Genomic DNA, 112171 nt, shown 5'->3' with positions numbered 1-112171 from the left:
CAGGGACATTGCCCGCGAAGAGGACTACGCCAGCGCAGGCTGGTTCCTGGTCAGGCTCTCGAAGCGCCATATGACGCATGGCGCGCATTCGGCGGTGGCCAAAGTGAGCAGGGCGCTGCTGAGCCAGGGCTGGTCACCCAAGTAGCTCGCATTAGATGCCGTCATGGGCGCCCATAACGGCATCTAATGCGAGCTAGTTGGGCAAAGGAGGCGCGGCGGGGCGCTGGCGGTGCGTGCGGGTTAACCACAAAGGGTGCAGCCCCGGTTGGAGCTGCACCCTCGTTGTGTTCGCGGTCAGTCTTTCTTGAACGCGTCCTTGACCTTCTCGCCGGCCTGCTTCAGGTCGGCCTTGGACTGGTCGCCCTGGCCCTCGGCCTTCAGACCCGGGTCGTTGGTTGCTTCGCCAGCGGCTTCTTTGCCCTTGCCGCCGAGCTTCTCGGCAGTGTTGCCAATCTTGTCATCCAAACCCATGGTGCATCTCCCTACAGTTGGTTCCCGCCGGCGTACGTCGGCGGCTCACGGGGGCTGACCCTCAGTGATGTGAGGGCCTGCCTTCGTTCGCGGGGCCTAACCGCTGCCACCGCACATTCATCATTGTAAGTATGCTTAGCACTTCGAGTAAAGCCCTCCCCGGGTTTAAACCTCGGAAAGCGTGTCACGGCGCGGGTTTCGGCACGGCTTTGAGTTCAGCGCGAAGGGCGGCGAACGATGCCACGCATGCATAGGATGAAAGCGATGACCTCCGCCCAAACCACCACGCCTTTCAGCCTCCGCAGCATCGCCGTCCCCGCGTTCGGACCGGCGCTGCTCTTCTCCGTGGGCGAGGGCGCCATCCTTCCGGTGGTGGCACTCTCCGCCCGGGACCTCGGCGCCTCCGTGGCCCTGGCCGCGCTGATCGTCACGCTGATCGGGCTGGGCTCCTGGTTTTTCAACCTCCCGGCCTCCCTGATCACCCTGAAGTTCGGTGAACGCTGGTCCATCGTGGGGGCCGCCGCCGCCTCGGCCCTTGCATTGACGGCCGCCGGACTCTCCTCCGTGATTCCGAACGGCCTCTGGCTCCTGGCCGTGGCCATGGTGATCGTGGGCATGGCAGCCAGCGTCTTCAGCCTGGCACGGCAGAAGTACCTCACCGAGGCCGTCCCGGTGGAATTCCGGGCCCGCGCCCTGTCCACGCTGGGCGGCGTGAGCAGGATCGGCATTTTCATCGGCCCCTTTGCCGGTGCCGCCGTGATGCAGTTCGCGGGCATCAACGGCGCCTACTGGGTGGGCGTGGTGGCCATGGCGGCCGCCGCCATCCTCTCAGTCACCATCCCTGACCTGGTGGCAGGTCCGGGACGCGCGGCTCAAGCCCACGGCCCCGAACCCACCCTGCGCGGCGTTGCCGTGTCCCATGCCGGGGTGTTCCTGACCGTGGGGGCCGGCATCCTCCTGCTCAGTGCACTGCGCGCCTCCCGCCAGGTGGTCATCCCGCTGTGGGCCGACAACCTGGGCATGGACGCCACCCACGCCTCACTGATCTACGGACTCTCCGGCGCGATCGACATGCTGGTGTTCTACCCGGCCGGCAAGCTCATGGACCGCAAGGGCCGGCAATGGGTGGCCGTTCCGTCCACCGTGATCATGGGAGCGGCCCTGATGCTGATCCCGTTGACGGCTAACTTTGTGGGCCTGCTGCTCGCGGCCCTGCTGATCGGGTTCGGCAACGGCATCAGCTCGGGCCTGATCATGACCCTCGGCGCAGACTTCTCCCCGGACCGCGGACGCGGCCAGTTTCTGGGGCTGTGGCGCTTTATTGCCGACGCCGGCAGCACCGGCGGACCTGTGCTGCTCTCCGCAGTCACCGCCGCGGCCTCCCTCGGGGCCGGCGTCTGGGCCACCGGGGTGCTGGGGTTCGCGGCGGCGGCGGTGTTCGCCATCACCATCCCCCGGCTCAAGCACCGGCGGAACTACTAGAGGGAATTACGACGGCGGAGCTGCCGCGGAGTTGCCCGACGACGAAGGCCGCATCCCGGCCCACCCCGCCGATCAGCCCCGAAGTCAGTGCGTACTGGAACGGCATGCCCACAAAGTACAGTCCGGGCAGTTCCGGCACGACGCCGCGGCGGCTAACCGGCCAGCCCCACTCCGTCACCGGCAGGCCCTCGATCCAATTCAGCGACGGCGTGTAACCAGTGGCCCAGATGACCGTGCGCACACCCGGCGTTTGCGCGTCGGCCGCGGGGCCGACGTCGAACGCGGGACGCCCGTCCCTGGTGCCGGTCAAGCGCGGCAGCCGCACCACGCCGGCGCGGTCCAGGTCCTTAACGGAGATCCGGATCAGGGGTGCCCCGCGCTTGTGGAAGTTGGCGGCCACCTTCCGGCCCGGCGGCGTATCGGTGGTGAGCACCGAGTCGATGAGCCGCCAATATGCCCCTCCGGCATAACGCAATAGGGGATCGGGAATGTGCGGTGTGGGACGGCCGGCGATGAATGTCCGATGGGTGGCGGCCAACTCCAGCGCAATTTGGACCCCGGACGTTCCAGCGCCCACCACCAGCACGTCGCCCTCAGGAATATCGGCCGGGCGGCGGTACTGGGAACTGTGCAACTGGTGGATCCCGGGCTCGAGCTCGTGCGCCGCGGCCGGGATCCGGGGCAGCGCGTTGGCGCCGGCAGCCACAACGACGTTCCGTGCCCGGAGCGCGCCCGAGCCGGTGGCAACCTCGAAGCCGTCCGCCATCCGGCGCACGCTGGTGACGTGTACGCCTGTGCGCAGGGGCAGGTTGAAGTGCTCGGCGTAGCCTTCCAAATAGGCGGCCATCTCCTCCTTGGCGGGATAGGTGTCCTTGGGCGCGGGGAAGGGAAGCCCCGGCAGGCCGTCATGCTGCGCGGGCGTGAACAGCCGCAGCGAGTCCCACCGGCTCCGCCACTGGTCCCCGACACGGCCCGCGCCTTCGAGAATGGCGAAGCGGAGTCCCGTGGCGGCCAGGTGGTAGCCGGCGGCGAGTCCGGCCTGCCCGGCTCCGATCACCAGTGCATCGAACTGCTCAGCGTCCTCGAACTGCACTGCATCGAACTGCCCTGCATCGAACTGCTCTGCATCCTCGCTCATGATGACTCCCTTGACTCAGGTGCTGGGATGTTTCTCTATTTCACTAGAATAGCGTTCTAGTGAGTGGAGCGATAGTCTATTTTGATGCCGGCAACATCAAAATCCACAGCCCCCCAGGCATCCGGCCCCGGCGCCGCTGCAGCGGACCCGGCGCTTCCCAAGGCCAACCGCCGGGTGGCCCAGGCGGCCGACACCCGGGCCCATATCGTGGCCACCGCCGGGCGTCTCTTCGACGCGAACGGCTATGTCCGCACCACCATCGAGTCGGTTGCCGCCGAGGCCGGCGTTGCCCTGCAGACCGTCTACAACTCGGTGGGCAACAAGGCGGCGCTCCTCTCGGCCGTGTTGGATGCCGCTGCCTCCGGGCCCGGCGCCCGGCAAGTGCTGGAGCTGATGCAGGAACGCACCCGGAACGCCCCGGACCGCGGGGCCTTGATGGTGGTGCTCGCGGACTGGTTCGTCGAGGTGCATCAGCGCACCGGCCGGATCATGACTGTGATTTCACAGGCGGCCGCGGTGGACCCGGACGTTGCCGCGCTGGAGCAGCACCGGGCGCTTCAGCGGCTGGAGCGCTACCACGAGGCGGCCGCTGCTGTACGGGAGCGGGGCGGCCTCACCTCGGGCATGACCGACGGCGAGGCGGCAGCAGCCATCTGGTCATTGGGGCATCCGCAGACATTCCGGGCACTGGTGGGGTCCGCGGGCTGGACCGTTGAGGCGTACCGCGACTGGATCCTGCGGGCGCTGACGGCGGCGCTCGCCTAGCTGCTGCCTGGCTGCTCGCCCGGCTGCCGCCCCCGCTGCCCGCCCGCCATTGTTCCGGGCATTGTTCGGGGCTTCCGCCGCGCGTAGACTCGCGACCATCCGCTTGTGGAGGCCGCCATGAAGAAGCTCCCGGACCTGATCGCCGACGTCGAGCGGAACCCCCGGCTCCCGCCGGGACCCGAGGAACGGTTCGCCGGCTACGGCATCATGGGCGTGCCGTTCAGCTCCGGCCACGTCCTGGGGCTGCGGCGGTTCACCGCGTCCTCGGTGGGCCCCGGCTACACCTCCGTGTGGCTGCGCCGCCCCTCCGGCGCCTGGACCATGTACACCGACGCGGCGGCCGGCGTCGCATGCCCCCGCTACTTCGGGAGTGTCCTGGAGTCGGCGCCGGTCCGCAGCATCGCGGTCGACTGGCTTGATGACCACCGCTTCACCGTGACCATAGGAGAGGACGTCGGCCTCCGCTGGGAGGTGGTCCTGACGGCCAGCCCCATCACCCGGGTGATGTCCGCGGTTGCCAGCGCGGTGCCGGAGAAGCTGTGGCGCAGCCGCCCGTTCCTCAAAGCGATGGGGGCGGTGGCGGGACCTGTTCTGGGGGCCGGCCGGATCGGCCTCACCGGTCATGTGCCCAACCATCAGGGCTTCAGGGCCAACCCGAAGCGGATGTGGTTCATCAGCGAAAGCACGGCGAGCCTGAACGGCAAGGACCTTGGGCGCCTCCAGGCCCTGCCCGTCCAGACCCGCCTGGGCGACTTCTGGATTCCCCAGCGCGGGATCTTTATGATCGGGCAGACCGCCTTCGACACCTTCGACCCCGCGGTGCACCTGGCTGTGCTCGAGGGCGGCGCGCGCCCCGGGAGCGGGGACGGCGGCGGGGACGGCGCGTAAGCGCCATAGGGAACGCCCCGGCACCCCCGGCAAGCCCCAAATACTCAGCCCCAGATACTCAGCCCCAAATACTCAGAGGTTCGGCGGGAACGCGTAGGACGACGGGAGTGGCGATGGTGTGTCGCCGTGTGTCAAGGCGATCTCGTCCCAGCCGCGGAGGACCACTTGACCCACCGGAGCTGCCTGCTGGACACCGTTGACGTACACCGTCCATTCCCCGGCGGGGTGGCCGCCGATGCTCCCGGCGCCGGCCAGGACGCCCCACTCCTGCAGGACCTGGGTCAAGAGGTAGCGCTGCCCTGGCTTCTCGGATTCGATGTGGATGATCCCCGTGGCGTCGTGCGTGTGGGCGGGCGAGACGCCGGCGAGCTGTCCCGGCGCCCCGTCGGTGAAACCGATCCATGCCGGAACGGTAATAGCTTTCCCGTCGAGGTATACGTCCAGATGGGCGTGGTAATGCTCGCCTGTGCCTTCGTCCGTCAGGATAGGCATTCCCGCAGCGAGTATCCGTTCCGTGGCGCCGGGTTGCAGCGCCCAGGGATCCGAAGTGCGCTGGACTGGCTGTGCGCCGCCGGGGCTGGGACCTGCGGCGGCCGGCTTCGCTCCGCCGGGACTCGGGCTTGCGGCGGGTGGGTCAGCAGCCCCGTGACTGTGATCCGCCGTCGCTGTTGTGGTTTCCTGTTCCGCGGAGGGCCCGGGCGCGGCAGCCCCAAAAAGCCCGCTCCATGCCACGGCGGCAATGCCGAGCAGCGCTGCGGCGGTCACAGCCAGGCGCTGAAGCGTGCGGGCTCGGGTCAAACGGTGCGTGCCCATGGTTCCCCTTTCTTCCGCTGATCGCAGGAGTTGGAGGGGTCCTGTTTGGGTCTCCATCCTGTGGTTCGCATTTGTGTTCGCAGTGCTTCGGACTAGCCTGGCGCGTGCGCCGCGATGGGGCGCGGTTCAGCGCGGCTGCAGGATGCGAGTATTTGGGCCGCGGCCCTGCCGGTGTGGAACAACAGGTCCGCGGCGGCAAGGTTTGGCAGGAACGGAAGTTTTCCCTGGGGGTAGACGGGGTGCTCGAAGTCCTGGACGAGGACGGGTATGCCGGCCTGGTCGAAGCCGGTCCAGTCGATGAAATGGGTTTCCGTTGTGCTGGTCAGGTGGGTGTCGCCGCCGGCGCTGCGGACGAGGTCAAGCAGCCGCTGCTCCCGTGTTCCCGAGTGGGGGAGGTCTGTGGCGCGGATGATTTTGACGTCCGAGCGCAGGTACCGGCACAGCTGTTCGAGCAGGTCCAGGTTGTGGTCCACCAGCAGAGCATGGCGGCGGTCATACACGGCCTCGATCAGGGGAAAGATGTCTCGGAAATAGGGCGCCGCGGCGTAGTGGGTGGCGAGGAAGCGCAGGTGGGCCTCGCGCCAGCGTTGCTCCGGGACCAGCCGCACCTGGTTCAGGATCTGCCGGCTGCCGGTGCTGAGCACGGGGACCGACAACCACTGGGTTTTTCCCGCGCTGGTGCGGAAAAGCTGGCGGCTGTGGAATTCCTGGCGGGTGAACTGGACGCTGTCGTAGGCCACGTACACGTCGCTGTCCAGGATCTTGGCCATCAGCTTGAGCCAGGGCATGAAGTTTGGCTGATGGACTGAGACCGTAACCATTAGAACGCCGCCCTGTGCGTAACGAAGCCTTCGGCGGCCTCGGCTGAAATTTCCCGTCCCCGGAGCCGGCACTGGAGTTCCAGGCCCTCCGGGCTTCCATGGAAGAGGTGGCCCCTGACCTGGGAGGCGTGGATGCGCAGGGCATCGAGTTTGATGTCAAGGAAGTCGCTGACATCGATGAAGAGGTTCGGGTGAAATTGTTCGTGGCCTGGTGTCCAGAACAGGCTGGTGTTGTCATAGCTGAGAACGAGTGGAACGAAATGGCGTTCACCGCGGAGCCCGGGCCGGGTGGCAGTCATGCACGCCCGGAACAATGCCTCGTGATCCTGGTTATAGCTCATCGCGGGAATCAGCAGCATGGTGGGCTGGATGTTCTCCACTGACAGGCGCGACTCACGTTCGATTATTGCCACAAGGTCCTTGCGGGGCACCGTGTCCAGTGCCAGATGCATTTCCTCCTGCGGGAACATGACCTCCCAGTCATCGACCTTCAGCAGTTCCATCACGGCCGCAAATTCCCGCAGCCGTGTCTGTGCGCTGACCGGGCGCATCTTCTCCCCATGGCCGGCCGGGCCGTAATGATCCACGCCGCCCAATGAACCCAGCAGCACGAACACTTCACCGCCCAGGGCTTTTATCCTCGCGATCGTTCCAGCACAGCCATAGGTCTCGTCGTCGGAGTGCGGAGCAATGACCAGGGCCCGCTGCCCCGAAAGGAACCCATCCCCCCATGAATGCGGCATCACCAACTCCTCGGAAGTGTCCCGGCTTTTAGCAGTCCGGTGTCGATGCCCCAGCATAAAATCCGAAGGGCCACTTCCGCACGAGTGTGCACTACTCGACTTTTGACACTCTTTTATCACCCGGCACTTGCGTGGCCGGGGGCCACCTCAGGCAGGGTGGTGGTACCGGTTCAGGCGCCGCGGTGGCGGGCCCTGGCCGCGGCGCTGAACTGCGGCAGGGGCTCCAGCAGCGCAGCGCGAAGCTGGGGGCTGAGCCTCGGCGGGACATCGACGTCGGACGCCAGGGCCTGCAGCGTCCGGCACATGAGGTTCCGGGCCGCGGCGGCCAGGGTGATGTCCAGGATCTCCCGGTCGGTAAAGCCGTGGTTCCGCAGTTCAAGGGTGTCCGCTTCGGTCATGGCCACGGCATCGGTGCTCAGTTGCTCCGCGTACTCCATCATGGCCACCTCCGCAGGTGACAGGCCGGCGGTGCGGTAGTCCCGGGCGATCCCGATCAATTCCTCCTCATCGAAGGCCCGCAGCGCCTTGAGCCCGTGGGCAATCCTGCAATGCGGAGAGCCGAGGGCCTTGGCCGCGGCCAGGCTGATCAGCTCGTACCGCCGCACGTCCATCTCCTGGGTGATGGCGCTGATCAGGGATTCGAAGGCAAGGTACGCCTCGGGGTTTACGGCCAAGTCCTTGGTGTGGCTGGCCACGTACCCCAGGGCGCGGACGTCGTCGTTGTATATTTTGGCCTTCAGGCCGGAGGCCCGGCTTTCCGGCGTGGTGGCGAGTATGGACATGGGTTCCTAACCTCCTCGTGATTCGGTGATTGCCGCGGCGAAACCGGACAGGCTGCGCTCCACCATCTGGTCGTTGGCGGTCAGCGAGATCCGGAAAAATCCCGGTGTTTCGAACAATGCGCCCGGGAGCACAAACACGTCGCGGGACGCGAGCATCTCGGTGAACGCCACATCGTCCGGGATGGGGGAGTTCACGAACAGGTAGAAGGAGCCTTCCGGCCGGTGCAGCAGGTAGCCCATGGCCGTGAGCTCCTCGATCAGCCGGTCGCGCCTGCGCTGCAGCTGAGCCACATCAATGGAGAACCGTTCGAGCTCCGGCAGCGCGTACTGGAGCAGGGCATTCGGGTAGATCCACCCCAGCGAGATCTGCAGGGCCTCGAGCACTTCCCGCATTTCCGCGCGGTCCGGCATGGTGGGCGGAAGGGCCAGATAGCCCACGCGCTGTCCCGGAGCGAGATGGGTTTTCCCGAACGAATACGCCAGCAGCGTGTAGGGGTAGTACTCGGCCGGACTGTGGAACCGGGTGCCGTCAAAGACGATCCGGTTGTATGCCTCGTCCGACACCAGGTAGATCCGGTGCCCGTTGCCTGCCGAGGCCACCTCCAGCAGGGCGGCAAGCTTCACCAGCAGGGTGGGCGGGTAGATCCGGCCCGTGGGGTTGTTGGGGGAATTGACGATCACCACCCGGGTGCGCGGAGTGATGGCCGCGGTGATTGCGGTGAGGTCCAGGTCGAACGTCTCCGGGTTGATCCGGACCTTGACCGGAACCAGGCCCGCCTCGGTGATGATGGGCTCGTACAGGAACCACGGCGGGAGGCTGTAAATCACCTCGTCCCCAGGATCGGCCACCGCCTTCAGCGCCATGGCGATCGCTGTGAAGCCGCCCGTGGTGAGGTAGATGTCCTCCGGCTCGAACGGCACCTCAAGCAGCCGTTCGAGGGAGGCGGCCGCAGCCGCACGGGCCTCGGCGCCGTTGGTCTTGTACGCAAACCACTGGTCGTTTTGGGGCGTGAGGTTCCGCCGCAGCGTATCCACGTAGGCTTCGGGCGGCATCTGATGCGGGTTGCCGAGGGTGAAATCGCAGATGCCGGGGTCGTTGCGGCGCAGGCCGTAGGTGGAGGTGCTCAGGTAGGAGTTGAGCATCCGGAGCGAGGGAATGGCGGCCACCGCCGCGGCCCGGGCCGAGAACTTCGCGCGTGTGACCACACGGGGGTGGTTGTTGTCAGCCATGTAGCATCCCCTGTTTCCGGCACCGATAGGGCAGCTCGCTGCTGAGCCAGTGGAGGCTGTGGTCCGACTCATTCTGGCCTTCCGCACAGGTGATGTAAATAGAACCTTGAGAATGCGGCGATGCCCACAACGCGGACCTTGCCGGACCGTCAGCTGATTCTGATCGCCGCTACCTAGGCAGCACTCAGGAACACCACCCTGAACCCGGGGAGATTTTCGAGTATCGATTACTCGTGTTGTTGGACCACACGGTAAATAGCCTGAGCTTTCGACACCCACACCCGAATGCGATGGTCTCCATGATGCCGATCCCCGTTACTGTGCCATGTTCCATTGCCGCCAGTCGTCCACGGCAATGTCACCGGCACCTGCACAGTTCAGAGTGCCGTGTGGCTGAGTGCCGGTTGCGCCGTTGCGGCGTGAGAGGCGGGCATGGTGGCGACTAGATATCGTTGGGCATTCCGTCCTGGTGCTGCTTTCCCGCCGAGCAGGAATAGGATCCGGCCCGTTCTCCAACGCATGGCGCGGGGCCGAATGCTGGTGGTCATAGTGGTGAGTTGCCTCGCCGCCGGGTTCATCACCACCACTGGCGCCGAGGTGATCGCGGCAACGAGTGTTGGTTCGAACCTGGTTGTCAATCCGTCGCTGGAGGACGGAACCTCTTTCCCCACTTGCTATTCCGCGAACGGGTGGGGCACCGCTGGGGTATGGTCCCTCACCGCCGGGCACACTGGGCAGCGCGCCGTCACCGTCCAGATTTCAAACTACTCAAGCGGTGACCAGAAACTTCTGCAGTCTGAGACCACTTCCTGCGCGCCCCCAGTCTCCGCGGGGGCGGTATACAACCTGGGGGTCTGGTACAAGTCGACAGTTCCTGTCTCGCTGACAATGTTCCGACACACCTCCAGCGGTTGGGCGTACTGGGGCGACATCGGGACAGTCCCGTCGTCCGGCACTTGGGCGCAGGCGGTCGGCACTACTCCCGCGATCCCGGCCGGTACCGATCAAATCGCCTTCGGCTTGTCCATCAATGCGAACGGGACGCTCACCACCGACGACTACTCGTTATTCGCCACGGCGCTACCAACAGCGCCTCCGCCGGGACAACTTGTTTCCAACGGGAATCTGTCCCAGGGGACGCCCATGCCGGACTGCTTCATAAGCGCTGGCTGGGGTAACCGGAGCGTGACCGAAGGCCTGTCGACGGACGTGCCAACGAATTCGGCGGCCGGCACCCGGTCCTACACCTATACGGTCAGCTCATATGTCTCAGGGGACGTCAAGCTCCTTGAATCACAGACACCGGGTTGCGCTCCGTCCGTGGCTGCGGGCTCCCAGTACAACGTCTCGATCGACTACAAATCGACGTCGGCAAACAACTCGCTCACGGTCTTCAAACACGACTCGACCGGCTGGTCCTATTGGACAGACATGAAAACCCTGCCCGCGGCGAGTTCATGGACAACGGCCACGGCGTTGAGCGCGCCTATCCCGAGCGGGGTGGACAGTATCTCCTTTGGAATCTCGCTCTCCGGCAACGGCACTCTCTTCACGACGAACTATTCGTTGCAACTGCCGGCGCCTCCGCCGACGTCGGGGACGCCTTCCCAAGTTGGTTCCTGGCAGGTGCTCAACACCACGCTGCCGCTAAGGAATATCCACTCCACCCTGCTCAGCGACGGGCGGCTGCTGATGATCGCTGGTTCCGGTAATGACGGTAATGCGTTTGCCGCCGGAACATTCAAAGCGACGGTGTGGAACCCGAACGCAAACACATTCACGGATGTGCCTGTCCCGTATGACATGTTCTGCGTTGGGCACGCGACATTGCCGGACGGCAAGGTTCTGGTTGCGGGGGGCACCGCCGCCTACCCGACCGCCTCCCAGGGTCCGACAACATTCACCGGATCGGCCCACAGTTACTACTTCGACCCGAAAGACAACCAGTTCCATCCCCTTCTCGACATGCAGGGGGCGCACTGGTACCCCACGTTGACCAAGCTGGGGAACGGCGATATCTGGGCCGCTGGCGGCCTGAACGAGAATGCCTCCGGGTCAGTGCTCACTGAGATGTTCAGCTCGTCCGCCATGGGGTGGTTGAACAAGAACAACGTTCCGCAGACCTGGAGCTTCTGGGGCCTGTACCCTCACATGTACCTGCTCAACGACGGTCGGTTGTTCTACTCCGGCGGCCACACCTTCGGCAATGGTCTTCCAGGATCGGGGGCCTCCCTCTACAAGTGGCAAACCGCCCAGATGTGGGACGTTGCAGGACTCAGGAACAAGGACCTCCGCGACCAGGCCGGGTCGGTGCTCCTGCCACCGGCCCAGGACCAGCGGGTGATGATTGTCGGCGGCGGCAACACCCAGACAAACACTCCGGCCATCAACCAAACGGACATCATCGACCTGAGCCAGGCAAACCCGGCCTATGTCCCGGGTCCGGATCTGCCCGGTCCAGGAAAGCTGTACCTCAACCTGCTCAACCTGCCCGACCGCACAGTCTTTTCCGCAAACGGCGCCCAGTACAACCGTTCCGGCAATGTGGACACGGCGGCCATTTACCGGCCCAGCAGCAACGACTGGCTGTCGATCGACCCGGACCCCGTGAGCCGCAACTACCACTCCTCGGCGATCCTGCTGCCGGACGGCCGCGTGGCCGTTTTCGGATCCAACCCGCTGGATAACACCTTCGAACTCCGGATCTCCGTCTACAGCCCGCCCTATCTATTCCAAAATGGGCGTCCGGGAATTACCCAGGCACCGGCCTCCGCCACCTACGGGCAGTCTTTTGGACTCCAGGTATCCGGAACCGTCAAGTCCGCCTCGCTGATGTCCCCGATGTCCGCGACGCATCAGACGGACACCAATGCCAGGCTTGTCGACCTGCCCCTCAGTGGCAGTGGGACATCGCTTACTGCCACGGTTCCTGCCAATTCGAACCTCCTACCACCGGGCCCTTACATGCTCACCGTGCTCGACACCAATAATGTCCCGAGTGTTGCCAAATGGGTGTGGATCTCATGAGGAGAACAGCACTAATTGTCCCGGCACCCCAGCACATTCGCGAGGAAACCCGATGAAAAAAAGCCCACCCAAAGTATCCTTCTGGCTATTCATGCGGCTCGCATTCACAGGCGTGTGCCTCGTCGCCCTGGCGGCGTTGCTGCTCCATCGGCAGGGCGTCTCGGCAGCAGCCCCGGGAGCACATATCCACCCTTCAACAGCATCGGGCCTGGTCCTCGCCGAGGCGGCCGCAGGCCGTGCCGATCCACCTCCAAGCGGAACCGCGCCGGGCCCGACACCGGACAACAGCGCCGCCACCGTCAATACGCCGTCGGGCCAGCGCCCGAGCGGACAGCAGGTCAACCCGCCGGCCGACGGCGACAGCCAGTCGGCCAACCGCACACAGCGATCATTAAGCGACGCCGCCGCCACGCCGGACGGCCTCGGCTCTCACCCGAACGCGGCGAACCCGGCACCCACCCTCCGCGGAACCGTCGATCCCTCGCAGGTCCTGGACACAGCTTCACAATCACTGGGCGGATGTCTCAAGGAATACGGCGATGCCGGGCAGTGCCTGCCGGTGGTGCCGCCGAGTCTGGCCGAACATATACAACAGATGAAAAACGCCGGCCTGGACCCGGCCAGCATGCCGCACAACTGGACCTGCTCGGAGGTCCGGGTGTACTTCGCTAACGGCATCGCCGTGCGGCAGCACGGCGTAGACCCGCAGCATCTGGACTCCAACGGGGACGGCACTGCCTGCGGCGCCGCCGATTAGACCGGGAACATGAAGCGGCGCCAGCTTCCTGTATATCGCCAGCTTCCCGTAAATGGAGTCTCCGGCGTACCCTAATGGCTATGACCCAGGGGCTTCGCACGATCCCCAAGACCATCGCCGCAGCCTTGGCCACGGTGCTGGGCTTTGGACTGGTGCTGGCCGCGGTGCTTGGAACAAGCCTCGCGGCGGCGCCGGCCGCGAACGCCGCGGACCCGTCCGTCAAGGTACTGGACACCACAGCCACCATCACCGACCCGAACTGGTTCCATCAGGCTTACGCCGCCGGGTTCCGCCTCTACGTGATGCACTCCGCCGTCTGGGGCGCCTGCGTTCCGTGGGAGCGCACCCAGCCGCAACTCAAGATGGCCCTCGACGCCGGCCTGAAGATCGCCGTCTACACCCGCGATCCGGCCTGCTGGCAGGCGGGCATCAGCGCGGCGGGGCCGTACATTCCGCAGTTGCAGTTCTTCGCCCTGGACGTCGAAACAGGCGGCAGGGCGGTGACCCGCGCCATGGTGGACGGCGTGAAGGGCATGGGAGTGCGGCCCGTGATCTATACCGGCCACGGGATGTGGCCCATGATCACCGGCGGCAGCACGGCGTTCGCCGACGTCCCGCTCTGGGATGCGGACCCGCGCCTCATCGACTTTGCAAGCTGGACCCCCAACCACCTCGCAGGTGCCCCGGTGCAATACGGGGGTTGGAACACCGCCACCACCATGCGGATCGGCGTGCAGCAGACGTTCGAGCACTATTTCAACGGCGTCTATGTGGACTTGAACTCCTTCAACGCCGCCTTCCTCAAGTAGACAAATGCGCGTGCCGGGACGCGCCGTCGAGCTCCAATTCCGGACCCGTTGACGGTGCCCATGGCCGCGAGGAAACTCGTATTTGGGGGGATGCCACTTCGAAAGGAGCCCCAAATTGGCGTGGCACGTAGAGGGTACCTACTTTGAAAACTGCAACTGCAACATGGTGTGCCCGTGCACAACCTCGGGCCTGACGGCCCCGGCGGACAATGAGCGGTGCAACGTTGCCCTGGCGTTCCATGTGGACACCGGCGAGGTCAACGGGGTCGACGTCGCCGGCCTGACCGTCTGCGTGGTGGCGGATGCGCCCCCGGTCATGAGCGACGGCGGCTGGAAGGTGGGCGTACTGATGGACGCGGCCGCCACCCCTGAACAGGCCGAGGCCCTCGGCGGGGTGTTCGGCGGCCAGCTTGGCGGACCGATGGAGGGCTTGGTCCCGCTGATCGGCGACATGGTGGGTATGGAGTCCCAGGAGATCACCTACAGCAATGACGGCCGCCGGCACCAGGTCAAGGTGGGCAGCGCCGTGGACATGGCGGTGGAGGATTTCGTCTCGCCGCTGGACCGCGCCGAAGCGGGCGTGAAGGTCAGCGGAGTGGGCTTCCCGTCCGATACCCTGGCAGCCGGAACGTCCAGCACCGCCGTCGTTAACGTCTTCGGCATGACCTGGGACAACGCCGGAAAGAACTCCTTCTCGGCTCCCTTCGCCTGGTCGGCCTAGGGTGACCGGGCGCAGCCACCAGGCGGTCAGTCAACAGACAGCCTGGGTGGCGCTGATCCTGTGCGCGGCCCTCGCCTGGTACCTCACCTTCTATGGCCTGCAGGGAATGCCTGCAGGCCCCGGGACCATGGGGATGGGGTTGCCGGGCTTCCTCGGCGCATGGGCGCTGATGATGGCTGCCATGATGCTGCCCGCGCTGGCGCCGCTCACCGCCATGTATCTGAGGTCCATCCGCGCCGTGCGCGACCGGCGGGTGAGGACGGCGCGGACGGCCGCCCTGATCGGCGGCTACCTGCTGACCTGGACAGGCTTTGGCCTGGTGGCCTACGCCGCGGCTGAACTGGGCGCGTGGCTGGCTTCGGCCGCTCCCGCCGCGGCCCCCTGGGTGGGCGCCGGGCTGCTCGTGGCCGCCGGGGCCTACCAGTTCACCCCGCTCAAGGACTTCTGCCTGCGGCACTGCCGCTCCCCGGTGGCGTTCCTGCTGCACGTCTCCGGATTCAAGGGCGCCCTCCGGGATGTCCGGGTTGGCCTGTACCACGGGGTGTACTGCGTGGGCTGCTGCTGGGGCCTGATGGTGGTGCTGGTGACGGTGGGGGTGATGAACCTTGCCTGGATGGCCGCGATCGCCGCCGCCATCTTCCTGGAGAAAACGTGGAAGTACGGGCTGGTGTTCAGCCGGATCACAGGAGCGGCATTGATCGGCTTCGCGATGTTCGTTCCCTCGCACCCTGAGTGGCTGCCCGGCCTCTACCTGAGCACGGCCATGTGAGCCGTCAGCGGCCGGCGGGGACCCGCCGTCGTGCCCCGAATGCGAACAGCGATGTGGCCGCAACGGTGGCCAGGTAACCTGCGATGACAATCAGGGAGATGCCCGCCCAGAAGTAGTTGGTGGTGCTGCCTTCCTGCCCGGGGCCCGGGGCGATCTTGGCCAGCGAATACACTGCCACCGCGGCGGACGCCAGGCCGATCAGCACCGGCAGCCCCAGCCACCAGCGCGACGACGCCCAGTGGCTGCCAAATCCGTCCCACACATTCCAGGCGCTGCCCTTGCGGATAATCAGCCAGCCGGCCGGAATCACGAAGGCGCCCACCAGCAGGAATGCGGCCACCACGTCGGAGGGCCGGTGCCACTGGTTCACCAGCGTGGAAACCCCGGACACGATCGCGAAGCTGCCACCCACAAAACCCGCGAACGGACGCCAGCGCGGCGAGGCCATCAGGAACACGGCGGCAGCGGCCGAGGCGGCCAGCGTGGTGTGCCCGGAGGGAAGTGAGTTCAGCTCCAGGGTTTCCACGCCGCGGAACGGCCGCGCGGGCAGCAGCTCCTTGAGGACCTGGGTGGCCACGTTGGCACCCACACACGCCGCCAGCGCTATTCCCGCGGAGGCCCAGCGGCGGCGGATCACCGTGACAAAAAGAACCACGACGGCGGCCACCACCAGGGAGATGGTGGGCAGCCAGTCCAGGAACTCGGTGGCGGCCTTGCCCGCGGGCCCGTGAATGGCCACGGCTTCCACGAGGGCGGACTCGTCAATGAACTGGCCGGTGGTGGTCCGGACGAAGAAGAAGTAGGTGGCCGCCAGCCCGGACAGGCAGGCCAGCGTGGCAAGGATGCACAGGGCGCCGAGGCCCCTGGTGCCGCGCGCCTGGGCGGAGGCCGCCTTGGGGGAGTGCCGCCGTCGTCCGGAATCTTTCAGCTGAAAAGTCATCCACTTTAGGGTGTCACAGAATGCTGTGAGCTGGCTGCGGTGGCTGCGGTGGCGCGGGACCAGCGCGGGACCAGCGCGGTCCCAGGGGGAGGCCCAGGGGACGCCCAAGTGGGCCCGGTGCGGGACCGGTGCGCGCCCGGTGCGGGCCCGTAGTGCCGGTCACCGCTGGCCGAAGTGCGCGGCAAAAACAGGTAGCGGACACTCGTGCCCGCGGCTTGCTGTTCTTCCTAGGCTTGCAGTGTCGGCAGCAAGCCCATCAGCACTGCGCCCGCTGCCGTGGCGGATGCCAATGCCCAAACCGACGGTGACACGCGGGGCGTTGGCATCCGCCGATTAAGGTCCGGACTTAGGGCCGTGCAGGGGCCGTTTCCCGGGCGTCTTCCGGCGCCCGCGGGTGGCTGTCCTCAACGTTGACACCCCTGCACCCCCGGCGCAAGCTTGAACCAACTGCGGCCCTGAAGGGGCAGGGCGCAACCTCACCAGGCGCGGGGAAGGGTCATGAGCGAACAGCCGGACAAGCGTCAGAAGCTGACGGAGAATATTGAGCAACGGCAACTGGCACTCCAGGCCTTCCTGCGCAAGGCGCGGCCCCGCCGGAACAGGCTGGCCAGCACTAGCGTTGTGGGCAGCGCCCTGTCCGCGGCGCTCACGGCGGGCCCGGCCTTCGGCGGCACCAAGTTCACCACGGCCGCGCAGGGCGCCCTGTCCCTGGAACAGAGCTCCACCGTCTGGCAGGTGCTCTGCCTCGGCGCGGTGCTGGCATCTCTCGCGGCTGCCATGGCCACGAATCTGGCTAACTCGCACTCGGTGGCCGAGCGGGTCAGCGCCGCCGAAACCTGCAACGCGCAGCTTGAGGCGCTGCAGACGGCACTGACGTTTGGAAACCTCTCGGTCGAGGACGCGCTCCAGCTCTACCAGCAGTACACGGCGCCTGTCGCCTTCGTGGACGGCCTCGCTAAACCGGTGCCGTGACATTGACCGGACCCCCTGCGTATACTCCTGCCGGCCTCCCTGGAACCCCGACATCGCGGGTGCGTGATATCCGCAATTGTGAGTACACGCCGGCCCGAAAAACGAGTAGCGGGCACTCACGCCAGCGGCCTTGACCGTTCATAGAATTTTCTCATCGGCATGGTTCTTGACCAGCCGCCCGCGGCGAATCCGGCGGACCTCCGCTGGATTCGCGCCAGGGCTCCTTGAGCTGGGCCGGCGGCGACGAGTTTCTTAATCCTAGAGCTCGCCCCCAGTCGTCGTCGGCCCTACCAAGGCCCATTTCCAAGGCCCGCTCCGCAGTCCATTCCGAGGTTCAGCGGCGAGGTTCAGCTGCCGTCCATTCCGAGGTTCAGCTGCGAAGCCGGCTGCGCCGTTCCACCCGCGTTCTGAGGCCATGTGCGCTCCACCTGGTGCACATACCCGGACGACCCTACGAGTCAGAAGGTGGGACCAATGCAGCTTGACGAGGTCATCGAGCAGTTTCATCAAGCGGCCACCCGGTTTGCCCAAGGCGACCCGGAGCCCGCCAAGGTGATCTTCTCCCACAGCGCGGATGTGTCCCTGGCCAACCCCTGGGGTCCTCCGGCGGTGGGCTGGGAGCGGGTGTCAGAGGCCCTCGATTCAGCCGCTGCACGGTTCAAAGACGGGCGCGTCACCGCTTTTGATACCCTCACCAGCTTCGTCACTGCCGATCTCGCCTGCCTCCTGGACATAGAACACTGGCAAGCCAAGGTCGGAGGAGGCGCCGAAATATCGCCGTTCGACCTGCGGGTCACCAGCATCTATCGCCGCGAAGGTGACACCTGGGCGCTCGTGCACCGGCACGCGGACCCGATCACCACACCCCAGCCGCCGGACGCCGTCATCCGAAAATGACGCCCGGGAAGCATGCCCCGGTTTGACTGTCGGGGGTGGCCGGTAGAGTGAAATCATGCCCGCCGACGCACTCCAGCAACCGCCCGTTCTTCCCTCCCTGGACGAACTCCTGGCATCCGCGCATGTGGTGAGCCTGCCCATGCGGGTGAAATTCCGCGGCATCCTCACCCGGGAGGCGCTGCTCCTTGATGGCCCCCTGGGGTGGGGCGAATTCTGCCCGTTCCCCGAATACGGCGACGCCGAAGCCTCCCGGTGGCTTGCCTCTGCGGTCGAGGCCGGCTGGCAGGGCTTCCCGCCGCCGCTCAGGGACAGCATTCCGGTTAATGCCACGGTGCCGGCGGTTGAGGCGGCCAGGGTTCCGGAGATTCTTGCCCGCTTTGGCCGGGTGGACGCGGTCAAGGTCAAGGTGGCCGAACGCGGCCAGACTCTCGACGACGACGCCGCCCGGGTGGACGCCGTCCGCGCAGCCCTGCCGGACGCCGCCATCCGGGTGGATGCGAACGGCGGCTGGAACGTCCCGGTGGCGGTGGAGGCACTCAGGCGGCTGTCCGCCGTCGGGCTTGAATACGCCGAGCAGCCGGTCCCTGACATCGCCGGCCTGGCCGAGGTGCGGCGGCAGCTGCGGCAGGCGCGTGTTCCGGTGCTGATCGCGGCCGATGAAAGTGTCCGCAAGGAAGAGGACCCCTTGAAGGTGGCCCGCGCGGGCGCGGCTGACCTGATCGTGGTGAAGGTGGCTCCGCTCGGCGGCGTACGGCGGGCCTTGGAGATCGTGGCGCACGCAGGGCTGCCGGCGGTGGTCAGCTCAGCGCTGGACACCTCCGTGGGAATCCGCGCCGGGCTGGCGCTCGCCGCAGCCCTCCCGGAGCTGCCCTACGCGTGCGGGCTGGGAACGGTGTCCCTGCTCGCGGCGGATGTCACCAGGGATTCGCTGGTGGCCGACGACGGCGCCATCCGGGTCCGCGACGTTGCCGCCGACGCCGGGCTGCTGGCCGAACACGCCGCCGCTCCTGAGCGCCGGGACTGGTGGCTGGAACGGCTCCGAAGGGTGCACGCCGAGCTCGCGGGCGCTTATCCATCAAGTCGCCGGAGTTAATCTGATCTTTACCTGAGAGTTGGCTGTGAGTCGAAAATGACTGACAGGGTGGGCGGACCGCACCGAACACCCTGGAAGGTCTCCAATGCCTGAAACCACCGGACGCAAGTTTGCCTTGCTCCCCATGCTCGGCCATACCAAGGGCAAGCGCAGCCCCGTCACGTGTGCCCTGAAGTGCGACAACGCCTGCTCCGGCGAGGTCTGCAACACCAGCACGAACAGCTACTTCCGCGACATCGCGTCCGCCACACTGTCCCGCCGCGCCGCCCTTGGGTTCGGCGCCGCCGGTGCGCTCGCCGTCGTCCTCGGTTCCCTGACCTCCCCGGAAGGGGCAGTGGCCGACGGCGGCCCTGGCCTCGCGGCGGCCGCCAAGGACGGCTTCGGCAAGTCCAGGCTCCAGTTCAACGCCATCGCACCGGTGGACTCCGCCGTCGACGCCCTCACGGTTCCCGAAGGATTCACCTGGCAGCCCGTCATCCGCTGGGGAGACCCGCTGTTCGATGACGCGCCGGACTTCGACCTGGACAAGCAGACGGCCGCGGCCCAGTCCCGGCAGTTCGGTTACAACAACGACTACACGGACATCCTGCCCATCGAGGGGTCCAAGGACCGCCGCGCCGTGCTCTTCACCAACCACGAGTACACCAACGAGAACATCATGCTCCCTGCCACGTTCGACGCCGCGGAGACCCGCGCGATCGGCCGCGCGGCCCACGGCCTCACCGTGGTGGAGCTGGAGCGCAAGAACAAGAACAAGCCGTGGAACTACGTCAAGGGCGCGCCGCTGAACCGCCGCTACCTCAGCGACACCACATATGAGCTCACCGGCCCGGCAGCCGGCTCCGCGCTGGTCACCACCGTTGCCGATCCCTCCGGACGCGCCATCAAGGGCACACTGGGCAACTGCTCCGGCGGCACCACCCCCTGGGGCACCATCCTCTCCGGCGAAGAGAACTTCAACGGCTATTTCGTCTCCGCCGGCACCTCCGCCGCCGACAAGCGCTACGGACTGACCAGCAAGCCGACGGCGCGCCAGTGGGAACTGGACGACCCCCGGTTCGACACCCGCAACGCCGGGTACGCCAACGAGACCAACCGGTTCGGCTGGGTGGTGGAAGTGGACCCCTTCGATCCCATGTCCACCCCGAAGAAGCACTCGGCGATGGGCCGGTTCAAGCACGAGGGCGCCAACGTGATCGTGGCAGAATCCGGCCACGTGGTGGCCTATATGGGCGACGACGAGCGCTTCGACTACCTCTACAAGTTCGTGTCGGCGGCGAAATACCGTCCGGGCACAACAGCGGCTGACCGCAAGCACAATATGACGCTGCTTTCAGAAGGCGACCTGTTCGTGGCCAAGTTCACCGGTGACTCCCCGGCGGCTGAAATCGACGGTTCGGGCAAGCTTCCCGCCGACGGCGCCTTCGACGGCTCGGGCGAATGGCTGCCCCTCGTGGTGGGTGGCAAGTCGGCCGTGGCCGGCATGTCCGTCGGGGAGGTCCTGGTGTACACGCGCCTGGCGGCCGACAAGGTGGGCCCCACCAAGATGGACCGCTGCGAGGACGTCCAGCCGAGCCTGCACACCGGCAAGGTCTACGTGGTCTGCACCAACAACTCGGACCGCGGCAAGGTGGGCAAGGAAAGCGCCACCGAGGTCAACCCCCGCAACCTCAATCGGGACGGCCACATCGTGGAGATCACCGAAACCGGGGACCAGACCTCCACCGCGTTCGGCTGGAACCTGCTGATGGTCTGCGGCGATCCGGCCAGGAACAGCTCCACGTACTTCGCCGGATTCCCGGCCGACAAGGTCTCGCCGATCTCCTGCCCGGACAACGTGGCCTTCGACTCCGTGGGCGATCTGTGGATCTCCACCGACGGCGCCCCCTCCAGCATCGGCTACGCGGACGGGCTCTTCAAGGTCACCCTCACCGGAGCCGAGCGCGGCAAGGTGGAGCAGTTCCTGGCGGTGCCCCGGGACGCCGAAACCTGCGGCCCCGTGATCCACGACGAGGAACGGACCGTGTTCGTGGCAGTCCAGCACCCGGGCGAGGAGGGCACGTTCGCCGACCAGCACTCGTACTTCCCGGACTATGTGGCCGCGGGTTCCGCCCCGAAGCCGGGCCAGGCCCGCGCTCCTCGCCCGTCCGTGGTGCAGGTTTTCCGCGCAGACGCCTGACGCCTCCTCCGCCCGTCCGTTGCGCTATCACTTGTGGTCCTTTGGAGTCGTTTTTGGGGACCGTAAGTGATAGCGCAACGCAGGAGGTGGGGTCGGAAGGGGCGTGGCTGATAATTTGGAGAATGTGAATAATCCGGCCGAGATGGTTGTCCCCATAGTCCAGGCAGCGATTGCCCAAGCGTTCGGCGAGGAGTTCCGCCAGACCGATCCCGTCATCCGGCCATCGCAGTTCGCGGACATCCAGATCAACGCCGCCATGGCCCTGGCCCGGAAGGTCGGCCTGCCGCCCCGGGACGCGGCCGCGCGCATCGTGGATGCGCTGGAACTCGACGGCATCTGCACCAAAGTGGAGCTGTCCGGGCCGGGCTTCATCAACCTCACGTTCGACGGTACCTGGATCGAGGAGTTGCTGAACGCCCATGCGTCCGGCGCCCCGGCGGCGGGTGCGCCTGAGACGCCGGCCCAGCGCGTCGTCGTCGACTATTCCTCCCCGAACGTTGCGAAGGAAATGCACGTGGGCCACCTCCGCACCACGGTGGTGGGGGACAGCCTGGTCCGCGTCCTCGAGGCGCTGGGCCACACGGTGATCCGGCAGAACCACATCGGCGACTGGGGCACGCCATTTGGGATGCTGATTGAGCACTGGCTGGAGATCGGCGAGGACTCGCCCGAGGCCGCCTTGCTGGAGAGGGACCCCAGCGCGTTCTACCAGGCGGCGCGGGCAAAGTTCGATGCCTCTGATTCGGGCCCGGACAGTTTCGCCACGCGGGCGCGACTTCGCGTGGTGTCCCTGCAGTCGGCCCACGAGGAAACCCTGGAGGTGTGGCAGCGGCTGGTGGACCACTCGAAGGTCTACTTCAATGCCATCTACGCCACGCTGGGCGTCAGCCTCGAGGACGACCACATTGCCGGCGAAAGCTCCTACGATCCCCATCTAGCACAACTGTGCCAGGAGCTGGAGGAGCGCGGACTGGCCCGTGTGAGCGAAGGGGCGCTGTGCACGTTCCCCGCAGGCTTCACCGGCCGCGACGGCGAGCCGCTGCCGCTGATCATCCGGAAGTCCGACGGCGGCTACGGCTACGCCACCACGGACCTTGCGACCATCCGGTACCGGGTCCAGGAACTGCACGCGGACCGCATCCTCTACGTGGTGGGCGCGCCACAGAACGTGCACCTGCGCATGGTTTTCGAAACGGCCCGCGAGGCCGGGTGGCTGCCGGATTCGGTGGAGGCCACCCATGTGCAGATCGGCAACGTGCTGGGCGAGGACGGCAAGATCCTCAAGTCCCGGTCCGGCACGCCCGTGAAACTCATGGCCCTGCTGGAGGAGGCTGTGGACCGTGCCCGGGCGGTGGTGGACGCGAGCCGCCCGGATCTCTCCGAGGAGGACCGCGCCATCACCGCACGCCAGGTGGGCATTGGCGCCGTTAAATACGCAGACCTTGCCGTGGGCCACGATACCGAGTATGTATTCGATTTCGACCGCATGCTGGCTCTCACCGGAAACACCGGCCCCTACGTGCAGTACGCCGCGGCGCGGATCCGTTCCATCCTGCGGAAGGCCGGCGACTTGGGCGGCGCTGGGGCTGGGGCCGGCGGTCCGGGCGGTGCGGCGGGCGGGTTGACCCCAGCCGTGGCGATCGCCGTCGTCGAACCGGCCGAACGTGCCCTGGCCCTCCACCTGCTGGAGTACGGCGCGACCCTGCAAAAGGTGGGGGAACTGCTGGAGCCGCACCGGCTGTGCACCTACCTCTTCGAACTGGCGCAACTGTTCACGGCCTTCTATGATCAGTGCCCGGTGCTGAAGGCGGAGGAATCCGTGCGGCAGTCCCGGCTCGCCCTATGCACACTCGTCCTCCACAGGTTGTCCGCCGGCCTGGACCTGCTGGGCATCGAAACCCCAGAGAACATGTAGGGCCCCTGGTTGGTGGGAAACTGGTGTGGTGACTTCCGAGAACCCGCTGGACCCGCTCAATGCCCAATCAGCCGCCGAAGAGCCTGCCCCGGCCGATGAGCATGTCCCCGCCGAAGAGCCTGCCCCGGAATCCCTTAGCTCGCTCGAAGCCGCCCGCATGGCGGTGTCCGCGCTGCTCGCCGGCGGTGTGCGTTACGTGGTGGTGTCGCCGGGGTCCCGGTCGGCGCCGATGGCCTACGCCCTTGCCGAGGCCGACGCCGCCGGTCGAGTGGAACTCCTGGTCCGGATCGACGAGCGCTCGGCGGGGTTCACCGCCCTCGGCCTGGCCTTGTCCACGGGTGCGCCTGCCGCCGTCCTCACTACCTCGGGCACCGCAGTGGGGAATCTTCTGCCGGCCGTAATGGAGGCCAACCACGCCGCCGTGCCGCTCATGGTGATTTCGGCGGACCGTCCCGAGGAACTCCGGGGGACCGGGGCCAACCAGACCACCACCCAACTCGACTTGTTCGGCGACCACGTGCGGTTCGCCGTCGACGTCCCCGCCGGCCGTGACCCGCGGCGCGCCGTGGAGACCGCCCTCAGTGCGGCCACGGGCGTCTTCGACGACGTAGCGCCCGGACCTGTGCAGCTGAACCTCGCCTTCCGGGATCCGCTGGTCCCGGCCCGCGAGGACCACTTGCCCGCCGTATCCGGCCGTGGTGTTTACCGGGTTGGCCGCGGCCCCCTGGCGCTTGACTTCCCGGCCGCCCCGGCCCATCTTCGGGAGCGGCGAACGGTGGTGCTGGCGGGGCACGACGCCGGACCCGTCGCCGAAGCCTTCGCCCGGGCCCATGGACTGCCGCTGCTGGCCGAACCGTCCTCCAACGCCCGGTTCGGACCCAACGCCGTGGGCCCGTACCGGCTGCTGCTGGAACACTTCGGTGCAGGATCCGCGCTGCCGATCGAACGCGTGGTGCTGTTTGGCCGGCCTACCCTCTCCCGGCCCGTGTCGGCGCTGCTGGCCCGCGCCGACGTCCCCGCAGCCCTGTACCAACCCGTCCCCGTGGCCTGGTATGAGCCCGGCCGCCGGACCGAACTGCCGCTGGATAACCTCGCGGACCTTGCCGAATTCGCTGGGCGGGGCTCCGCCACCTGGCTGGATGCCTGGCTGCTTGCCGGTGCCGCGGCCCAACATTCCCTGGACCAGGTCCTGGCAAGTTCAGCTGCCGCCACTGGACCCGCCGTAGGCGCGCTGGTGTGGAAGCATTCCCGCGGGCAGCTAATGCTCGGGTCCTCCAACGGGATCCGCGACGTGGACCTCGCCGGGGAGCCCGCGCCGGAGCCGCACGCCACCGTGTTCGCCAACCGTGGCCTGGCCGGGATCGACGGCACCCTCTCCACGGCCACCGGAATCGCGTTGGGCGGCCGGCAGGAGACCACGCTGCTGGTGGGCGACGTGACCTTCCTGCACGACGCTGGCGGCCTCCTCCTCGGCTCCGGCGAACCAGACCCGCTGCTGCGGATCGTGGTGCTGAACGATTCCGGGGGAGCCATCTTCAACCTCCTCGAGCACGGCGCCGTGCAGGAGAGCGGGGCCTACGGCAACGCCGTCGAGCGGCTCTTCGGCACCCCCCACACCGTGGACATCTCGGCACTCGCCGCGGCCTACGGCGTCGAACACCACGCGGTCAGCACGACGGCGGAACTCGCCGCGGCGCTCACCTCACCCCGTGAGGGACGGAGCATCATCGAGGTCCGCACCGACCGGCAGGGACTCAGGGAGTTGCACGCCCGCATCCGGGCCGCGGTCGGAGCTGCGGTGGCCGGAGCGCCTGCGGCGGAGTAGCCCGGCCCGTGCCCTGGGTGGTGGCTTGGCGACGCGCACCCTGCCCTGCGACGCGCGCTGTGCTTGGCGACGCGCACCCTGCCCTGCGACGCGCAAATGCCCTGTCGCTAGGGGAATTCCAGCAGCGCCGGGTAATTTGCGCGTCGCGAGGTGATGTGGGCGTCGGGCGAATGCCGCCTCTGATTGTCCACATGGCCGCGGCGCGGCATCGCGATGCTGTCCGCGGACTGGGATCTTGGTTCCATGAAGGAGTTGCCCAGACTGATACTGGCCCGTGAGCACGTCCAGCTGGGCCTGACGCCGAAACAGCTTGCCGGCAGGTGCAACTCGGGAGCGCTGGTCCGTGTCCGGCACGGTGTGTATGTTGACGGGGCATCCTGGCAGGCGCTCGAAGAGTGGGAGCAGTACCGCGTGCGGGTCAGTGCCGCGGCCCAGGCGTTGATGGCCCCGACGGTGTTCGCCCGTCACTCCGCGGCGTCCGTCTGGAGAATTCCGACCATCGGCCGCCGCCATCCTGTCTATGCCCTGACCATGAGGAATGACGGCGGCCGCTCGCGTGCCGGGATCAAGAGGCACTACGCCTCCCCGGCCGGGTTGGAGGTTGTCCGGCGCGAAGGGCTGCTGGTTACCGGACGGGTGCGGACCGTGCTGGACCTCGCGGCGTTCACGACGTTCGCCGAGGCAGTGGTGCCGGTGGACCATGTGCTCAGGGCGGACCGGGCGCAGGGCCTGCCTGCGCTCACAAAGGAGACGCTCCTGGCGGGGATCGACGGCAACTACACCGCGGCCGCGGCACGGCGGATCCGGGTGGCCGTGGAGTTCGCCGACGCGCGTTCCGGCTCGGCGGGCGAATCGTACGGCCGGGCACTGATGTGGATAGCCGGATTCGAATCGCCGGCGCTTCAGTACGAAATGCGGGACCACTCCGGGCTCGTGGGCTACACGGACTACTACTGGGATGGTGCCCGGGTGGCGGGGGAGTTCGACGGCGTCGTGAAGTACCTGAAGCCCGAGTACCTTCGGGGCCGGACGCCCTCGCAGGCCGTCGTCGACGAAAAGCTCAGGGAAGACCGCATCAGGGCCTCCGGGATCGGAGTTGTCCGCTGGGTCTGGGACGAGCTGAGGGCCGATGGACAACTTGAGCGCAAGCTTGCCGCGGCTGGTGTGCCCCGCCGTCGTGCCCGCTCCGCGCAGTGACCAGGACGCGCAATCTGCCCTGCGACGCGCAAATGCCCCGCCGCTACCGGAATTCCAGCAGCGACGGGGCATTTGCGCGTCGACAGGCGATCTGAGCGTCGGGCTACAGCACCCGGCTCAGGAACTCCTTGGTGCGGACGTGCTGCGGGTTGCTGAGGATCTCGCGGGGGTCGCCGGACTCCACCACAACACCGCCGTCCATAAACGTCAGCCGGTCGCCCACTTCGCGGGCAAAGCCGATCTCGTGGGTCACCACAATCATGGTCATGCCGGACTTGGCGAGGTCCTTCATCACGTTCAGGACGTCGCCCACCAGCTCAGGGTCCAGCGCGGAGGTTGGCTCATCGAACAGCATGAGCTCCGGGTCCATGGCCAGGGCGCGCGCAATGGCCACACGCTGCTGCTGGCCACCGGAAAGCTGCGAGGGGTAGTGCCCGGCACGCTCCGCCAGGCCCACCCGGTCCAGCAGCTCGAGGGCCCGCTTCTTGGCAACCTCCCGCGACTGGCCCTTGACCTGCACGGGAGCTTCCATGATGTTCTGCAGGGCGGTCTTGTGCGGGAACAGGTTGAAGCGCTGGAACACCATGCCGATCTCGCGGCGCTGGGCGGCAATCTCCTTGGTCTTGAGGTCGTGGAGCCTGCCGTTGACCTCGCGGTAGCCGATCAGCTGGTCGCCCACGGAAATGCGTCCGGCGCTGATGGTTTCCAGCAGGTTCACGCAGCGCAGCATGGTGGATTTGCCCGAACCCGAGGGCCCGATCACCACGGACACCTCGCCCGGATTGACCGTCAGGTCGATGCCGCGCAGCACGTGGTGGTGGCCGTAGAACTTGTGGAGGCCTTCAATCCGCACCAGCGGTTTTACAGTGGTGATGGTCATTTTGCCTCCTCCTCGGGAAAGTCCATCTTGAGTGCCGGCTCAGCCTCGGCGCTCGGGGCGACGGCGGACGCAGCCTTGGCGGCCGCCGGGTTGACGGCGGCCGGGGCCAGGTTGTCCACGCCCTTGCCGTAGTAGGCCTCGATGAAGTGCTGGCCCACCATCAACAGGCTGGTGATGACGAGGTACCAGATGGCTGCCACGATGAGCAGCGGCACCGGAAGGTACGTCCGGTTGGCCAGCGTGTTCGTGGCGAACGTCAGGTCCAGGGTGAACGGGACGGCCAGGACCAGGGAAGTGGTCTTGAGCATGCCGATGGTCTCGTTGCCGGTAGGCGGCACGATCACCCGCATGGCCTGCGGCAAGATGATCCGCCACATGATCTTGGTTTTGCCCATGCCCAACGCCTCGGCGGCTTCCATCTGGCCGCGGTCCACGGACTTCAGGCCCGCCCGGAAAATTTCCGCCAGGTAGGCGGACTCATTCAGGCCGAGGCCCAGGATGGCCGCAGCGGTGGCGGTGATCACCGTGCTGGTGTCCACGCTTAACAACTCGGGGCCGAACGGGACGCCCGCGCTGATCTTGGGGTACAGGACCGAGATCAGGCCCCAGAAGATCAACTGCGTGTACACGGGGGTGCCGCGGAAGAACCACACCCACGCCCAGCTGGACCAGCGGAACACGGGGTTGTCCGACTGGCGCATGAACGCCAGCAGGATGGCAAGGACAATGGCCAGGGCCATCGAGGCGACGGTCAGCAGCAGCGTCCACCCCACACCCTGGACCACCTTGACGTCCATGATGTAGGTGCCGACGATGTCCCAGCGGAAGTTGGGGTTGGTGACCAGGCTCTGCAGGAAGAGCGCCAGCACGCCGAGGATCAGCAGGGCGCTGATCCACCGGCCCGGGTGGCGCACCGGCACGGCCTTGTTCAGCACCACTGCCGGCTGGTTTGTCTGATGGTCCATCTGCGTGCCTGACTTGCGGTCGGTGACGTGAAGACTCAAGATCCGGCCGCCGGGTTGATCTCGGACTTGGTGATCGCACCCTCAGCGTTGCCCCAGCCTTCGAGGATCTTCTTGTAGGAGCCGTTTTCGATCAGCTTGTTGACCGTCTTCTGGATAACGTCGGCCAGCGCGGTGTCGGACTTGGCCACGGCGATGCCCTGCGGGGCGGCGTCGTACACATCGCCGAGCTTTTCAAGCTGGCCGTTGGTCTGGGTCAGGGCGTAGCCGATGATCGGGGAGTCGGCTGCCATGGCGTCGATGCTGCCGTTGACCAGGCGCGTGGTGACGTCCGTCTGGTTCTTGAGCGTGACGATGTTGATGGGCTGCTTCCCGTCCGCGGTGCACTTCTTGTTGCGGCCGGAGAGGTCGGGGTCTTCCTGGACGGTGCCGGTCTGCACACCAATGGACTTGCCGCAGACGTCATCCAGGGAGAACTTCTTCGGGTTGCCCTTCTGGACGGCCCAGGCGGTGCCTGCGTTGAAGTAGCTCACCATGTTCACGGCGCTGAGGCGCTCCTTGTTGATGGTGAAGGAGGAGATGCCGAGGTCATACTTGGGGCCGAGCGCGGGAAGGATGCCCGTGAATTCGGCAGTCTGCACCTGGACCTTCAGGCCCAGCGTGGCACCGATCGCCTTGGCGATGTCGACGTCGTAACCCACCGGAGTCTGTCCGTCCGGGCCGAGGAATTCGGCGGGGGCGTAGGTGGTGTCCGAGCCCACGGTGAGGGTGCCTTTGGACTTGATCGCGGACGGAACCATGGCGGCCAGGGCGTCGTCCTTCTGGACGGTGGCAGGATCAAAGCTGGCCTTGGCACTACCGGACGGCGAGGCCGTCCCGCCCGAGGTGCCGGTTTGCGAGGCGTTGGTGCAGGCCGAGAGGGCCAGTGCGCCAATGGCGAGAACGGTGGCGGCCTTCAGCTTGGAGCTGCCCAGAAGAGTACGGGAAATCTGCATTTTCTTACCTTTTGTTGCAGGAGGGATGCGAAACAAGTCGGTTCATAGTGTATCGCCGAACACGAGATGTACGTCACAGAAAACTTAGTTTCACTATTGGATAACTAATTCGGGGTGGAACGCAAGACTTTTCCGGCGTGGAGTGTCTGCAATCCCGGAATCGGGGCTTCAGCTTTTGATGCCGAGGGATTCGAGCATCGGCCGGAACTTGGCCCAGGTCTCGGCCAGTTCGGCTTCCGGATGTGAACCTTCCACGATCCCGCAGCCGGCGTAAAGCCGAACGGTATCCGGGGCCTCGATCACGGCGCCCCGGAGGGCGATGCCCCATTCGCCGTTTCCTGCCGCGTCGAGCCAGCCCACGGGCCCGGCGTAGGGTCCGCGGTCCATGTGCTCGAGCTTGCGGATGAGCGCGCCTGCCACGGAGGTGGGTGTCCCGCACACCGCGGCGGTGGGGTGGAGCGCGTTGATCAGGGCCAGGCAGGTGGGCACGTGGCCCTCGACCTCGGTGAGCTCGGCCTTCACGTCGGAGGCCAGATGCCACACATTGGGCAGCTCGAGGATGAAGGGTTCGCTGTGCGCGTTCATGGCCTCGGAGAACGGGGCCAGCTGGGTGGTGAGTGACTGGATGGCGATCTCGTGTTCATGCCGCTGTTTCTCGGAGCCGGCCAGCACGCGTTCGGCGAATTCCAGCGGCGAGCCCGCCATTCCGTCGGCGTCCCGGCGGTCTAGGGTTCCGGCCAGCACGCGTGCCTGGGCGGTACGGCCCTCCACCTGGATCAGCATCTCGGGAGTGGAGCCCACCAGGCCGTCAACGCCATAGGTCCAGCATTCGCGATACCGGACAGCCAGTTGGCGGAGGATCTCGGCGGCATTCACGCCGTCCGGGAGGGTGGCCACGATGTCCCTGGCCAACACGAGTTTTTCCAGTTTCCCGGTCCGGATCTCTGCGACGCCCGCCGACACCGCGGCCATCCAGTCCTGTTCGCTGAGGGAGCCGGTTTCAAGTTTAGGTACGACGTCGGCAACCGGTTCCACGGTCATGCCGCCGCCGGGACGGTCGCCAACGGACAGCACGGCTCCGGAGGCGTCGGCAGCCAGCGCGTCGGCATCCTCGGCGCCGCTCAACCAGCGCTCCAGGGTGGCGAGGGCGCCCGCCTGGGTGAGTTCGCCGTCGTCGAACGTTAACTGGGTGAGCCAGGACCGGCCGTCCCGGACGCCCACCACTATCTCGGGGACGATCAGGCGGGACCGGTGGGTGGACACCTTCGAGAAGGCGAAGGACCCGAATGCCACCGGGCCGGTGCCCGGACATCGCACGGAGTCGGTCACGTCCGCTTCCAGGACCAGGTGCCGCCACCAGATATCGGCCTCGAGGAAACGCTCCGGGCCCGTGGCGGTGAACCGTGCCACCTCGCCGAAGCCCACCAGACCGGCCTCGCGGCGGGTCCAGCAAAGGACATCGTCCCGGACCAGAAACGACGGCAGCCCCCCGGGGAATGTTTCTGCATCCAGGGGGACTGTCAAGGTACGGAACGCGCTCGTCATGATGAGACAACAGTACTCCCGAGTACTTCGCCGCGCGGCGTGGAGGCGTGGTTCGTGGGTCCGGCCAACATTTGAGACAATGACATGGTGAACCGAGCATCCTTGGATAAGCGTCCGGACGAAGTAGCCACAATGTTTGACGACGTGGCCCCCAAATACGACGTCGTGAACGACGTCCTGTCCATGGGACAGACGCGCCGCTGGCGCCGGGTGGTCTTCGAGGCCATGGACGTGAAGCCGGGCCAGCGGGTGCTTGATCTTGCCGCGGGAACCGGCACATCCAGCGAGCCGTATGCCGATGCCGGCATAAACGTGATCGCCTGCGACTTCTCCCTCGGCATGCTCAAGGTAGGCAAGCGCCGCCGCCCGGACATTGACTTTATTGCCGGCGACGCCACCCGTCTGCCCTTCGCGGACAACTCGTTTGACGCGGTCACCATCTCCTTCGGACTGCGCAACGTCAACGAGCCGAAGAAGGCCCTGGCCGAGATGCTGCGCGTCACCAAGCCCGGCGGCAAAATCGTCATCGCCGAGTTCTCCCAGCCCGTTGTTCCCCTGTGGCGGACCATGTACACCGAATACCTCATGCGCGCCCTGCCGGCCATCGCGGTCAAGGTCTCCTCCAACCCGGACGCCTACGTCTACCTCGCCGAGTCCATCCGCGCGTGGCCGGACCAGGACCACCTCGCCGCCTGGCTGAAGGAAACCGGCTGGGAGAAGGTGACCTACCGCAACCTCAGCGGCGGAATAGTCGCCGTCCACCGCGCCCACAAGCCCGTCAACGGCAACGCAGCCGCCCTGGCCGCCCACACCGGCCCGGTAGCCAAGCTGCGCCGCAACATCACGCGGCCCGCGGGTTAGCCGAAGGCAGCCGTGAAAGTACTGATCGTAGGGGCCGGTCCCGCGGGGTCCACCGCCGCCTACTACCTCGCCAAGGCCGGCATCGAGGTCACAGTGCTCGAGAAAACCAGCTTCCCGCGCGAGAAAGTCTGCGGGGACGGCCTCACCCCGCGGGCCGTCCGCGAGATCCAAAAGCTCGGCCTGCCGCACCCGGAGGAGAGCGGCTGGCGGCGCAACAAGGGCCTACGGCTCATTGCCGGCGGCCGCACCATCGAGCTTCCCTGGCCCGAAGTGGCCGATTTTCCCACCTACGGCCTGATCCGCACCCGGCTGGGCTTCGACGAGGAACTGGCCCGGCACGCGGAATCCGCCGGCGCCGTCCTGCTGGAACGGCACAGCGTCTCCGAGGCGTCGCGCTCAGCGGACGGCCGCGTCATCGGCGCGCGCGCCGCACTGCTTGACGAGTCCGGACGCAAGACGGGCGAGACGCGCGACTTCCATGCCGACGTCGTGCTGGCCGCGGACGGAAACTCGTCCCGCGCCGCCGTGTCCACGGGCATCAACAAACGCGACGACCGCCCCTTGGGCGTGGCCGTGCGCACCTACTTCACCAGCCCCCGCCACGACGACGACTGGATGGAGGGCTGGCTGGAACTCCCCGGCCGCAACGGTGAACTGCTCCCAGGCTACGGCTGGGTGTTCGGCGTGGGCGACGGAACCTCCAATGTGGGCCTGGGCATCCTGAACTCCTCCAAGGAATTCGGCAAGCTGGACTACAAGCAGGTCCTGCGCGAATGGACCGCCGGGATGCCCGCCGAGTGGGGATTCACCCCCGAAAACCAGGTGGGCGAGATCCGCGGCGCCGCGCTGCCCATGGGATTCAACCGCACGCCGCACTACTACCCGGGCATGCTGCTGCTGGGCGACGCCGGCGGGATGGTGTCCCCGTTCAACGGCGAAGGCATCTCCTACGCCATGGAATCCGCCCGCTTTGCGGCCGAATTCATCATCGACGCCGCGACCTGGAAGAGGTCGTACGCCCGGTGGACCACGGACGACGCCGACCTCCACTTCAAGGGGTACGCGGACTACGTGCGGGGCCAGTGGGGGAGCCACTTCACCCTGGGCCGCGCCTTCGCCTCCGTGATCGGCAAGCCGTCCGTCATGAAACTCGCGCTGCGGACGGGCATGCCGCTCCCGGCCCTGATGCGCTTTGTGGTCCGCCTGATGGCAAACGTTACTGATCCGTCCGCTATGGGATTTGAGGACAGGGTGATCCGGCTCCTGGAGGCACTGGTGCCTGCAACGTCCAACACCTCCCTGTCCCCGTCCAGCTACACAACCGCGGCTTCCGCAACAAAAAGTTAGGGTTAACCCGTGACCAACTCTGCAAGACACAGCTGGACCCACGCCGGGCACGGCCTGCCGGTCTCCAACGAGCCCGACCTGAATACCACGGCCATCGCCACGGGCCTCCAGCTTCCGGCAGGTTTCGCGGCCATTGCCGAGGACCCGGAGCTGGGCCCGGCCATCACCACCAACCTGGCCCGCGTGGAAAAGAAGCTCCGCGAAGCGATCGCCAACTCCGACCCCCTGGCTGATGCAACGTCGCGTCACCTCGTGGAAGCAGGCGGCAAGCGCATCCGCCCGCTGCTGGCGCTGCTGTGCGCCCACCTCGGTGATGCCTCCCGTCCCGCCGTGGTGCAGGCCGCCGTGGTGGTTGAGCTGACCCACCTCGCCACGCTGTACCACGACGACGTGATGGACTCCGCTCCGTTCCGCCGGGGCGCCCCCACCGCGCACGAGGTCTGGGGCAACTCCGTGGCCGTCCTCACCGGCGACCTGATCTTCGCCCGTGCATCCATCCTGGTCTCCGAACTCGGGTCCCGCGCGCTGGGCATCCAGGCCCGCACCTTCGAACGGCTGTGCCTCGGCCAATTGCACGAGACCGTGGGCCCCCGCCCGGACGAGGACCCCGTGGAGCACTACCTGTCCGTCATCGCGGACAAGACCGGCTCCCTGGTGGCTGCCTCCGGCCAGCTCGGTGCGATCTTCTCGGGCGCCGACGAAGCCTACGAGTCCCTCCTGGTGGAGTACGGCGAGAAAATCGGCGTCGCGTTCCAGCTGGCGGACGACGTCATTGACGTCACCGGCATCAAGGTCAAGTCCGGCAAGTCGCCCGGCACCGACCTCCGCGAAGGCGTGCCCACCCTCCCCGTGCTGCTCCTGCGCAACGCCGCCGCCGAGGGCGACGCCTCCGCCGTCGAGCTCCTGAAACTGATCGACGGCGACCTCTCCTCGGACGAGGCCCTCGCCGCCGCCGTGGCAGGCCTGCGCGAGCACCCCGTCACCGCCGAATCCTGGGTTGTTGCCCGTGCGTGGGCCGACGAAGCCATTGCCGCGCTGGCCCCGCTGCCCGAGGGAGTGGTGAAGGCGTCCTTGACCAGCTTCGCCCGGGCCGTGGTGGACCGCGCCAGCTAGGCGTACCGCCGGAGACCGGGTGGCCGGGCTGGCACGTGCCTCCGGCGCCGCCGGGCAATCAGCGTGGCCCCTTACTCCCGCTCAAACGTAATGGCCCCGGTTCTTAGCAGCAATACGAATCAATCGCTGCAGTGAACCGGGGCCATTTCTCCCGTTCGCATCAGATCCACCGGAGGCAATTAGTGGTTCCGTGAATCACTCTATGACAAATTTGTCACTCTGGCTAACTTTCGTGTTAATCGGCGTGTCACAGCTTGCTCGCGGTCCGCTTCCCGTGGCCGGTCCACCGTGGGGCACATTGCGGTGCGGAAGGGGGATGCGGGGCTGCGGGGACGGCGTGTCCGTGTCGAAGTGCCCGGGGACGGCGGGGTTGTCCACATGACACGGCACGGATCTGCCCAAGGCTTCAGCTTCTCGGCACCTTGGGAGGATGGATATCGAGAGCTTCCTCCGTGCGAGGGCCGGCGTTGCCAGGACATCTGCCTTCCGCCGGGCCGGATGTACCCGCGCTTCCCTCGATAAAGCGCTGGCAGCAGGGCGCATTGTGCGAATCCGGCGGGGCATCTACAGCCTGCCCCGCGAGGCTGGCGCGTACGGGGTGGCGCTGGATCACAACGCGCTGCTGACATGCGTGTCGGCTGCGGCCAGTTACCGGTTGTGGACACTGCATGAGCCGGGTGCCGTGCACCTGAGCCCGGGCCACAAGGCAGCCCCGCCGGGAACGCTCACCCATGGCCGGTGCACCCATCCGCCCCATCCGTGGCTTCCGGTCGCCGGATTGGCCGACGTCCTCATCCATTCGCTGCGCTGCCTGCCCGCGGTGGAGTCCCTGGTCATGGTCCAGTGTGCAGCCCAACGCGGAGATATCACCGTGGAGTTCCTGCGCCGCAAGCTCCCGGGCAACCGCAACGCCCGCGCCCGGGCAGTCCTGGACTGCGTGATCCCTCGGGCGGACTCAGTCCTTGAGGTGCTGGCCAACTTCCATTTCCGGCGGGCGGGGCTGCATGTCCGGCGGCATGTAGAGCTCCCCGGCGTGGGGGAGGTGGACTTCCTGATTGAAGACTGCCTTGTGGTTGAGACCGACGGAAGCTCGCATCTGGAGCCCCGGCAGGTGAGGAAGGATCGGAAGCGGAACAACGCAACCGTCATCGGCGGACGTCTGTGCCTCAGATTCGGCTATGACGACGTCGTCAATCACCCTGAGCGGATGGTGGCCGACGTGATGGCGGTACTGGAGTTGTGCCGGCGCGGAGCCTTCGACTCGCGGTGAGTGTCGCGGGGCGCTGTGCGCGAGACCGGGATGACTGCCGCCGTCGTGGGGCACTTTGGGCGACACGGCCGCGGAAGTCGGCTTAGCTCTCGGCGTGTCCGTGTCGAAGTGCCCCGTTTAGGGCCGGCACCACAAAACCACACGCCCCCGAGGAAGCTAGTCCTCTTCGTCGTTGAAGGCCCACTCGAACATGTCGAACACGAATTCGGAGAACGTGCCTTCTTCGCTCTTCCACTGGCCGCGGGCGTTGTTGCGGCGCCACACGATCGGGTCCGGAACGCCGAGATCGCCCACGCGGAAGCCCCACGTGAATTGTTCCTCCTCGTCCTCGAGGAACATCAGGAAGCCTTCGTCATCGACCTCGAGCTCTTCGGGATCCCAGAAGTAGTGGTAGGCCTCCATGAGGTCCTCGCAGCCGCCCAGCGCCAGGTAGAACTCGCGCAGCACCAGCGGGACCTGGAATTGGTGCTCGGCCAGGGCCTTGTCGAGCTCCTCTTCGGGCAGCCCATCCTCTTCCTGCCATTCGTCTTCGAGATACTTCGGAACGAGCGCGCGGAACTTCTCGAGGAACATGTCAGTCATGGGTCTTATCCTAGCTAATCCCGGGCCTTGTACTCGGACATGTCCAGTCCAAGACGATGCCACCCGCGCACGGCCAGCGGAACATGCCAGGAACGGCGCCAAGCGGTGACGCGGAACGCGAAAACGACCGCCGCGACTGCACTCGCAGTGGCCGGATTAAAAACGCCGGAAACCCACAGAACAGCGGTCAGTGCCGCCCCCGTGAAAGCCGGCAGCGCGTAAAGATCCTTGGGGTCGAACAGCTGCGGCACCTCGTTGGCCGTGATGTCGCGCAGCAGGCCGCCGCCCACCGCAGTCGTGACCCCCAGCAGCACCGCCGCCACGGGATTCATCCCCGCGGAGAGCGCCTTGAGCGTTCCGCTGATGCAGAACAGTGCCAAACCGCCGGCGTCGAACAGAATCAGCAGCGACGTGTAGCGCTGGACGCTGGAAAACAAAAAATAGACCAGCACCGTGGCGAGCAGCGGGGGCGCCACGTAGGCCGGGTTGCTGAAGGCCGCGGGCGGGCCGGTGTTGAGGATGATGTCGCGGATGACGCCGCCGCCCAGGCTGACTACGGATGCGAGGAGGAGGGATCCGATGATGTCGAACTGCTTCCGCGCCGCGAGCAAGGACCCGGACACCGCGAAAAAGAAGACGCCGGCCAGATCCAGCCACACCAGAGCAGCGTCGAAGGAGAAGGTCACAGGGCGTCCCGGTCAATTTGAAGCGGCGGATAGGGCGGCTCCAACGTTACGCTAGCCCCTATGAATAGCCCCATCATGATCGCCTGTGCCCACGGAACGTCCAGTCAGTTGGGCGCCGCGGAGGTCAACGCGCTCCGCGACGGCATTGCCGCGCTGCGGCCGGGACTCGATATCCGCGAAGCCTACGTGGACGTGCAGCAGCCCGACCTCGTGGATGTGGTGGCCGCCCTTCCGTCCGGGCCCCGCGGGGAATCCGCCGTGGTGGTGCCGCTGCTGCTCAGTGTGGGATACCACGTCAAGGTGGACATCGCGCGGGCCGTCAAGAGCCGCCCGGGGTCGCTGGCCGCTGCTCCGCTGGGACCCGATCCGCGCCTGGCCGCGCTGCTTGATCAGCGACTCCGAGAAGCCGGCGTCACGGACAACGACTTCATCGTCCTCGCCGCCGCCGGTTCCTCGGACCCCCGGGCTGCCGTGAGCGTTGAGGAGCTCGTCGATCAACTCAAGGCGCTGCGGTCCAACCGGATTGTGGCCGCCTACGGCGCGTCCGCCAAGCCTTCAGTGCCCGACGCCGTCGCCATGCTCCGCGAGGAGGCCGCCGGCGGTGCCGGCGCGGGGGAGTCCGCCGGGGCAGTGGATATGGGCGGCCGGGTGGTCATTGCTTCGTATCTCCTCGCGCACGGCTTCTTCCACGACCAGCTGTCCAAGGCCGGCGCGGACCTCGTCACCGAGCCGCTGCTGCCTTCCCCGGTGCTTGCCGAGATCGCGCTGGATCGTTATGACGCCGCGCTTGCCGGAGCCAGGGTCCAAGGTGCCGGGGCCGGTGCCGGGGCCGGGGCCGGTGCCGGGGCAGAGGCCGGGGCCCGGGCCCAAGGGGCAGAGGGGGCACCGGCAACTCCGGCGGAAGCTCCGCAGGTACCCCGGCCGGGGGCACAACCGGGACGCCGGCCAGGCGCCGCGCCGGAACCCCAAACGGAACCCCAAACGGAACCCCAAACAGCCGCCCAAACCAACGCCGCGGATGCACAGCCGCGGGGCTTGTTCAAGGCTCTTCGGCGATTCATGACGAAATATTTCCCTAGGTGACCTCGCGTTTCTGACCCTTTGTGACGGCTTTCGGGTGCGCCCTACAGTCGATGCATGACTGATACAGCTCTAGCCGGAGCGTCCGCGGACTCCGCCGCCGCCAAGCGACCCGCCCGCCCCTCACGCCCGGCAGCGAAGCCGCACGGCCAGTGGAAAGTTGACGGCACCACGCCGCTGAACGCCAACGAAACCTGGAAACAGGAAGACAACGGCCTGAACGTGCGCGAGCGCATCGAGTCTGTTTACGCCAAGCACGGCTTCGACTCCATCGACGGCACAGACCTGCACGGCCGCTTCCGCTGGTGGGGCCTCTACACCCAGCGCAAGCCCGGGATCGACGGCGGCAAGACCGCCACGCTCGAGCCGCACGAGCTCGAGGACAAATACTTCATGCTCCGCGTCAGGATCGACGGCGGCGCGCTCACCACCGAACAGCTGCGCGTCATCGGCCAGATCTCCGTGGACTTTGCCCGCGACTCCGCCGACCTCACGGACCGCCAGAACATCCAGTTGCACTGGATCCGCGTGGAGGATGTGCCGGAGATCTGGCGCCGCCTCGAAAGCGTGGGCCTGTCCACCACCGAGGCCTGCGGCGACGTGCCCCGCGTGATCCTCGGCTCGCCGGTGGCCGGCATCGCCAAGGACGAGATCATCGATCCCACGCCCCTCATCAACGAGCTGGCTGAACGCTTCATTGGCGATCCCGAGCTGGCCAACCTGCCGCGCAAGTACAAGACCGCCATCACCGGCCATCCCAGCCAGGACGTGGTGCACGAGATCAACGACTTCGGACTGGTGGGCATGGTCCACCCCGAACTCGGCGCAGGCTACGACCTGTGGGTGGGCGGCGCGCTGTCCACCAACCCCATGCTGGCCAAGCGGCTCGGTGCCTTCGTCAGGCCCGAGGAAGCCGCGGAGGTGTGGCTCGGCGTCACGAGCATCTTCCGCGACTACGGCTACCGCCGCATGCGCACCAAGGCCCGCCTGAAATTCCTCCTGGCCGACTGGGGCCCGGAAAAATTCCGCCAGATCCTCGAGGACGAATACCTCGGCTTCAAGCTCGCGGACGGACCCGCCGCACCCAAGCCCACCACCCCGGGCGACCACATCGGCGTGCACGAACAGAAGGACGGCAAGTTCTTCATCGGCGCCACCCCGCTGGCCGGACGCCTCTCCGGTAGCCAGCTGGTGAAGCTTGCCGAGACCCTGGAAGCCCGCGGCTCGCAGCGGCTGCGCACCACCCCGCACCAGAAGATCGTGGTCCTGGACGTCGCCAAGGACCAGGTTGAGCCGCTCGTGGCCGAGCTCGACGCACTGGGCCTGTCCGCCCGTCCGTCCGTGTTCCGCCGCGGCACCATCGCCTGCACCGGCATCGAATACTGCAAGCTCGCCATCGTCGAAACCAAGGTCACGGCCGCCACCGCCGTCGCCGACCTGGAACGGCGCCTCGCGGACCTCGCGGACAGCGGCCAGCTGCCCCACGCTCTGTCCCTGCACATCAACGGCTGCCCCAACTCCTGCGCCCGCATCCAGACCGCGGACATCGGACTCAAGGGCATGATGCTGCCGACGCCCGACGGCGACCCCACTCCTGGTTTCCAGGTCCACCTGGGCGGCGGGCTGGCGTCCTCGGACCGCGACGAGGCAGGCCTCGGCCGTACCGTCCGCGGCCTCAAGGTCTACGTTGAGGACCTCCCCGACTATGTGGAGCGTGTGGTCCGGAAGTTCGTCGCCGACCGCGCCGAGGGCCAGACCTTCGCCGAATGGGCCCACGCCGCCGAAGAAGGAGACCTGCAATGAGTCCCCAACCGCTCCCCAACCTCGCCGGCTCGGCCGGGAACCCCGGCGGTCGTGGCCCCTCCTTTGGCATCGACCCGGTCGTTGAACCGGCAGCACCCGCCAGGCTCCGCACCCACGACGAGCTCAAGGCCCTTGCCGAAGCCGGCGCCGCCGAGCTCGGCTGGGACGCCCCGGCGCGCGAGGTGATCTCCTGGGTGGCGCGCAACTTCGAGCTGCCCGCAGTGGCGGTGGCGTGCTCCATGGCCGACGCGGTCCTCCCGGCGCTCGTCGCCGACCAGCTTCCCGGCGTCGACGTCCTCTTCCTCGAGACCGGCTACCACTTCCCGGAAACCTACGCCACGCGCGACGAGGTGGCCGCGAACCTGCGCGTCAACGTGGTGGACGTGCTGCCGGAGAACACCGTGGAGCAGCAGGACCGCCTCCTCGGCAAGGACCTCTTCGCCCGTGACGCCGCCCAGTGCTGCGCCCTCCGCAAGGTGGCCCCGCTGCGCCGCACCCTGGCCGGCTATGAGCTGTGGTTCACCGGCGTGCGCCGCGATGAAGCCCCCACCCGCACCAACACCCCGCTGATCACCTGGGACGAGGCCAATGGCCTGGTCAAGGCCAACCCGGTCGCGGCGTGGAGCTTCGACCAGCTGGTGCAGTACTCCGACGACAACCTCCTTCCCGTCAACCCGCTGCTTTCACAGGGCTACCCGTCCATTGGCTGCCAGCCCTGCACCCGCAAGGTGGCGCCCGGCGATGACCCCCGCGCCGGCCGCTGGGCAGGAACCGACAAGACAGAATGCGGACTACACGTATGAGCACTTTCCTAACTGAGGAGCCCACCCAGGTGACTGACTCCGCCGTATCCACGCGACTCTCCTCCCTGGACACCCTCGAGTCCGAAGCGATCCATATCATCCGCGAGGTCGTTGCCGAGTTCGAGAAGCCCGCGCTGCTGTTCTCCGGCGGCAAGGACTCCGTGGTGATGCTGCACCTGGCCACCAAGGCGTTCTGGCCGGGCAAGGTCCCGTTCCCGGTGCTTCATGTGGATACCGGGCACAACTTCCCCGAGGTCATCGAATTCCGTGACCGGACCGTGGAGCGCCTCGGCCTCACGCTCGTTGTCGGTTCCGTCCAGGAGTTCATCGACCGCGGCGAACTGGCCGAGCGTGCAGACGGCACCCGCAACCCGCTGCAGACCGTACCGCTGCTGGACGCGATCCAGCGCAACAAGTTCGACGCCGTCTTCGGCGGCGGCCGCCGCGACGAGGACAAGGCCCGCGCCAAGGAGCGCATCCTGAGCCTGCGCGACGAGTTCGGCCAGTGGGACCCGCGCAACCAGCGCCCCGAGCTGTGGAACCTGTACAACGGCCGCCACACCGTGGGTCAGCACGTGCGCGCGTTCCCCATCAGCAACTGGACCGAGCTGGACGTGTGGCGCTACATCGAGCGCGAAAACATCGACCTGCCCGGCCTGTACTACGCCCACGACCGCGAAGTCTTTGCCCGCGACGGCATGTGGCGCGCAGTGGGCGAGGTCTCCCAGCCCCGCGACACCGAACAGGTCATCACCAAGACCGTCCGCTACCGCACCGTGGGGGACATGTCCTGCACCGGCGCCGTGGAATCGGCCGCCGCCACGGTGCGCGACGTCGTCATCGAAGTTGCCGCCTCCACCATCACCGAACGTGGCGCCACCCGTGCGGATGACCGCATCTCCGAGGCCGCCATGGAAGACCGCAAGAAGGATGGCTATTTCTAATGAGCACCGAAATCGACACAGCCCGGGCGGCTGCCCTTCTTGACGAGGCCCCCCTGGCCCACGCTTCTCTGTTCCGCTTCGCCACCGCCGGATCGGTCGACGACGGCAAGTCCACCCTGGTGGGCCGGCTCCTGCACGACTCGAAGGCGATCCTCGCCGACCAGCTCGACGCCGTCGCCCGCACTTCCGCGGACCGCGGGTTCGGCGGCTCAGGCGCCACCGACCCCAACGGGAAACAGCGGATCGACCTCGCGCTGCTGACCGACGGCCTGCGTGCCGAGCGGGAGCAGGGCATCACCATCGACGTCGCCTACCGCTACTTCGCCACGGACCGTCGCAGCTTCATCCTGGCCGACTGCCCCGGGCACGTGCAGTACACCAAGAACACGGTGACCGGCGCGTCCACTGCGGATGCCGTCGTCGTGCTCATTGACGCCCGCAAGGGTGTCCTGGAGCAGACCCGCCGGCACCTGTCCGTGCTGCAGTTGCTGCGCGTGGCGCACGTGATTGTGGCCGTGAACAAGATCGACCTCGTGGACTTCAGCGAGGACGTGTTCCGCGAGATCGAGGCCGACGTGCAGAAAGTCGGCCGCGAGCTGGGGCTCGGTTCCGACGGCATTGCCGACCTGCTGGTGATCCCGGTGTCCGCGCTCGACGGCGACAACGTGGTGGACCGCTCGGACCGCACGCCCTGGTACAACGGCCCCGCGCTGCTGGAGGTCCTCGAGACCCTGCCGGCCGCCGACGAACTCGAAAGCCACCTGGAGAGCTTCCGCTTCCCGGTGCAGCTGGTGGTCCGGCCGCAGGGCGCCCTGGCTCCCGACGCCGTCGCCGGCGGCCTCGACGTCGAAGCGTACCGCGACTACCGCGCCTACGCCGGACAGATCACCGAAGGCTCCGTCAAGGTGGGGGACAAGGTCAGCGTCCTGACGCCCGGCCAGGCACCCCGCAGCACTACCGTGACCGGGATCGACTTCGCGGGCCGGGAGCTCAGCGAGGCCGTGGCGCCGCAGTCGGTGGCGCTGCGCCTGGCCGACGAGTTCGACGTGGCCCGTGGTGACACCCTCGCAGCCGCGGGCACCGTCCGGGAATCCTCGGCCGACCTGTACGCGGCGCTGTGCTGGCTGTCCCCGAAGCCGCTCCGCGAGGGCTCCAAGGTACTGGTCAAGCACGGCACCCGCACGGTCCAGGCCATGGTCCGGAGCGTCAGCGGCAAGCTGGACCTGGCCACCTTCAAGCTTGAGGGCGCTTCCAGCCTGGAGCTCAACGACATTGGACATGCCCAGTTGCGGCTCGCCGCTGCGCTGCCGTTGGAAAACTACCTGCACCATCGCCGCACTGGCGCGTTCCTGGTGATCGACCCGCTGGACGGCAACACACTGGCCGCCGGCCTTGTCAACGACCACCCCGGCGACCACGAGGATGAGCGCTACAGCATCTAGCGGGTTTAGTCCCGGGGCCGCCCGGCCCGCCCGAGGGGCCACCAGCGACATGACCGCAGCTTGTTTGCCAGACCCAGCCCTGACAGGCCGGTTTCGCAAACAAGCTGCGGTTTTCTTGTGACCTCCCCAAACACCCCGCGGGTCAGTAGTCTGCAGGGATCAGTGGTCTGTGAGAGTCCAGGGGCGGACCGGGACGGGGGTGCCGTGGAAGTCATCAACAGCCGGCTCATCAGCTGGGCCTCGATCCTGGATGACGCCACCCGCGAGCAGGCCGTGCTCACGGCCCAGCTGCCCATCATCTATCCCCACCTGGCACTGATGCCGGACGCCCACCTCGGCCTGGGCGCCACGGTGGGATCCGTCATCCCCACGCTCGGCGCCGTCATCCCCGCCGCCGTGGGCGTCGACATCGGCTGTGGCATGATCGCCGTCCGCACGCAGTACGCCCTCAAGGAACTGCCCAAGGACCTCAGACGGCTGCGGGAAGGCATTGAGCACGCCATTCCGCTGTCCGCAGGCCATTTCAACCACAGCATCAGCGCCACCGCCGTACCCCGCATCGCCGAACTGCGGCGCAGGGCGGCCCACGCGCACTTCGACCCCGCCCAGTACGCCGCGAACTGGACCCTCCAGCTCGGATCGCTGGGTTCGGGCAATCATTTCATCGAGGTGTGCGCGGACGAGGCGGACGCCGTCTGGCTGTTCCTGCATTCCGGCTCCCGCGGCGTGGGCAACAAGCTCGCCCAGCGGCACATCGGCGAGGCCCGGAGCCGGGTCCAAAGCGGGCAAATCGTGGTGCCCCACCCGGACCTGGCCTACCTCGGGGAAGGCACCCCCGAATTCGACCGGTACATCAGGGAGCTCGGCTGGGCCCAGCACTTCGCCCTGCTGAACCGCGAGGAGATGATGGATCGGGTGGTCCGGCAGTTTGAGTCCTGGATCGGCGGCCGTGTCCGGGAGGCGGAGCGGATCAACTGTCACCACAACTTCACTGCGAAGGAATGGCATTACGGGAAGTCCGTCTGGGTCTCGCGCAAGGGCGCGATCAGGGCCCAGGCGGGAGATCCCGGGCTGATTCCCGGCTCCATGGGCACGGCGTCGTACATTGTGGTGGGGCTGGGGAATCCCGTGTCCCTGAACTCCTCGCCGCATGGAGCGGGGCGGGAATACTCGCGCAACGCCGCGAAGAAGGCCTTTTCGCTGGCCGAGCTGAAGACCGCAATGCGGGGCATCGAATTCCGTCCCAGCGAGGCATTCATCGACGAGATCCCGGCGGCCTACAAACCCATCGACCAGGTGATGCGCGACTCGGCGGACCTCGTCAAGATACGGCACAAGCTCCGGCAGCTCGTCAACGTTAAGGGCGATTAATCCTCTGAGGAGCCGGATCGCGGGCCCGCATATGACGCTGTATGAACTCGCGTGACCCCGGGTTTCCGGACCGTTGAACCGGTTCCCGGCAGTCCCTATGGTGAACGAATGACAACTATGGATCGGCTCTCCCACGGCCCCCGCGACGAGTTCCGGGGGCGGTGTCGCCGGCGCTGACCACCCGCCCGGCCTCCCCGCACGCCCTCACGAACAGGACTTCCCGCATGTCATCCCCCTCGAATAGCACCACCCCCGGCCAAACCCCTGGAACCACCCGGATCGTGGCCGGCGAATCCCGCAAGCCCAGGCGCAAACGCACGCTGGAGATCAGCCTGGCTGTAGGCCTCGCGCTGCTCATCGGTGCCGGCGCCGCGATTGCCTCCTCGGTGTCCCGCGACAACGAAGCCGCGCCCGCCGCGGCCGGGGGCTCCCCGGCCGCCGAACTCAAGCTCGGCTACTTCGGCAACATCACCCATGCCCCGGCCCTGATCGGGGTCAGCAAGGGGTTCATCGCCAACGACCTTGGCGCCACCAAGCTGACCACGCAGGTGTTCAACGCCGGGCCCGCAGCGATCGAGGCCCTCAACGCCGGCGCCATCGATGCCACGTATATCGGTCCCAACCCGGCCATCAACTCCTATGTCAAGAGCAAGGGCGAGTCAATCAGCATCATCGCCGGGGCCGCTTCCGGCGGCGCGCAGCTGGTGGTCAAGCCGGGCATCAACTCGGCCGCGGACCTGAAGGGCAAGAAGCTCGCCACGCCGCAGCTCGGCGGCACGCAGGACGTGGCACTGCGGGCGTGGCTCGGCAAGCAGGGGTTCAAGACGTCCACGGACGGCAGCGGCGACGTCGCCATCAACCCCACCGAGAATGCCCAGACCCTGAAACTGTTCCAGGACGGCAAGCTCGACGGCGCGTGGCTGCCGGAACCCTGGGCCTCCCGCCTGGTGCTTCAGGCCGGCGCCAAGGTGCTGGTCGATGAGAAGGACCTGTGGGAGAAGGGCGAATTCGTCACCACCGTCCTGATCGTCAACAAGAAGTTCGCGGCCGAGCACCCCGCCACCGTTCAGGCACTCCTCAAGGGCCACGTTGAATCCGTGAACTGGCTCAACAAGGCACCCTCCTCCGAGAAGGCCACCGTCCTCAACGACGCGCTCAAGGCGGCCGCCGGCTCCGCGCTGCCGGCGGACGTCATCGACCGGTCCCTGAAGAACATCGTCTTCACCACCGACCCCCTCGCCGGGACGTACCGGAAACTGCTTCAGGACGGCGTCGAGGCCGGCACCACCAAACAGGCCGACATCAACGGCATCTTCGACCTCACCGCCCTCAACAGCGTCCTTGGCGAGGGCGCCACGGGCACGAAGGTTTCAGCGCAAGGCCTGGGCAAGGACTAGCCAGTCCCTGCCTCCAGCCCGCCAACAGAAGTAAGGACGTGACCATGCCAGTCGTACTGGAAAACCTGGGCAAGCGCTTTGGCGACGGCGCTCCGGTGCTGGACAACGTCAACGCCACGATCGGGCAGGGTGAGTTCGTCGCCCTGCTCGGCGCGTCCGGCTGCGGCAAGTCCACCCTGCTGAACATCATGGCGGGACTGGAGGCCCCGACGTCGGGCGCCCTCGAGGTGCCAAGCGACGGCGCCGCCTTTATGTTCCAGGACGCTGCGCTGTTCCCTTGGCTGAACGCCCGGGAGAACATCGAGCTGGCCCTGAAGCTGCGCGGCGTCGGCAAAGCCGACCGCAAAGTCAAGGCCAACGAGCTCCTGGACCTCGTGCACCTGGGCGGCGCGGGGGACAAGCGCCCGCACGAGCTCTCCGGCGGCATGCGCCAGCGCGTGGCCCTGGCCCGCTCGCTCGCCCAGGATCGGCAGCTGCTGCTGATGGACGAACCGTTCGCGGCCCTGGACGCGATCACGCGCGACCTGCTGCATGACGAGCTGGAACGGATCTGGAAGGAAACCGGGCGCACCATCGTTTTTGTCACCCACAATGTCCGCGAAGCCGTCCGGCTGGGCCAGCGCGTGCTGCTGCTCTCCTCCCGGCCCGGCCGCGTGGTGCGGGAGTGGCACGTCAGCGAAGAGCACCGCACCGACGCCGGACTGGCCGGCCAGCTCACCGGCGAAATCACCGCCCGGCTACGCGAGGAGATCCGCCGTCATGCCAAGTAACTCTGTGTCCCAGTATGCCCAGGCCGCCGAGCCGGTCGAGACGTCCCCCGTCCCGGGCCCGGCGTCGGGCGCGGCGCCCGGCGCGGGCTCCGGTGCGGTCTCCATTACCGCGGCCCTGACCCGGTCCTCGACCGGCCCGGCCGACCTGCGCGAGCTCGAGGCCGGGCTGGACTCACTCCAGTCCGACTCAGTGCGGAAGGCCCGCATCGAGTGGAGCCGGATCCTGCTCCCAGTGGCCGCGCTCGCGGTCCTGCTGATCATCTGGCAGCTTTACGTGTCCCTGGGCATCAAGCGGCGGGATCTGGTGCCCGGTCCGTTGGATGTGCTGGGTCAGATCGGAACTCTCTGGGGCGAGGGGAAGCTGCAGGAAGCGGTGTGGACCTCGCTGCAGCGCGGGCTTGTCGGCTTCCTGATCAGCGTTGCCATCGCCACCCCGGTGGGGCTTCTGCTGGCCCAGGTCGCGCCGTTGCGCCGCGCCTTCGGGCCGCTGATCTCCGGGCTGCAGGTGCTGCCGTCCGTGGCATGGGTGCCTGCGGCCATCATCTGGTTCGGGCTGACCGACGCCACCGTGTACTTCGTGGTGTTCATGGGTGCCATCCCCTCGATCATCAACGGGCTGATCTCCGGCGTGGACCAGATCCCGCCGCAGTACCGCAGGGTCGGGAAAGTCCTAGGTGCCTCCCGGCTCCAGCTCGCACTGCAGATCATCCTGCCCGCCGCACTGCCGGGCTACCTGGGCGGACTCAAGCAGGGCTGGGCCTTCTCCTGGCGCTCACTGATGGCCGCGGAAATCATTGCCGTGGGCGGAACCATCGGATTCGGCCTCGGCTCGCTGCTGGACCAGGGCCGGGTATTGTCCGACATGACCACTGTAATGGCTGCCATCCTGCTGATTCTCGCCGTCGGCATCCTGATCGAACTGCTCGTTTTCGCCCCGATCGAAAAGCGCCTGCTCCGCCGTCGCGGCCTCCTGGCCGGCAGCACCCGCTAGGACCCGTAACAGCAGAGCGGAACCACCAAAACCCAAACGCAAGGGCCCGACGGCGATTCCCGCCGTCGGGCTCTGGCGTTTCCGGCGGGAGGCCCTATGCACGTCAGCAGGGTCAGCCGCCACTAGACCCTGCACAGCTGCCTGAAGCGCGCCCGAACGCCGTCGGGATCCCCGCGCTGCGACGTCAAGCCAGTGCTGCGCCCGCATTCGGCCGCCTACGTCATGCAGGAGCGCGGGACCTTCCTGATGGCCCTTGTCCCACCGGGGGCATCGGCCTAGACTCGCGCCAAGGCCGGCCCTCGGCCCGATTCCACAACTCTTGAGGAGACAGCCGTGGCGCCAAAATACGGAGTGCTGGCACTGGTCGAAGCCAAGCCGGGGAAGGAACAGGATGTCTGGGACTTCCTCAACGGCGGCCGCGAGATCGTGCTCGATGAGCCCGGCACGCGGACCTGGTACGCCTTCCGGGTCAACGAGAACACGTTCGGCATCTTTGACACCTTTGACACCGAAGAGGACCGGCAGGCCCACCTGAACGGAGCCATCCCCGCGGCCCTCGGCGAACACGGCCCGGCGATGCTGGCCAAGGACCCCGAGATCAAACTCGTCGAACTCATTGCCGTGAAGTAGGCGCGCCGCCTGCGGAGCTGGGGAGCGGGAGCAGCTTCGGACCCGGGGGCACTGCAGAACGGGGGCACAGGAGCTGGGGAGCGGGGGCAGCTTCGGACCCGGGGGCTCTGCAGAACGGGGGCACATTGACGCGGACACGCCGTCATTTTGGGCCCGAACCGGCTGCTCACGTCTTCAAAGTGCCCCTGGACGGCGCGCCCCGGCCCCCTGGACGGCGCGCCCCGGCCCCCTGGACGGCGCGCCCCGGCCCCCCGGACGGACGGCGTTAGTCGAACGGGGGAGGACCCACGATTTCGATGCCGCCATTGACCCGCCCGGATTCCCGGATCCGGTCAAAGTCCACCACCCGCGCAGCACTGTCGTCAGCGCCAACGGGCTCGCTGGCACCAAAGTAGAAGGCCTGCGCGCCGCCGGGAGTGTGCAGGCAGAGCACGCGGGTGCCCTCCCGCAGGACCTTGAACGCGTGGGGAACGCCGCGCGGGGCGATGGTGACTCCACCCGCCGCGACCCGGTGCTCCGTGCCGTCCATGTTCATCAGGATCTCGCCAGCCAGAATGTACATCGTTTCGTCGGAGTCCGGATGGGTGTGCATCGGCGTGACCTTGTCCAGCGCCATTTCATCCTCGAAAAGAAGAAACGCCCCCGCGGTGTCCTCCTCCGTCGCCTTCCAGGTCTGCACTCCGCCGCCGAAGAACCAGCGCCTGTCCCCTTCGCCGGGCTGCCGGACTATTGCGGATGCTAAATTTTTCGTCTCCATGATGGTCGCCTCGATGCTTTACGGAGCACTTATGGGACTGTTGTCCCGTAACAAGACTGATGTACCATAAAGGACATGTCAAGACCCTACGTGGATGCCGGCCGGACGGGCCAAAAGCGCCGCACCTTCGATGCCCTGGTGGCAGCGGCCCGCCAGCTCGTGGCGTCCGGCACGTCCCCCACCGTGGACGACGCCGCGCTCGCCGCCGGCGTGTCCCGCAGCACCGCCTACCGCTACTTCCCCGGCCAGCGGGAGCTGCTGGCGGCCGCCCACCCCGAAACCGCGCGCACGTCGATGCTGCCGGAAAATCCCCCGGAAGACGTGGCCGAGCGGCTGGACGCCGTGGTGGCCGAGTTCACCCGGATGATCGTCGAAACCGAGGCGCAGCAGCGGACCATGCTGCGGCTCTCGCTGGAACCTGCCGACGGCCCGCAGCCGCCCCTTCCGCTCCGCCAGGGCCGGGCCATCGGTTGGATCGCCGAGGCGCTGGCCCCACTGCGGAAACAGCTGACCGACCAGGAGATCCACCAGCTGGTGCTGGCGATCCGCAGCGCCACCGGAATCGAATCCCTGGTGTGGCTGACGGACGTGGGCGGCCTGAGCCGGGAAGCCGCCGTCGCGTCGATGCGATGGACCGCCGGCGCCCTGCTCCACCATGCGCTGTCGGGCGGCCTGCCGATATTTGACCCGGCCCATTCCGCGGCAGGCCGCCCACAAGCAATATGACGCAGCGTTACCTTGCGTGAACTGGTGTTTCCGCGCCGTTGTTCCGTATGTGACGCCGCCCTATCGTCGATTTATGGCAATTCAGGATATTTACCCCACGGCACTGCGCCTGCTGGGCCGCCCCGTGCTGGTGGTGGGTGGCGGACCGGTGGCCACGCGCCGCGCCAAGGGGCTGCTCGACGCCGGCGCACGCGTCACCGTGGTGGCCCCCGTTGCCTCCGCGGCGCTCAACGATCTGGCCGACGCCGGCCTTCTCACCTGGGAGCAGCGAACCTACCGCACGTCCGACGTCGACGGTGTCTGGTTTGTCCAGACCGCCACGGGTGATCCGGCGGTGGACACCCGGGTGGCGTCCGACGCCGAGGCGCAGCGCGTCTGGTGCGTCAACGCCTCGGACCACGAGGCCTCAGCCGCCTGGACCCCGGCCGTGGCCGTGGTGGACGACGTGCACATCGCCGTGAATGCGGGCGGGGACCCGCGCCGCGCGATGGCCCTGCGCGATGCCGTGGCCACCGCGCTGGAAACCGGGGACCTGCCGCTGCGCCGTCGCCGCGCGTCCACCGGTTCAGTGGCCCTCGTGGGGGGCGGCCCCGGCGACACCGGGCTCATCACCGTCCGCGGCCGCAGGCTGCTGGGCCAGGCCGACGTCGTAGTGGCCGACCGTCTGGGCCCGCGCGAACTGCTGGACGAACTCGCCCCGGACGTCCGCGTCATCGAGGTGGGCAAGACCCCGGGCCACCATCCCGTGCCGCAGGCCGAAATCAACCGGATCCTCGTCGACGAAGCCCTTGCCGGCCACCGTGTGGTCCGGCTCAAGGGCGGGGACCCCTACGTCCTGGGCCGCGGCGGCGAGGAAGCCGAATACTGCCGGCAGCACAGCGTCGAGGTGGAAGTGGTCTCGGGGGTGACCTCCGCGATTTCGGTTCCCGCGGCAGCCGGCATTCCTGTGACGCACCGCGGCCTGGCCAAGGGCTTCAGCGTGGTGACCGGCCATGAGGAGCTCTCCGAGGTCCCGGCCCGCGCCGACCACACCATCGTGCTGCTTATGGGAGTCGCCCAGCTCCGCGAGTCCGCGGCCGCGCTGGCTGATGCCGGTTTGCCTCAGGACACTCCGGTTGGCATCGTGGAGAATGGCTATTTGCCGAACCAGCGCGTGACCATTGGCACCCTTGGCTCCATCGCTGACCAGGCGGAGGCCACCGGCATCGCGAATCCGGCGGTGATCGTTATCGGTGACGTGGTCCGCGTGAGCCCGTTCGCGCCGTCGCACTTCAAGACCTCCGACTACAGCACCACCTCCCCGAACACGCCCCGCACCCCTAAGACCCGAGTCCTGACCCCGTAGCCCCCTAGTCCCCGTAGCCCTACCCAACTAGCTCGCATTAGATGCCGCTATGAGCCCTCATAACGACATCAACTGCGAGTCAGTTGGGCCGTGACAGAAAAAGGAACACAGCCGTGTCAACAAACACCCCTGTAGGAACCGCCGCCCGCCCGCTGCGTGTTGCCGTCGTCGGCTCCGGCCCCGCCGGTGTTTACGCCGCGGACATCCTCACCAAGAGCGAGGCCGTCAAGAGCGGCGAGCTCACCGTGAGCATCGACCTCTTTGACCGCTACCCGGCACCCTACGGCCTCATCCGCTACGGCGTGGCCCCGGACCACCCCCGCATCAAGGGCATCGTCAATGCCCTGCACAAGGTCCTGGACCGGGGAGACATCAGGTTCTTCGGCAACGTGGACTACGGCACGGACCTCTCCATCGAGGACCTCCGCACCCACTACGACGCCGTCATCTTCGCCACCGGCGCCATCAAGGACGCGGACCTGAACATCCCCGGCATCGAACTCGAAGGCTCCTACGGCGGCGCGGACTTCGTCTCCTGGTACGACGGCCACCCGGACGTCTCCCGCGAATGGCCGCTGAACGCCAGGGAAATCGCCGTGATCGGAAACGGCAACGTGGCCCTGGATGTGGCCCGCATGCTCTCCAAGCACGCTGATGACCTTCTGGTCTCCGAAATCCCCGAGAACGTGTACGCCGGACTGAAGTCCTCCCCGGTCACCGACGTCCACGTGTTCGGCCGCCGCGGCCCGGCCCAGGTGAAGTTCACCCCGCTGGAACTGCGCGAACTGGCCCACTCCAAGGACGTTGACATCATCCTCTACCCGGAGGACTTCGAGTTCGACGAGGAATCCGACCGCCAGGTCCAGAGCAACAACCAGACCAAGACCATGGTGGGCACCCTCACCAACTGGATCGCCGAGCAGCCCGAGGACCTGTCCGAGCTGAAGGCCTCCCGCCGCCTGCACCTGCACTTCCTGCACAGCCCGGTTGAGGTGTACGACGACGCCTCCACCCCCGGCCGCGTTGCCGGCATCAAGTTTGAGCGCACCGAGCTGGACGGCACGGGCAACGCCCGCGGCACCGGCGAGTACGTGGACTACCCGGTCCAGGCCGTGTACCGCGCAATCGGCTACTTCGGCTCCGCCCTGCCCGAGGTCGAGTTCGACCACAAGAAGGGTGTTGTGCCGAACGACGGCGGCCGCGTCCTGGACGCTGCCGGCAGCCGCATCCCGGGCCTCTACGCCACCGGCTGGATCAAGCGCGGCCCGGTGGGGCTCATTGGGCACACGAAGGGCGACGCCCTTGAAACAGTGACCTACCTGCTCGAAGACCGTGGCAACCTGCCGCTGGCCGCGGCGCCTGCGCCGGAGACGATCGTCGAACTGTTGGACGCCCGGGGCGTGCAGTTCACCAGCTGGGAAGGCTGGCTCGCGCTGGACGCCCACGAGCGTTCGCTCGGCGAGAAGGCGACGGCGGAAGCAGCCGGCAACGGCGTGGCCCTCACCCGTGAACGCGTCAAGGTTGTTCCGCGCGAGAATATGGTGTCCATCTCGCGCGACGGAGTTGCCGCCAGCGTCTAACGCTCATGTGCACTGGTGCGGGGTCGCTTTGCGCCGTTCGGACGGACGGCGCAAAGCGACCCCGCGGGTCTTTAACACAGGTCCGTAACACGGTGCTTTACGAGGACGGCGGCGCCTTAAAGCCTCGCCGGAAAAGGCCCGTCAGAACTCGCCGTTGATGAAGCCGATGACGATGGCGGTCCACCAGCACGCCTGCGAGAGGCTCAGGCACGCCAGCATGTGGAACCGTTGCCCGGGGGTCAGGTCCCGGAACGTGGCTTGCGGCGGCAGCTTGACCAGCCGCCGCATCAGCGGGATGAGCATGATGCCGTTCAGGATGAGCACCAGGACGGCGGCGAGCTTGAGGTCCGTCATGGGGCTGGTCAGCTTTGGGTCCAGGAGTGATCCGCTGGCCAGCAGCACGGCCACGCCGCCCCAGATCAGGGGCGTGGCAGCGCCGTCGAGGCGGATGGTCTCGGAGAGTTCGCGGCGTCCGAGGAGCCAGAGGAGTCCGTGCCAGTCCACCAGGAGGATGGCGCCGAACGACAGGACCAGGCCCATGATGTGAATGATCACGGCAATGGAGTGCAGGGTCCCCTCCGTGTGGACGGAACCTGCGATCAGCAGGGAGACCAGCCAACCTAGGGCGGCGGCCAGACTCAGCGCCACGACGAGCCGCCGGGTGGAACGTTCGGATTCGCGCTGTTTTCTTGCCGTGCGCCTGCTGACTGCGATGTAACTCATGGCTCACCTCGGAGCGCTCGCGCCTTAGCCGGTGACTAGCTCCACGATAGTCCCGCCCGCGCAGGGCCAACAAGCGGCCTGAGCGGCGGAACGGAGCCGGCAAGCTACATCCGGCCGAACCTGGACCGCAGCAGGGCGAAGGTGCCGTAGCTGACGAACCCGGCCCCGATGGCGGCCAGCAGGTACGGCCCGAAAGGGTGGTCCCGCAGGGCCTTGAGGCTGCCGTCGAGGCCCGTGGACTGGCCGGGATCATTGGTGGCCGCGGCAACAACAAACAGCAGCCCGGCGAGGTTCAGGGCCACCCCCTTGGCCACGTGCCCGGCTACGCCCAGCGCGCTGATGATCCGGCCGCGGCGCGTTCCTTCGAAGTGGTGCAGCTCCTCTTTGAACTGCTTCCGGACCCCCTTCACGATGAAGTAGATCCCGATGCCGAAGACCGTCAGGCCAAGCCCAATCAATGCGGGAACCCCCAACGGCCCGCGGACCAGCGCCGTGCTGAGGTCTTTTGCGGAATCGCCCGAATCCCCGCCCATGCCTACGGCAAAGCCGGCAAAGCTCAGGCCCACGCTTCCGTAGGCAACAGCCAGGAACCCCGAGGAGACGAGCTTGCCGAGGCGCCGGCCTGCAGGCAGATGGCGCGCCCGGAGCGTGGCCTCGCTCAACTGCCAGAGGGCAAGGCCGGCGCAGCCCACCATTCCCGCCCACATCACCGCAGGCCCCCAGGGGTTGGCTGCGAGCTGCGCTATGGCGCCCGTCGGCTCCGCCTGGCCCTGGTGGCCGAACGCCAGCGCGATCGCGATGGCCCCGATGATCACGTGGAGGAGCGCCATCACGGCAAACCCTGCGCGCGCGACGAGGTCGAGCGCCTTGGTATTTGAGGCCGCCTCCGCGGCGTCGGCCGCTTCGTCCAGGGGTGTCATGGGGTCCATTGCCGTGTGCGGGGCCTGTGCGCCAGTGGTTCCTGACGCCTAGCCGTTCATGGGTCCCACGGCGTGAACGTTTTCCGATCCCGGGCCCGTGAGCTTCACCGTGCACCGGACAACGAGCCGGTCGGGGGCGTTTTCGACGTCGACCAGCGTTTCTCCAGGCTGCAGGACCGCGTAGCTCTCCTCGCCGGCTTCCACTTCGAATCCCCTTCTGACGGCGTCCTGGGTTGCGTTCTCCAAGGCCTCCCGGCGAAGCTCAGCCAGGTATCCGGGTTCGTCCGCCCGGGCGGCGTCACCAAAGGCCCACCCGAATAGGGTTCCAGTTTCTTCCATGAAGCCGAGTTTACGCACGAAAGGGCCTACCAACATATTCGTAAGTGTGCTTAGTATAGCGGGACGAATCGGCACAACTCTAAGGAATAACACCATGGCAGGAAATCTTGTTGCCCGCTCCATCCATGATCTGACCGCAGGCGCGTGGTTCGGCGGTTCCCTGATGGGCGCTATCGGGCTGAACGGCGCCGCGGCCGAAGCGAAGGATCCCACCGAGCGAACCCGTCTTTCCAGCCTGGGTTGGAAGAAGTGGGCCCCGTACCAGACCGGGGCGTTCACCGCGCACCTCCTGTCCGGCCTGGCGATCATGTGGGAGAACAAGGGACGCATGGCAAAGCAGGAAGGCGTCACCCGGCTGAGCATCTACAAGACCGTGGTGACCCTTGCGGGGGCGGCGGTGACGCTGTATGCAGGGCTGCTCGGCAGCAAGGTGGAAAAGCTGGCAGGCGAGGGTGCTGAGGGTGCCACCGAGCCGAAGCCCGGCGCTTCCGAGGAACTCCAGTCCGCCCAGAAGCAGCTGAAGATCCTGCAGTGGGCCATCCCCGTCTTCGCGGGCTGGGTGATCGTGCTCGGCGCGAAGCACGGCGAGATGCAGCGGCCCAAGAACGTTTTCAAGGGCCTTCGCAGCTAAACGCCGCCCTTCCAGGCTTCCGGCCCCGGCAGCGCAACTCCCGGCCCCCGGCTTAAGCCGGGGGCCGGTGGTCTGCGCCCCGCATCCGCACGGCCACGAGGATGCCGGACGCGCCGGTCAGTACGGCCACCACGATCACCGCCGTCGGGATGCCGTATGCATCCGCGATCAGACCGGAGAGAAGAGCCCCGACGGCGAATCCGCCGTCGCGCCACAGCCGGTAGATCCCCACGGACCGGGCGCGCCACTGGGGGTGCGCCACATCGCCGATCGCGGCAAGCAGGGTGGGATAGACCATCGCCGTGCCCGCTCCCAACAGGACTGCGGCGGCAAGCCAGGTTCCGAAGTCGCTGCCGAGCGCCACCATGGCCAGGGCCGCCGCCTGGATGAGCATGCCGCCAACGATCAGGGGCTTGCGGCCGATCCTGTCCGAGAGCGCGCCGGTGACAAGCTGGCCCGCACCCCAGACCGCCGGATATACCGCGGCGAGGATCCCGATCTTCTCAACGCTCAGGCCTGCCGCGGCGAACAGGACGGGGAACAGGCCCCAGGCCAGGCCGTCGTTGAGGTTATTCACCATGCCGGCCTGGCTGACCGAGGACAGGGACTTGTCGCGGAAGCTGGTCAGGGTGAAGACTTCGCGGTTGCTGAGCTCGGAGTGGGCGCCGGCGTGGACGGTAGTGTGGTCGGCGGCCTCGGCCTTGGCATGGTGGTGCGTTTCGCGGATGGTCAGGACGGAGAGCCCCAGCCCGACGGCGATGAAGGCGGCGCCGAGCAGGAACGGCCCCGGGCGAAGCCCATAGGTGGAGGCGATGTAGCCTGTGGCGACGGCGGTGCCGGCCACGCCTAGGTAGCCGGCGGCCTCGTTCAGCCCCATCGCCAGGCCGCGGCGGGACGGACCCACGAGGTCCATTTTCATCATCACGGTGGTGGACCAGGTAAGGCCCTGGCTGATGCCAAGGACCACGTTGGCCGCCACGATCCAGCCCCACGACGGTCCGAAAATCAGCAGCAGCGGAACGGGTAGCGCAATCAGCCAGCCGGCCACGAGGACCGGCTTGCGGCCATAGCGGTCCGAAAGGGTGCCCGCGAAGTAGTTGGTGCCGGCCTTCGCCAGCCCGAACGCAAGAATGTAGGTCAGGGCGCTCGTGTAGAGGTCCAGGTGAAAGACGTTCCGGGCCAGCAACGGCAGGACTGTCCGTTCCTGGCCGAGCGTGCCGCCCACCAGGGCGTTGACTGCGACGAGCAGCATAAATTGGGCCAGGTTCTGCCGCAGCCCCAGCGTGATCGCGGGCAGGGTGCCGTGCCGCTGTGGATTGTTGTTGCCGGGCGTCATCGCAGCTCTCCAGGTTCAGGGTATAGGGAACAACCGAAGGCGGCGGCCGGATGTTCCGTGCCGCCGCCAACAGTGGTGGGTTTCTACTTGCAGCAGGGCCGTCGTCCGGCCGTTTGAGTCTCTGCTAGCTGGCCGAAACGGACTCCATGGACTGCTGGCGTGCGCTCCACGCGGCCCAGCCGGCGTAGCTGCCGTCGAGTTCGACGACGTCGTAGCCCTGGTTCCGCAGGACGCTGGCGGCGACCGAGTTGCGGACCCCGCTCTGGCAGTAGCTCACGATCGGGCCGCCGGTGGGGAGCTGGTCCAGGTTCCACAGCACGCGGCCGCCGCTGAGCTGGGCCGATCCCGGGATGTTCCCTGCGGCATGCTCGGTGCGGTTGCGGACGTCCAGGAGCAGGGACCGGTCGAAGCCTTCCAGTTCTTCGGGCTGGATGACCCGCGGGGTGGCTGCAGGCAGTCCCTCGAGGCCGGTGACGTAGCCCGCCACGGCGTCCAGGCCCACGCGGACCAGATGGTCCCACATGTCCTGGGCCTGCTCCTGGTTCGCGGCCAGCAGCACCAGTGGACGGGAATCTCGCTCGGGATCCACAGCCCAGGCGCCGAAGCTGGCCGTGGACTTCCCGGCGGGGATATTCAGGGCGCCAGCCACGGTGCCTTCGTGCACGCGCTCATGGTGGCGGGTGTCCACGAACGTGACGGCGTTCCGGGCCAGGTCCTGGGCCACGGTTTCGGCGTCGAGCTCTTGCAGGGGGGCGCGTTCGCCCATGATGGCCGGGCCCTGACGGTTTTCGCGCTTCATGCGGCCGAAGTAGGCGTGGGCGTCGGGCTGGCCGTCGAGGAGCTCGTCGATGAAGCCCTGCTCGTCGTTGGCGGCGAGATAGGGGCCCCACCAGGCATAGAGGCGCTCATAGCCAACAGTCGAGGAGGGAATGGCGCCGAGGGCCTTGCCGCAGGCGCTGCCGGCTCCGTGGCCCGGGTGGACCTGGACGTAGTCGGGCAGGGTCAGGAACTTGTCCCGCAGGCTGGCGAAGAGCTGCTTGGCTCCGGCGAAGCGGGTGTTGACCCCACCGGCGGCCTCGTCGAGCAGGTCAGGGCGGCCGAGGTCGCCGGAGAACACGAAGTCGCCGGAGAGCAGGTAGCCGGGCTGGTCGCTGAAGGCGCCGTCGGTGACCAGGAAGGAGAGGTGCTCGGGGGTGTGGCCGGGGGTGTGCAGGGCCTTGATGGTGATGTTCCCGATGGTGATTGTGCCGCCGTCGTACAGCCGCCCGGCGTCGAAGCCGTACTGCCAGTCGGGGCCGCCCTCACCGGAGACGTACATGGCGGCGCCGGTCGCGGCGGCGAGTTCGCGGGTGCCGGAGAGGTAATCGGCGTGGATGTGGGTCTCGGTGACGGCCACGATTTTCATCCCGTTGGCCGCGGCGAGCTTCCGGTAGACGTCAATGTCGCGGCGGGGGTCGACCACGACGGCTTCACCCTTGCGCTGGCAGCCAATGAGGTAGCTGGCCTGGGCAAGGTCTTCGTCGTAGATGCGCTCAATGAGCATGGGGCTCTCCTTCTGAAAGTGGTGGGGGAGTGGTGCGGGATCCGGTTGCCCGGGTGGCTTGGTGCTGTGGCGGGTTGTGCGGCCGGGCAGTGCCGGTTAGGCGGTGGGCAGCCCTGCGCGTGACCAGGCGATCATGCCTCCGGCCATGGTGTCGGCGGTAAAGCCGGCGCCGTTGAGGGCGTCCGCAACGTGTGCGCTGCGGTTGCCGCTGCGGCAGATGGCAATGACGGGGACGGCGGCATCCAGCTCTGAGAGCCGGGCCTGGAGCTGCCCCATGGGGATGTGAAGGGCGCCGGGGATCATGCCCTCGGCGACCTCGAAGTCCTCGCGGACGTCCAGGAGCTGTGCCTGGCCGCGCCGCTGATCGGCTTCGGTGACGGTGATTTCTGCCATGGTGGTCTCCTTACTGGATGTGCTGGATAGGGTCCGCGGGGAGCTGGTGGCTCCCGTGCTGGGCCGGGGCTGCGCTGTACTGGCCGGGACCGGCCAGTGTGCTGATGGTGCTCGCGGTGACCCAGGCGGCGACCGCGAAGATCAGGACGGCGAACGAAATTCGGACGTGGGAGTCCTTGAGCCTGCGGGCAAAGCGGGCCGCGAACAGGGAACCGAGGACCGCCGGGACCGCGAAGGACAGGACCACCGGCCAGTTGACGGTGAAGCCCGCGGCATGGGCGGCGAAGCCGGCGGCCGAGTTGACCACAATGATGGCCAGCGAGGTCCCCACCGCCTGTTTCATCCGCAGCCCCAGGAAGAGGGTGAGTGCCGGCGTGATGAGGAACCCGCCACCGACGCCCAGGAGACCGGTGAGGAAGCCCACCAGCAGCCCCACAGCCACGGCTTTGGGAGCGCAGGAACGGAAGGCCCGGTTGGGCCCTGTGCTGCAGGAGCCCTCGGTTTCCGTGGTGCGGGTCAGCATGCGGATTCCGGCGATCACCATGATGGCGGCGAAAGCCAGCATCAGCACGTTCGGATCCAGCAACCTGCCCACGGCCGTTCCGGCCCAGGCGGCCGGGATTCCGGCGCCGCCCACCAGTAGGATCACCGGCCAGTTGAGGCCTTCGCGCAGGCGCGGCACCAGCGCCGCAAGCGAGGAGACTCCCACCACGAGCAGTGAGGTGGGGATGGCCTCTGCGGGGCTCAGGCCCACACCGTAGACCAGGGCGGGGACGGCGACGATGGACCCGCCGCCGCCGACCACGCCCAGCACTATCCCGACCACGAGCCCCAGAATCAGGGCCGGGATCATGCCGCCTGCGCCTCGTCCTGGCCGGTCCTGTCGGCCGCTACGGGCAGCTGCAGGATGGCCGATTCGCGGGTGGGCTCTTTGGCCGCTTTGTTCCACGGCATGGCTGACAACGCCTGGCCCATCGCGCAGGTATTGGTGGCGGCGGAGAAGGTCAATCCGGTGCCGATGGCGCCCGCGAGCAACCGGATCTTTGGCGAGACGAACCTGCCGCCGGCCAGGCCCAGGACCACGAGGGAACCGGCGGCCAGGCGCACCTGGCGTTCGAGGTCCCAGCGTCGCTTGCCCCGGACAACCTCGCCGCCTGCGGCTGCGAAGCCGGGAACGCCGCCGGTCAGGACATAGGCGGTGCCGATGCCCGCCCCACCAAGGCGCTGGCGGGCCTGTTCAGCACGCGCTCCGGACTGGCAGACCAGCACCACCCGGCTGCCAAGGCGGGCGGCGAACTCCTCGGTGTGCTCAGAGAGAAGGGGCAGCGGAACGTTGTAGGAGCCGCGGATGTGCATGGACTCGAACTCGGCCGCCGAACGCACATCGATCACGACGAGGTCCTGGTGTTCCTGGAGCCAGTCGCGCAGGGCTTCCGGTTCAAGTGAGGTCACAGCCGGGGCTGCCGTGGGGGCTGATGTGGTGGGAGAAACCATGGGGTCCTTTCAAGACGGGCAAATCTGTATACCCCACCGAGTATTGCAGATACCCCTGGGGGTAGTCAAAATACCCATGGGGGTATAGCGTGGAAGCCGGAGCAAACGTCCACCGGCGCCCTATACTTAGCCAAACTGATCCGAAGGAGTCTCATGAGCTACACGCACACGGTCACCGTCCCGCTGGACTGGGAGGAAGCGGTGCAGCGCACCCGGGAAGCCCTTGCCGCACAGGGGTTCGGCATCCTCTCCGAAATCGATGTGCGAGCCACCTTCGAGGCCAAGCTGGGTGCCGATGCCGCCGAGGCAGTGGGAGACTACGTCATCCTGGGCGCGTGCAACCCGAACCTTGCGAGCCGGGCACTGGCCGCTGAGCCCGACATGGGGGCCCTGCTGCCGTGCAACGTTGTGGTGCGACGCGGAAAGGACGCGGACCAGACCACCATCCAGGCCATCGACCCGCAGACGATGGTCCAGCTCAGCGGCAGCGCCGCCGTCCGCGAGGTTGCCGACGACGCCGACGCCAGGCTGCGAGCGGCGCTCGCCGCCCTTGGGGGCGCCCCGGAACAGGCCGGATAAACGCCGGGCTACTGCCCGCCTACTGCGCGATCCACTGGGCGCAGGAACTGAGGTTTCGCTGGACGCTGTCCACGGCGGCCGCTTCGTCGCGTGCCGCGATGGCATCCACGAGCTCGCCGTGACCTTCGTCCGGCAGTCCGTCGAAGCCGCCGCGGCGCTGCTGCCGCAGAAGGTCCGCATGGAAGACGCTGCCGAAGCTTACATAGAGCTCGTGCAGCAGTGGATTCCCCGAGGCCTGCGCCACGAGGACGTGGAAGTCCCAGTCCGCCCGCGCCCATGCCGGATAGTCCTCGGCAGCCCACGCCTTACGGCGCGCCTCCAGCAGGGACCGCATCGCCGTAATGTGTGCCGGCGTCGCGTTCCGCGCAGCCAGCCGCGCCGCCTGGGTGTCCAGGCCGATCCGGACTTCAAGGATGTGAAGCTGCGTGTGGTCCCTGTACATGCGCTGGGCCGCTCCGGAGATCTCGCTCGTTGCGCGCACGTAGGTGCCGTCCCCGCGGCGCACCTCCAGCATGCCGCCGTGTGCCAGCGCTTTCACGGCTTCGCGAAGGGTTCCGCGGGAGACGCCAAGGCTGGCCATAAGCTCGTGTTCGGGCGGGATCTTTTGCTGGAGCGGCCACTCGCCGGAATGAATCATCCCGCGCAGCTTGTCGGTGACCTCTTCGGTGAGCGCGGGGCGGTGGGACGGAGTGAGGCTCATGGCCGGCCCCTCTCCGCGGTCAGCAGGTGGCCCACCGCCACCTGGACGAGGGCCAGGCCCAGCAGTAGCGCCAGTGGCGCCGTCCAGTCTCCGGTGGCGCTGTGCAGCAGGCCCATCCCGAAGGGGCCCATTGTTGCCAGGAGGTAGCCGACTGACTGCGCCAGGGTGGACATTGCGGTGGTTTCCGCGGTGCTCCGCCCGCTGCGGCTGATCAGCACCATGACCAGCGGGAAGATGCCCAGGCCGAATCCGAGCAGGCAGGCCGGGACAGCGGCCCAGGATGCCGGCAGGAGCAGCAGCGAGGCAACGCCGGCGGCCATCGCCAGGCTGGCCAGGTAGATGGCCGGCCGCTGACGGCGGGGCCCGGAACCGATGGCGATGATCACCATGCCCGACGGGACGGAGACCAGCTGCATCAGGCCAAACATCATGCCGCTTTCACTGGCGCTGATCCCTCTGGTGGTGAGCAGGTACGGAAACCAGCTCAGCACGGAGTAGGCGAGCAGTGCCTGCAGCGTGAAGATGGCGGTGAGCAGCAGGCCCTTGCGGGTCCGCAGCAGCGGCCAGGGTGAGATGTGAAGCCCGCTCTCGCGCGGGGCATTCCTGTGGGCGTGCAATGCCAGCGGCAGGAACCCGAGGACGGCTACGAGGGCGAGGAGGCCAATGGAGCCCAGCCCGGCCGACGGCGAGCCAAGCAACTGGGCCAGCGGAACGAGCAGCACCGATGCGAGGGTGGCGCCGGTGGTCATGCTCACGGTGTACAGCCCGGTCATCAGTGAAGTGCGGTTGGCGAAGTGTTCGCGGATGAACGACGGCATGGCCACATTGCAGATGGCCAGTCCGGACATCCCGGCCACGGTCCCGGCCAGCAGCATTCCAGTGGAGGGAATCCCGCGCACCAGCAGGCCGGCGGCCAATAGGACCAGGGACAGGAGGATCGATTTCTCAACGCCCAGGTGCTTGGTCAGCCAGGAAGTGGCGGCCCCGGCCACCGAGAAGCAGAGGGTGGGGATGGAGGGAATGACGGCCGCAATGAAGGACCCGTAGCCAAGGACTTCCTGGAGGTCGTGGAGGAGGGCCGAGGCGCCGGTGATGCCGGCCCGCAGGTTCAATCCGATGAGGATCACGGCAAGGATGCCGAGGACCACGACGGCGCGCGGCCGCACGGCCTCCGCCACTGCGGTGGGTGCGGTGTCGCTGCCGGTACGTCTCGTCGTCGTGGATGCCATAGCTAAAGGTTAGACGTTTGATGTTTGAGACGGAACTTATGTGGCCGGCATCTCCACCGGCGCCGTAAATTCCCGCGGCTCCTGTGAAAAATAACAACTTGTGTGGCCAGTGTTCCCAGATGGGCAGTTGGGGCTTAGCATTCTCAGTGTCGGTGTACAGCTGGGGGTCCACGCCAATCGCTGGCCGTGGCTGGGGGAAGCCTTTCCGCAGTCCTGTTCGAAGTAGTCCTGTTCGAATGAACCGAGTGTCTCGCCGGAGAGTGGCCAATGACTTCAGTCACCGCATATTTCAAGCACGCTGTTGGGGTCGTGGCCGCCGCGGCGCTGCTGACCGTCTCCGGCATTTCCGGGGCCGCCGCCGCGCCGCTGCAGGTGCCCTCCGCCCCGCCCGCCCGGACAGCGCCCACGCTTGGAACCCCGCGTACTGCTCCGGAGCTCGCAGCCCCTCCCTTGGCGGCCCTCGCCGGCCGCACAGGAATCGCTCCCCAGGCCGCCGGGGTTGGCGCCACCGCGGCCACCATCAAGGTCACCCTTGTCACGGCCAAGACCTCTGACAAGACGGACGCGGATGTTGCGGCCATCGACGTCACCAAGGCGAAGGCGGCCGTCACCTCTGCCGGGGACTACTGGCGAACCATCAGCGACGGCAAACTGAGCATCGTCCTTGGCGACGTCAAACTCGGATTCGTCACCGCGGCCAGCTCCGGCGACAACTTCGATGTCATCCTGGACACCATCACCAAGGAGCTGGGCTGGAAGGCGGATCCGGGGCAGGCGCTGGTGGTGTTCATCCCGCGGTCCGACGTCGTGGTGTATTCGGTGGGCGGCAACCTGGGCGCCGGCTGGTCCTCCGGGCCCACCACAGGACGGATCGTGATGCCGCTGACAAGCAGCTTCACCTCCCCGGTGCTGGCCCACGAGTTCGGCCACGTCTTTGGCCTTGAGCATGCTAATTCGCTGGACTGCTCCAACGGCCGGGCGGACACCGCCGTCAGCGCCTGGAGCATCGGCAACACCGAATGCTACGCACGGGAGTACGGTGACGGAACCGACCTCATGGGTGTCTCGCAGTACTCTCAGCCGTACATCAACTCCGTGCTCTACGACTACGGCTCATTTGGCAGCGGGGACGAGATCCGAAACCTCGGCACCCTCCAGGGCAGCCAGACCGTCACCCTGCTGCCCTGGGCCAGCAACTCGCCGGCGCGCGCCGTGAAGTTCACCGATCCGGGCAGCGGCGAGGTCTACTACGTTCAGCTCCGGCTTCCCGTGGGTTACGACACCGCCACCGCCGTCAACGGCAACAAGGGCGTGCAGATCCTCAAGGGCGGGCCCCAGCCGGGATCCTCACTGATCCTGCCACCCAGCACGCTCACCTTCAGCGGCTGGTACGCCCCCAACCTTTCCTGGCAGGTGGGTGGCGTGTTCACCACGTACGCCGGGGCGCAGATCCGCGTCAACTCGATCACCAGCACCACGGCCTCCATAACGGTCGACGCCGTGTCCCCGGCCATCGTCAACGAACTTGACGCCGCGGCGGCGCGGAACGTCCTGGGCAGTCCGCTTCGCCCCGCAGCCCTGGGCCTGGCCAACTATGGCGCCTACCGCGACTACGAGCGCGGAACCGCCGTCTGGTCCTCCGCCAGCGGAGCGCACGAATCAACAGGGGCCATCCGCAACACCTGGCTGTGGTCCGGAATGGAGCGCGGACCGCTGGGCTACCCCACCACGGATGAGGTGGGCGGCCTGATTTCCGGAGGCGCTTACCAGCTGTACCAGGGCGGGGCCATCATCTGGTCCCCGGCCACGGGCGCCCACACCTCGCGGGGAGCCATCCGGGCTGCCTGGGGCTACACCGGCTACGAATCAGGGTCGCTGGGCTATCCGGTGGCCAGCGAGGTGGACGGCCTGCGGAACGGGGGCGCGAGCCAGGACTTCCAGCGCGGATCGATCGTCTGGTCCGGCGCCACAGGGGCGAAACTGTCCACAGGTGCGATCCGCGGCGCATGGATCTGGAGCGGACTCCAGAACGGCGCCATGGGCTACCCGGTCACCAATGAGATCGGCGGGCTGCGCGACGGCGGCGTCTACCAGATGTATGAAGGCGGCGGCATTGTCTGGTCCCCGACCACCGGCGCACACCTTTCCAAGGGGGCCATCCGGACGGCGTGGGCAGGCACCGGCTTCGAGAACGGCCCGCTGGGATACCCCACCAGCAGCGAGTACGCCGGCTCCAACGGAACCGTGGTGCAGAACTTCCAGGGCGGGCGCATCACGTGGAGCCCCACCTCGGGGATCCAGATCATCCGCTGACTAGTGCGGCTGCCTTTGGCCTGAGCAGTACACCTAGCGCGGCTGCCTGGACGTCAGCCGTTGCACCGCCAGGGCAAGCCAGAGTTGCACGCGGTCCTGCGTCTGCGAGGGGTCGTAGCCGGTGAGCTCGGTGATTTGAGCCAGCCGGTACCGGACGGTGTTGCGGTGCAGGGTCAGCGCTTCGGCGACGGCGGCCACCGAACCGTTGTTGTTCAGGTAGCTCTCCAGCGTGGTCATCAGCTCCGCGCCATGCAGGGCATCGAAGTTCCGCAGCGGATTCAGCGACTCGTTGGCCATATCCGCCAGCGGAACGTCCTCGCTGGCCAGCAGCAGGGACGTGAGGCTGAGCCGCTCGGGCTCGTTCACGGGCAGGCCGTGGCCGGCGGCGTCCCGGGCCTCGAAGTAGCTCCACCGCAGCCCGTTCGGTTTGGTGTAGGCGCCGCCGATGCCGACTGTCGCGTGGATGCCGGCCTCGGCGAGGTGATCGCTGAGGCTCTTGGCGAGCGCGCTGGCTCCGCCGCCGTCGTCCTGCACCACCACCACCAGGTCCTTGCCCACGACCGCGCTCACCCCATGCTCCAACGGCCGCGGAATGGAGGAGCTCACCAGCTGCTTCGGATGCGCCGCCGATTCCGCCAGCAGGACAACATTCTTCCGCGTGCTGTTGATGCCGATTCCTGCAAGGCGGCGGGATGCCTCGCTCATATCGAGGGTCCCGTGGATCACGTCCTCCAGGACCTGCCCGGACAACGCGCGCTGGGCCTGGCGCTGCTTGACCATGTTGTTCAATTCCACGCTGATCAGGTTCTGGGCATAGCCCACTATCCCCGAGTCCTCGAAGGGCTGGCGCACCCACAGCGTGCACGCGTCGCGGCGCCCGGTGGGAATGGGATAGGACGCCCAGGAGTCCGCCGTCGGGGCCGGATTGCCAGCTACGCTGTTGTAGAGCTGCGCCGTGAACTGGGTGAGCACAATGTCCGTGCGCAGCATGGAACCCAGGTGCTTGAGCAGTTCGGCGAGGCCGCCGCCGGTCAGGAGGGCGCGGGCCAGGATCTGGTGACCGGCGATGAGCCGCTCGAGTTTCGAATAGTGGTCCGCGGACTGGGCGTCCGCCACGAGCTTTCCGATCGCGATAAAGGGCGTCTCGTAGGGAACCTCCACCACCGGCAGGCCCCAACGGTTCGCCTCGGCGATCAGGGCCGGCGGCACGGCGTCGTGCGTGAGCCCCACGCCGAAGCCGATTCCCACCGCACCGGCCCGTTGGACCTGGCGGACGAAGCGGCGCTGTTCCGGCGCGGTCTTGAGCCGCATCCCGGTGGTGAGCACCAGTTCGCCGCCGTTCAGGAACAGCTGCGGGTCCTCCTGTTCAGTGACCGCTACCCAGTGGATGTCCTGGTGCCAGGTGGTTTCGGCAAGGCCGGCCTTGCTGAGCCTCAGCGACTGCACGCCCACCAGGGCGGCGAGGGAAATTGCCATGGATTCAGGATAGCCCGGCGCTGGTCAACCGCACTAAAGGAATCCGGGGATGGTGTGCAGGTGGCTATTCCTCAGATACGGCCCCTGGCATAGGCTCGTGAGCAGTCGCACCACCGTCATTCGTAGGAAAGAGGTTGTACACCGTGGTTCAAACCTTGCAGAACTTCATCAACGGCGAGTTTGTAACGCCCGCCGGCACTGGGATGCTGCCCATCGTGAACCCCACCAACGGTGAAGTGGTGGCCCAGTCGCCCATCTCGGTGCAGGCCGACGTCGACGCCGCCATGGCAGCCGCCAAGAACGCCTTCAAGACCTGGAAACACGTCACCCCCGGCCAGCGTCAGCTCATGCTGCTCAAGCTTGCCGACGCCGTCGAGGCCAACAGCGATGAGCTCGTCGAGGCCCAGCACCGCAACACCGGCCAGGTCCGAAGCCTCATCGCCTCGGAGGAAGTCGCCGCTGGCGCCGACCAGCTCCGCTTCTTCGCCGGCGCCGCCCGGATCCTTGAAGGCAAATCGGCCGGGGAATACTTCGAGGGCCACACCTCCTACGTCCGCCGCGAACCCATCGGCGTTGTGGCCCAGGTAGCGCCGTGGAACTACCCGTTCCTGATGGCCATCTGGAAGATCGGACCCGCGCTGGCGGCCGGCAACACCGTGGTGCTCAAGCCCTCCGACACCACCCCTGAATCAACCCTGGTCCTGGCGAAGCTTGCCAGGGACATCTTCCCGGCGGGCGTCCTGAACGTCATCCTCGGCACCGGCGAAACCGGCGCCATGATGGTGGAACACAAGGTCCCCGGCCTCGTCTCCATCACGGGCTCCGTCCGGGCCGGCATCGCGGTCGCCTCGGGCGCTGCCAAGGGCCTCAAGCGCGCGCACCTGGAGCTCGGCGGAAAGGCTCCCGCGGTGGTATTCGCGGATGCCGACATCAAGAAGAGCGCCGCCGCCATTGCCGAATTCGCCTTCTTCAACGCGGGCCAGGACTGCACCGCCATTGCCCGCGTCCTCGTGGAAGACTCCGCGTACGACGACTTGGTGGCCGCCCTGGTGGAACACACGAAGACCCTGCGCACCGGCTCGCAGAACGACGAAGAGAACTACTTCGGACCGCTGAACAACATCAATCACTTCAACACGGTCAAGTCCCTGGTGGAGTCCCTGCCGGAGAACTGCAAGATCGAAACCGGCGGCCACCGGGTGGGAGAGACGGGCTTCTTCTTCGAGCCCACCATCGTCACGGGCGCCAAGCAGAGCGATGACATCGTCCAGAAGGAAGCCTTCGGGCCGGTTATCACCGTGCAGCGGTTCAGCACCGAGGAAGAGGCCGTGGAGCTGGCCAATGACGTCGACTACGCCCTGGCGTCCAGCGTCTGGACCACGAACCACGGCACGGCCATGCGCCTGAGCCGCGACCTTGATTTCGGGGCCGTCTGGATCAACACCCACATCCTCCTCACCGCTGAAATGCCACACGGCGGATTCAAGCAGTCCGGTTATGGCAAGGACCTGTCCATGTACGGGGTCGAGGACTACACCCGCATCAAGCACGTGATGAGCGCCCTCGACGCCTGACCCGCACTCCTGACCCTGCTGCACAAGCCTGCCGAATAACCCCTGCACACGCCCCCACGCCCCACCTCTCCCTCCCGGTGGTCGAACTTGTCGAGACCCGGACCGGCATCCACCAGAAAGGCATTTCCCATGACTGCTACCGCCCATGAAATCACTTACCGTCTCGAGCAGAAGCGCCGCGTTCAGGCGGACTTCCCCGGCCCGAAGTCCCTGGCCCTGACCGAGCGCCGCAAGGCAGTGGTTGCCTCGGGGGTCGCGTCGAGTGTTCCTGTTTTTGTTGCCGACGCCGACGGCGGCATCATCCACGACGTGGACGGCAACTCCTTCATCGACCTTGGTTCAGGCATCGCCGTGACCAGCGTGGGCGCCTCCGACCCCGCCGTCGTCGGTGCAGTGAAGGAAGCCGTGGAGCACTTCACGCACACGTGCTTCATGGTCACCCCCTATGAGGGCTACGTCGCCGTCGCCGAGCAGCTGAACCGGCTCACCCCGGGCGACCACGAGAAGCGCACGGTGCTGTTCAACTCCGGCGCGGAGGCTGTGGAAAATGCCGTCAAGGTGGCCCGCCTCGCCACTGGACGTGACGCCGTCGTCGCCTTTGACCACGCCTACCACGGCCGCACCAACCTGACCATGGCGCTGACCGCCAAGGCCATGCCGTACAAGACCAATTTCGGCCCGTTCGCGCCCGAGGTCTACCGCATGCCCATGAGCTACCCCTTCCGCGAGGAAAACCCCTCGATCACCGGTGCCGAGGCCGCCAAGCGCGCCATCACCATGATCGAGAAGCAGATCGGCGGCGAGCAGGTCGCGGCGATCATCATCGAGCCGATCCAGGGGGAGGGCGGGTTCATCGTCCCGGCCGAAGGCTTCCTGCCGGCGCTGGCCGCGTGGGCCAAGGACAAGGGCATCGTCTTCATCGCCGACGAGGTCCAGTCCGGCTTCTGCCGCACCGGCGAATGGTTCGCCGTGAACCACGAAGGCGTCATCCCGGACATCATCACCATGGCCAAGGGAATCGCCGGCGGCATGCCGCTTTCGGCCATCACAGGCCGCGCGGACCTGCTCGACGCCGTCCACCCCGGTGGCCTGGGCGGCACCTACGGCGGTAACCCGGTTGCCTGCGCCGCCGCGCTGGCCGCCATCGGCTCCATGGAGGAGTACGACCTCATCGGCCGTGCCCGGCACATCGAGGAGATCGCCGTGGGCAAGCTGCGTGACCTGGCAACTGAGCTTGGGGACAGTTCCGTGATCGGTGACGTCCGCGGCCGCGGCGCCATGCTGGCGATCGAACTGGTCCAGGCCGGTTCCAAGGAGCCGAACCCGGAACTGACCAAGGCCGTGGCGGCCGCGTGCCTGCAGGAAGGCGTCATCATCCTTACCTGCGGCACCTACGGCAACGTCATCCGGCTGCTGCCGCCGCTGGTCATCGGCGACGAGCTGCTGCTGGACGGCCTCGAGGTCCTGGCCGCCGCCATCAAGGCGCACGCCTAGGAAGAACCACCGGGACGGGCAATCCCCGGTCCCCGTGAACAGGGAAGAGCCGCAGACCAATCCTCTGCGGCTCTTCTGGCGTTACCGGGCGTTACCGCCGTCGCGCTGTCCCTCAATGCCCGGAAGTCACTTCCACGGCGTCGCGTCGAGTTGGACGGCCACAACGAAGAGGTGCTGGCCCTGTTCGATCTTCTCCACCTCATACACCCTGGCCTTCGTCTGGGGAGCGGCGGCCGAGGGCCGTCCGACGCCTATCCCATAACTGACATAGCCTTCGAAGTCACCTGCCTGGACATAGCTGGAGATTGCCTTGTAGCCGACCGATTCAGGGGGCGCCGAGACAATGCTGGACTTACCGTCCTCTGAGTGGGCCTGAGCACTGTGGAAAACCACCCGGAGGATGCTGGCGGTGCCCGGCATGGGGATGGTCTTTCCGCTCCCGTCCTGGATCAGCTCTGGCACGTATTCGATCTCATAGTTGGGGAAGGCGCCTTTGAACCGGAAGCTCAGCTGGTCGTAGGGCGGGTTGTCGGCCGGATGTTCCCCGGCGCCGATGTTGTAAAGGTACGGCAGCGGCGGCTCTGGCGGGGGCGCAATGGGTGGTGTCAGCGGATGGGCCACCTTGAACGGACTGCCGGGCCCGGGCCATGCCCAATCCTGGCTGATCTTCGAGGAAATTACCTTGTCATCGGACTTCGGCGGAGTGGTTTCGTCCGAATCAGCCGGCGGCGTCGCCTGCTGGCTCGCCTGCTGGGAGGACGTCGGCGAACCCGTGGATGACGCCGTCGAGCTTGCCGTGGAGCTTGGTTGTCCGGTGGCAGTCGCGCCGGGTTGCGGCGCCGGGGGACTGCACGCCGCCAGGGCCGCCAGAAGGGGAATCAGCCCAAGCCTGCCGCAATGCTTCCAAAAGGCCGGTGTGCGTCCGTCTCTTTCACTCACGGTGGTCTCCCCTCGTTCCGGACAGTCTAGGGCCGTGAAACCGCGGCCTCGAAGGGCCGAAAGTCACCCCTGACCAGGGCTTTCTGGGCTAGAGTCATCACTACCACTGCAGGAGCGCAGACCGGCCGACGTCGCCCGGATCCGGGAGCTACGCTGGAATCTGTACCAGACCCACTAAGGGGTTTCACGTATGCGATACATAGTTGGCTACACACCCAATGACCGCGGCGCGGACGCGGTAGCGCTGGCCACCGCGATGGCGCGGGCACAGGATGCGCATCTGGACCTCGTTTACGTCCTGGACAAGGGCGCACCGCACCTCCCCGGCGGGCGGGCCAAAGCCGAGGAGCAGGCGGTTTTGACCACGCAGCGGGAAGGACTCAAGCTCGTTCCGGAAGAGCTCAGCGTGGAGTTCCATGTGCGCGAGGCCGATTCCTTCGCGGCGGGGCTCATCGACGCCGCCGTGGAGTACCAGGCCGGGCTCATTGTTGTGGGTGCGGCCAGCAGCGGGCTGTTCAAGCGGCACACCGTGGGCAGCGTGGCCAATGCCCTCCTGCACGCCTCCCCGGTGCCGGTGGCGCTGGCTCCGCGCGGATACCGCCGCACCGAGCCGATCACGCGGCTGACCCTGGCCGTGGGGATGCGGGCAGGCGCCGAGGCCGCAATCGATATTGCCATCGAATCCGCCATGCGCCGGAGCGTTCCGCTGCGCCTGGTCTCCCTCGTGGAACTGGATGCCGAGGGCGACAGTGGAGAAGTGGTCAACGCCGCCCATATCCATGCCAACACCGTCCTCACGGAAGCGGCCCACCGGCTTCCGGAAGGCCATAAAGTCAGCGTTGAGGTGGCCCATGGCCGCACCATCGAGGAATGCATTGACGATCTCGAATGGGACGACGGCGAGGTCATGATCGTGGGTTCCTCGCGCCTTGCCGAGAGGAACAAGCTCTTCATCGGCAGCACCGCCAACAAGGTCCTCCGCGCCCTCCCCGTGCCCATGCTGGTCATCCCGCGCGAATATCAGCGGGTGGATTCACACCCCGAACACGCTGCCCGGCACCAGGCCTGAGCGCGAACGGACACGTGAGCCCCGGGGAGTGAGCGCGAACGGACACGTGAGCCCCGGGGTGCTCAAGTGTCCGTTCGGGCTGGTGGGGCTTAAGTGCCCGTTCGCGCTTCCTTCCGGGCCAGCCTGCGGGCCACCGAGCTCCGACGGGCGACGGCGAGCATGTCAACGGTGAGCACCACCAGCGCCAGCCAGACCACGCCGAAGCCGATCCAACGGTCCGCGGTCATGGTTTCCTTGAACACGGTCAGGGCCACGATGAACTGCAGCACGGGAGCGAAATACTGCAGCAGGCCGATGGTGGTCATGGGCAGGCGGCGGGCCGAAGCGCCGAAGAAAAGGAGCGGCACTGCCGTGATGATGCCGGACGCCGCCAGGAGCCAGAAATGTCCGGCACCGTTGGCGCCCAGGGTGGCGGTACCGCTGACCGCCAGGAAAATCATGGTCGCCGCGGCCAGGGGGGTCAGCACCACGGTCTCCATGGTGAGGCTGGTGATGGCGTCCGCCCTGGGCCCGATGCGCTTCTTGACGAAACCGTACAGCCCGAAACTAAACGCCAGGGTCAGCGCGATCCATGGCAACTTGCCGTAGGAGAAGGTCAGGACCACCACGGCAATAAAACCAATTCCGACGGCGGCCCACTGCAGGGGACGCAGCTTCTCCTTGAGGACAAAGACCCCGATGAGCACCGAGACCAGGGGGTTGATGAAATATCCCAGCGAGGCTTCCACCGCCTGGCCGGTGGTCACGCCGTAGGTGTAGGTGAGCCAGTTAACTGCGATCAGTGCAGCGGCGATGGACAGAGTGAGCAGGACGGTGCGGTCGCGGAAGCCGGCTCCAAGGACCCGCCAGGAACGGGTGACCGTGATCAGCAGGGTGCAGAACAACAGTGACCACACCACCCGATTCGCCACAATCTCGATCGCCCCTGCTGGCTGCAACGCAAAGAAGTAGAGGGGCAGCAGACCCCAGAGTCCGTAGGCGCCGATGCCAAAGAGGACTCCCGCCGTCGTCTCCTTATCCACGGCCTTAAGCGGGGCCGGGGTCCGTGGCGGGTGGCCGCGGGGTCCGCCCGCGGGCGCCGGGGCAACGGAAGACTTCAGGACAGCTGAGGCGGGGGTTCCATCGGGTGTAGGCACACGATCCATAACACCACCTTGTGGGCACCTATTCCGTGATCGCAAGGGTGAGTCTGCGCGGAAACCGTGCCACCGCGGCGTGTTGGTCAGTATGCTTACCATTATGAACGCGCATCGCAAGCAGGAAATCGTTCTGTGAGGCTCCGGCACAGCAACGCCTCGGGCCGTGGCTACCGGCGCGTAGCTGCCGGCGCCGGCTTCAGTTACCGGGACCTGGACGGTTCCACGCTGCCTCCGGGCCCGTTGCGGGACCGGTTGGAAAGCATCGGAATACCGCCGGCCTGGACGGACGTATGGATCGCGCCCTACGAGAACGGCCACATCCAGGCCACGGGGCTCGACGCCGTTGGGCGCAGGCAGTACATCTATCACCCTGCGTGGCGTGAGAAGAAGGACCGGCTGAAGTTCGACCGCGCCCTCCAACTTGCCGAATCGTTGCCCGCGGCCCGACGGCGGGTCACCCTGGACCTGCGCGGCGACGGATTCTCACGGGAACGCGTCCTCGCGGCGGCCTTCAGGATGCTCGATACCGGATCGCTGCGGGTGGGCTCCGAGCGGTACACGAACGAGAACGGCAGCCACGGCCTTGCAACGCTCCTCTGCGCCCACGTTAAGGTCCGGCGGGACAGCCTCCTGCTCAGCTTTCCCGCCAAGAGCGGCAAGAACTGGGACTCGGAGATGACCGACGCCGATCTCGCGGCCCTGGTCCGGAGGCTGAAGCGACGCGGCGGAAACGCCCGCCTGCTCGCCTACAAGAACGGCCGCAGCTGGCACCCGGTCAGCAGTGCGGAGATCAACGGGTACGTGAAGGAGCGCACCGGTGACGACTTCACGGCCAAGGACTTCCGCACGCTGCGGGGTACCGTGGCCGCCGCCGTGAGCCTGGCGAGGACCGGCCCGCAGAAGACAGCGGCTGCGAGGAAGAAGGCCATCGGCGCTGCCATGCAGGACGCCGCCGCGGTGCTCGGGAACACGCCGTCGATCGCGCGGAAGAGCTATGTGGACCCCCGGCTGCTGGACCATTACGCGGCCGGGGAAACCATTGACCCCAAACGGGCGGACTCGGCCGAATCCGAGCTCCGGGCCCTGCTCTACCGCGAGGGTGAGGTGGTGGCGATGGGAAAGGCCGGTTGAGGTCGAAGGCGATTTGAGTCACGTCTTTCCGCTCCGGACGGCGCGGACATTTAGAATAAGGGACGGTGCGCTAAGTGACCAGGCGCAGTCTCTCAGTTTCAGAAGGGCTCCCCGTGTCCAACTCGGCCGAAACCACCTCCAAACGTCCGCTCCGCGTGGCGATCGTCGGCGCCGGGCCGGCCGGCGTCTACGCAGCGGACATCCTGACCAAGTCCAATGAGGTCAAAGACGGTGATTTCGAGGTCAGCATTGACCTCTTCGAGGCCTACCCCGCGCCGTACGGCCTCATCCGCTACGGCGTCGCCCCCGACCATCCCCGCATCAAGGGCATCGTCAACGCCCTGCACAAGGTGCTGGACCGCGGCGACATCCGCTTCCTGGGCAACGTCACCTACGGGCGCGACCTTCAGCTCCATGACATCCGCGCCCTCTACGACGCAGTGATCTTTTCCACCGGGGCCGTCAAAGACGCCGACCTCAACGTGCCCGGCGTCGAGCTTGCGGGGTCCTTCGGCGGAGCGGATTTTGTCTCCTGGTATGACGGCCACCCGGACGTGCCGCGGGAGTGGCCCCTGGAGGCCAAGGAGATCGCCGTGATCGGCAACGGCAACGTGGCCCTGGACGTGGCGCGGATGCTGGTCAAGCACGCCGACGAGCTGTTGACCACCGAAATTCCGGACAACGTCTACCAGACCTTGAAAGGTTCACCGGTCACCGACGTGCACGTGTTCGGCCGGCGCGGCCCGGCCCAGGTCAAGTTCACCCCGCTGGAACTGCGCGAGCTGAGCCATGCCAAGGACGTCGACATTGTGCTGTACCCGGAGGACTTCGAATTCGATGAAGCGTCCGAGGAAGCCATTCGCAGCAACAACCAGATCAAGACGATGGTCAACACCATGACCAACTGGCTGGTGGAGGAACACGCCGAGTCCGAGGCCCCGTCCTCCCGCCGCCTGCACCTGCACTTCCTGCACAGCCCGGTGGAAATCCACGACGCCGACGGCAACACCAGCGGCTCCGGCCACGTGGCGGGGATCAAGTTTGAGCGAATGCAACTGGACGGAACCGGCCACGTCAAGGGCACGGGGGATTTCATCGACTACCCGGTGCAGGCTGTATACCGGGCCATCGGCTACCACGGTTCCCCGCTGGACGAGCTCGAATACGATGAAGAGAACGGCGTGATCCCCAACGAGGGCGGCCGGGTCTTGGATGCCGCAGGCAAGCCCGTGCCAGGTGTCTACGCCACCGGGTGGATCAAGCGCGGACCCGTTGGCCTGATCGGGCACACCAAGGGCGATGCCCTGGAGACCATCGGCTGCCTCCTCGAGGACAGGCTCACTCTTCCGCGGGCGCCGAACCCGGATCCACAGGCCATCATCGACCTGCTCGAAGAACGCGGCGTCGAATACACCACGTGGGAGGGCTGGAACCGGCTGGATGCCCACGAGGAGGCCTTGGGTGCGGCCTGGACTGAGGAGAAGTCGGATACCGGCGTGGTGCGGCAGCGGGTCAAGGTGGTGCCCCGCGAGGACATGATCCGGATCTCCCGCGATTCGACCGGCTGAGGACGATCTCAGGCCCTTCGGACTCTGGCCCGGCTGAGGCAGCGCCGCTAGACTTGCCGGACGGAGCGCAGCCGCAGATGAGCCGCGCCCGGTAATCGGGCATGCAACAGAGCACGTACGTGGGAGTTCGATGAGGAACCTAATCCACCCAACAGCACCCGGCGGAGACGCGGCGGCGCTGGTCCAGCGGTATGCGCTCGCAGGGCACGAGTACCTCGACATACACGGGGAGGGCGACGCGCTGGCCTTGACGCCAGCCCAGGAGATCCCGGGCCTGCGCAGCCTCATCCGGGAATCGTGGCAGCGGTCCGCGCAACTGCACGCGAACCCGGATCTGCCCGAGGCGCCGCTCGCCATGGACAGCGTAGAGCTTGAGGAGTACCGGCGTCAGCATCCGCTGGCGGCCGTTATGCCCGTCATCCATAAGCTGCTGGTCCTGCCCAGCCACGAGAGCGGGCTGCTGGTGGCCGTCGGGGACGCCGTGGGCCGGCTGTTGTGGGTGGAAGGCGATCCCGTTATGCAGCGGCGGGCCGAGGGCATGATGTTCGTTCCGGGCGCCGACTGGTCCGAGGCAACCGTGGGCACCAGCGCTCCGGGCACCGCCCTGGCGCTGGGCCGCAGCATCCAGATCTCCGGTGCCGAGCACTACAAACGCTCCGTCCACCCATGGAGCTGCACCGCGGTGCCCTTCCACGATCCTGATTCAGGGGCCCTGCTGGGGGTGGTGGACATTACCGGCACGGAATCCGCGGTTGCCCCGCACACGCTGTCCCTCGTCGAGGCCACTGTTGCGGCCGCCCAGGCGCAACTCAGGGTGGAACGGCTCCAGCTGGCGGCATCCCGCTCGCAAGCGCCCGCACGACGGCGGGCCTCCGGTTCCGCAGCCTCCTCCGGCGCAGTCAGGGAAGGCAGCCTGTACCGGAACAGCCTGCAGCTCCTGGGCAGGGACCAGGCATTGCTGAGCATTGAGGGCCGGACCGTTCCGTTGTCCGCCCGGCACAGCGAGATCCTCGCCCTGCTCAGCACCCACCCTGATGGACTCAGCGCGGATGAATTGAGCATGCTCCTGTATTCGGGGGAGAGCTCCACCATGACGCTGCGGGCGGAAATGGTGCGCCTGCGCAAGATCCTACTGAACCTCAATCCGGCTGCGGTGCCGCAATCGCGGCCCTACAAACTGGGCATGGACCTGGCGCCTGACTGCGGCCAGGTGTTGAACTGCCTCAGCCGCGGCGCGCACCGCATCGCCCTGGAAATCTACCGCGGAGCGGTGCTGCCGCGTTCGGAGGCGCCGGGGATCGTTGAACTCCGGAACCGGGTCTCCTCGCTGCTCCGCGAAGCCGTGCTGACCGATGGCAGCGCCGAATCGCTGCTGAAATACGCCGAACTGCCGGAGGCGAGGGACGACGTGGACGTCCGTATCGCCGCGCTGAAGCTGCTGCCGGCGCGCTCGCCGAAGCGGGCCGCCGTCGTCGCCGACCTTGAACGGCTGGAATCCGAACTGAGCGCCTGAACCCGCCGGCCGACCGGCGCAAGTCAGGCACCGCAGGCCGGGCGTAAGCTGATCCCTCCCCACCTGCCCCTTGGCCTCGCAAGCTCGGCCGGGGAACCCCGCATGCGTGGCCCCGGGCTGCAACCTGACTGCAACCTCCCCACTCCTACGCTGAGAGCAACGGCGACCGCCAGTATCAGGCCGCCAATACTCTTGCACAGCAAAGGAGCTAGCAATGACTGTCTACGCACAGCCCGGTACCGAGGGTTCGAAGGTCACCTTCAAGGACCGCTACGAGAACTGGATCGGCGGCGAATGGGTTGCCCCGGTCAAGGGTCAGTACTTCGAGAACATCACTCCCGTCACCGGCAAGGCGTTCTGTGAAGTGGCACGCGGCACCGCGGAGGATATTGAGTTGGCGCTGGACGCCGCCCACAAGGTCGCTCCGTCCTGGGGCAAGACCTCCGTGGCCGAGCGCGCCGCGATCCTGAACAAGATCGCCGACCGCATCGACGAGAACCTCGAGATGCTCGCCGTCGCCGAGTCCTGGGACAACGGCAAGCCGATCCGCGAAACCCTGAACGCGGACATCCCGCTCGCCGCCGACCACTTCCGCTACTTCGCCTCCGCGGTCCGCGCCCAGGAGGGCCGGCTGTCCCAGCTCGACGAGGACACCACCGCGTACCACTTCCATGAGCCGCTTGGCGTCGTGGGCCAGATCATTCCCTGGAACTTCCCGATCCTGATGGCCGTCTGGAAGCTTGCCCCGGCGCTCGCCGCCGGCAACGCCGTCGTCCTCAAGCCGGCGGAGCAGACCCCGTCCTCGATCCTGGTGCTGATGGAACTCATCGGCGACCTGCTGCCGGCCGGCGTCCTCAACGTTGTCAACGGCTTCGGCGTCGAGGCCGGCAAGCCGCTGGCGTCCAGCCCCCGGATCCGCAAGATCGCCTTTACGGGTGAAACCTCCACCGGCCGCCTGATCAGCCAGTACGCCAGCCAGAACCTCATCCCGGTCACGCTTGAACTGGGCGGCAAGAGCCCGAACATCTTCTTCAACGACGTTGCCGACACCAACGACGCGTTCTACGACAAGGCGCAGGAAGGCTTTACGCTCTTCGCCTTCAACCAGGGCGAGGTCTGCACGTGCCCGTCCCGCGCCCTGGTCCAGGAAGGCATTTACGATTCCTTCATGGCCGACGCCGTGGCCCGCGTGGAAAAGATCATCCAGGGCAACCCGCTGGACACCGAAACCCAGCTCGGCGCCCAGGCCTCCAACGACCAGCTGGAAAAGATCCTCTCCTACATCGACATCGGCAAGCAGGAGGGCGCCAAGATCCTCACCGGCGGCGCCCGCGCCCAGCTGGAAGGTGACCTGGCCGGCGGCTACTACGTCCAGCCCACCATCTTCGAGGGCCACAACAAGATGCGGATCTTCCAGGAGGAAATCTTCGGCCCCGTCGTCTCCGTGACCCGCTTCAGCGACTACAACGACGCCATGGGCATCGCCAACGACACGCTCTACGGGCTCGGCGCCGGCGTCTGGTCCCGCAACGGCAACGTCGCCTACCGGGCCGGCCGCGAGATCCAGGCCGGCCGGGTGTGGGTCAACAACTACCACGCCTACCCGGCGGGCGCCGCGTTCGGCGGGTACAAGTCCTCCGGTATCGGACGTGAGAACCACGCCATGATGCTGGACCACTACCAGCAGACCAAGAACCTCCTGGTCAGCTACAACGAGAACAAGCTCGGCTTCTTCTAAGCCGCACTAAACCCGGGTGGGGACGGATGAGTACCGATCCGTCCCCACCCGCACCACGCCTGGCCACCCCTCAGGAAGGCAGTGCCACCCGTCACCCCACGGGAGCACACCAAACCATCACTACTCCACAAAACTACGCAAGGATTTCGCCAATGACGACGACAATGCAAGCAGCAGTAGTAACTGAATTCGGCAAGGACCTCCAGATCCAGACCCTCCCCGTTCCCACCCCCGGGCGCGGCGAGGCACTGGTCAAGGTCATTACCACGGGTGTCTGTCACACCGACCTCCACGCGGCGGAGGGTGACTGGCCGGTCAAGCCGTCACCGCCCTTCATTCCAGGACACGAAGGAGTGGGCGAAGTGGTTGCCCTGGGAGAAGGCGTCACGGACCTTGCGGTCGGAGACCTCGTGGGCAACGCCTGGCTTTGGTCAGCATGCGGCGACTGCCAGTACTGCAGGACAGGTTGGGAAACGCTGTGCGAGGCGCAGAAGAACGCCGGCTACAGCGTTGACGGCTCCTTCGGCGAGTACATGCTGGTGGACGCGCGCTTCGCAGCACGCATTCCAGCCGGTTCGGACCCGGTGGAGGTGGCCCCGGTGCTTTGCGCCGGCGTCACGGTCTACAAGGGCCTGAAGATGACAGAAGCGCGGCCCGGCCAGTGGGTCACCATCTCCGGCATCGGCGGACTGGGGCATATTGCGGTCCAGTACGCGGTTGCCATGGGCCTGCGCGTGGCCGCGGTGGACATCGCCGACGACAAGCTGGCCCTGGCCAAGAAGCACGGTGCGGAGCTGACAGTCAATGCCCTGCATGAGGACCCTGCCGAAGTCATCCAGCGTGAAACGGGCGGCTGCCACGGCGTGCTGGTCACGGCCGTACACCCGTCGGCGTTCGGCCAGGCGATCGGCATGGCCCGCCGCGGCGGAACCATCGTGTTCAATGGGCTTCCGCCCGGAGACTTCCCGGCGCCGATTTTTGAGATCGTGCTCAAGGGCCTGACGGTCCGCGGTTCCATCGTGGGGACGCGACAGGACCTTGAGGAGGCCCTCGAATTCTATGCAGAGGGCAAGATCCACCCCACGGTGTCCACCAGGGAACTCTCCGAGGTCAACGCGGTTCTTGACGAGATGAAGCATGCCAAGATCGACGGCCGCGTCGTCATCAAGTACTGACGGCCAAGGCGTTCCGATGACGGAGACGAGGCTTGACGCGGCGGTGACGCTACCCGGAGAGGATGTTTCCAGGGTGGCACTCACTCCCGAGGCGGTGGAGCTGCTCAGGAAATTGTGGACCCGGCACGGGCCGTTGATGTTCCATCAGTCGGGAGGCTGCTGCGACGGTTCCTCGCCCATGTGCTATCCGGCCGGGGAGTTCATCACCGCTGATGCGGATGTCCTCCTGGGGCTGTTCGACATCGCCGACGGCGTGCAGCCCCAGCCCGTCGAGTTCTGGATGTCCCGGGAGCAGTTCAGCTACTGGAGCCACACCCACCTGACAGTGGACGTGGTCCCCGGACGCGGGAGCGGGTTCTCCGTTGAAGCGCCTGAGGGCAAGCGGTTCCTGATCCGATCAACGCTGATGGACTGGCCGGCCTGAGCCGGAGCTCCCAACAGCGCGAACGAACACTTGAGGCCCCTCGTGAGAGGGGCCTCAAGTGTTCGTTCGCGCCGGGGGACTGCCGGTGCGGCCCACCTTCGCGTCTCACGATGTGGGACAAGTCGGGCCGTCCAGTGGATGGACACTACGATAGATAGGTCTGTTTCCAGCAAGCTATCGAGATTGTGGACTTTCCAATGAACCTTTTCCGGACCAAAACCATCGAGCAGTCCATGGCTGACGCCGATGAGCCCGGGCGCAAGCTGAAGCGTTCGCTGAGCTCGTGGGACCTGATGATCATGGGCGTCGCCGTTGCCGTCGGCGCCGGAATCTTCTCGGTCGGTGCCAAGGCTGCCGCGAATTTCGCCGGCCCCGCAGTGACCCTCTCCTTCGCCATCGCCGCCGTCACCTGCGCGCTGGCCATCATGTGCTACGCCGAGTTTGCCACGGCAATTCCGGTGGCCGGCTCGGCCTACGTCTTCACGTACGCCACCATGGGCGAGATCCTCGCCTGGATCATCGGCTGGAACCTGATCCTTGAACTCTTCACGGCCGGCGCCGTCATTGCGAAGTACTGGGGCATCTATCTCAGCAAGGTCTTCGCGCTGACAGGCGTGGACCTGCCGCCATCAATCTCTTTGGGCGGCGTGGACCTCTACTGGGGTGCCTTCCTGATCGTTGCCATCTTCACCGTGCTGCTCGTGCTTGGGACCAAGCTGTCCGCGCGGGTCGGCAACATCTTCACGCTGATCAAGATCGCCGTGGTCCTCTTCGTTATTGTGGTCGGCTTCAGCTACGTGAAGTTCGAGAACTACGCTCCCTTCGTGCCGGCCTCCGAGCCCACCGGCGGCACAGGAACCGCCGACGTCCTGAAGCAGTCGTTCTTCGGCTTCCTCACAGGTGCAGCGCCCGCCCAGTATGGGACACTTGGCATCTTCGCCGGCGCGGCCCTGGTGTTCTTCGCGTTCATCGGCTTCGACGTGGTGGCCACCTCCGCCGAAGAGGTCAAGAACCCGCAGAAGACTCTTCCGCGCGGCATTTTCGGCGGACTGGCGGTCGTCACCGTGCTCTACATCCTGGTGTCCCTTGCCCTGACCGGCATGGTGTCCTACACGAAGCTGGCCGAGGCCAAGAACCCGACCCTCACCACCGCCTTCGAGGCGGTGGGCAACAACGATGCCGCGAAGGTCATCGCATTCGGTTCCCTCATTGGACTCACCACCGTGATCATGGTGCTCCTGATGGGACTCTCCCGTGTGGTCCTGGCCATGAGCCGCGATGGCCTGTTGCCGCGCTCACTGTCCAAGACCAGCACCATCCGCGCCACCCCGGCGCGCCTGCAGGTCATCTGCGGTGCCGCCGTCGCCCTGGTTGCAGGCCTCACCAATGTGGACCTGCTGGAGGAAATGATCAACATTGGCACGCTTTCCGCCTTCGTCACGGTGAGCCTGGGCATTCTGGTGCTGCGGAAGAAGCGTCCGGACCTGAAGCCGGCGTTCCGTGTGCCGTTCGGGAAAGTCCTGCCGATCGTTTCCGCCGTGCTGTGCCTGTACCTGATGACCAACCTCGCGGTGGAAACGTGGATCTTCTTCGCTGGCTGGCTGGTTATCGGAGTCATCATCTACTTCTCGTACGGCCAGAGGCACTCGCGGTTGAACGAGAAGTTCGCCGAGGCGAAGGCCGCTGTCAACGGCCCCGCCGAGAAAGCCGAGAAAGCCGAGAAAGCCGAGAAAACGGACGAGTTCACCCGCGCCTGACCCCCGGGCACGGCAGTACCTGCTCCGCCCGCCGATCCTAGGATCGGCGGGCGGTCTTTTGCATCCGCGGCACAGCCATGGCTCATGCATCCGCAGTTCCCAGCGCCGGGCCGCAGCTCCTCGAGCCTTCTAGGGCGCCGCGTGTTCGCCGACCCACTCCACTAACGGGCGGAGCAGTTCCCAGCGCCGGGCTACCTCCTCCCTGGCTTCCGGGGTGGACAGCCAGGCGGGTTCCCCAAGCTGCATGGCCGCGGATAGGGACTTGTGCTTGAGGAGTTCCGCGCGGGGGTGGTCTTTGGTGAAGCCGCGGGGAACGGTCTTGAGCTTTTCCCCCTCGATGGCGAAGCCGGCCGCGGCCAGGTTCGTGACGATCTCCTCGAGGGCCTCCCCGCTGGCCGGGACTTGGACGGAACTCCGGAACCTGGCGAGCTGTGCGGGAGTGTGGGAATGGTAGCCGCCGCCGACCAGCAGGCCGTCGGCGCTGAGCTGGATATAGTAGCCCACGCCTTCCCGGGTGGAGGCGAAGGCGCCCTGGGCCGTCTTGTAGGGCGACTTGTCCTGCGAAAAGCGGACATCCCGGAACGGCCTGAAGAGCTTCGCCGGGCCGAAGTCCGGTTCCAGCTCCGCCAGCAGCGCCGACAGCGGTTCCTTGACCAAGGCGTCGTAGCCGGACTTGTGGGCCAGCCACCACTCACGGTTGTTGTTTTCTTCGAGTTCGGCGTAGAACGCGGCGGCCGCGGCGGGAATGCCTTGGAACGTGGGAGCGCCTTGGAAAGTATTCATTTACGGATCCTATGGAACCGGGTGAGCTGCAGGCCATAGCCTCTGCTGCCCATGTGGAAAACGAAAGCGCCCCGCCGAGGAAAACCTCGGCGGGGCGCTGGGCAGTCCCTGGGGGAGCTTAGACCTTGTTGGCTGCCTCGGCGTCGGACTCGACCTGGCCGGCACCGAGGTTGGCGCGCAGCTTGGCGCCGAATTCGGCGTCCACGTTGGTCCAGTACTGGATGGCGCGTTCCTTGATGTCGGCGTTCTTGACGCCGCTGACAGCGCCGGTAACGGTGTCCAGCAGGCGGGCCTTCTCGCCGTCGTTGTACACCTCGCGGTACAGCGTCCCGGCCTGGCCGAAGTCGCCGTCCTCAGCGTGCAGGGAGTGAGCGGAGAGCGTCAGCTCGCCGTCGTTCTCCCAGCCGCCGCCCGCAACAGCAGGCTCAACGGCAGCGGGGCCGCCGGCCGAATTCGGTGCGTACACCGGAACGGAGGGGGCGTTGTAGTGGAAACGTCCGGCGCCGTCCTGGCTGTAGTTGTTGACCTCGTTCTTGGGCTGGTTCACCGGGATCTGGGCGTGGTTGGTGCCCACGCGGTAGCGGTGTGCGTCCGCGTAGGAGAAGATGCGGGCCTGCAGCATCTTGTCCGGCGAGGCGGCGATGCCCGGCACGAAGTTCGACGGCGCGAACGTGGCCTGCTCGATCTGCGCGAAGTAGTTCTCCGGGTTGCGGTTCAGCTCCATGGTGCCCACCTTGATCAGCGGGTAGTCCGAGTGCGGCCACACCTTGGTGAGGTCGAACGGATTGAAGCGGTAGGTCTTGGCGTCCTCGTAAGGCATGACCTGGACGTGCAGGTCCCAGGACGGGAAGTTGCCGGCGGCGATGTTTTCCTGCAGGTCGCGGATGTAGAAATCGCCATCCGAACCTGCCAGGGCCTCGGCCTCTTCGCCGGTCATCGATTTGACGCCCTGGTTGGACTTGAAGTGGTACTTGACCCAGAAGCGCTCGCCCTCGGCGTTGATCCACTGGTAGGTGTGCGAGCCGTAGCCCTGCATTTCACGCCAGGAAGCCGGCAGCCCGCGGTCGCCCATGAGCCAGGTGACCTGGTGTGCGGATTCGGGGGAGAGGGTCCAGAAGTCCCACTGCATGTCCGCGTCGCGCAGGTGGGTGCCCGGGAGACGCTTCTGCGAGTGGATGAAGTCCGGGAACTTGATGCCGTCGCGGATGAAGAAGACCGGGGTGTTGTTGCCCACGAGGTCGTAGTTGCCCTCGGAGGTGTAGAACTTCACGGCGAAACCGCGGGGATCGCGCCAGGTGTCGGGGGAGCCGGCTTCGCCGGCGACCGAGGAGAAGCGGATGAGCATGTCGGTCTCGGTGCCCGGCTGGAAGAGCGCTGCCTTGGTGTACTTGGAGACGTCGTCCGTGGTCTTGAACGTGCCGAACGCGCCGCCGCCCTTGGCGTGCACTACGCGCTCCGGCACGCGTTCCCGGTTGAACTGTGCGAGTTTTTCGATCAGGTAGTGGTCGGTCAGGATGATGGCGCCGTCGGCGCCGGTCGCCTGGGAGTGGGCGTCGGAGGCAACAGGGGCGCCCGACTGGGTGGTCGAGACCTTCGTGGTGGACACGGCGGGCGAGATGGGCGCGGAGATATTCGCAGTCATCTTTCTCCTTCTGGTTGGGTTTCTTAGTTTCGGTCGGAGGGAAGTTGTTGGGTGCGCTGGCAGTCCTGGCAAATGCCCTGGTACAGCACGTCCGCGATCTGGATGGTCATGGGCTTCGCGTCAGGATCCCAGTGGGGCGTGAGGCAGGGGGCATGGCCCACCGCGCAATCCACGTCCTCAACACGCCCGCAGCCTATGCACACGGCGTGGTGGTGGTTGTCTCCCACCCGGGTTTCATACAGCGCGGGCGAGTGTGGGGGTTCGAACCGGCGAAGCATCCGCAGTTCGGTGAGGTCTCCGAGGACCACGTAGACGGACTGCGCCGTCAGGTCCGGGAGTTCGTCCCGCGCCGCAGCCAGGATGGCTTCGGCAGGGGAGTGTGGATGGCGCTCGACGGCGGCCAGCACGGCCAGGCGCTGTCTGGTCACCCGGCGGCCGTGGGCACGCAGGGCCGCTGCCCATGCCTCGTGGCTTACCGTGTGATCCGTCATAGCCCCATTCAAGCACTTATTATGACTCGATCACAATAAGGCTCGGCTAATTTCAGGTGAACACGGCAACATTCCTGCGCCCGGCTGCCCCGGCACCTGCGCCCGGCGCGTCCTGCATCCTACGGCTGGGGCATCGGACCCCGCCGCTAGAGTTGCCGGGTGGGAAAACTTCTGGCCGACATCACTCCGCTGCGGGAGAGCCCGGCCTTCCGGCGGCTCTGGATCGGGTCCACCGTTTCGAACCTGGGCAGCCAGCTCACTGTGGTGGCGGTCAGCCTGGAGGTTTACCGCCTGACCCAGGACAGCCTCTACGTGGGCCTCCTGAGCATATTCGCCCTCGTGCCCCTCGTGGTGGGCGGGCTTCTCGGCGGTTCGATCGCCGACGCCCACGACCGCCGCAAGGTGGCACTACTGGCCTCGTCAGTGCTGTGGCTGACCACGGCATGCCTGGCCCTGCAATCATGGCTGCACGTGGGCAATGTGTGGCTGCTCTGCGCGCTTGTGGCGGTGCAGAGCGGCGCCCAGGCCATCAACCAGCCGGCCAGGAGCGCCATTATCCCGGTGCTGGTGCGCAAGGAACTGCTGCCCGCCGCCAACGCCCTGAACATGGTCAGCTTTGGACTCGCCATGACCTCGGGCCCGCTGTTGGCCGGTGTGCTGGTGGCATGGGTGGGTTTCGGCTGGACCTACACGCTGGACTTCATCAGCTTCGCCTTCGCATTCTGGGCACTCCTGAAGCTCCCGGCCATGCCGCCCGGGCAGCACGCCCGGCCCGCCGGGCTGCGGTCCGTGCTGGAGGGCTTCCGCTTCCTCTCCACCCGGCCCAACTTGCGCATGACGTTCGTGATCGACCTCGTCGCCATGATCTTTGCCCAGCCGCGGGCGCTGATGCCGGCCATCGGCGCACTGATGATCGGCGGCGGCGAAGCCACAGTGGGCGTGCTGCTGGCCTCCGTGGCGGTGGGCGCCTTCCTGGCCGGACTGTTCTCGGGCCCGCTTGGCGCGATCCGACGGCAGGGGAAAGCAGTGGTGTGGTCGGTCATGGGCTGGGGCGCATCCATCGCCGGCTTCGGCCTGGTGGTGGTGCTGGCCGGGAGATCCGGAACCCACGGCGTGACCTGGTGGTTGCTGCCCGCCGCACTGTGCTGCATCCTTGCCGGCATCTCCGATTCCGTGAGCGCCGTCTTCAGGACCACCATCCTGCAGGCGGCAACACCGGACCACCTGCGCGGGCGGCTGCAGGGCGTCTTCATTGTGGTGGTGGCCGGCGGCCCGCGGCTCGGGGACATGCTGGCCGGAGGCGGCACTAAACTTTTGAGTGAAGGCTGGGTGCTGTTGGTGGGTGGCCTGGCATGCGTCGCAGTGGCTTGGACGCTGGCTCACTTGCAATCCGGCTTTCTGACGTACGACGCACGGAACCCGGTTCCGTAGCGGCGCTGTACACAGGCAGGAACTTCGTTTGGAGGCGCAGTGCACAAGCATCACAACGGACTGAAGACCGCGGCCCTTTTCGGGGTGCTCTGGGCGGTGCTGCTGGGACTTGGCGCGGTGATCGGAACCGGCACACGGAGCGTCGCACCCATCTGGATCATGGCGCTCGTGGGGGTCGGCACCACGGCCTACGGCTACTGGAACAGCGACAAGATTGCCATCCGCTCCATGCACGCCTATCCCGTTACCGAGGCCCAGGCCCCTCAGCTTTACCAGATTGTGCGCGAGCTATCCGTGCGGGCCAACCAGCCCATGCCGGCCATCTACGTATCGCCAACCATGGCGCCCAACGCCTTTGCCACCGGCCGCAACCCGCGGAACGCGGCGGTCTGCTGCACAGAGGGCATCCTGCAACTCCTCGATGCGCGTGAACTGCGCGGCGTCCTGGGCCATGAGCTCATGCACGTCTACAACCGGGACATCCTGACCTCCTCGGTGGCAGCCGCCGTCGCGGGCGTGATTACCTCCGTGGGGCAGATGCTGCTCTACTTCGGGGGAGGGGACCGCCGCAATGCCAACCCGCTCGCCACAATCGCCATGGCGCTGCTGGCGCCTTTCGCGGCCTCGCTGATCCAGCTGGCCATCTCACGCACCAGGGAGTACGACGCCGACGAGGACGGTTCGTCGTTGACCGGCGATCCGCTGGCACTTGCCTCTGCCCTGCGAAAGATCGAGCGGGGCGTTCAGCTGGTGCCGCTGCCCCAGGAGCAGAAGATCGTCAACACCTCGCACCTTATGATCGCCAACCCGTTCCGCGCCAGCGCCATGACCAAGCTGTTCGCCACGCACCCGCCCATGCAGGAACGCATTGAGCGGCTCGAGCGGATGGCGGGCCGCTCCTCGCTGGAGTGACGCCGGCGGCGCGCAAAAGGCCTGGCGACACGCAAAATGGCCCGCGACACAGGAAAGGGCTGGCGACACGGGAATACCGGTGTCGCCAGCCCTTTTCAGCGTCGCAGGAAAGCCTGCGCGTCCGTGGCTAGCTGCGGAAGTTCACGAACTGCAGATCTGCCTCATCGAATTTCTTGAGGATGTTCATGGTCTCCTGAAGATCGTCGCGGGACTTGGACGTCACACGCAGCTCATCTCCCTGGATCTGCGATTTGACGGACTTCGGCGCCTCGTCGCGGATCAGCTTGTTGATCTTCTTGGCGAGGTCCTGGGCGATGCCCTCCTTGATGGTGGCCTCGAGCCGGAATTCCTTGCCGGAAGCATAGGGCTCGCCGGTGTCCAAGGACTTCAGGGAGATGCCGCGGCGGATCAGTTTGGACTGCAGCACGTCCAATACGGCCAGCACGCGCTCTTCCGAGTTTGCCTTCATCAGGATTTTCTCGCCGCTGAAGTCAACCTCCGCGCCAACGCCCTTGAAGTCATAGCGTTGGGTTAGTTCCTTCTGCGCCTGGTTCAGCGCGTTGGCAACTTCCTGCTTGTCTACCTTGCTGACGACGTCGAATGTGGATTCGCCTGCCATGGCTGTCCTCCTGCTGATTGTCCGGTTACCCCTTGAAGGGCTGGGATGTCTGCGTTCCAGCCTAGTACGGATGCCGTCGAAGTGAAGGCCGCCAGTCCGGGAGAGGGAGCGGGCAACGGCGGCGTGCTTCACCGGCTCTTCCTTCACAGCCTCCTCCAAGGCGACATTGGGCGGGAACGAAGACCGGGCGGGAACAGTTGGGGACTGTTGGAAGAGTTTCCCGGAAGGAAATCACATGCGCCATCAGGCTGTCCGATACGTCACCCGCTCCACTGCCGCGGCGGCTACCACCATCGCCACCGCTGCGACGTCCGTGGCAGCCGCCGCGGTGGCAGCCTCGATCATCCTCAGCCCCGTTGCCGATGCGTCGTCGCGGCTTGACGGCGTGCACTCGGACCTCCTGCGGGCCGTTCAGCTTAACCAGATCACCGAAGAGCAGGCCCAGAAGTTTGAAGCCAAACTGGCTGGCCGCATTCTGGCCGAAGGCTGATTTTCCGCGGATTTACGGGCTTTCCGCCACCTCCCCGGGCCCGATTCGATTCTTCGGCAGAAGTTCTGTAAAGTTGTCTTGCCCGCGGTTGCTGGAAGCGGAACGGACTGGAAACAGTCGTTCTGAACAAGGAAGCCGCGAGTGATCTTCTTTTGAAGTTCGGCAGATTACCCGAGCGGCCAAAGGGGGCTGACTGTAAATCAGCTGGCAACGCCTACGGGGGTTCGAATCCCTCATCTGCCACACTCCCGGATTACAGGGAAATTTAGACCCGTTCGGATCTCTTCGGAGGTCCGGACGGGTCTTTTTTATTGCTCGATGAGCACACTTGCGGGCACAGTCCTGTGCACCGGCGCGGAACTGCTCCCCGCGCAGCTTCGTGGCACCCGGGCCCGGAAGAGAGTGCAGCGCTGTATCAGGGGCGGCTTGAACATGGTGGCTTATCGGAAGGGTTATGGGCCTACCACAACGCCTGCCAGGCTGCGGCGTTCGTCAAAGTGCGCGCTAAATGAGGATTGCTGAGCAGTCGATGCCGAGGCGCATTGGCCCGGAGCTTCTATCGGCTGGACCTGAAACGGACTACTCCGGCAGCGAGCCCGAGGGCGGCTGCCAGTGACCCCAGCATGATCGCTACGCCTGAGAGGTATTCAGTAATGGTCATTTCCGTGCACCTTCCATCTAGGGGTGCAACGAACCTATCCGTCCAGGATCAGAGCGGGCGGAGGATCGCCGCTGAGTTTGCTCAAGAATGGGACTCAGTTGCATAACTCCCGGCTGAACCGTCCCGCCCCGAAAGACCGGTTAAGTTCCCCAACTGGAAAGCCCATCCTCTTCCAAGGGCGGGCTTTACGCGGTCGATTGGACGGCGGTCCAGCCGGCCCCCGAAGTGGAACCGGCTGCACCGCCTGCCACGGTCGCGAATGGGCATGGACGCGGACGTGACCAGGGAGGAACCTATCCCTCAAAGCTGGGAAATGGCGGTGACTTTCCGGTTAAGCACCATCAGCTTCAGCGAGTACCGTCGATTACGGCGCTTCCGCATGCCCCCCAATTTTGCGGAGGCGCTGACCGTAAGAGGAGCCCCCACCCTCGAGTCCGCCCGACTCGCGTGGGGGCTTTTCTTAGCCGGTCGGTGTGACATTCCAATGCAGTGGTGGGGGAAGCCGTAGCTGGCAACGCCTGCCGGAGTTCGAATCCCTCATCTGCCCTTTGTCGCTCCCGGGAAATGCTGGTTGAGCAGGCGGATTCCAGCTCGGATTCCCCTGCGCGGTGCGAGCTGGGGGAGAATGCGTTCATGACCAACGAAGCTCCCCGCCCGGTCTACTTCCTTTCGGACAGCACGGGCATCACCGCGGAAACGCTCGGCAACACCTTGCTGACGCAGTTCCCGTCGGGCAATTATGACCGCACCACGATACCCTTCATCACCACTGTCAAACAGGCGCAGGCGGTGGTCAACGTCATCGACGATCTGGCCGCCCACGGACTAAGGCCCATCGTCTTTTCCACCGCCGTAGGCAGTGACATCCGCCAGGCCCTGGGCATGTGCAAGGGGATCCTGGTGGATCTCATCGGGACGCATGTGGGGCAGTTGGAGCGGGCCCTGGGCGCGCACGCCAGCGGGGAACCGGGCCGGGCCCATGGGCTGGGCAACGCTGCCCGCTATCAGTCCCGGATGGCAGCCGTTGAATATGCCATGGAGCACGACGATGGCCAGAGCCTGCGGGCACTGGAAAAGGCCCAGGTCATTCTGGTGGCCCCGTCCCGCTGCGGCAAGACGCCCACCACCATGTACCTGGCCCTGCAGCACGGCATCTTTGCGGCCAACTTCCCGCTGGTGGACGAAGACTTTGAAAAGGAAGGTCTGCCCAAGCCGCTAAGGCCGTTCATTGAAAAGTGCTTTGGCCTCACGTCCAATCCCCTCCGCCTCAGCCAGGTGCGCACCGAGCGCCGGCGCGGCTCGCCCTATGCGTCGCTGCGGCAGTGCGGCTTTGAGCTTCGCAGCGCAGAACGGCTATACGTGTCCCATGGGATTCCCTACCTCAATTCGGCCAGCGTCTCGGTGGAGGAAATGGCCGCCACCATCCTGCAAAAGATGAACCTCAAGCACTAGGCCACGGTTTCACAAGTGTTGCGTGGAACACATCATGTGGAAACACCGGCCCAGACCTGTCACTGTGGACAGGACTTGCGCCCATGAAGCGGCGATCGCCCCGCGCGGGGCGGCGAGGCCGCATGCCACCATCTGCAAAGGAGCAGTAGCAACAATGACGACAGACATTCTGTGGTTCTCAGAACTCGGACTCAAGGATCTTGACCGGGTGGGCGGCAAGAACGCCTCCCTCGGTGAGATGGTGCAGAACCTGACCTCCGCCGGCGTCCAGGTACCCGACGGCTTCGCCACAACGGCAGACGCCTACCGCAGCTTTCTGGCGGACTCCGGCCTGGACCAGAAGATTGCAGACCGGCTGGTCGGCCTGGACAGCGATGACGTGACCGCCCTGGCCGCGGCGGGCCAGGAGATCCGGACCCTGATCCGCGAGACGCCGTTCCTGGCCGAGTTTGAGACCCAGGTCCGCGACTCGTACCAGAAGCTCGTGGACAAGCACGGTGGCTCCGAGGACCTCTCCTGGGCTGTCCGTTCCAGCGCCACCGCCGAAGACCTTCCGGACGCCTCCTTCGCCGGGCAGCAGGAAACCTTCCTGAACGTCCGGGGGATCGAAAACATCCTGGTGGCCATCAAGGATGTCTTCGCGTCGCTCTACAACGACCGCGCCATCGCCTACCGTGTGCACCACAAATTCGAGCATGCGGAGGTGGCGCTCTCGGCGGGAATCCAGCGGATGGTGCGTTCGGACGTCGGCGCTTCCGGCGTGATGTTCACCATGGACACGGAGTCCGGCTTCAACGACGCGGTCTTCGTCACCTCTTCATACGGGCTCGGCGAGGCAGTGGTCCAGGGTGCGGTCAATCCTGATGAGTTCTACGTCTACAAGCCGGCCCTGCTGGCTGGCCGTCCCGCTATCCTCAAGCGCGGTCTGGGCGAGAAGGCCCTCCAGATGACCTACACGAGCAACCGCGAAATCGGCCACACGATTGACTTCGTCCCCGTTGAGGCTTCGCTGCGGAACCGCTTCAGTCTCACGGACGACGACGTCGAGCAGCTCGCCCGCCACGCCCTCGCCATCGAAACCCACTACGGGCGGCCCATGGATATCGAATGGGGCAAGGACGGGATCGACGGCGGCCTGTACATTCTGCAGGCACGCCCGGAGACCGTGCAGTCCCGCAGGCCCGCTGGCCAGCGCAGCCGCTTCCGGCTGCACGAGACCGGCATGGTCTTGTCCGAGGGCCGTGCCATCGGACAGCGCATAGGCGCAGGCCGCGTCCGTATCCTCACCGCCATCGACCAGATGGCCGCCTTCGAAACCGGCGACATCCTGGTCGCTGACATGACCGACCCTGACTGGGAACCGATCATGAAGCGGGCCTCCGCCATCGTGACCAACCGGGGCGGCCGAACCTGCCACGCGGCGATCATCGCCCGCGAACTGGGGATTCCCGCCGTCGTCGGCACCGGCGACGTCACGGACGTCCTGTCCGACGGCCTCGAAGTGACCGTCTCCTGCGCCGACGGCGAGACCGGCTACATCTACGAAGGACTCCTCGAATTCAGCGTCGAGGAAACCGAGATCACCCAGCTGCCCGAGGCGCCTGTCAAGGTCATGATGAACGTCGGCACCCCCGAGCAGGCGTTCACTTTCGCGCAGCTGCCCAACCACGGTGTGGGACTTGCCCGGCTGGAATTCATCATCAACCGCCAGATCGGCATCCACCCCAAGGCACTGCTGAACCTGGACGATCAGCCGGCGGACGTGGCCGCGGAAATCCGTGAGCGGATTACCGCCTACGACGGTCCGCGCGATTACTACATCAAGCGACTGGCTGAGGGCGTGGCGACCATCGCCGCGGCATTCGCGCCGGAGCCGGTGATTGTGCGCATGTCCGACTTCAAGTCCAACGAGTACTCCAACCTCCTCGGCGGACCCGCCTACGAGCCGCATGAAGAGAACCCGATGATCGGCTTCCGCGGTGCCTCCCGGTACCTGGAACCGTCCTTCCGGGACTGCTTCGATCTCGAGTGCGAGGCCCTGTCCTTCGTCCGGAATGAGATGGGCCTGACCAACGTCAAACTGATGATTCCCTTCGTGCGCACCCTGGACGAGGCCCGCGGGGTCATCGACCTGCTCGGGGAGAACGGACTGCGCCGCGGCGAGAACGGCCTCGAGGTCATCATGATGTGCGAAATTCCGTCCAATGCCCTGCTGGCGGACGAGTTCCTGGACTACTTCGACGGCTTCTCCATCGGCTCCAACGACATGACCCAGCTGACGCTCGGCCTGGACCGGGATTCGGCCATCGTGTCCGGCAGCTTCGACGAGCGCGACGCCGCCGTGAAGAAGCTGCTGAGCATGGCCATCAAGGCCTGCAAGGAGCGCGGCAAATACGTGGGAATCTGCGGCCAGGGACCCAGCGACCACCCGGACTTCGCCGAATGGCTGGTGGGCGAAGGCATCGACTCCGTCTCGCTGAACCCCGACACCGTGGTGGACACCTGGTTGCGCCTCGCCGGCGCCTCAGCGGTCACCGAGGCTGCAGGCGCCTAGGACAGATAACGGCTGCGTCCGCAATCGGACCAGGCACTTCACCCATGGCCCTCCCGTCCGGCTGTTGCCGGACGGGAGGGCCTTGGGCCATTTCTTCGCCGCGCTTTGAATACCCCTGACTTCGCCACGGGCCGGTCCTGGGCATCAGTCTGCCGCTGATGGGACACCTGGGATGGCCCGGACCGGCCGCCACACGCGGGTCGCGGCAAGGGCCGTGGCGAGCCTGCCGGCGTCCTGGGCGCGCACGGCGTCGCGCAGCGGCACTGCGGCGGCTTCGCTGGTGCAGGTCAAAAGCGCTGCGGTGACCTCGGCCACCAGGGCCGGATAGGGACTGACCCGGTAGCTGCCTTGGGCGGGGTTTGCCGCTGGCAGTGACGCGTTGACGTATATGGCGACCTGGGTCCTGCGGGCCATGCCAAGTTTCATCAGCACTGCCGAGACAAGGTTCTTAACGGTTTTTTCCGCCAGAGACATCTCGTGCCCGATCTGGCGGTTGGTCAACCCTCTCCCCAGGCCGGTCGCCACATTCATTTCCTGCCTTGTGAGGCTCAGCAGCCTCTCGCGCGCCCGTTCCGGCCCGTGCACAGGGACGGGAGCCAAGAGCGCCGGCTGGAAACGGCTGCTGTACGCCGTTTGCCCGTGCAGTGCCCGGCGAATCAGCCGGAACTGCTCGCTGCTGTCATCCTGTTTGGACAGGCACCCCCAGGCGCCCGCCAGGATGGATTCGATCAGCACTGACTCCTCGCTGGCCTCGGTCAGCAGCAGGCAACGGATGGAGGGATCGGCCACCGCCATCGCGCGGCACACGTCGGCGCCGGAGCCGTCGGGAAGGTCGTCGTCAAGGATGGCCAGATCCGGTCGCAGGGCCGGGATCCGCCGGGCGGCTTCGCGGGCGGACCCGGATTCCCCAACGATGGTGAGGCCGTTGGACTCCAGCAACAGGCGCAGGCCCCGCCTCACGACTTCGTGATCGTCCAGGAGGTAAACCCTTTGCATTGGTGAGGCGACGGCGCTGCCCTCCGGCGCAGTCCTGAACGTGTCCATGCCGCCGAACGTGTCCGTGCCGCTCATGGGCGCCCCCAGCGAAGGCAGGGAAGCAAGGTTGGGCGATGAAACCCGCAAGAACGCGGGGACGTGACGGTGGGAGGCAGCGACCGCGAAGGGAAGGGGTAGGACATACCCTGAGACGGCACCGTCATTGGACCAATTTGGTTACGGCGACTTTGGTAACGGCGGCTCTGGTTACGGCGATGCAGCATGGCTGGCAGCACTCCTCGGACGAAAACATCCTTGGCCGCTTTCTTGACCGTCTCATTCAAACTTACAGCACACCCGTGGCCCGAAAATTATTTGTGGCTCATACGGAGCCCTGGGTTGCCTGAGGTGCCGTCGCGGAAAAGTCTCCGGAACCGGCAGGTTTCCGGAGACTTTTCCGCTCCCCGGCTACACCAGGAGCGTCGGGGCACCGGCTAATTGAGGGCAATCAGCAGCATCTGACTGGTGCCCGGGATGCAGGTCTGCAGGATGGCCCTGGGGAACCCGCCGAACACCGCGATGACGTTGTCGGTGGTCCCCGGGTTGGGCACCTGGCCCCGTCCGGTCACCGTATAGGTTCCGTAGCCGGGGATGCTCACGGTCTCGCCCACGCTGATCCCCGAGAAGCGTGCCCAGCCTCCGCAGAAGTCATGCTCGGTGATGAACAGCGAATAGCCGTCGTTGGGGGTGAAGTGGATCGGCCCGATGCAACTGTCCACCATGGCCTGGCCGCCTGACCCGGCCACGTAGATGGTCCGCACGGATGGCGCGGGCGCTGGGGCCGGAGCCGCTGCCGCCACGGGGGCTGCGGGGGCGGCCGCTGCCGGGGCTGCGGCTGCCGGATCCGCCGCCACAGCGATGGCTGGGCCGGTCAGGTTCAATACCTGTCCGGGGACGATGATCGCGTATGCGCCGAGCCCATTGGCTGCCAGCATGGCATTCATGTCCACGCCGAAACGGGCAGCGATGGACCCTACGGTGTCGCCAGCGACCACGGTGTACGTGTTGGAAGGGGCAGGCGCCGCCGGCTCCGGTGCGGGCACCGGTGGGGCCGCTGGTGAGGGCTGCGGGGGAGCAGGCGCCGGAGCCGCCGCGACTGCGGCCTCTGCCTTGGGCTCACCGGGGGCTCCCGCAGGTGATGCCGATGCCGACGCCGATGCCGCCGCCGCGGGCCCCGGCGTCGTGGCAGCGGCTGGCTGGACATCGCTGACGTGGGATGTGGCTGCGTTCGAGTAGCTCACAGCGGTCACAGTGGTGACGGCCACCGCTGCCGCAACGGCTGCGCCGGCCAATATGGTCCTAAACCTGTGCGGATTGCCGGAGGCTTTGGCAACGGCCGGAATGATTGCGGTTTCGTCGTGGCTGGTGTCCTGGTTGGTGTGCTGGTTCTGATCCATCGGTTCCCCCCCCGAGAGTCAATGCCCTTGGGGGTCAACCGGACAGCAAACCCCAGGGCGGTGGTGCGCACGGCGGACGGCATGGTGGGTGCAGCCCGATCCGAAAATACGCATGGATATGAGCTGCCCGATGCTAAAAGAATTACGGGAGCCCGATAATTGAGACCCATGACCAAAAAGCGGCCATGCGAATTCCTAAATAACTGCTTGCCCTAGGAATATCGAGTCTATGAATCGGGGTGGGTTTGTGGCACGAGTAATAATTACTCGAATGCAGATGGTTTTTGCTTAAGAGTGTGAGACCCATACCCGATGGGTTAACTACTTAGCGGCGGGGCTACTCGCTCCAAGGCCGAGATCCACTTGGGTCCGGGCGCCGCGTCACTCAATGTAAACCGATTCCTGCGCGTATTGGCGCACGGAGTAGTGAGCGGGCGGGAGGGCTGGGGCCGCGAGTGGGCTCCGGGCGGCCGCTAGGGATAGCGCAAATGGGCCGCTAATCGCAAAAGAACATTTAATGGAATGAGTAAAAGCGTGGTCAGGGTGATCTAAGGCCGCTGCTAAATGTCGTCCTTGTGGCGAAGTTCCGATATTTCCTGACGCAGCGCGGCCACTTCCGCCAGCAGTTCCAGAATTTCCGATCGCATCGGTTCCTCCGCCGATTCAACCGCGGCTTCTGTATTTTCCTCCACGCGCTGGATCAGCCAGGAGGCAATCGATGCCGTCACCACGCCAAGGACCGCGATGCCGCTCATCATCAGGGCCGCAGCAACCGTCCTGCCGATAGCGGTCACGGGGAACATGTCGCCGTAGCCCACCGTGGTGATGGTGGTGATGGACCACCACAATGCGTCCCCGAACGTCAGGATCGTCGCCCCCGGCGCCGACTGTTCGACGTCGAGCACGGCCAGTGCCCCCACGAACACCAGCAGAACTGCGGAGCCGGCCACGTAGGCGACCACCCGGCCCCGGAGCGTCATGCCGATGGTCCGGTGCAGGACCGAGAGCAGGGTTACGAGCCGCAGCAGCCGCAGGGGGCGGAAGACGGGCAGTGCCACAACCAGCAGTTCGTGGAGGTTCCGGACAAACCAGCGCCTTCGGTTCTCAGCGAGCCACAGGTTGGCGGCGTAGTCGGCCACAAAAACGGCCCAGGTGCTCCACATCAGCACTTCGAGCAGGTCCCCGGGGCTGCCTTCGACGTGGCCGATCACCTGCCAGGCGTAGGCCGCCAGGAAAACAAGGGCTGTCGCCATCAGGGGCCACTCGGCGATCTCCCGATAGCGTTGCTGCGTCATGGGGGAATCCTATGGGTAGGTGGCCTTGGATCAGTTGTTACTCATGGGTAACATGATCCCCATGCACCTGCTGCTCCGCACCCTGCTCCTCCTGTTCACCTCGTCCCGCCGCCCACGGCTGAGCATTTGGGATACCTCGTCCCTGCCCATGCGCGTGCTGCCTGCCGACATCGACATCGCCATGCATGTGAACAACGGGATGTATTTCTCGCTGATGGACCTGGGGCGCTTTGACCTCATGGCGCGTAGCGGAACCTGGAAACGGATGCGTCTGCGCGGCTGGTCGCCGGTAGCCGCCGGGGAGACCATCGCCTTCCGCCGTTCGCTGCAGCTGTGGCAGCAATACAGCATCGAGACCAGGATCATCGGGCTGGACGCCAAGGCCATTTACTTCGAGCAGCGCATGGTGGTGGACGGCGAGATCTTCGCGCGGGCGCACATCGCAACGCGGCTCGTCAGCAAGGGCAGGCCGGTAAGTCAGGAGGAGATCCTGCGCGAATTCGGAGAGCCGCCCGCGGACCTCCAACTGCCGGAGTGGATCCACGAATGGCGCGAGACGAACGCGCTTCCGGGAGCGCGGCGCCCGGCGCCGCACGCCTGGGCCTGAGTGCTTTCGGGCGGTGCCAGGGCGGTGCCGAGGCTGTGCCGACGCTGTGCCAAGAGCGAAACGCACGGGACATCGCCGGGCCGCTCGCGTACCGTTGACCCATGGCTACCCTAGACATAACCGGTGAACAGTTCGCATCTACCGTCGAGAACAATGACATTGTGCTCGTGGACTTCTGGGCAGAATGGTGCGGCCCCTGCAAGCAGTTTGGGCCCACGTACGCCGCGGTCTCCGAGAAGCACCAGGACGTCGTCTTCACCAAGGTGGACACCGAGGCGGAGCAGCAGCTCGCCGCCGAAGCCGGCATCACTTCCATCCCCACGCTGATGGCATTCCGCGAAAAGGTGCTCGTGTTCTCCCAGCCCGGCGCCCTCAATGCCCAGCAGCTGGAACAGGTGATCGACGCCGTCAAGGCGCTTGATATGGAAGAGGTCCACGCCCACGTTGCCCGTTCCCAGGCTGATGCCGCCGCCGCAGCGAACCAGCAGGACGGAACGCAGATCCCCGAGGCCTAGCCGCCTCGTAAGAGGCCCAAGCGCCTCTCAAACCGCGGCTTAAACCGCAACGCGGGGTCACTCCGCCCGGAAACCAAAGGTTATGGGCGGAGTGACCCCGCGTTCTGTTCTCCGGGCAGGTCCTCCCGCGGACTCGTTCCGGTGGCTACAGGCGCTTGAGCTGGACGGGTTCGGCCAGCAGCGCGCTCAGCGACTCGTTCAGGTCCTGCACGGCGGTGCCCTTGGAGTGCTTCTCCAAGAGTTCCTCAGACTCCCACTGCTCGGTCAGCACCAGCTTCTCCTCGGTGGCCTCCGTGAGCTCGTACCGGATGCAGCCGGGCTCGTTGACCACCTCGTCGATGGCGATTTCCAGGGCGAGCTTCACGCGGAAGAATTCGCCGACATTGGGGATAAACGTTGCCTGCAGGTCAATGGGTGCACTCATGCGTTTCACAATACCGGGCGGCCGTCCGACATCCTGAAACATTTTGTAGGACTTCCTAGTTTTGGCCTTCTCATGCCGCCGGACAGTTGGTACCGTGCCAGCATGCGCGCTTACACAGCCGGGGACACTGACGTCCCGCTGCTTCACGAGACTATTGGCCAGAACTTCGAGCGGATCGTGGCGAAGTTCCCCTATCATGACGCCCTGATTGAAGCCGCGGCGGTTCCGGGGGCGGATGCCCGCCGCTGGAGCTACACCAAATTGAACGACGACGTCGACCGCGTGGCCCGCGCGCTGCTCGCCCTGGGCGTCGCCGCCGGTGATCGGATCGGGATCTGGAGCCCCAACTGCGCCGAGTGGACCATCCTGCAGTACGCCACGGCGAAGATCGGCGCCATCCTGGTCAACGTCAATCCCGCCTACCGCAGCCACGAGCTGGAATTCGTGGTCAAACAGAACGGCATGCGGATGCTGGTGGCTGCTCCTTCAGACCGGACCAGCGACTACGCCGGCATGTCCAGGAAGGCGCTCACAGAGTGCCCCGAGCTCCGCGAGCTGGTGTTCCTGCCCGACGCCGGCGTGGCAGGACTGACCGCCGGCGTCCCCGAACGTGAGGCGGAGCAGACGTTCGCCGAGCTGCTCAAGCGGGCGGACGACGTCGGGCATCCGGCGCTGAAGGCAAGGATGGCCGAACTGGACCCGCATGACGCCATCAACCTGCAGTACACCTCCGGCACCACGGGCTTCCCCAAAGGCGCCACGCTGACGCACCACAACATCCTTAACAACGGCTATTCCATCGGCGAGCTGCTGGACTACACCGAGCATGACCGCGTGGTCATTCCCGTGCCGTTCTACCACTGCTTCGGAATGGTGATCGGGAACCTCAATGCCTTGAGCCACGGGGCGGCCACCATCATTCCGGGGCGCAGTTTTACGCCGTCGGCGGCCCTGGAAGCGGTGCAGGACTTTGGCGGGACCTCGCTGTACGGAGTGCCCACCATGTTCATTGCCGAGCTCGCGCTTCCGGACTTTGCCTCCTACGATCTCTCAACGCTGCGCACCGGCGTGATGGCTGGCTCGCTGTGTCCCATCGAGGTGATGAACCGGGTCATTTCCGAGATGAACATGGTGGATGTTGCCATCTGCTACGGCATGACGGAGACGTCGCCGGTGTCCACCATGACCCGCAGCGTGGACACCATGCGGCAGCGCACCGAGACCGTCGGCCGGACCATGCCGCACCTCGAAAGCCAGATTGTGGACCCGCTGTCCGGGGACGTGCTGGAGCGCGGCGAGATCGGCGAGCTGTGCACCCGCGGTTACTCGGTCATGAAGGGTTACTGGAACCAGCCGGACAAGACGGCCGAGGCAATCGATGCAGGGGGCTGGATGCACACCGGCGATCTGGCTCGGATGGACGAGGACGGCTACATCGTGATCGAGGGCCGGATCAAGGACATGGTGATCCGGGGCGGCGAAAACGTCTACCCCCGGGAGATCGAGGAGTTTCTCTACACCCACCCGTCCATCCAGGATGTCCAGGTGATCGGCGTCCCGGACGCCAAATACGGTGAGGAACTCATGGCCTGCGTCATCCTGAAGCCGGGCGCGGAACCGCTGGACGCGGCCGGCATCGCCGAGTTCTGCCGCGGCAGGCTCGCCCACTACAAGATTCCGCGCTACGTGGACGTCCGCGACAGCTTCCCGATGACTGTCTCCGGCAAGATCCGCAAAGTGGATATGCGGGCCGAAGCGGTGGCCCGGCTGGGCCTCTGATCCGCGGGGCTCGCGGAGCCGCGGGGCTGAACTGCCCGTTCGCGCTTGGCGGGCACCGGCTTGATGCACTTGGAGCCACTCGCTGGTGGGCACGCCCTGGGTGGTCCCGGGTTGGGCGGTCAGTGGCGGCGGTGGTCCTGGATGGTCATCCGCGGGCCGAACGTGGGTTTGCGGAACCCGCTCAGGCCGATCATCCGGACCACCCGCTGGCGGTGGCCCGCCCACGGCGCCAGCAGCCTGAGCATCCCGGCGTCGTCGGTCCTGCGGCCGGTCAGGGCCGCCCCCACGTATGCCGCGAGGTGGTAGTCGCCCACCGCGATGGAATCCGGACAACCGTGGGTCCGCTGGACAACCTCAGCGGTGGTCCACACGCCGATGCCGGGAATGGTCTGCATTTTGGCGGCTGCCTCCGCCGCCGGCTCCGCCGCAAGGCGCTCCAGCGCTGCGGCCGAGCGCAGGGCGCGCATCACCGTGCCGGAGCGTTGGGGCCCCACCCCCGCCTTGTGCCACTCCCAAGAGGGCACCTTGAGCCACTGCTCCGGGGTGGGCTGCACCATCAGCCCCGCCGGGGCGACGGTTCCCGCCCCGGGGGCCGCAGTCCCGTGGCGGTACATCAGGTAGCGGTAACCGCGGCGGGCCTCGATCACGGTGACCTTCTGCTCCAGGATGGTGGGTACGAGTGAATCAACCACGCGGCCTGTGGCGGGCAGCCGCACGGCGCGGTTCCGGCGTCGGGCCTCAACCACCATGCGCGGAAGGGTGGCATGGAAGTCCGGATGGTCAAAGGCGGACCAGTCATCGTCGCAGCCAAGCATCCGCGGGACCGCGCGGAGGGCGGCGGCCGAGCCGGAACCCCAGGCCTGCACGTCGACCGTCGGGTCGCCCTCAGGGCCGGAGACCGTCAGGCGCAGGGTCACCGGGCCCTCCGGCGTCGTAAAGGACATCCACAGGGACGCGGGGCCCTGGGCAAATGCGGGATCCCCGTTGCCGCGCATGAGGGTGCCCAGGGTCTGGAGGAGATCGAACGGGCCGCCCGGATGCCACCTCAGCGAGGCGTCCGCCGCGGCGGCAAGGCCGGCGGGGACGTCGGTGATGGTCATTGAAACATCGTCCCACGGCGGGCGGACAGCCTCCGAAACAAACCCGGCCGACAGCCCCGGGCCGAACGGCCCTTAACGCACTTCGCGGCCGGGTCTAGACTCCGGCTGTGGCGCGGAAACAACGCGCCTGCCCTTGGCCCGGGCCTGCGGGCCGTCAGGAGCACATCATGGCTGGTGGAGTGGTTCATTTCGAGATTCCCGCGGATGACGAGGGCCGGGCTCGGGACTTCTATGCCTCGGCGTTCGGGTGGCAATTCCAGGTCATGCCCGAGATGGAATACAGCCTGGCGTTGACCACTCCGATGGACGACCAGGGCAGGCCCGCGGTCCCCGGATCCATCAACGGCGGGCTGTTCCGGCGCGGGGACCTGGCCGCCCCGGTTGTCACGGTGGACGTGGACGACATCGACGCGGCGCTGGAGAAAATTGCCGCCCTGGGCGGTTCGGTCTTCCGGGCCAAGATGGAGGTTCCGGGCATGGGGTGGAACGCGTATTTCAAGGACAGCGAAGGCAACATCGTGGGGCTGTGGCAGAACGCCGTTACCAGCGAACGCACCGGCAGCCCGGAATCCGCCGCAGACGACATCGGCGCGTAAGCCTCCATATCAGCGGCTCAGTGCATTCCCGTGGCCACCCACAACGCCACCACAGCCAACGGAACCGTGAGTGCAACGGCCAGCAGGCCCGCAAGGGCGAATCCGCCCCACCGGATGCGGACGTTCAGCGCCTGGAGCCGCTCGTGCCAGAGCAGGGTTGCCAGCGACGCCCAAGGAGTGACCAGCGGGCCGATGTTCACCCCGATCAGCAGCGCTGCGAGACGCGCGGGGGAGCCAGCCAGGGGTTCGAGGGCGAGGTAGGCCGGCAGGTTGTTGATCGCATTGGCGGCTCCGACTCCGAGCGCGGCCAGTTGCAGAAGTGCGCCCAGGCTCTCCCCCGATCCGGACAGCGCGCCGAGGATCCGGGTCAGGCCCTGGGCGTGCAGGGCCTCCACCACCATAAACAGCCCGGCAGTCAGCATCATGGGCCGCCACGGCACCATGGACCAGCGCAGCGCCGCCGGCCTCCGGCGCAGGAACACCACCAGAAGGAACAGGGCCGCGGCCATGGCGGGGAACTGCACCGGCACCCCGGAAACCAGGGCCGGCAGCAGGACGATCACGGTACCGGCGGCGAATATCAACAACCTGCGGTCGCGCACCCGGTGGGCCGGCTGGGGCCCGTAGGCACCTTTAAATTCCTTGCGGAACGCCATCCAGAGCAAGGCCAGCGGGACCAGGATGCTCACCGCCGCCGGGGCCCACACCAGCCCTGCGAAGGCCGCAGGGCTGAGCGCGAGCTTGTCCTGGGCCAGCAGGTTGGTCAGGTTGGACACCGGCAGCAGCAGGGAGGCCGTGTTGGCCAGCCAGATGCTGGTGAGGGCGAACGGCAGCGGCGGGATGCGCGCGTGGACCGCCAGCAGCACCACCACCGGTGTGACCAGCACGGCCGTCGTGTCCAGTGACAGGAACACCGTGGAGACGGCGGCCAGCGCGATGGCCAGCAGCCAGAGCCTGAAAACACTGCCCCGGCCTAGCGTGGCGAGGCGGTCCGTAACCACCTGAAACAGGCCCGCTTCGTCCAGCAGTTCGGTCACCAGCGACATGGCAACGACGAATGTGAGGATGGGAATGGTGCGTCCGGCGAGATCCCCGAAGGCCGGCCACGGGAGGGCCCCGAAGACCAAGGCGGCGCCTCCGGCGGCCAGCATTCCCACGGGCAGGAGATAGGTCCGCGCATTCTTCAGCCAGGCAAAGCGAGTCACCGCCTAATCCTCGCACTCCCCGCGCCCAAGACGGCTCAGGCAGGCGGCGGCGGCCCAAAGCGGGCGGTGCCGGGCCGAGACGGTAACTTTGTACCTATGAAGTACGCCCAGTCCGTCCTGGACCTCATCGGCAATACGCCGCTCGTCAAGCTCAATCATGTGACCGATGGCATCAAGGCCACCATCCTCGCGAAGGTGGAGTACCTCAATCCCGGGGGATCCATCAAGGACCGCATCGCGGCGAAGATGATCGAGGAAGCGGAACGGGACGGCAAGCTGCTGCCCGGCGGAACCATCGTGGAGCCAACCTCAGGCAACACTGGGGTGGGTCTTGCCCTGGTTGCCCAGCAAAAAGGCTACCGCTGCGTTTTTGTGGTCCCGGATAAGGTAGGCGAGGACAAACGTGCGGTGCTGCAGGCCTACGGCGCCGAAGTCGTGGTTACTCCCACCGCAGTTGCTCCGGACAGCCCGCAAAGCTACTACAGCGTCTCGGACCGTCTGGTCACCGAAATCCCCGGGGCATACAAGCCGGATCAGTTCTCCAACCCGGCCGCGCCCGGAAGCCATTACCAAACCACCGGGCCGGAAATCTGGCGTGACACCGAGGGCCGGATCACCCACTGCGTGATCGGCGCCGGCACCGGGGGCACCATCACCGGCACCGGCCGGTACCTCAAGGAAGTCTCCGCGAACCGTCCGGAGGCCGACGGCGGCCGGGTGCGGATCATCGGAGCAGACCCTGAAGGCTCCGTCTACTCCGGCGGCACGGGCCGGCCGTACTTCGTCGAGGGTGTGGGCGAGGACATGTGGCCGGCCAACTACGACAAGTCCGTGCCGGACGATGTCATTGCCGTCAGCGACGCCGATTCCTTCGCCATGACCCGCCGGCTGGCGCGCGAGGAGGGCCTCCTGGTGGGCGGTTCCTCGGGCATGGCAGTGGTGGCCGCGTTGCAGGTGGCCAAAGACCTGCCTGAGGAGGCGGTGGTGGTGGTGATCCTGCCGGACTCCGGCCGCGGCTACCTCGCCAAGATCTTCAACGACCAGTGGATGCGCTCCTACGGCTTCCTGTCCGGCGGCGAAGAGGCATCTGTGGGCGAGGTGCTCAAATCCAAGACGGGCGAGATGCCGGATCTGGTGCACATCCACCCGAATGAGAGCGTCCGCGACGTCATCAACATCATGAACGAGTTCGGCGTCAGCCACATCCCCGTGCTTTCCCAGGAGCCACCCGTGGTGATGGGGGAGGTCCTCGGCGCGGTGGACGAACGCAGCCTGACCTCCAAGCTGTTCCGTGGCGAGGCGAAGCTGACGGACAAGATTTCCGAGCACATGGGCGAGAAGCTTCCGGTGATCGGCTCGCTGGAGACGATCTCGGCGGCGCGGGAGCTGCTCTCGGACGTGGACACGGTGATGGTCACGTTCGTCGGAGCTCCGGTGGGCATCCTGACCCGCCACGACCTCCTCGCCTACCTCAGCAACTAAATCCTCCCTGCATCCGCAATCCATAGGAGAACAATGTCTGTCCCGGAAAACTCAGGTTTCAACACCCGCGCCGTCCACGCCGGCCAGGCTTTCGAGCCGCGGACTGGCGCCGTGGTGCCGCCCCTGCACTTCAGCTCCACCTATGCCCAGGAGGCCATCGGTGTCCTGCGCAGCGGCTATGAGTACGGCCGCGGGGGGAACCCCACCCGGGACGCCCTGCAGGAGCAGCTAGCCGCCCTTGAAGGGGGCGCCGCCGCGTTCTCCTTCAGCTCCGGCCTGGCCGCGGAGGACTCCATGATCCGCGCCCTGACCCGGCCCGGGGACCACATCGTGCTCGGCAACGACGCCTATGGCGGCACCTACCGGTTGATCAGCCGGGTCCTGGGGGAGTGGGGCATCGGAAACACCCCGGTGGACATGTCCGATCTCGACGCCGTCGCGGCGGCTGTCGCGGCCGGGGGAACGGGCGGCGGCAAGACCCGCCTGGTCTGGGTGGAGACCCCGTCCAACCCGATGATGAAGATCACCGACATCGCGGCCCTCGCCAAGCTGGCCCACGACGCCGGGGCCCTCCTGGTGGTGGATAACACCTTCGCCTCGCCCTACCTGCAGAACCCGCTGGCCATGGGAGCCGACATCGTGGTGCATTCCACCACCAAGTACATCGGGGGCCACTCCGACGTTGTGGGCGGCGCGATCGTGGTCAATGATCCCGAACTGGCTGAGAAGATCGGCTTCGTCCAGTTCGCCGTCGGAGCTGTCTCCGGCCCGATGGACGCGTTCCTCACCACCCGCGGCCTGAAGACTCTCGGTGTCCGGATGGACCGCCACAGCGACAACGCCCAGGCCGTGGCCGAGTGGCTGCTGGAGCGCCCGGAGGTGGAGGCGGTGCTGTATCCGGGCCTGCCGTCCCACCCCGGCCACGAGCTGGCCAAGAAGCAGATGAAGAAGTTCGGGGGCATGATCTCCGTGCAGTTCAAGGGCGGCGAGGCCGCGGCGCGCAAGGTGGCCGAATCCACCTCGGTGTTCACCCTTGCCGAATCGCTGGGCGGCATCGAATCGCTGATGAACTACCCGTCGGAAATGACGCACGCCTCGGTCAAGGGCACTGAGCTGGCCGTCCCGGTCAACCTGATCCGGCTCTCCTGCGGCATCGAGGACGTCGAGGACCTCATCGCCGACCTCGAACACGCGCTCTCCACCCTCGCGACGGGCCACTAGCCTCCCGTGGGAATCACCATCAGGGCCATCCCGCCCACCACGCGCGGCTGGCTCGCCACGGCGGCCGGCGCTGCCGCCGTCGTCGTCGCCCTTGTGGTGCTGTACTCGGCGTACATCCCGCTGATGAACGACTTCGAGGTCTATTACTACGGCGGCAGCCGCGTGCTGCAGACCGGGGAGACCGGCGTGAACGAACTGTATGCACCCCGGGATGGCCTGCCCTTTACCTACCCGCCGTTCGCGGCGCTGCTGTTCGCCCTGTTGGCCACGCTTAATATCGGCGCCAGCGGCCTGATTTTTATTACGACCGCGCTGGTGGGTGCCGCGGTGGTAGCAGCCTGGCTGACGCGGCATTACTTTGGTTTGCACGGCTGGCGGGACGCCTTCGCGGACTGGCGGTTCCGCTCTGTGGCGCTGGCCTGCACGGCAGCGATCCTGTTGCTGGGACCGTGGCGGGATACCTTCGATTTCGGCCAGATCAACATCATCCTGATGGGCCTGATCCTGGCGGACTTTGCCCTCTACGGGAAGTCCAGGGCGGGGGAGCTGCGCTGGCCGGCCGGGCTGTTGATCGGCCTGGCGGCGGGGATCAAACTGACACCGCTGGCATTCGGGCTGTACTTTCTGGTGCGCCGGGACCTCAAGGCGCTCGGCTGGATGGCGGCCGGATTCTTCGGCTCCATTGCCGTTTCCTGGGCGTTGATTCCCACCGCCTCCATGATGTTCTGGACGAGGATCCTCCCGGACACGGGCCGGATCGGCGGCCCGGCCTACGTGGACAACCTCTCCTTGAAGGGCTTGCTGCTGCATCTGGGACTGCCTGACTCCAGCGTGACGAGCATGGTGTGGCTGGTGCTCTCCCTGGCGCTGGCCACGGTGGCGGCGCTGGTCATCAAATGGGCGGTGGATGCGGAGGAGAACTTCGTGGCGGTGTCCGCAACGGCCCTGTTGATGCTCCTGATCAGCCCGGTTTCCTGGTCCCACCACTGGGTGTGGATGGCCGTGGCCCTGCCGTGCATGGGCTTTGCCATCCATCGCGTGCCCTCGAGGAACGGCCGGATGCGGCTGGCCGGCTGGATCATCGTTGCGGCGTCGGTGGTGGCGTTCTACCTGACCCCCAAGTACCTCGCAGTGATGGCGGGCGCGCAGGAGTGGGGCAAGGACCCGCAAACCCAGTGGCAGCTCACGGTTTCCAGCCTGGGCGTGGTGTGCGGCATGGCCATGCTGGTCTACTGGGCTTTGGCCTACCGGCCCTCGCGTGCGCCCCTGCGGCCCCTTCGGGTAGCCTCCGCGTTTCGCGACCCGGCAGCCAGGGGCAGCGATTCCCTGGATCCAGCCGCCAGCCAGGGCCTCCGTTCCGGAAGGTTATAGCTTTCTTCAAGATAGTCAGGTAGTGTTCGCCGCATGGCACTTCGATCTGACTGGTCCCAACGCGCGTGCAGCATGGCCCGCGGCCTGGACATCCTTGGCGACCCCTGGAGCATGCTGGTCCTACGCGAGGTCTTTTTCGGCAACGGCCGATTCGAGGGCATAAAAAACCGGCTGAGCGTGGCCGATTCCGTGCTCACCAAACGGCTCGCAGCCCTGGTGGAGTCCGGGCTGCTCGCTCGGAAACCGTACGACGACGGCGGCCGCACCCGCCAGGAGTACGTTCTCACCGCGAAGGGCGAGGACGCGCTGCCGGTGCTCAACGCCGTCGTGCTTTGGGCCGAGAAACATCTTCCGGCCCCGTCCGAACGGGCGCACATGTTCGTCATTCACGGCGGCTGCGGCCAGCGGACCTCCTCCGCCGACACCTGCACGGCCTGTGGGGAACGGCTCACGGCGGACAACACCAGCTGGCACAGCCTGGCCCGCACCGCCGAGCCTGTCCGGCTCGCCACCTCGGGCGCCGGCTCAGGAGCCGTTTCCGTCCGCGGCACGTCCTCCAAGGCCCCCTCCGAGAAAGGAACCGCGGCATGAGCGCGCCCAAAACCATCCTCGCTCCGGCCCGCAAACGCCGCCGGCTGCATCCGGCCTGGGTTGTTGCCGCCGTCGCGTTCCTCGCGCTGGTGGGCGCCGCCGGCTTCCGGGCGGCCCCCGGCGTGCTGATGGTGCCGCTGCAGCAGGAGTTCGGCTGGTCCACCACCGTCCTCTCGGGAGCGGTCAGCATTAATCTGGTGCTTTTTGGCCTCACGGCCCCGTTCGCGGCGGCACTGATGGAACGGTTCGGCATCCGGGCCGTGACCGCCACGGCCCTGGTGCTGATCGGCGCCGGGAGCGCCCTGACCGTCCTGGTGAACCAGTCCTGGCAGATCCTCCTGACCTGGGGGTTGCTGATCGGGCTCGGAACCGGATCCATGGCGCTGGTCTTCGCGGCCACGATTGCCAACACCTGGTTCGCCAAGAGCCGCGGCCTGGTGATCGGCATCCTCACCGCGGGCAGTGCCGCGGGCCAACTGGTGTTCCTGCCATTCATCGCCGCACTGGCCCAGAACCCCGGCTGGCGGCAGGCCTCGCTGCTGATCGCCGCGGGTGCGCTGGCTGTTGTGCCGCTGGTGCTGAAGTTCCTGAAGAACTCGCCGGCCGACGTCGGCGCACTGCCTTATGGCACCCAGCTCCAGGCTGAGGGAGAGGAGGCTGACGCCGCTGTGGAAGCGGCCGGCGACTCCGCCGAACCCCGCCGGAACGCCGCCGTCCGGGCTCTCCAGGCGCTTAGGCGGGCCAGCCGGGTGCGCACTTTCTGGGCACTTGTGGCTGGCTTTGCCATTTGCGGTGCCACCACCAACGGCCTGATCGGCACGCACTTCATCCCCTCCGCCCATGACCACGGGATGACCGAAACCACCGCCGCGGGGCTGCTGGCCGTCGTCGGCATCTTCGATATCGTGGGCACCATTGCCTCGGGCTGGCTGACCGACCGCTTCAACCCGAGGGTCCTGCTGGCCGTGTACTACCAGTTCCGCGGCATCGGCCTGCTGGTGCTGCCGCTGCTGCTCAGCGCCACGGTGCAGCCGAGCATGATCGTGTTTGTGGTGATCTACGGCCTGGACTGGGTTGCCACCGTTCCGCCTACGGCCGCGATCTGCCGGCAAGTGTTCGGCGCCGACGGCAGCGTGGTGTTTGGCTGGGTGTTTGCCGCGCACCAGCTCGGAGCCGCCGCGGCCGCGCTCGGGGCCGGCGCTATTCGTGATGCCACGGGCCAGTACACGTACGCCTGGTTCGGCGCGGCGGCGATGTGCACCATCGCCGCCGTCATCAGCGCCACCATCCGCAAGGACGCCGGCAAGCGGGCGCCCGCCGTGGTGGCGGCCGGCAGCGGCGCCGGCGCCTAGCTCCCGCTGGGCGCCAACCCCCGGGCGGCAGCCACACCCTGACGGGCGGCGGCGTCGTAGCGGTACACCGGCTTGCCGCCGATCCACACCCTCAGGGCGCGGTGCATCACATCCAGGGGATCCCCGCTCCACAACACGAGGTCCGCGTCCTTGCCCTTGCGGAGGGACCCGATGCGGTCGGCGAGCCCCAGCACCTTCGCGGGATTGATGGTGATTGCCCGCAGGGCCGTCCCGCGGTCCAGGCCCTCCTTAATGGCCAGGGTGCACTGGTGGACCAGGAAATTGATGGGGACCACCGGGTGATCGGTGATGATGGAGATTTCGACGCCGGCGGCGGCCAGCTTGCCGGGGTTCTGCAGCGACCTTCCACGCAGCTCCACCTTGGACTTTGTGGTGAAGAGCGGGCCGATCAGCACCGGAATGCCGCGCTCGGCGAGGACGTCGGCCAGGACATGGGCCTCCGTGCCGTGGTCCAGCACCAGTTCGTAGCCGAATTCGTCGGCGAGCCGAAGCGCGGTGGCAATATCGTCCGCACGGTGGCAGTGCTGGCGCCAGGGGATCTCGCGCCGGAGCACCATGGCCAGCGCCTCCATTGTGGGATCGATGGCGTGTTTGTCCTTTTTGGCCATGTAGTTCCGCGCGTCGATGAAGGCCTTGCGGATGACCATGGCGGTTCCGAGGCGGGTTGACGGGGTCTGCTTCTTGTCGCCGTAGACGCGCTTGGGGTTCTCACCCAGGGCCGATTTAAGGCCGCTGGGGGAGCGCAGCACCATTTCCTCGATATAACGTCCGTGAGTGTGGATCGCCACGGCCAGTCCACCCACCGGGTTCCCCGAGCCGGGATTGACGTTGACGGTGGTGATGCCGCCGGACAACGCATCGTCGAAGCCGGGGTCGAACGGATCCACGGCATCGACGGCCCGGACCGCCGCCGTGATGGGATCGGTCATTTCATTGACATCCGAGGTGGAGCCCTCTTCGCCCTCCGGGTGCATGCCCAGGTGCACGTGGGCATCAATGAATCCGGGCAGCAGCCACTGGCCTCCGGCGTCCACCACCTCGGTCCCCGCGGGAATCCTGACCGCCGGGCCGAGGTCCGCGATCTTGCCCTGCTTCACCAGCACAGATCCACGGAACACCTCTCCTTCCACCGGCACGACGTGGGCGTTGATGATGGCGAACGTCGTGGGGAATTCCTCGGGTACAGCTGCGGCGGAGGTTCGCATCGGCGGGGGTCCTTTCACGGGTGGGAAACTTGCCTGCCAGCCTAGCGGCATTGACCTAAGGGCCGCACGGCTCAGCCCCGCGAGGCTGCCGGAGAGGAAGCGGCGCCTTCAGTAAGATGTGGGAACGAGGCGCTTCTTCCGCGCCGGTGCCGTGGCACATGTCGCGGCGCCCCTCGACGCGGCAACCAACCATGGGGGGTAACGAATGGCGCTGCTCGACGCCGACAACATGCTCGACGCCGGCAGCCGGACGGGCGCGCCCGCGCGCACTCCGGTCGTCCGGTCCCGTGGGTGGCGGCTCGCAGGACGAGCTTTGGCCGAACTGCTCACCTGGCTGCCCGTGGTGGCGGTGGTGCTGTTTCTGGGTTCCAGGCTGGATGCGTGGGCTGAGCAGGGCCTGGACTTCAGTGTCTACTGGCACGGCGGCATGATCCTCAACGATGCCGGGGCGGGGCCGTCGGGCCTTTACCGGCTGACCGAGGCATGGGCCGGCGGTCCCGAACTTCCCTTTACCTATCCGCCGTTCGCCGCCCTTATCTTCAGCCTGCTGGCCAGGACGTCCGAGGAATCCGCGCTGATGATGTTCAACGCGGCCGGAGTTGCGGTGGCCGCATGGTTTGGAGTGCTTGCAGTGCGGTACTGGAACGCCAAGCAGGACTGGCGCGCCACCTTCGGTGCCCCGGGCTTCGGCCCGGACGCTTTGGCCAGGACCCGGAACCGCTGGGGAGCGGCGGTGCTACTGCTGGCTTTCGTGAACCTGGGGCCATGGCGCGAGAGCCTGGCGTTCGGGCAGATCAACATCCTGCTGATGGGGCTCATGGCGGCTGACCTCCTGGCCCGGAACCGCCGGGGCCGTGATTTTCCGGGCAGCGGCTTTCTGGTGGGTGTGGCTGCCGGCATCAAGCTGACGCCGCTGGTGTTCGGCCTGTATTTCCTCATGCGGAAGGACTGGCGCGGACTGCTGAACATGGGGGCGGGCTTTGCCTTCACCGTTGTGGTGGGCTGGCTGGTGCGGCCCGTGGAATCCCTTCAGTTCTGGCTGGACACCCTTCCGGACACGTCCAGGATCGGGGGCGCCGGGTACGTGGATAACCTGTCGATCAAAGGCGCCCTCCTGCACTTCGGCGTCCCCGAGTCCGCGGTGACGGTGCCCTGGCTGGTGCTGAGCCTGCTGGTGGTGGCACTGGGGGCGGCCATCATCAAGGCCGCCAGCGAACAGGGCGGCCGGGTGGTGGCTATTTCGGCAACGGCACTGACCATGCTGCTAATCAGCCCGGTCTCCTGGTCCCACCACTGGGTGTGGATGGCGGCGGTCCTTCCGGCCTTTGCCTGGACTCTGCGTGAAACGCCACGGCGGCATGCCCTGGCCCGGTGGCTGATGGGCGCGGTCCTGGCGGCCTCTGTTCTGGTCTTCTGCTTCTCGCCCAAGACCATCGGCCTTGCCCTGGGAGCCACCGACCTCGATGTTCAGACCCCGGGGTTGTGGATCATGGCCTCGAGCGCGGGGGTGTTCTGTGCACTCGCCCTCATGGGCTGCTGGCTTGTGGTGCTTCGGCGCGACTCGGTGTCCGCCTAGCCGGCGCTAGCGGAAGGCGCCCAAACCGGTGATGTGCTGCCCCAGGACCAGGGTGTGGACCTCGTCGGTTCCCTCATAGGTGCGCACCGACTCCAGGTTGGCCGCGTGCCGCAGCGGAGAGTAATCCAGCGTGATGCCGTTGCCGCCCAGGATGGAGCGGGCCTCGCGTGCAATGACGATGGCTTCTCGCACATTGTTGAGTTTGCCGAGGGAGATCTGCTCCGGCCGGAGTTGCCCGGCGTCCTTGAGCCGGCCCAGATGGAGCGCCAGCATGGTACCTTTCTGGATTTCCAGCAGCATGTTCACCAGCTTCTCCTGCGTTAGCTGGTAACCGGCCAGCGGTTTGCCAAACTGGAGCCGCTCCTGCGAGTACTTCAGTGCGGCCTCGTAAGAGTCCCGCGCCGCTCCCATGGCCCCCCAGGCGATGCCGTAGCGGGCCTCGTTGAGGCACGTGAACGGTCCGCGCAGCCCGCGGGCGGCCGGCAGCAGGGCCTCGGGTCCCAGCCGGACGCCGTCGAACTCCACATCACACTGGATGGAGGCGCGCATCGAGAGCTTGCGTCCGATGGGGGTGGCCGTGACCCCGGGCGTTCCGGCGGGCACCAGGAAGCCGCGGACGCCGTCGTCGGTCATGGCCCACACCACCATCACGCCCGCCACCGAGGCCAGCCCGATCCACCGCTTGGCGCCGTCCAGCACCCAGCCAGCGTCGTCGCCGGTGCCGTCGCGGCGCGCGAAGGTGGTCATCGAAGCCGGGTCCGAACCGGCGGTGGGCTCTGTCAGGGCGAAGCAGCCGATGAGTTCGCCGGCGGCCATGCGGGGGAGCCACTCCTGCTTCTGTTCCTCGGAACCGCACTTGTGGATCGCGGTCATGGCCAGTGAGCCCTGCACCGAGACAAATGTCCGGATGCCGGAATCGCCGGCCTCAAGTTCCATTGCTGCAAGGCCGTATTCGACGGCGGAGCGCCCCGGGCAGCCGTAGCCCTCCAGGTGCATGCCGAGCACCCCCAGCTCACCCAGTTCCGGGGCCAGGTCCAGGGGAAACACAGCGTC

General features: G+C 66.7%; 102 protein-coding genes and 1 tRNA gene (2 of these 103 running past the window's edge). 62 read left to right on the top strand and 41 right to left on the bottom strand.

All coding sequences use genetic code 11. From position 1 onward, the window contains the following. Window positions 1-145, top strand: partial view of a hypothetical protein gene (locus tag ACP4XC_RS19015; RefSeq protein ID WP_427172267.1) — the end only. The gene continues 257 nt to the left of window position 1, outside the view; 145 of the gene's 402 nt are visible here — the last part of the coding sequence; its start codon lies off the left edge, out of view; the stop codon is at window positions 143-145. 149 nt (window positions 146-294) lie between these two features. On the opposite strand, the gene ACP4XC_RS19010 is transcribed toward ACP4XC_RS19015, so the two are convergent. Beyond that, on the bottom strand, window positions 295-471 hold the full coding sequence (locus tag ACP4XC_RS19010; RefSeq protein ID WP_427172266.1) for a CsbD family protein: 177 nt from the start codon (window positions 469-471) through the stop codon (window positions 295-297). 264 nt (window positions 472-735) lie between these two features. Here ACP4XC_RS19010 and ACP4XC_RS19005 point away from each other — a divergent pair, with 264 nt between their 5' ends. Then, window positions 736-1953: an MFS transporter gene (locus ACP4XC_RS19005; RefSeq protein ID WP_427172265.1), complete on the top strand. Its 1218-nt coding sequence runs from the start codon at window positions 736-738 to the stop codon at window positions 1951-1953. Here ACP4XC_RS19005 and ACP4XC_RS19000 read toward each other — a convergent pair. After that, entirely contained in the window at window positions 1931-3091 is a 1161-nt protein-coding gene (locus tag ACP4XC_RS19000) for a flavin-containing monooxygenase (RefSeq protein WP_427172264.1), read from the bottom strand. The two genes, ACP4XC_RS19005 and ACP4XC_RS19000, sit on opposite strands and share 23 nt — an antisense overlap. Before the next feature lie 84 nt (window positions 3092-3175). Between ACP4XC_RS19000 and ACP4XC_RS18995 the strand changes: the two genes are divergently transcribed. Together ACP4XC_RS18995 and ACP4XC_RS18990 are read left to right on the top strand one after the other, a co-directional pair. Further along, complete coding sequence (locus ACP4XC_RS18995; protein ID WP_427172263.1) at window positions 3176-3856, top strand: TetR/AcrR family transcriptional regulator; 681 nt, start codon at window positions 3176-3178, stop codon at window positions 3854-3856. A 117-nt stretch (window positions 3857-3973) separates the two neighbouring features. Then, window positions 3974-4744 (top strand): hypothetical protein, encoded by a 771-nt coding sequence (locus tag ACP4XC_RS18990; RefSeq protein WP_427172262.1) that lies wholly within the window; start codon window positions 3974-3976, stop codon window positions 4742-4744. 72 nt (window positions 4745-4816) lie between these two features. Here ACP4XC_RS18990 and ACP4XC_RS18985 read toward each other — a convergent pair whose 3' ends face one another. The 5 genes from ACP4XC_RS18985 to ACP4XC_RS18965 all read right to left on the bottom strand — a co-directional run bounded on the left by ACP4XC_RS18985 (window position 4817) and on the right by ACP4XC_RS18965 (window position 9133). Beyond that, entirely contained in the window at window positions 4817-5557 is a 741-nt protein-coding gene (locus ACP4XC_RS18985) for a hypothetical protein (protein WP_427172261.1), read from the bottom strand. A gap of 92 nt (window positions 5558-5649) precedes the next feature. Further along, window positions 5650-6345 carry a WbqC family protein gene (locus tag ACP4XC_RS18980; RefSeq protein WP_427172260.1) on the bottom strand — a complete coding sequence of 232 codons (696 nt, stop codon included), beginning with the start codon at window positions 6343-6345 and terminating at the stop codon, window positions 5650-5652. A gap of 32 nt (window positions 6346-6377) precedes the next feature. Beyond that, the gene (locus tag ACP4XC_RS18975) at window positions 6378-7121 is read right to left on the bottom strand and encodes a PIG-L deacetylase family protein (RefSeq protein WP_427172259.1); all 744 of its coding nucleotides are present in this window, start codon (window positions 7119-7121) and stop codon (window positions 6378-6380) included. 170 nt (window positions 7122-7291) lie between these two features. Then, on the bottom strand, window positions 7292-7903 hold the full coding sequence (locus ACP4XC_RS18970; protein ID WP_427172258.1) for a carboxymuconolactone decarboxylase family protein: 612 nt from the start codon (window positions 7901-7903) through the stop codon (window positions 7292-7294). A 6-nt stretch (window positions 7904-7909) separates the two neighbouring features. After that, complete coding sequence (locus ACP4XC_RS18965) at window positions 7910-9133, bottom strand: aminotransferase class I/II-fold pyridoxal phosphate-dependent enzyme (protein ID WP_427172257.1); 1224 nt, start codon at window positions 9131-9133, stop codon at window positions 7910-7912. Window positions 9134-9667: 534 nt separating this feature from the next. Here ACP4XC_RS18965 and ACP4XC_RS18960 point away from each other — a divergent pair. From ACP4XC_RS18960 to ACP4XC_RS18940, 5 genes are all read left to right on the top strand, one after another. Next, window positions 9668-12160, top strand: coding sequence for a galactose oxidase-like domain-containing protein (locus tag ACP4XC_RS18960; RefSeq protein WP_427172256.1), 2493 nt, complete (start codon window positions 9668-9670; stop codon window positions 12158-12160). A gap of 52 nt (window positions 12161-12212) precedes the next feature. Further along, window positions 12213-12917, top strand: a complete 705-nt coding sequence (locus tag ACP4XC_RS18955; RefSeq protein WP_427172255.1) for a hypothetical protein — start codon at window positions 12213-12215, stop codon at window positions 12915-12917. Window positions 12918-12997: 80 nt separating this feature from the next. Continuing rightward, window positions 12998-13726, top strand: a complete 729-nt coding sequence (locus ACP4XC_RS18950; protein ID WP_427172254.1) for a hypothetical protein — start codon at window positions 12998-13000, stop codon at window positions 13724-13726. A 115-nt stretch (window positions 13727-13841) separates the two neighbouring features. Next, window positions 13842-14447, top strand: a complete 606-nt coding sequence (locus ACP4XC_RS18945; RefSeq protein WP_427172252.1) for a DUF1326 domain-containing protein — start codon at window positions 13842-13844, stop codon at window positions 14445-14447. Between the two features lie 46 nt (window positions 14448-14493). Then, window positions 14494-15216, top strand: coding sequence for a DUF2182 domain-containing protein (locus ACP4XC_RS18940; protein WP_427172251.1), 723 nt, complete (start codon window positions 14494-14496; stop codon window positions 15214-15216). A 4-nt stretch (window positions 15217-15220) separates the two neighbouring features. Here ACP4XC_RS18940 and ACP4XC_RS18935 read toward each other — a convergent pair whose 3' ends face one another. After that, complete coding sequence (locus tag ACP4XC_RS18935) at window positions 15221-16156, bottom strand: phosphatase PAP2 family protein (protein WP_427172250.1); 936 nt, start codon at window positions 16154-16156, stop codon at window positions 15221-15223. A gap of 498 nt (window positions 16157-16654) precedes the next feature. On the opposite strand from ACP4XC_RS18935, the gene ACP4XC_RS18930 reads away from it, so the two are divergent. The 6 genes from ACP4XC_RS18930 to menD all read left to right on the top strand — a co-directional run bounded on the left by ACP4XC_RS18930 (window position 16655) and on the right by menD (window position 25037). After that, window positions 16655-17128: a hypothetical protein gene (locus ACP4XC_RS18930; protein ID WP_427172249.1), complete on the top strand. Its 474-nt coding sequence runs from the start codon at window positions 16655-16657 to the stop codon at window positions 17126-17128. 474 nt (window positions 17129-17602) lie between these two features. Beyond that, the gene (locus ACP4XC_RS18925; protein WP_427172248.1) at window positions 17603-18025 is read left to right on the top strand and encodes a YybH family protein; all 423 of its coding nucleotides are present in this window, start codon (window positions 17603-17605) and stop codon (window positions 18023-18025) included. Window positions 18026-18080: 55 nt separating this feature from the next. After that, the gene (locus ACP4XC_RS18920) at window positions 18081-19118 is read left to right on the top strand and encodes an o-succinylbenzoate synthase (protein WP_427172247.1); all 1038 of its coding nucleotides are present in this window, start codon (window positions 18081-18083) and stop codon (window positions 19116-19118) included. A gap of 85 nt (window positions 19119-19203) precedes the next feature. Beyond that, entirely contained in the window at window positions 19204-21297 is a 2094-nt protein-coding gene (locus ACP4XC_RS18915; protein WP_427172246.1) for a PhoX family protein, read from the top strand. Between the two features lie 142 nt (window positions 21298-21439). After that, entirely contained in the window at window positions 21440-23212 is a 1773-nt protein-coding gene (gene argS, locus ACP4XC_RS18910; RefSeq protein ID WP_427175163.1) for an arginine--tRNA ligase, read from the top strand. Between the two features lie 157 nt (window positions 23213-23369). Next, entirely contained in the window at window positions 23370-25037 is a 1668-nt protein-coding gene (gene menD / locus ACP4XC_RS18905; protein WP_427175162.1) for a 2-succinyl-5-enolpyruvyl-6-hydroxy-3-cyclohexene-1-carboxylic-acid synthase, read from the top strand. A 107-nt stretch (window positions 25038-25144) separates the two neighbouring features. Here menD and ACP4XC_RS18900 read toward each other — a convergent pair whose 3' ends face one another. Then, the gene (locus ACP4XC_RS18900) at window positions 25145-25282 is read right to left on the bottom strand and encodes a hypothetical protein (RefSeq protein WP_427172245.1); all 138 of its coding nucleotides are present in this window, start codon (window positions 25280-25282) and stop codon (window positions 25145-25147) included. Between ACP4XC_RS18900 and ACP4XC_RS18895 the strand changes: the two genes are divergently transcribed. Next, on the top strand, window positions 25281-26234 hold the full coding sequence (locus ACP4XC_RS18895; RefSeq protein WP_427172244.1) for a hypothetical protein: 954 nt from the start codon (window positions 25281-25283) through the stop codon (window positions 26232-26234). The two genes, ACP4XC_RS18900 and ACP4XC_RS18895, sit on opposite strands and share 2 nt — an antisense overlap. 103 nt (window positions 26235-26337) lie before the next feature. Here the strand turns inward: ACP4XC_RS18895 and ACP4XC_RS18890 are convergent, their stop codons facing one another. The 4 genes from ACP4XC_RS18890 to ACP4XC_RS18875 form a co-directional block, all read right to left on the bottom strand. Beyond that, window positions 26338-27114: an amino acid ABC transporter ATP-binding protein gene (locus ACP4XC_RS18890; RefSeq protein ID WP_427172243.1), complete on the bottom strand. Its 777-nt coding sequence runs from the start codon at window positions 27112-27114 to the stop codon at window positions 26338-26340. Beyond that, window positions 27111-28079, bottom strand: a complete 969-nt coding sequence (locus ACP4XC_RS18885; RefSeq protein WP_427172242.1) for an amino acid ABC transporter permease — start codon at window positions 28077-28079, stop codon at window positions 27111-27113. Before ACP4XC_RS18885 ends, ACP4XC_RS18890 begins: the two co-directional genes overlap by 4 nt. Window positions 28080-28114: 35 nt before the next feature. Continuing rightward, window positions 28115-29071 (bottom strand): ABC transporter substrate-binding protein, encoded by a 957-nt coding sequence (locus ACP4XC_RS18880; protein ID WP_427172241.1) that lies wholly within the window; start codon window positions 29069-29071, stop codon window positions 28115-28117. Between the two features lie 168 nt (window positions 29072-29239). Continuing rightward, a complete protein-coding gene (locus ACP4XC_RS18875; protein WP_427172240.1) occupies window positions 29240-30616 on the bottom strand; it encodes an isochorismate synthase in 1377 nt (458 codons plus the stop codon). A gap of 87 nt (window positions 30617-30703) precedes the next feature. Between ACP4XC_RS18875 and ACP4XC_RS18870 the strand changes: the two genes are divergently transcribed. From ACP4XC_RS18870 to ACP4XC_RS18855, 4 genes are all read left to right on the top strand, one after another. Next, the gene (locus ACP4XC_RS18870) at window positions 30704-31477 is read left to right on the top strand and encodes a demethylmenaquinone methyltransferase (protein WP_427175161.1); all 774 of its coding nucleotides are present in this window, start codon (window positions 30704-30706) and stop codon (window positions 31475-31477) included. 12 nt (window positions 31478-31489) lie between these two features. Then, entirely contained in the window at window positions 31490-32824 is a 1335-nt protein-coding gene (locus tag ACP4XC_RS18865) for a geranylgeranyl reductase family protein (protein ID WP_427172239.1), read from the top strand. A 9-nt stretch (window positions 32825-32833) separates the two neighbouring features. After that, window positions 32834-33937 (top strand): polyprenyl synthetase family protein, encoded by a 1104-nt coding sequence (locus ACP4XC_RS18860; RefSeq protein ID WP_427172238.1) that lies wholly within the window; start codon window positions 32834-32836, stop codon window positions 33935-33937. Between the two features lie 430 nt (window positions 33938-34367). Further along, window positions 34368-35207 carry a type IV toxin-antitoxin system AbiEi family antitoxin domain-containing protein gene (locus tag ACP4XC_RS18855; protein ID WP_427172237.1) on the top strand — a complete coding sequence of 280 codons (840 nt, stop codon included), beginning with the start codon at window positions 34368-34370 and terminating at the stop codon, window positions 35205-35207. A 156-nt stretch (window positions 35208-35363) separates the two neighbouring features. Here ACP4XC_RS18855 and ACP4XC_RS18850 read toward each other — a convergent pair whose 3' ends face one another. Both ACP4XC_RS18850 and ACP4XC_RS18845 read right to left on the bottom strand, forming a co-directional pair. Continuing rightward, the gene (locus ACP4XC_RS18850; protein ID WP_427172236.1) at window positions 35364-35789 is read right to left on the bottom strand and encodes a hypothetical protein; all 426 of its coding nucleotides are present in this window, start codon (window positions 35787-35789) and stop codon (window positions 35364-35366) included. A gap of 14 nt (window positions 35790-35803) precedes the next feature. After that, window positions 35804-36475 carry a trimeric intracellular cation channel family protein gene (locus ACP4XC_RS18845; protein ID WP_427172234.1) on the bottom strand — a complete coding sequence of 224 codons (672 nt, stop codon included), beginning with the start codon at window positions 36473-36475 and terminating at the stop codon, window positions 35804-35806. A 60-nt stretch (window positions 36476-36535) separates the two neighbouring features. On the opposite strand from ACP4XC_RS18845, the gene ACP4XC_RS18840 reads away from it, so the two are divergent. The 10 genes from ACP4XC_RS18840 to ACP4XC_RS18795 all read left to right on the top strand — a co-directional run bounded on the left by ACP4XC_RS18840 (window position 36536) and on the right by ACP4XC_RS18795 (window position 47706). Then, a complete protein-coding gene (locus ACP4XC_RS18840; RefSeq protein ID WP_427172233.1) occupies window positions 36536-37558 on the top strand; it encodes a CbiX/SirB N-terminal domain-containing protein in 1023 nt (340 codons plus the stop codon). Window positions 37559-37612: 54 nt separating this feature from the next. Then, window positions 37613-39358, top strand: a complete 1746-nt coding sequence (locus ACP4XC_RS18835; RefSeq protein WP_427172232.1) for a nitrite/sulfite reductase — start codon at window positions 37613-37615, stop codon at window positions 39356-39358. Continuing rightward, on the top strand, window positions 39355-40161 hold the full coding sequence (locus ACP4XC_RS18830; RefSeq protein WP_427172231.1) for a phosphoadenylyl-sulfate reductase: 807 nt from the start codon (window positions 39355-39357) through the stop codon (window positions 40159-40161). The genes ACP4XC_RS18835 and ACP4XC_RS18830 overlap by 4 nt, the downstream gene beginning before the upstream one ends. Then, on the top strand, window positions 40158-41105 hold the full coding sequence (gene cysD, locus ACP4XC_RS18825) for a sulfate adenylyltransferase subunit CysD (RefSeq protein ID WP_427172230.1): 948 nt from the start codon (window positions 40158-40160) through the stop codon (window positions 41103-41105). Before ACP4XC_RS18830 ends, cysD begins: the two co-directional genes overlap by 4 nt. Continuing rightward, window positions 41105-42547 carry a sulfate adenylyltransferase subunit 1 gene (locus ACP4XC_RS18820; protein WP_427172229.1) on the top strand — a complete coding sequence of 481 codons (1443 nt, stop codon included), beginning with the start codon at window positions 41105-41107 and terminating at the stop codon, window positions 42545-42547. The genes cysD and ACP4XC_RS18820 overlap by 1 nt, the downstream gene beginning before the upstream one ends. 204 nt (window positions 42548-42751) lie before the next feature. Further along, the gene (locus ACP4XC_RS18815) at window positions 42752-43918 is read left to right on the top strand and encodes an RtcB family protein (protein WP_427172228.1); all 1167 of its coding nucleotides are present in this window, start codon (window positions 42752-42754) and stop codon (window positions 43916-43918) included. Window positions 43919-44142: 224 nt separating this feature from the next. Then, window positions 44143-45315, top strand: coding sequence for an ABC transporter substrate-binding protein (locus tag ACP4XC_RS18810; RefSeq protein WP_427172227.1), 1173 nt, complete (start codon window positions 44143-44145; stop codon window positions 45313-45315). A 44-nt stretch (window positions 45316-45359) separates the two neighbouring features. Beyond that, window positions 45360-46085, top strand: a complete 726-nt coding sequence (locus ACP4XC_RS18805) for an ABC transporter ATP-binding protein (protein WP_427172226.1) — start codon at window positions 45360-45362, stop codon at window positions 46083-46085. Beyond that, window positions 46075-47076: an ABC transporter permease gene (locus ACP4XC_RS18800; protein ID WP_427172225.1), complete on the top strand. Its 1002-nt coding sequence runs from the start codon at window positions 46075-46077 to the stop codon at window positions 47074-47076. The genes ACP4XC_RS18805 and ACP4XC_RS18800 overlap by 11 nt, the downstream gene beginning before the upstream one ends. 333 nt (window positions 47077-47409) lie before the next feature. After that, window positions 47410-47706: a putative quinol monooxygenase gene (locus ACP4XC_RS18795; protein ID WP_427172224.1), complete on the top strand. Its 297-nt coding sequence runs from the start codon at window positions 47410-47412 to the stop codon at window positions 47704-47706. A 265-nt stretch (window positions 47707-47971) separates the two neighbouring features. Here ACP4XC_RS18795 and ACP4XC_RS18790 read toward each other — a convergent pair whose 3' ends face one another. Next, window positions 47972-48463, bottom strand: a complete 492-nt coding sequence (locus tag ACP4XC_RS18790; protein WP_427172223.1) for a cupin domain-containing protein — start codon at window positions 48461-48463, stop codon at window positions 47972-47974. Window positions 48464-48538: 75 nt separating this feature from the next. Here ACP4XC_RS18790 and ACP4XC_RS18785 point away from each other — a divergent pair, with 75 nt between their 5' ends. The 3 genes from ACP4XC_RS18785 to ACP4XC_RS18775 all read left to right on the top strand — a co-directional run bounded on the left by ACP4XC_RS18785 (window position 48539) and on the right by ACP4XC_RS18775 (window position 52114). Continuing rightward, on the top strand, window positions 48539-49189 hold the full coding sequence (locus ACP4XC_RS18785; RefSeq protein ID WP_427172222.1) for a TetR/AcrR family transcriptional regulator: 651 nt from the start codon (window positions 48539-48541) through the stop codon (window positions 49187-49189). A 73-nt stretch (window positions 49190-49262) separates the two neighbouring features. Further along, window positions 49263-50534, top strand: a complete 1272-nt coding sequence (cobA, locus tag ACP4XC_RS18780) for a uroporphyrinogen-III C-methyltransferase (RefSeq protein WP_427172221.1) — start codon at window positions 49263-49265, stop codon at window positions 50532-50534. A gap of 113 nt (window positions 50535-50647) precedes the next feature. Next, a complete protein-coding gene (locus ACP4XC_RS18775; RefSeq protein ID WP_427172220.1) occupies window positions 50648-52114 on the top strand; it encodes an FAD-dependent oxidoreductase in 1467 nt (488 codons plus the stop codon). Between the two features lie 141 nt (window positions 52115-52255). Here ACP4XC_RS18775 and ACP4XC_RS18770 read toward each other — a convergent pair whose 3' ends face one another. The 3 genes from ACP4XC_RS18770 to ACP4XC_RS18760 form a co-directional block, all read right to left on the bottom strand. After that, the gene (locus ACP4XC_RS18770) at window positions 52256-52837 is read right to left on the bottom strand and encodes a hypothetical protein (protein WP_427172219.1); all 582 of its coding nucleotides are present in this window, start codon (window positions 52835-52837) and stop codon (window positions 52256-52258) included. Window positions 52838-52941: 104 nt separating this feature from the next. After that, window positions 52942-53757, bottom strand: coding sequence for a DUF1206 domain-containing protein (locus ACP4XC_RS18765; protein WP_427172218.1), 816 nt, complete (start codon window positions 53755-53757; stop codon window positions 52942-52944). Between the two features lie 48 nt (window positions 53758-53805). After that, entirely contained in the window at window positions 53806-54096 is a 291-nt protein-coding gene (locus ACP4XC_RS18760) for a hypothetical protein (RefSeq protein ID WP_427172217.1), read from the bottom strand. A 94-nt stretch (window positions 54097-54190) separates the two neighbouring features. On the opposite strand from ACP4XC_RS18760, the gene ACP4XC_RS18755 reads away from it, so the two are divergent. Beyond that, complete coding sequence (locus ACP4XC_RS18755) at window positions 54191-54727, top strand: hypothetical protein (RefSeq protein WP_427172216.1); 537 nt, start codon at window positions 54191-54193, stop codon at window positions 54725-54727. 52 nt (window positions 54728-54779) lie between these two features. Here ACP4XC_RS18755 and ACP4XC_RS18750 read toward each other — a convergent pair whose 3' ends face one another. The 5 genes from ACP4XC_RS18750 to ACP4XC_RS18730 form a co-directional block, all read right to left on the bottom strand. Beyond that, a complete protein-coding gene (locus tag ACP4XC_RS18750; protein ID WP_427172215.1) occupies window positions 54780-56063 on the bottom strand; it encodes an MFS transporter in 1284 nt (427 codons plus the stop codon). A gap of 124 nt (window positions 56064-56187) precedes the next feature. Further along, window positions 56188-57606: a rhodanese-like domain-containing protein gene (locus ACP4XC_RS18745; protein WP_427172214.1), complete on the bottom strand. Its 1419-nt coding sequence runs from the start codon at window positions 57604-57606 to the stop codon at window positions 56188-56190. Window positions 57607-57702: 96 nt separating this feature from the next. Then, window positions 57703-57999, bottom strand: a complete 297-nt coding sequence (locus tag ACP4XC_RS18740; protein ID WP_427172212.1) for a rhodanese-like domain-containing protein — start codon at window positions 57997-57999, stop codon at window positions 57703-57705. Window positions 58000-58009: 10 nt separating this feature from the next. Continuing rightward, window positions 58010-58852 carry a sulfite exporter TauE/SafE family protein gene (locus tag ACP4XC_RS18735; protein ID WP_427172211.1) on the bottom strand — a complete coding sequence of 281 codons (843 nt, stop codon included), beginning with the start codon at window positions 58850-58852 and terminating at the stop codon, window positions 58010-58012. Next, on the bottom strand, window positions 58849-59493 hold the full coding sequence (locus ACP4XC_RS18730; RefSeq protein ID WP_427172210.1) for a rhodanese-like domain-containing protein: 645 nt from the start codon (window positions 59491-59493) through the stop codon (window positions 58849-58851). Before ACP4XC_RS18730 ends, ACP4XC_RS18735 begins: the two co-directional genes overlap by 4 nt. Before the next feature lie 153 nt (window positions 59494-59646). Between ACP4XC_RS18730 and ACP4XC_RS18725 the strand changes: the two genes are divergently transcribed. After that, window positions 59647-60072: a DUF302 domain-containing protein gene (locus ACP4XC_RS18725; RefSeq protein WP_427172209.1), complete on the top strand. Its 426-nt coding sequence runs from the start codon at window positions 59647-59649 to the stop codon at window positions 60070-60072. A 19-nt stretch (window positions 60073-60091) separates the two neighbouring features. Here the strand turns inward: ACP4XC_RS18725 and ACP4XC_RS18720 are convergent, their stop codons facing one another. Beyond that, window positions 60092-60772, bottom strand: coding sequence for a FadR/GntR family transcriptional regulator (locus tag ACP4XC_RS18720; protein ID WP_427172208.1), 681 nt, complete (start codon window positions 60770-60772; stop codon window positions 60092-60094). After that, complete coding sequence (locus ACP4XC_RS18715; protein WP_427172207.1) at window positions 60769-62001, bottom strand: MFS transporter; 1233 nt, start codon at window positions 61999-62001, stop codon at window positions 60769-60771. Before ACP4XC_RS18715 ends, ACP4XC_RS18720 begins: the two co-directional genes overlap by 4 nt. A 267-nt stretch (window positions 62002-62268) precedes the next feature. Here ACP4XC_RS18715 and ACP4XC_RS18710 point away from each other — a divergent pair, with 267 nt between their 5' ends. Continuing rightward, window positions 62269-64314, top strand: a complete 2046-nt coding sequence (locus ACP4XC_RS18710) for a M43 family zinc metalloprotease (RefSeq protein ID WP_427172206.1) — start codon at window positions 62269-62271, stop codon at window positions 64312-64314. A 33-nt stretch (window positions 64315-64347) separates the two neighbouring features. Here ACP4XC_RS18710 and ACP4XC_RS18705 read toward each other — a convergent pair whose 3' ends face one another. Further along, window positions 64348-65790: a PucR family transcriptional regulator gene (locus ACP4XC_RS18705; protein WP_427172205.1), complete on the bottom strand. Its 1443-nt coding sequence runs from the start codon at window positions 65788-65790 to the stop codon at window positions 64348-64350. Between the two features lie 143 nt (window positions 65791-65933). Here ACP4XC_RS18705 and ACP4XC_RS18700 point away from each other — a divergent pair, with 143 nt between their 5' ends. Together ACP4XC_RS18700 and gabT are read left to right on the top strand one after the other, a co-directional pair. After that, on the top strand, window positions 65934-67364 hold the full coding sequence (locus ACP4XC_RS18700; RefSeq protein ID WP_427172204.1) for an aminobutyraldehyde dehydrogenase: 1431 nt from the start codon (window positions 65934-65936) through the stop codon (window positions 67362-67364). Window positions 67365-67493: 129 nt separating this feature from the next. Next, window positions 67494-68858 (top strand): 4-aminobutyrate--2-oxoglutarate transaminase, encoded by a 1365-nt coding sequence (gene gabT, locus ACP4XC_RS18695; protein ID WP_427172203.1) that lies wholly within the window; start codon window positions 67494-67496, stop codon window positions 68856-68858. A gap of 126 nt (window positions 68859-68984) precedes the next feature. Here gabT and ACP4XC_RS18690 read toward each other — a convergent pair whose 3' ends face one another. Beyond that, window positions 68985-69797: an AMIN-like domain-containing (lipo)protein gene (locus ACP4XC_RS18690; RefSeq protein ID WP_427172202.1), complete on the bottom strand. Its 813-nt coding sequence runs from the start codon at window positions 69795-69797 to the stop codon at window positions 68985-68987. 190 nt (window positions 69798-69987) lie between these two features. Here ACP4XC_RS18690 and ACP4XC_RS18685 point away from each other — a divergent pair, with 190 nt between their 5' ends. Then, window positions 69988-70866 (top strand): universal stress protein, encoded by an 879-nt coding sequence (locus tag ACP4XC_RS18685; RefSeq protein WP_427172201.1) that lies wholly within the window; start codon window positions 69988-69990, stop codon window positions 70864-70866. Between the two features lie 89 nt (window positions 70867-70955). On the opposite strand, the gene rarD is transcribed toward ACP4XC_RS18685, so the two are convergent. Next, the gene (gene rarD / locus ACP4XC_RS18680) at window positions 70956-72011 is read right to left on the bottom strand and encodes an EamA family transporter RarD (RefSeq protein ID WP_427172200.1); all 1056 of its coding nucleotides are present in this window, start codon (window positions 72009-72011) and stop codon (window positions 70956-70958) included. 126 nt (window positions 72012-72137) lie between these two features. On the opposite strand from rarD, the gene ACP4XC_RS18675 reads away from it, so the two are divergent. The 7 genes from ACP4XC_RS18675 to ACP4XC_RS18645 all read left to right on the top strand — a co-directional run bounded on the left by ACP4XC_RS18675 (window position 72138) and on the right by ACP4XC_RS18645 (window position 81311). Next, window positions 72138-73136: a DNA topoisomerase IB gene (locus tag ACP4XC_RS18675; RefSeq protein ID WP_427172199.1), complete on the top strand. Its 999-nt coding sequence runs from the start codon at window positions 72138-72140 to the stop codon at window positions 73134-73136. 113 nt (window positions 73137-73249) lie between these two features. Next, complete coding sequence (locus ACP4XC_RS18670) at window positions 73250-74704, top strand: FAD-dependent oxidoreductase (RefSeq protein WP_427172198.1); 1455 nt, start codon at window positions 73250-73252, stop codon at window positions 74702-74704. A gap of 130 nt (window positions 74705-74834) precedes the next feature. Continuing rightward, on the top strand, window positions 74835-76217 hold the full coding sequence (locus ACP4XC_RS18665) for a GAF domain-containing protein (RefSeq protein WP_427172197.1): 1383 nt from the start codon (window positions 74835-74837) through the stop codon (window positions 76215-76217). A 214-nt stretch (window positions 76218-76431) separates the two neighbouring features. After that, on the top strand, window positions 76432-77955 hold the full coding sequence (gene exaC, locus ACP4XC_RS18660) for an acetaldehyde dehydrogenase ExaC (RefSeq protein ID WP_427172196.1): 1524 nt from the start codon (window positions 76432-76434) through the stop codon (window positions 77953-77955). A 152-nt stretch (window positions 77956-78107) separates the two neighbouring features. Next, window positions 78108-79130 (top strand): alcohol dehydrogenase AdhP, encoded by a 1023-nt coding sequence (gene adhP, locus ACP4XC_RS18655; protein ID WP_427172195.1) that lies wholly within the window; start codon window positions 78108-78110, stop codon window positions 79128-79130. A gap of 16 nt (window positions 79131-79146) precedes the next feature. Further along, a complete protein-coding gene (locus tag ACP4XC_RS18650; protein ID WP_427172194.1) occupies window positions 79147-79554 on the top strand; it encodes a DUF779 domain-containing protein in 408 nt (135 codons plus the stop codon). Window positions 79555-79751: 197 nt separating this feature from the next. Further along, window positions 79752-81311: an amino acid permease gene (locus tag ACP4XC_RS18645; RefSeq protein ID WP_427172193.1), complete on the top strand. Its 1560-nt coding sequence runs from the start codon at window positions 79752-79754 to the stop codon at window positions 81309-81311. Between the two features lie 129 nt (window positions 81312-81440). Here the strand turns inward: ACP4XC_RS18645 and ACP4XC_RS18640 are convergent, their stop codons facing one another. The 3 genes from ACP4XC_RS18640 to ACP4XC_RS18630 all read right to left on the bottom strand — a co-directional run bounded on the left by ACP4XC_RS18640 (window position 81441) and on the right by ACP4XC_RS18630 (window position 84227). Further along, window positions 81441-82094, bottom strand: a complete 654-nt coding sequence (locus ACP4XC_RS18640; RefSeq protein WP_427172192.1) for a DUF2461 domain-containing protein — start codon at window positions 82092-82094, stop codon at window positions 81441-81443. Window positions 82095-82212: 118 nt separating this feature from the next. Continuing rightward, the gene (locus ACP4XC_RS18635) at window positions 82213-83736 is read right to left on the bottom strand and encodes a catalase (RefSeq protein WP_427172191.1); all 1524 of its coding nucleotides are present in this window, start codon (window positions 83734-83736) and stop codon (window positions 82213-82215) included. 23 nt (window positions 83737-83759) lie between these two features. Continuing rightward, entirely contained in the window at window positions 83760-84227 is a 468-nt protein-coding gene (locus ACP4XC_RS18630; RefSeq protein WP_427172190.1) for a Fur family transcriptional regulator, read from the bottom strand. A 159-nt stretch (window positions 84228-84386) separates the two neighbouring features. On the opposite strand from ACP4XC_RS18630, the gene ACP4XC_RS18625 reads away from it, so the two are divergent. Together ACP4XC_RS18625 and htpX are read left to right on the top strand one after the other, a co-directional pair. Continuing rightward, on the top strand, window positions 84387-85658 hold the full coding sequence (locus ACP4XC_RS18625) for an MFS transporter (protein ID WP_427172189.1): 1272 nt from the start codon (window positions 84387-84389) through the stop codon (window positions 85656-85658). A 39-nt stretch (window positions 85659-85697) separates the two neighbouring features. Continuing rightward, window positions 85698-86570, top strand: coding sequence for a zinc metalloprotease HtpX (gene htpX / locus ACP4XC_RS18620; protein ID WP_427172188.1), 873 nt, complete (start codon window positions 85698-85700; stop codon window positions 86568-86570). A 127-nt stretch (window positions 86571-86697) separates the two neighbouring features. Here htpX and ACP4XC_RS18615 read toward each other — a convergent pair whose 3' ends face one another. Then, window positions 86698-87189 carry a YajQ family cyclic di-GMP-binding protein gene (locus tag ACP4XC_RS18615; protein WP_427172187.1) on the bottom strand — a complete coding sequence of 164 codons (492 nt, stop codon included), beginning with the start codon at window positions 87187-87189 and terminating at the stop codon, window positions 86698-86700. 235 nt (window positions 87190-87424) lie between these two features. Between ACP4XC_RS18615 and ACP4XC_RS18610 the strand changes: the two genes are divergently transcribed. The 4 genes from ACP4XC_RS18610 (at window position 87425) to ppsA (ending at window position 92346) form a co-directional block, all read left to right on the top strand. Further along, window positions 87425-87679 (top strand): hypothetical protein, encoded by a 255-nt coding sequence (locus ACP4XC_RS18610; RefSeq protein WP_427172186.1) that lies wholly within the window; start codon window positions 87425-87427, stop codon window positions 87677-87679. Window positions 87680-87840: 161 nt separating this feature from the next. Then, a tRNA-Tyr gene (locus tag ACP4XC_RS18605) sits at window positions 87841-87922 on the top strand. Between the two features lie 1051 nt (window positions 87923-88973). Then, entirely contained in the window at window positions 88974-89792 is an 819-nt protein-coding gene (locus ACP4XC_RS18600; RefSeq protein WP_427172185.1) for a pyruvate, water dikinase regulatory protein, read from the top strand. 154 nt (window positions 89793-89946) lie between these two features. Continuing rightward, the gene (gene ppsA / locus ACP4XC_RS18595; protein WP_427172184.1) at window positions 89947-92346 is read left to right on the top strand and encodes a phosphoenolpyruvate synthase; all 2400 of its coding nucleotides are present in this window, start codon (window positions 89947-89949) and stop codon (window positions 92344-92346) included. Between the two features lie 144 nt (window positions 92347-92490). Here the strand turns inward: ppsA and ACP4XC_RS18590 are convergent, their stop codons facing one another. The 3 genes from ACP4XC_RS18590 to ACP4XC_RS18580 form a co-directional block, all read right to left on the bottom strand. Further along, window positions 92491-93417 (bottom strand): response regulator, encoded by a 927-nt coding sequence (locus ACP4XC_RS18590; protein ID WP_427172183.1) that lies wholly within the window; start codon window positions 93415-93417, stop codon window positions 92491-92493. Between the two features lie 398 nt (window positions 93418-93815). After that, a complete protein-coding gene (locus ACP4XC_RS18585) occupies window positions 93816-94778 on the bottom strand; it encodes a LysM peptidoglycan-binding domain-containing protein (protein ID WP_427172182.1) in 963 nt (320 codons plus the stop codon). A gap of 560 nt (window positions 94779-95338) precedes the next feature. Continuing rightward, window positions 95339-96073 (bottom strand): potassium channel family protein, encoded by a 735-nt coding sequence (locus tag ACP4XC_RS18580; protein WP_427172181.1) that lies wholly within the window; start codon window positions 96071-96073, stop codon window positions 95339-95341. Window positions 96074-96134: 61 nt separating this feature from the next. Between ACP4XC_RS18580 and ACP4XC_RS18575 the strand changes: the two genes are divergently transcribed. Together ACP4XC_RS18575 and trxA are read left to right on the top strand one after the other, a co-directional pair. Next, a complete protein-coding gene (locus ACP4XC_RS18575) occupies window positions 96135-96680 on the top strand; it encodes an acyl-CoA thioesterase (RefSeq protein WP_427175160.1) in 546 nt (181 codons plus the stop codon). A 101-nt stretch (window positions 96681-96781) separates the two neighbouring features. After that, window positions 96782-97195, top strand: coding sequence for a thioredoxin (trxA, locus tag ACP4XC_RS18570; protein ID WP_427172180.1), 414 nt, complete (start codon window positions 96782-96784; stop codon window positions 97193-97195). A 145-nt stretch (window positions 97196-97340) separates the two neighbouring features. Here the strand turns inward: trxA and ACP4XC_RS18565 are convergent, their stop codons facing one another. Continuing rightward, on the bottom strand, window positions 97341-97619 hold the full coding sequence (locus ACP4XC_RS18565; protein WP_427172179.1) for a putative quinol monooxygenase: 279 nt from the start codon (window positions 97617-97619) through the stop codon (window positions 97341-97343). A gap of 102 nt (window positions 97620-97721) precedes the next feature. Here ACP4XC_RS18565 and ACP4XC_RS18560 point away from each other — a divergent pair, with 102 nt between their 5' ends. Further along, window positions 97722-99398 carry an AMP-binding protein gene (locus ACP4XC_RS18560; RefSeq protein WP_427172178.1) on the top strand — a complete coding sequence of 559 codons (1677 nt, stop codon included), beginning with the start codon at window positions 97722-97724 and terminating at the stop codon, window positions 99396-99398. Window positions 99399-99517: 119 nt separating this feature from the next. Here the strand turns inward: ACP4XC_RS18560 and ACP4XC_RS18555 are convergent, their stop codons facing one another. Continuing rightward, window positions 99518-100498, bottom strand: coding sequence for a DNA-3-methyladenine glycosylase family protein (locus ACP4XC_RS18555; RefSeq protein WP_427172177.1), 981 nt, complete (start codon window positions 100496-100498; stop codon window positions 99518-99520). A 167-nt stretch (window positions 100499-100665) separates the two neighbouring features. On the opposite strand from ACP4XC_RS18555, the gene ACP4XC_RS18550 reads away from it, so the two are divergent. Next, window positions 100666-101094 (top strand): VOC family protein, encoded by a 429-nt coding sequence (locus ACP4XC_RS18550; RefSeq protein WP_427172176.1) that lies wholly within the window; start codon window positions 100666-100668, stop codon window positions 101092-101094. A gap of 17 nt (window positions 101095-101111) precedes the next feature. On the opposite strand, the gene ACP4XC_RS18545 is transcribed toward ACP4XC_RS18550, so the two are convergent. Continuing rightward, on the bottom strand, window positions 101112-102245 hold the full coding sequence (locus ACP4XC_RS18545) for an SLC13 family permease (protein ID WP_427175159.1): 1134 nt from the start codon (window positions 102243-102245) through the stop codon (window positions 101112-101114). Between the two features lie 150 nt (window positions 102246-102395). Here ACP4XC_RS18545 and ACP4XC_RS18540 point away from each other — a divergent pair, with 150 nt between their 5' ends. Genes ACP4XC_RS18540 through ACP4XC_RS18520 form a run of 5 tightly spaced genes read left to right on the top strand, consistent with a single transcriptional unit; the run spans window position 102396 to window position 108316 of the window. Beyond that, on the top strand, window positions 102396-103781 hold the full coding sequence (locus ACP4XC_RS18540) for a cystathionine beta-synthase (RefSeq protein WP_427172175.1): 1386 nt from the start codon (window positions 102396-102398) through the stop codon (window positions 103779-103781). Between the two features lie 33 nt (window positions 103782-103814). Continuing rightward, window positions 103815-105002, top strand: coding sequence for a cystathionine gamma-synthase (locus tag ACP4XC_RS18535; protein ID WP_427172174.1), 1188 nt, complete (start codon window positions 103815-103817; stop codon window positions 105000-105002). 6 nt (window positions 105003-105008) lie between these two features. Next, window positions 105009-106373, top strand: coding sequence for a glycosyltransferase 87 family protein (locus ACP4XC_RS18530; protein WP_427172173.1), 1365 nt, complete (start codon window positions 105009-105011; stop codon window positions 106371-106373). A gap of 33 nt (window positions 106374-106406) precedes the next feature. Then, window positions 106407-106964, top strand: coding sequence for a winged helix-turn-helix transcriptional regulator (locus tag ACP4XC_RS18525; RefSeq protein ID WP_427172172.1), 558 nt, complete (start codon window positions 106407-106409; stop codon window positions 106962-106964). Further along, window positions 106961-108316 (top strand): MFS transporter, encoded by a 1356-nt coding sequence (locus ACP4XC_RS18520; RefSeq protein WP_427172171.1) that lies wholly within the window; start codon window positions 106961-106963, stop codon window positions 108314-108316. Before ACP4XC_RS18525 ends, ACP4XC_RS18520 begins: the two co-directional genes overlap by 4 nt. Here ACP4XC_RS18520 and ACP4XC_RS18515 read toward each other — a convergent pair. Continuing rightward, a complete protein-coding gene (locus tag ACP4XC_RS18515) occupies window positions 108313-109542 on the bottom strand; it encodes an amidohydrolase (protein ID WP_427172170.1) in 1230 nt (409 codons plus the stop codon). The genes ACP4XC_RS18520 and ACP4XC_RS18515 overlap by 4 nt on opposite strands. 205 nt (window positions 109543-109747) lie before the next feature. Between ACP4XC_RS18515 and ACP4XC_RS18510 the strand changes: the two genes are divergently transcribed. Continuing rightward, on the top strand, window positions 109748-111118 hold the full coding sequence (locus ACP4XC_RS18510; RefSeq protein ID WP_427172169.1) for a glycosyltransferase 87 family protein: 1371 nt from the start codon (window positions 109748-109750) through the stop codon (window positions 111116-111118). A 6-nt stretch (window positions 111119-111124) separates the two neighbouring features. Here the strand turns inward: ACP4XC_RS18510 and ACP4XC_RS18505 are convergent, their stop codons facing one another. Then, window positions 111125-112171 carry the 3' portion of an acyl-CoA dehydrogenase family protein gene (locus tag ACP4XC_RS18505; protein WP_427172168.1) on the bottom strand. The gene runs 171 nt beyond the window's last position, so only the last 1047 of its 1218 coding nucleotides appear in the window; the start codon falls outside the window, past its right edge — the gene reads right to left on this strand; its stop codon occupies window positions 111125-111127.

Source organism: Arthrobacter sp. 92, from assembly GCF_050260325.1.
Lineage (GTDB): Bacteria > Actinomycetota > Actinomycetes > Actinomycetales > Micrococcaceae > Arthrobacter.
This window is presented reverse-complemented; position numbering and strand designations above follow the sequence as displayed.

Bases quoted from the DNA above. Each gene is read 5' to 3' on its own strand.
- ACP4XC_RS18715 (WP_427172207.1), bottom strand. From the start codon at position 62,001: ATGGCATCCACGACGACGAGACGTACCGGCAGCGACACCGCACCCACC.
- cobA (WP_427172221.1), top strand. From the start codon at position 49,263: ATGGCAATTCAGGATATTTACCCCACGGCACTGCGCCTGCTGGGCCGC.
- ACP4XC_RS18640 (WP_427172192.1), bottom strand. From the start codon at position 82,094: ATGAATACTTTCCAAGGCGCTCCCACGTTCCAAGGCATTCCCGCCGCG.
- trxA (WP_427172180.1), top strand. From the start codon at position 96,782: ATGGCTACCCTAGACATAACCGGTGAACAGTTCGCATCTACCGTCGAG.
- ACP4XC_RS18535 (WP_427172174.1), top strand. From the start codon at position 103,815: ATGTCTGTCCCGGAAAACTCAGGTTTCAACACCCGCGCCGTCCACGCC.
- ACP4XC_RS18810 (WP_427172227.1), top strand. From the start codon at position 44,143: ATGTCATCCCCCTCGAATAGCACCACCCCCGGCCAAACCCCTGGAACC.
- ACP4XC_RS18590 (WP_427172183.1), bottom strand. From the start codon at position 93,417: ATGAGCGGCACGGACACGTTCGGCGGCATGGACACGTTCAGGACTGCG.
- ACP4XC_RS18965 (WP_427172257.1), bottom strand. From the start codon at position 9,133: ATGGCTGACAACAACCACCCCCGTGTGGTCACACGCGCGAAGTTCTCG.
- ACP4XC_RS18575 (WP_427175160.1), top strand. From the start codon at position 96,135: ATGCACCTGCTGCTCCGCACCCTGCTCCTCCTGTTCACCTCGTCCCGC.
- ACP4XC_RS18635 (WP_427172191.1), bottom strand. From the start codon at position 83,736: ATGACTGCGAATATCTCCGCGCCCATCTCGCCCGCCGTGTCCACCACG.
- ACP4XC_RS19010 (WP_427172266.1), bottom strand. From the start codon at position 471: ATGGGTTTGGATGACAAGATTGGCAACACTGCCGAGAAGCTCGGCGGC.
- gabT (WP_427172203.1), top strand. From the start codon at position 67,494: ATGACTGCTACCGCCCATGAAATCACTTACCGTCTCGAGCAGAAGCGC.
- ACP4XC_RS18895 (WP_427172244.1), top strand. From the start codon at position 25,281: ATGAAGGAGTTGCCCAGACTGATACTGGCCCGTGAGCACGTCCAGCTG.
- ACP4XC_RS18560 (WP_427172178.1), top strand. From the start codon at position 97,722: ATGCGCGCTTACACAGCCGGGGACACTGACGTCCCGCTGCTTCACGAG.
- ACP4XC_RS18890 (WP_427172243.1), bottom strand. From the start codon at position 27,114: ATGACCATCACCACTGTAAAACCGCTGGTGCGGATTGAAGGCCTCCAC.
- ACP4XC_RS18515 (WP_427172170.1), bottom strand. From the start codon at position 109,542: ATGCGAACCTCCGCCGCAGCTGTACCCGAGGAATTCCCCACGACGTTC.
- exaC (WP_427172196.1), top strand. From the start codon at position 76,432: ATGACTGTCTACGCACAGCCCGGTACCGAGGGTTCGAAGGTCACCTTC.
- ppsA (WP_427172184.1), top strand. From the start codon at position 89,947: ATGACGACAGACATTCTGTGGTTCTCAGAACTCGGACTCAAGGATCTT.
- ACP4XC_RS18950 (WP_427172254.1), top strand. From the start codon at position 12,998: ATGACCCAGGGGCTTCGCACGATCCCCAAGACCATCGCCGCAGCCTTG.
- ACP4XC_RS18855 (WP_427172237.1), top strand. From the start codon at position 34,368: ATGGATATCGAGAGCTTCCTCCGTGCGAGGGCCGGCGTTGCCAGGACA.
- ACP4XC_RS18585 (WP_427172182.1), bottom strand. From the start codon at position 94,778: ATGGATCAGAACCAGCACACCAACCAGGACACCAGCCACGACGAAACC.
- ACP4XC_RS18545 (WP_427175159.1), bottom strand. From the start codon at position 102,245: ATGCTGGCCGCCGGAGGCGCCGCCTTGGTCTTCGGGGCCCTCCCGTGG.
- ACP4XC_RS18555 (WP_427172177.1), bottom strand. From the start codon at position 100,498: ATGACCATCACCGACGTCCCCGCCGGCCTTGCCGCCGCGGCGGACGCC.
- ACP4XC_RS18755 (WP_427172216.1), top strand. From the start codon at position 54,191: ATGGCAGGAAATCTTGTTGCCCGCTCCATCCATGATCTGACCGCAGGC.
- ACP4XC_RS18520 (WP_427172171.1), top strand. From the start codon at position 106,961: ATGAGCGCGCCCAAAACCATCCTCGCTCCGGCCCGCAAACGCCGCCGG.
- ACP4XC_RS18850 (WP_427172236.1), bottom strand. From the start codon at position 35,789: ATGACTGACATGTTCCTCGAGAAGTTCCGCGCGCTCGTTCCGAAGTAT.
- ACP4XC_RS18540 (WP_427172175.1), top strand. From the start codon at position 102,396: ATGAAGTACGCCCAGTCCGTCCTGGACCTCATCGGCAATACGCCGCTC.
- ACP4XC_RS18750 (WP_427172215.1), bottom strand. From the start codon at position 56,063: ATGACGCCCGGCAACAACAATCCACAGCGGCACGGCACCCTGCCCGCG.
- ACP4XC_RS18835 (WP_427172232.1), top strand. From the start codon at position 37,613: ATGACTGATACAGCTCTAGCCGGAGCGTCCGCGGACTCCGCCGCCGCC.
- ACP4XC_RS18830 (WP_427172231.1), top strand. From the start codon at position 39,355: ATGAGTCCCCAACCGCTCCCCAACCTCGCCGGCTCGGCCGGGAACCCC.
- ACP4XC_RS18600 (WP_427172185.1), top strand. From the start codon at position 88,974: ATGACCAACGAAGCTCCCCGCCCGGTCTACTTCCTTTCGGACAGCACG.
- ACP4XC_RS18650 (WP_427172194.1), top strand. From the start codon at position 79,147: ATGACGGAGACGAGGCTTGACGCGGCGGTGACGCTACCCGGAGAGGAT.
- ACP4XC_RS18685 (WP_427172201.1), top strand. From the start codon at position 69,988: ATGCGATACATAGTTGGCTACACACCCAATGACCGCGGCGCGGACGCG.
- ACP4XC_RS18770 (WP_427172219.1), bottom strand. From the start codon at position 52,837: ATGAGTTACATCGCAGTCAGCAGGCGCACGGCAAGAAAACAGCGCGAA.
- ACP4XC_RS18985 (WP_427172261.1), bottom strand. From the start codon at position 5,557: ATGGGCACGCACCGTTTGACCCGAGCCCGCACGCTTCAGCGCCTGGCT.
- ACP4XC_RS18820 (WP_427172229.1), top strand. From the start codon at position 41,105: ATGAGCACCGAAATCGACACAGCCCGGGCGGCTGCCCTTCTTGACGAG.
- rarD (WP_427172200.1), bottom strand. From the start codon at position 72,011: ATGGATCGTGTGCCTACACCCGATGGAACCCCCGCCTCAGCTGTCCTG.
- ACP4XC_RS18745 (WP_427172214.1), bottom strand. From the start codon at position 57,606: ATGCTCATTGAGCGCATCTACGACGAAGACCTTGCCCAGGCCAGCTAC.
- ACP4XC_RS18740 (WP_427172212.1), bottom strand. From the start codon at position 57,999: ATGGCAGAAATCACCGTCACCGAAGCCGATCAGCGGCGCGGCCAGGCA.
- ACP4XC_RS18645 (WP_427172193.1), top strand. From the start codon at position 79,752: ATGAACCTTTTCCGGACCAAAACCATCGAGCAGTCCATGGCTGACGCC.
- ACP4XC_RS18760 (WP_427172217.1), bottom strand. From the start codon at position 54,096: ATGGAAGAAACTGGAACCCTATTCGGGTGGGCCTTTGGTGACGCCGCC.
- ACP4XC_RS18705 (WP_427172205.1), bottom strand. From the start codon at position 65,790: ATGGCAATTTCCCTCGCCGCCCTGGTGGGCGTGCAGTCGCTGAGGCTC.
- ACP4XC_RS19005 (WP_427172265.1), top strand. From the start codon at position 736: ATGACCTCCGCCCAAACCACCACGCCTTTCAGCCTCCGCAGCATCGCC.
- ACP4XC_RS18970 (WP_427172258.1), bottom strand. From the start codon at position 7,903: ATGTCCATACTCGCCACCACGCCGGAAAGCCGGGCCTCCGGCCTGAAG.
- ACP4XC_RS18610 (WP_427172186.1), top strand. From the start codon at position 87,425: ATGCGCCATCAGGCTGTCCGATACGTCACCCGCTCCACTGCCGCGGCG.
- ACP4XC_RS18735 (WP_427172211.1), bottom strand. From the start codon at position 58,852: ATGATCCCGGCCCTGATTCTGGGGCTCGTGGTCGGGATAGTGCTGGGC.
- ACP4XC_RS18805 (WP_427172226.1), top strand. From the start codon at position 45,360: ATGCCAGTCGTACTGGAAAACCTGGGCAAGCGCTTTGGCGACGGCGCT.
- ACP4XC_RS18510 (WP_427172169.1), top strand. From the start codon at position 109,748: ATGGCGCTGCTCGACGCCGACAACATGCTCGACGCCGGCAGCCGGACG.
- ACP4XC_RS18975 (WP_427172259.1), bottom strand. From the start codon at position 7,121: ATGCCGCATTCATGGGGGGATGGGTTCCTTTCGGGGCAGCGGGCCCTG.
- menD (WP_427175162.1), top strand. From the start codon at position 23,370: ATGGCGGTGTCCGCGCTGCTCGCCGGCGGTGTGCGTTACGTGGTGGTG.
- ACP4XC_RS18725 (WP_427172209.1), top strand. From the start codon at position 59,647: ATGAGCTACACGCACACGGTCACCGTCCCGCTGGACTGGGAGGAAGCG.
- ACP4XC_RS18785 (WP_427172222.1), top strand. From the start codon at position 48,539: ATGTCAAGACCCTACGTGGATGCCGGCCGGACGGGCCAAAAGCGCCGC.
- ACP4XC_RS18565 (WP_427172179.1), bottom strand. From the start codon at position 97,619: ATGAGTGCACCCATTGACCTGCAGGCAACGTTTATCCCCAATGTCGGC.
- ACP4XC_RS18765 (WP_427172218.1), bottom strand. From the start codon at position 53,757: ATGACACCCCTGGACGAAGCGGCCGACGCCGCGGAGGCGGCCTCAAAT.
- ACP4XC_RS18550 (WP_427172176.1), top strand. From the start codon at position 100,666: ATGGCTGGTGGAGTGGTTCATTTCGAGATTCCCGCGGATGACGAGGGC.
- ACP4XC_RS18885 (WP_427172242.1), bottom strand. From the start codon at position 28,079: ATGGACCATCAGACAAACCAGCCGGCAGTGGTGCTGAACAAGGCCGTG.
- ACP4XC_RS18920 (WP_427172247.1), top strand. From the start codon at position 18,081: ATGCCCGCCGACGCACTCCAGCAACCGCCCGTTCTTCCCTCCCTGGAC.
- ACP4XC_RS18995 (WP_427172263.1), top strand. From the start codon at position 3,176: ATGCCGGCAACATCAAAATCCACAGCCCCCCAGGCATCCGGCCCCGGC.
- ACP4XC_RS18915 (WP_427172246.1), top strand. From the start codon at position 19,204: ATGCCTGAAACCACCGGACGCAAGTTTGCCTTGCTCCCCATGCTCGGC.
- ACP4XC_RS18790 (WP_427172223.1), bottom strand. From the start codon at position 48,463: ATGGAGACGAAAAATTTAGCATCCGCAATAGTCCGGCAGCCCGGCGAA.
- ACP4XC_RS18580 (WP_427172181.1), bottom strand. From the start codon at position 96,073: ATGACGCAGCAACGCTATCGGGAGATCGCCGAGTGGCCCCTGATGGCG.
- ACP4XC_RS18615 (WP_427172187.1), bottom strand. From the start codon at position 87,189: ATGGCAGGCGAATCCACATTCGACGTCGTCAGCAAGGTAGACAAGCAG.
- ACP4XC_RS18880 (WP_427172241.1), bottom strand. From the start codon at position 29,071: ATGCAGATTTCCCGTACTCTTCTGGGCAGCTCCAAGCTGAAGGCCGCC.
- ACP4XC_RS18980 (WP_427172260.1), bottom strand. From the start codon at position 6,345: ATGCCCTGGCTCAAGCTGATGGCCAAGATCCTGGACAGCGACGTGTAC.
- ACP4XC_RS19000 (WP_427172264.1), bottom strand. From the start codon at position 3,091: ATGAGCGAGGATGCAGAGCAGTTCGATGCAGGGCAGTTCGATGCAGTG.
- ACP4XC_RS18720 (WP_427172208.1), bottom strand. From the start codon at position 60,772: ATGAGCCTCACTCCGTCCCACCGCCCCGCGCTCACCGAAGAGGTCACC.
- ACP4XC_RS18665 (WP_427172197.1), top strand. From the start codon at position 74,835: ATGAGGAACCTAATCCACCCAACAGCACCCGGCGGAGACGCGGCGGCG.
- ACP4XC_RS18955 (WP_427172255.1), top strand. From the start codon at position 12,213: ATGAAAAAAAGCCCACCCAAAGTATCCTTCTGGCTATTCATGCGGCTC.
- ACP4XC_RS18960 (WP_427172256.1), top strand. From the start codon at position 9,668: ATGCTGGTGGTCATAGTGGTGAGTTGCCTCGCCGCCGGGTTCATCACC.
- ACP4XC_RS18525 (WP_427172172.1), top strand. From the start codon at position 106,407: ATGGCACTTCGATCTGACTGGTCCCAACGCGCGTGCAGCATGGCCCGC.
- ACP4XC_RS18630 (WP_427172190.1), bottom strand. From the start codon at position 84,227: ATGACGGATCACACGGTAAGCCACGAGGCATGGGCAGCGGCCCTGCGT.
- argS (WP_427175163.1), top strand. From the start codon at position 21,440: ATGGTTGTCCCCATAGTCCAGGCAGCGATTGCCCAAGCGTTCGGCGAG.
- cysD (WP_427172230.1), top strand. From the start codon at position 40,158: ATGAGCACTTTCCTAACTGAGGAGCCCACCCAGGTGACTGACTCCGCC.
- ACP4XC_RS18935 (WP_427172250.1), bottom strand. From the start codon at position 16,156: ATGACTTTTCAGCTGAAAGATTCCGGACGACGGCGGCACTCCCCCAAG.
- ACP4XC_RS18900 (WP_427172245.1), bottom strand. From the start codon at position 25,282: ATGGAACCAAGATCCCAGTCCGCGGACAGCATCGCGATGCCGCGCCGC.
- ACP4XC_RS18930 (WP_427172249.1), top strand. From the start codon at position 16,655: ATGAGCGAACAGCCGGACAAGCGTCAGAAGCTGACGGAGAATATTGAG.
- ACP4XC_RS18730 (WP_427172210.1), bottom strand. From the start codon at position 59,493: ATGGTTTCTCCCACCACATCAGCCCCCACGGCAGCCCCGGCTGTGACC.
- ACP4XC_RS18925 (WP_427172248.1), top strand. From the start codon at position 17,603: ATGCAGCTTGACGAGGTCATCGAGCAGTTTCATCAAGCGGCCACCCGG.
- adhP (WP_427172195.1), top strand. From the start codon at position 78,108: ATGACGACGACAATGCAAGCAGCAGTAGTAACTGAATTCGGCAAGGAC.
- ACP4XC_RS18990 (WP_427172262.1), top strand. From the start codon at position 3,974: ATGAAGAAGCTCCCGGACCTGATCGCCGACGTCGAGCGGAACCCCCGG.
- ACP4XC_RS18710 (WP_427172206.1), top strand. From the start codon at position 62,269: ATGACTTCAGTCACCGCATATTTCAAGCACGCTGTTGGGGTCGTGGCC.
- ACP4XC_RS18800 (WP_427172225.1), top strand. From the start codon at position 46,075: ATGCCAAGTAACTCTGTGTCCCAGTATGCCCAGGCCGCCGAGCCGGTC.
- ACP4XC_RS18840 (WP_427172233.1), top strand. From the start codon at position 36,536: ATGAATAGCCCCATCATGATCGCCTGTGCCCACGGAACGTCCAGTCAG.
- ACP4XC_RS18875 (WP_427172240.1), bottom strand. From the start codon at position 30,616: ATGACGAGCGCGTTCCGTACCTTGACAGTCCCCCTGGATGCAGAAACA.